At 58.2% G+C, this 82,944-nt stretch carries 70 protein-coding genes, 2 tRNA genes and 1 pseudogene (1 of these 73 only partly in view); 48 read left to right on the top strand and 25 right to left on the bottom strand.

Going from position 1 to position 82,944, the window contains the following annotated elements; genetic code table 11:
* A protein-coding gene (locus tag R2R70_RS03640) for a GGDEF domain-containing protein (protein WP_054557336.1) crosses the window boundary here: on the top strand, positions 1-307 show its 3' portion. 818 nt of this gene lie to the left of the window's left edge; only the last 307 of its 1,125 coding nucleotides appear in the window; its start codon lies beyond the left edge, outside the window; the stop codon is at positions 305-307.
* A gap of 181 nt (positions 308-488) precedes the next feature.
* On the opposite strand, the gene R2R70_RS03645 is transcribed toward R2R70_RS03640, so the two are convergent.
* The 3 genes from R2R70_RS03645 to R2R70_RS03655 form a co-directional block, all read right to left on the bottom strand.
* Positions 489-1,700 carry a DEAD/DEAH box helicase gene (locus R2R70_RS03645; RefSeq protein WP_410977277.1) on the bottom strand — a complete coding sequence of 404 codons (1,212 nt, stop codon included), beginning with the start codon at positions 1,698-1,700 and terminating at the stop codon, positions 489-491.
* Positions 1,701-1,922: 222 nt separating this feature from the next.
* Positions 1,923-2,013: transfer RNA gene (locus tag R2R70_RS03650), tRNA-Ser, on the bottom strand.
* 219 nt (positions 2,014-2,232) lie between these two features.
* Positions 2,233-2,323, bottom strand: a tRNA-Ser gene (locus R2R70_RS03655).
* 254 nt (positions 2,324-2,577) lie between these two features.
* Here R2R70_RS03655 and R2R70_RS03660 point away from each other — a divergent pair.
* From R2R70_RS03660 to R2R70_RS03685, 6 genes are all read left to right on the top strand, one after another.
* Positions 2,578-3,246: a Bax inhibitor-1/YccA family protein gene (locus R2R70_RS03660; protein ID WP_043335052.1), complete on the top strand. Its 669-nt coding sequence runs from the start codon at positions 2,578-2,580 to the stop codon at positions 3,244-3,246.
* 127 nt (positions 3,247-3,373) lie between these two features.
* A complete protein-coding gene (gene tusD, locus R2R70_RS03665) occupies positions 3,374-3,763 on the top strand; it encodes a sulfurtransferase complex subunit TusD (RefSeq protein WP_043335054.1) in 390 nt (129 codons plus the stop codon).
* 52 nt (positions 3,764-3,815) lie between these two features.
* Entirely contained in the window at positions 3,816-4,226 is a 411-nt protein-coding gene (gene tusC, locus R2R70_RS03670) for a sulfurtransferase complex subunit TusC (RefSeq protein ID WP_410977278.1), read from the top strand.
* 121 nt (positions 4,227-4,347) lie between these two features.
* Complete coding sequence (gene tusB / locus R2R70_RS03675) at positions 4,348-4,638, top strand: sulfurtransferase complex subunit TusB (RefSeq protein ID WP_043335056.1); 291 nt, start codon at positions 4,348-4,350, stop codon at positions 4,636-4,638.
* Between the two features lie 56 nt (positions 4,639-4,694).
* Positions 4,695-5,048 carry a TusE/DsrC/DsvC family sulfur relay protein gene (locus R2R70_RS03680; protein WP_043335059.1) on the top strand — a complete coding sequence of 118 codons (354 nt, stop codon included), beginning with the start codon at positions 4,695-4,697 and terminating at the stop codon, positions 5,046-5,048.
* A gap of 205 nt (positions 5,049-5,253) precedes the next feature.
* Positions 5,254-5,982, top strand: a complete 729-nt coding sequence (locus R2R70_RS03685) for a YebC/PmpR family DNA-binding transcriptional regulator (protein WP_043335060.1) — start codon at positions 5,254-5,256, stop codon at positions 5,980-5,982.
* Between the two features lie 169 nt (positions 5,983-6,151).
* Here R2R70_RS03685 and R2R70_RS03690 read toward each other — a convergent pair whose 3' ends face one another.
* Positions 6,152-6,838, bottom strand: coding sequence for a DUF4396 domain-containing protein (locus R2R70_RS03690; protein WP_192837943.1), 687 nt, complete (start codon positions 6,836-6,838; stop codon positions 6,152-6,154).
* Positions 6,839-7,119: 281 nt separating this feature from the next.
* Between R2R70_RS03690 and R2R70_RS03695 the strand changes: the two genes are divergently transcribed.
* The 9 genes from R2R70_RS03695 to R2R70_RS03735 all read left to right on the top strand — a co-directional run bounded on the left by R2R70_RS03695 (position 7,120) and on the right by R2R70_RS03735 (position 17,045).
* On the top strand, positions 7,120-7,716 hold the full coding sequence (locus R2R70_RS03695) for an ATP-dependent zinc protease (RefSeq protein WP_410977279.1): 597 nt from the start codon (positions 7,120-7,122) through the stop codon (positions 7,714-7,716).
* A gap of 102 nt (positions 7,717-7,818) precedes the next feature.
* The gene (locus R2R70_RS03700; protein WP_153635436.1) at positions 7,819-8,214 is read left to right on the top strand and encodes a thiol-disulfide oxidoreductase DCC family protein; all 396 of its coding nucleotides are present in this window, start codon (positions 7,819-7,821) and stop codon (positions 8,212-8,214) included.
* A gap of 129 nt (positions 8,215-8,343) precedes the next feature.
* A complete protein-coding gene (gene fhuF, locus R2R70_RS03705) occupies positions 8,344-9,225 on the top strand; it encodes a siderophore-iron reductase FhuF (protein WP_410977280.1) in 882 nt (293 codons plus the stop codon).
* An 86-nt stretch (positions 9,226-9,311) separates the two neighbouring features.
* Positions 9,312-10,493: a 23S rRNA (adenine(1618)-N(6))-methyltransferase RlmF gene (gene rlmF, locus R2R70_RS03710; RefSeq protein ID WP_410977281.1), complete on the top strand. Its 1,182-nt coding sequence runs from the start codon at positions 9,312-9,314 to the stop codon at positions 10,491-10,493.
* Between the two features lie 247 nt (positions 10,494-10,740).
* The gene (locus R2R70_RS03715; protein WP_410977282.1) at positions 10,741-11,709 is read left to right on the top strand and encodes a glycosyltransferase family 2 protein; all 969 of its coding nucleotides are present in this window, start codon (positions 10,741-10,743) and stop codon (positions 11,707-11,709) included.
* Positions 11,709-12,185: a lipid-A-disaccharide synthase N-terminal domain-containing protein gene (locus tag R2R70_RS03720; RefSeq protein WP_234368222.1), complete on the top strand. Its 477-nt coding sequence runs from the start codon at positions 11,709-11,711 to the stop codon at positions 12,183-12,185. Before R2R70_RS03715 ends, R2R70_RS03720 begins: the two co-directional genes overlap by 1 nt.
* A gap of 101 nt (positions 12,186-12,286) precedes the next feature.
* Positions 12,287-13,978, top strand: coding sequence for an ArnT family glycosyltransferase (locus R2R70_RS03725; protein WP_339927259.1), 1,692 nt, complete (start codon positions 12,287-12,289; stop codon positions 13,976-13,978).
* Between the two features lie 104 nt (positions 13,979-14,082).
* A complete protein-coding gene (locus R2R70_RS03730) occupies positions 14,083-15,876 on the top strand; it encodes an ArnT family glycosyltransferase (RefSeq protein ID WP_410977283.1) in 1,794 nt (597 codons plus the stop codon).
* Positions 15,877-15,878: 2 nt separating this feature from the next.
* Positions 15,879-17,045 (top strand): NAD-dependent epimerase/dehydratase family protein, encoded by a 1,167-nt coding sequence (locus tag R2R70_RS03735; RefSeq protein ID WP_410977284.1) that lies wholly within the window; start codon positions 15,879-15,881, stop codon positions 17,043-17,045.
* A gap of 115 nt (positions 17,046-17,160) precedes the next feature.
* On the opposite strand, the gene R2R70_RS03740 is transcribed toward R2R70_RS03735, so the two are convergent.
* Together R2R70_RS03740 and R2R70_RS03745 are read right to left on the bottom strand one after the other, a co-directional pair.
* Positions 17,161-18,324: an NADH:flavin oxidoreductase gene (locus R2R70_RS03740; protein ID WP_410977285.1), complete on the bottom strand. Its 1,164-nt coding sequence runs from the start codon at positions 18,322-18,324 to the stop codon at positions 17,161-17,163.
* Between the two features lie 399 nt (positions 18,325-18,723).
* Positions 18,724-19,209, bottom strand: coding sequence for a hypothetical protein (locus R2R70_RS03745; protein WP_410977286.1), 486 nt, complete (start codon positions 19,207-19,209; stop codon positions 18,724-18,726).
* A 421-nt stretch (positions 19,210-19,630) separates the two neighbouring features.
* Between R2R70_RS03745 and R2R70_RS03750 the strand changes: the two genes are divergently transcribed.
* On the top strand, positions 19,631-20,062 hold the full coding sequence (locus tag R2R70_RS03750; protein WP_043335071.1) for an OsmC family protein: 432 nt from the start codon (positions 19,631-19,633) through the stop codon (positions 20,060-20,062).
* Between the two features lie 166 nt (positions 20,063-20,228).
* Here R2R70_RS03750 and R2R70_RS03755 read toward each other — a convergent pair whose 3' ends face one another.
* Genes R2R70_RS03755 through R2R70_RS03765 form a run of 3 tightly spaced genes read right to left on the bottom strand, consistent with a single transcriptional unit; the run spans position 20,229 to position 22,653 of the window.
* Positions 20,229-21,305 carry a YihY/virulence factor BrkB family protein gene (locus R2R70_RS03755; RefSeq protein WP_410977287.1) on the bottom strand — a complete coding sequence of 359 codons (1,077 nt, stop codon included), beginning with the start codon at positions 21,303-21,305 and terminating at the stop codon, positions 20,229-20,231.
* A 47-nt stretch (positions 21,306-21,352) separates the two neighbouring features.
* The gene (gene rarD, locus R2R70_RS03760) at positions 21,353-22,303 is read right to left on the bottom strand and encodes an EamA family transporter RarD (RefSeq protein ID WP_410977288.1); all 951 of its coding nucleotides are present in this window, start codon (positions 22,301-22,303) and stop codon (positions 21,353-21,355) included.
* On the bottom strand, positions 22,300-22,653 hold the full coding sequence (locus R2R70_RS03765) for a DUF1904 family protein (protein WP_410977289.1): 354 nt from the start codon (positions 22,651-22,653) through the stop codon (positions 22,300-22,302). The genes rarD and R2R70_RS03765 overlap by 4 nt, the downstream gene beginning before the upstream one ends.
* Positions 22,654-22,983: 330 nt before the next feature.
* Between R2R70_RS03765 and R2R70_RS03770 the strand changes: the two genes are divergently transcribed.
* The 6 genes from R2R70_RS03770 to R2R70_RS03795 all read left to right on the top strand — a co-directional run bounded on the left by R2R70_RS03770 (position 22,984) and on the right by R2R70_RS03795 (position 30,169).
* The gene (locus R2R70_RS03770) at positions 22,984-23,898 is read left to right on the top strand and encodes a nitrilase family protein (RefSeq protein WP_410977290.1); all 915 of its coding nucleotides are present in this window, start codon (positions 22,984-22,986) and stop codon (positions 23,896-23,898) included.
* Positions 23,898-24,599 (top strand): pseudouridine synthase, encoded by a 702-nt coding sequence (locus R2R70_RS03775; protein WP_054555772.1) that lies wholly within the window; start codon positions 23,898-23,900, stop codon positions 24,597-24,599. The genes R2R70_RS03770 and R2R70_RS03775 overlap by 1 nt, the downstream gene beginning before the upstream one ends.
* Before the next feature lie 292 nt (positions 24,600-24,891).
* On the top strand, positions 24,892-25,881 hold the full coding sequence (locus R2R70_RS03780; protein WP_107335145.1) for an ABC transporter substrate-binding protein: 990 nt from the start codon (positions 24,892-24,894) through the stop codon (positions 25,879-25,881).
* Between the two features lie 315 nt (positions 25,882-26,196).
* Positions 26,197-27,519: a dicarboxylate/amino acid:cation symporter gene (locus R2R70_RS03785; RefSeq protein WP_410977291.1), complete on the top strand. Its 1,323-nt coding sequence runs from the start codon at positions 26,197-26,199 to the stop codon at positions 27,517-27,519.
* A 91-nt stretch (positions 27,520-27,610) separates the two neighbouring features.
* Complete coding sequence (locus R2R70_RS03790; protein WP_131431708.1) at positions 27,611-29,116, top strand: aspartate/glutamate racemase family protein; 1,506 nt, start codon at positions 27,611-27,613, stop codon at positions 29,114-29,116.
* A gap of 138 nt (positions 29,117-29,254) precedes the next feature.
* The gene (locus tag R2R70_RS03795) at positions 29,255-30,169 is read left to right on the top strand and encodes a LysR substrate-binding domain-containing protein (protein ID WP_410977327.1); all 915 of its coding nucleotides are present in this window, start codon (positions 29,255-29,257) and stop codon (positions 30,167-30,169) included.
* Between the two features lie 257 nt (positions 30,170-30,426).
* Here the strand turns inward: R2R70_RS03795 and R2R70_RS03800 are convergent, their stop codons facing one another.
* Positions 30,427-30,780 carry a hypothetical protein gene (locus tag R2R70_RS03800; protein ID WP_043335079.1) on the bottom strand — a complete coding sequence of 118 codons (354 nt, stop codon included), beginning with the start codon at positions 30,778-30,780 and terminating at the stop codon, positions 30,427-30,429.
* 907 nt (positions 30,781-31,687) lie between these two features.
* On the opposite strand from R2R70_RS03800, the gene R2R70_RS03805 reads away from it, so the two are divergent.
* From R2R70_RS03805 to R2R70_RS03815, 3 genes are read left to right on the top strand one after another with little or no spacing between them, the layout of a single operon-like run.
* Complete coding sequence (locus R2R70_RS03805; RefSeq protein ID WP_410977292.1) at positions 31,688-32,785, top strand: DUF262 domain-containing protein; 1,098 nt, start codon at positions 31,688-31,690, stop codon at positions 32,783-32,785.
* 8 nt (positions 32,786-32,793) lie between these two features.
* Positions 32,794-33,516: a HEPN domain-containing protein gene (locus R2R70_RS03810; protein ID WP_410977293.1), complete on the top strand. Its 723-nt coding sequence runs from the start codon at positions 32,794-32,796 to the stop codon at positions 33,514-33,516.
* 47 nt (positions 33,517-33,563) lie between these two features.
* Positions 33,564-34,460 (top strand): hypothetical protein, encoded by an 897-nt coding sequence (locus R2R70_RS03815; RefSeq protein WP_410977294.1) that lies wholly within the window; start codon positions 33,564-33,566, stop codon positions 34,458-34,460.
* Positions 34,461-34,488: 28 nt separating this feature from the next.
* Here the strand turns inward: R2R70_RS03815 and R2R70_RS03820 are convergent.
* Positions 34,489-35,430: pseudogene (locus R2R70_RS03820) on the bottom strand (IS30 family transposase); the annotation flags it as partial.
* A gap of 98 nt (positions 35,431-35,528) precedes the next feature.
* Between R2R70_RS03820 and R2R70_RS03825 the strand changes: the two are divergent.
* Both R2R70_RS03825 and R2R70_RS03830 read left to right on the top strand, forming a co-directional pair.
* Positions 35,529-36,560 carry a hypothetical protein gene (locus R2R70_RS03825; protein ID WP_410977295.1) on the top strand — a complete coding sequence of 344 codons (1,032 nt, stop codon included), beginning with the start codon at positions 35,529-35,531 and terminating at the stop codon, positions 36,558-36,560.
* Between the two features lie 548 nt (positions 36,561-37,108).
* Positions 37,109-38,455 (top strand): WD40/YVTN/BNR-like repeat-containing protein, encoded by a 1,347-nt coding sequence (locus R2R70_RS03830; RefSeq protein ID WP_410977296.1) that lies wholly within the window; start codon positions 37,109-37,111, stop codon positions 38,453-38,455.
* A 290-nt stretch (positions 38,456-38,745) separates the two neighbouring features.
* Here the strand turns inward: R2R70_RS03830 and R2R70_RS03835 are convergent, their stop codons facing one another.
* The 4 genes from R2R70_RS03835 to R2R70_RS03850 all read right to left on the bottom strand — a co-directional run bounded on the left by R2R70_RS03835 (position 38,746) and on the right by R2R70_RS03850 (position 44,243).
* A complete protein-coding gene (locus tag R2R70_RS03835; protein ID WP_410977297.1) occupies positions 38,746-39,267 on the bottom strand; it encodes a flavin reductase family protein in 522 nt (173 codons plus the stop codon).
* 272 nt (positions 39,268-39,539) lie between these two features.
* Positions 39,540-40,574 (bottom strand): methionine synthase, encoded by a 1,035-nt coding sequence (locus R2R70_RS03840; protein WP_410977298.1) that lies wholly within the window; start codon positions 40,572-40,574, stop codon positions 39,540-39,542.
* Between the two features lie 95 nt (positions 40,575-40,669).
* Positions 40,670-41,659, bottom strand: coding sequence for a DUF1852 domain-containing protein (locus R2R70_RS03845; protein WP_410977299.1), 990 nt, complete (start codon positions 41,657-41,659; stop codon positions 40,670-40,672).
* 532 nt (positions 41,660-42,191) lie between these two features.
* Positions 42,192-44,243: a sigma-54-dependent Fis family transcriptional regulator gene (locus R2R70_RS03850; protein ID WP_410977300.1), complete on the bottom strand. Its 2,052-nt coding sequence runs from the start codon at positions 44,241-44,243 to the stop codon at positions 42,192-42,194.
* A gap of 442 nt (positions 44,244-44,685) precedes the next feature.
* Here R2R70_RS03850 and R2R70_RS03855 point away from each other — a divergent pair, with 442 nt between their 5' ends.
* On the top strand, positions 44,686-46,482 hold the full coding sequence (locus tag R2R70_RS03855; RefSeq protein ID WP_410977301.1) for an NAD(P)-binding domain-containing protein: 1,797 nt from the start codon (positions 44,686-44,688) through the stop codon (positions 46,480-46,482).
* A gap of 84 nt (positions 46,483-46,566) precedes the next feature.
* Entirely contained in the window at positions 46,567-47,343 is a 777-nt protein-coding gene (locus R2R70_RS03860; protein ID WP_410977302.1) for an SDR family NAD(P)-dependent oxidoreductase, read from the top strand.
* A gap of 173 nt (positions 47,344-47,516) precedes the next feature.
* Here R2R70_RS03860 and R2R70_RS03865 read toward each other — a convergent pair whose 3' ends face one another.
* A complete protein-coding gene (locus R2R70_RS03865) occupies positions 47,517-47,975 on the bottom strand; it encodes an META domain-containing protein (RefSeq protein WP_410977303.1) in 459 nt (152 codons plus the stop codon).
* Between the two features lie 199 nt (positions 47,976-48,174).
* Between R2R70_RS03865 and R2R70_RS03870 the strand changes: the two genes are divergently transcribed.
* The 17 genes from R2R70_RS03870 to R2R70_RS03950 all read left to right on the top strand — a co-directional run bounded on the left by R2R70_RS03870 (position 48,175) and on the right by R2R70_RS03950 (position 69,075).
* A complete protein-coding gene (locus R2R70_RS03870; protein WP_153635470.1) occupies positions 48,175-49,170 on the top strand; it encodes an ion transporter in 996 nt (331 codons plus the stop codon).
* 214 nt (positions 49,171-49,384) lie between these two features.
* Positions 49,385-50,422, top strand: coding sequence for a TauD/TfdA dioxygenase family protein (locus R2R70_RS03875; RefSeq protein WP_410977304.1), 1,038 nt, complete (start codon positions 49,385-49,387; stop codon positions 50,420-50,422).
* 292 nt (positions 50,423-50,714) lie between these two features.
* Positions 50,715-52,034, top strand: coding sequence for an ergothioneine biosynthesis protein EgtB (egtB, locus tag R2R70_RS03880; RefSeq protein WP_410977305.1), 1,320 nt, complete (start codon positions 50,715-50,717; stop codon positions 52,032-52,034).
* Between the two features lie 78 nt (positions 52,035-52,112).
* A complete protein-coding gene (locus R2R70_RS03885; RefSeq protein ID WP_410977306.1) occupies positions 52,113-52,454 on the top strand; it encodes a DUF427 domain-containing protein in 342 nt (113 codons plus the stop codon).
* A 388-nt stretch (positions 52,455-52,842) separates the two neighbouring features.
* Positions 52,843-53,517 (top strand): NERD domain-containing protein, encoded by a 675-nt coding sequence (locus R2R70_RS03890; RefSeq protein ID WP_410977307.1) that lies wholly within the window; start codon positions 52,843-52,845, stop codon positions 53,515-53,517.
* A gap of 248 nt (positions 53,518-53,765) precedes the next feature.
* Entirely contained in the window at positions 53,766-54,644 is an 879-nt protein-coding gene (locus R2R70_RS03895) for an ABC transporter substrate-binding protein (protein WP_410977308.1), read from the top strand.
* A 313-nt stretch (positions 54,645-54,957) separates the two neighbouring features.
* A complete protein-coding gene (locus R2R70_RS03900) occupies positions 54,958-55,407 on the top strand; it encodes a DUF417 family protein (protein ID WP_410977309.1) in 450 nt (149 codons plus the stop codon).
* 449 nt (positions 55,408-55,856) lie between these two features.
* A complete protein-coding gene (locus tag R2R70_RS03905) occupies positions 55,857-56,858 on the top strand; it encodes a LacI family DNA-binding transcriptional regulator (protein ID WP_159055759.1) in 1,002 nt (333 codons plus the stop codon).
* A 680-nt stretch (positions 56,859-57,538) separates the two neighbouring features.
* A complete protein-coding gene (locus R2R70_RS03910; protein WP_410977310.1) occupies positions 57,539-59,962 on the top strand; it encodes a GcvT family protein in 2,424 nt (807 codons plus the stop codon).
* Between the two features lie 231 nt (positions 59,963-60,193).
* Entirely contained in the window at positions 60,194-60,946 is a 753-nt protein-coding gene (locus tag R2R70_RS03915; protein ID WP_410977311.1) for an electron transfer flavoprotein subunit beta/FixA family protein, read from the top strand.
* Positions 60,947-60,956: 10 nt separating this feature from the next.
* Positions 60,957-61,886, top strand: a complete 930-nt coding sequence (locus R2R70_RS03920) for an electron transfer flavoprotein subunit alpha/FixB family protein (RefSeq protein ID WP_054555820.1) — start codon at positions 60,957-60,959, stop codon at positions 61,884-61,886.
* A gap of 32 nt (positions 61,887-61,918) precedes the next feature.
* Entirely contained in the window at positions 61,919-62,779 is an 861-nt protein-coding gene (gene purU, locus R2R70_RS03925) for a formyltetrahydrofolate deformylase (RefSeq protein WP_054555821.1), read from the top strand.
* Positions 62,780-62,796: 17 nt separating this feature from the next.
* Complete coding sequence (gene folD / locus R2R70_RS03930; RefSeq protein WP_410977312.1) at positions 62,797-63,729, top strand: bifunctional methylenetetrahydrofolate dehydrogenase/methenyltetrahydrofolate cyclohydrolase FolD; 933 nt, start codon at positions 62,797-62,799, stop codon at positions 63,727-63,729.
* The gene (locus R2R70_RS03935; RefSeq protein WP_131432943.1) at positions 63,726-65,384 is read left to right on the top strand and encodes an electron transfer flavoprotein-ubiquinone oxidoreductase; all 1,659 of its coding nucleotides are present in this window, start codon (positions 63,726-63,728) and stop codon (positions 65,382-65,384) included. Before folD ends, R2R70_RS03935 begins: the two co-directional genes overlap by 4 nt.
* Before the next feature lie 40 nt (positions 65,385-65,424).
* The gene (locus R2R70_RS03940) at positions 65,425-66,378 is read left to right on the top strand and encodes a glycine betaine ABC transporter substrate-binding protein (RefSeq protein WP_165874018.1); all 954 of its coding nucleotides are present in this window, start codon (positions 65,425-65,427) and stop codon (positions 66,376-66,378) included.
* Between the two features lie 68 nt (positions 66,379-66,446).
* On the top strand, positions 66,447-67,568 hold the full coding sequence (locus tag R2R70_RS03945) for a glycine betaine/L-proline ABC transporter ATP-binding protein (protein WP_235506975.1): 1,122 nt from the start codon (positions 66,447-66,449) through the stop codon (positions 67,566-67,568).
* Positions 67,558-69,075: an ABC transporter permease gene (locus R2R70_RS03950; protein WP_410977313.1), complete on the top strand. Its 1,518-nt coding sequence runs from the start codon at positions 67,558-67,560 to the stop codon at positions 69,073-69,075. The genes R2R70_RS03945 and R2R70_RS03950 overlap by 11 nt, the downstream gene beginning before the upstream one ends.
* A gap of 175 nt (positions 69,076-69,250) precedes the next feature.
* On the opposite strand, the gene R2R70_RS03955 is transcribed toward R2R70_RS03950, so the two are convergent.
* From R2R70_RS03955 to R2R70_RS03990, 8 genes are all read right to left on the bottom strand, one after another.
* Positions 69,251-70,243, bottom strand: a complete 993-nt coding sequence (locus R2R70_RS03955) for a nucleoid-associated protein (protein ID WP_131431768.1) — start codon at positions 70,241-70,243, stop codon at positions 69,251-69,253.
* Positions 70,244-70,560: 317 nt separating this feature from the next.
* Positions 70,561-72,138: an aldehyde dehydrogenase (NADP(+)) gene (locus R2R70_RS03960; RefSeq protein WP_107335118.1), complete on the bottom strand. Its 1,578-nt coding sequence runs from the start codon at positions 72,136-72,138 to the stop codon at positions 70,561-70,563.
* A 54-nt stretch (positions 72,139-72,192) separates the two neighbouring features.
* Positions 72,193-73,365, bottom strand: a complete 1,173-nt coding sequence (locus R2R70_RS03965) for a fumarylacetoacetate hydrolase family protein (protein ID WP_107335117.1) — start codon at positions 73,363-73,365, stop codon at positions 72,193-72,195.
* A gap of 2 nt (positions 73,366-73,367) precedes the next feature.
* The gene (locus tag R2R70_RS03970) at positions 73,368-74,825 is read right to left on the bottom strand and encodes an FAD-binding oxidoreductase (protein ID WP_410977314.1); all 1,458 of its coding nucleotides are present in this window, start codon (positions 74,823-74,825) and stop codon (positions 73,368-73,370) included.
* 30 nt (positions 74,826-74,855) lie between these two features.
* A complete protein-coding gene (locus R2R70_RS03975) occupies positions 74,856-76,112 on the bottom strand; it encodes a TRAP transporter large permease (protein WP_107335115.1) in 1,257 nt (418 codons plus the stop codon).
* Positions 76,109-76,600 carry a TRAP transporter small permease gene (locus R2R70_RS03980; protein WP_317292870.1) on the bottom strand — a complete coding sequence of 164 codons (492 nt, stop codon included), beginning with the start codon at positions 76,598-76,600 and terminating at the stop codon, positions 76,109-76,111. Before R2R70_RS03980 ends, R2R70_RS03975 begins: the two co-directional genes overlap by 4 nt.
* Positions 76,601-76,675: 75 nt before the next feature.
* Positions 76,676-77,728 carry a TRAP transporter substrate-binding protein gene (locus tag R2R70_RS03985; RefSeq protein ID WP_107335113.1) on the bottom strand — a complete coding sequence of 351 codons (1,053 nt, stop codon included), beginning with the start codon at positions 77,726-77,728 and terminating at the stop codon, positions 76,676-76,678.
* Between the two features lie 198 nt (positions 77,729-77,926).
* Positions 77,927-79,231, bottom strand: coding sequence for an L-fuconate dehydratase (locus tag R2R70_RS03990; protein WP_284727642.1), 1,305 nt, complete (start codon positions 79,229-79,231; stop codon positions 77,927-77,929).
* Positions 79,232-79,523: 292 nt separating this feature from the next.
* Between R2R70_RS03990 and R2R70_RS03995 the strand changes: the two genes are divergently transcribed.
* Positions 79,524-81,053, top strand: a complete 1,530-nt coding sequence (locus R2R70_RS03995; RefSeq protein WP_410977315.1) for a UxaA family hydrolase — start codon at positions 79,524-79,526, stop codon at positions 81,051-81,053.
* 464 nt (positions 81,054-81,517) lie between these two features.
* On the opposite strand, the gene R2R70_RS04000 is transcribed toward R2R70_RS03995, so the two are convergent.
* Positions 81,518-82,537, bottom strand: coding sequence for an SMP-30/gluconolactonase/LRE family protein (locus tag R2R70_RS04000; RefSeq protein ID WP_410977316.1), 1,020 nt, complete (start codon positions 82,535-82,537; stop codon positions 81,518-81,520).
* Between the last annotated feature and the right edge of the window lie 407 nt (positions 82,538-82,944).

An 82,944-nucleotide genomic window follows, 5' to 3' on the forward strand; every position in this document is an offset into this window, starting at 1 on the left:
CTATGGCGGCGAGGAGTTCGTGCTGTTATGCCCGGGGCTGCATGGCGAGCGCGTCGATCAGGTGGCAGAGCGCCTGTGCAAGGGCGCCTCGGCATTGCCGTTTGTCATCAATGACGGCCTCAACAGTCTGGATGTCAATCTGTCGATCGGTGTCGCCCAGCGCCAGTCCGGCGACAAGGACCTGGAAGGCCTGATCGCCAAGGCTGACGTCAATCTGTTCCGCGCCAAGCAGGACGGCGGCAATGGCTTCGTCAGTGACACCCAGCTGGGCCCCGTGGGTGGGCCGGGCATCGCCGCCATCAATTGAGCGCAATTCACTGCGCGCAGAGTTTTGTGCACAGAGGTTTGCGCATAGAGATTTGCGAACAAAGCTTGGTATACAACCCAGCACGCCCCCGGAGAATGACATTCCTGTCTCCGGGGGCGTGCGTGTGTCAGGGCGTTATCAGGTCTGCGCGAGGGGGGCATCAGGCTTGCCCTGAGAGGTGTCAGCGGCGGTTGGGCTGGCGACGACGGCTCTTGCTTGCGGACTTGGGGGCGTAGTCGCTGTTCGAGGCCGGTACCGCGAGCTTGGGCGCAAAGCCTTCCACGACTTCGCGTGTCACGAAATAGCCCAGATGCTGCTCGATGGCGCACAAGTTGCGGAAGTCATCACGCGAGACCAGCGAGATGGCTTCACCGCTGGCTCCGGCGCGACCGGTACGCCCGATGCGGTGGACATAATCCTCGGCGGCGTCCGGCAGGTCGTAGTTGACCACGCGTTGCAGGTCATCGATGTCGATGCCCCGCGCGGCAACGCCAGTGGCCACGAGATACTTGATGGTGCCGGCCTTGAAGTCGGCCAGCAGCTGCTCGCGCATTGCCTGGCTGCGACCGCTGTGGAAGGACTCGGCGGCGATGTCACGCTTCTCCAGCTGACTCACCAGCTTGGCGGCGCCACGCTTGGTCTCGATGAAGATCAGCGCCTGCTGCCACTGCTTCTCGTGAATCAGATGGCTCAGAAGGGCAGACTTGAACTCCTTGTCGACCGTGATCAGATACTGGCTGATATCCGGCGCGGTGACGTTCTCCGGTGCGACCATGATCTCGACGGCGTCCGTCACTGCGGTCTTGGCGAGCACACGCACCTGGGCCGAGAGCGTGGCCGAGAACAGCAGGTTCTGGCGCTCCCTGGGCAGTTTCTCGACGATCTTGTTGATGTCGGCGATGAAGCCCATGTCGAGCATGCGGTCCGCTTCGTCGATGACGAGGGTGCGTGTCTCGTCGAGATGGATTGCGCGGCGGGTCAGCATGTCCAGCAGGCGGCCGGGCGTCGCCACCAGGATGTCCACGCCCTCGATCAGACGCTGTTGCTGGGGTTCGATCTCCACGCCGCCATACATCGCCATGGAGCTGACTTCCAGATACCTGGAGTAGTGCTGGATGTTGTCTTCGACCTGAATCGCCAGCTCCCGCGTCGGCGTCAGGATGACGGCATGTACGCGCTTGGCGCGTACCTTGGGCGCCTGCTGCAGGGTCTGCAGGATGGGCAGCACGAAGCTTGCCGTCTTGCCGGTACCCGTCTGGGCGGCGGCGATCAGGTTGTCACCGGCCAGCACGACGGGGATTGCCTTCTCCTGGATGGGAGTCGGGGTCTGGTAGCCTTGCTCGGTGACGGCCTTGACGATGGAATCGCTCAAACCAAGGGCAGAAAATGGCATGGTGTCTCGACTTGTCTAAAGGGGGAGGGGCAAGCGCACATTCTGCGGCAAGGAATGTCTGGCGCAGTGATGCTCACTGTAGCCGAAAGTCCGCTGACGGCCCGGCGCATCATTGGCCATCGCTGCTCAGGCAGGGTAGCGAAGTGGCGGCGATGGGCGCTGCGCGGCAACAATGAAAAAGCCCCGCCTACCTGAAGTAGACGGGGCTTTCGGAATTCAAGGTGGTGGAGGGACAGGGATTCGAACCCTGGGTAGGCTATTAACCTACGCCGGTTTTCAAGACCGGTGCATTCAACCGCTCTGCCATCCCTCCGACTCACGGAGCGAAATACTACCGAACCTGATGAGAATAGCAAGGGGTAGGCGAAGAAAAGTCTTCGGAAAAGCCATCGCTGACAATCACTTGCAGCAGGATGGCGCCGGGGTGAGGCCGCCGGAGCCGCCTGCTGGCACCAGACCATGAATCAGGTCATGTGTCAGGCCACGAAAAAGCCCCGTCTACCTGAGGTAGACGGGGCTTTCGGAATCAAGGTGGTGGAGGGACAGGGATTCGAACCCTGGGTAGGCTATTAACCTACGCCGGTTTTCAAGACCGGTGCATTCAACCGCTCTGCCATCCCTCCGACTCACGGGATGAAATACTACGGATTTTTCAGTCAGGGTCAAGGGCTTAGCGTAAATTTCCTTGTCGTTCAGATGCTTGAAAGGTCCTACATGCCACAATGGCTGCGGAGACTGACGATGTCGTTGCCTTGCACGCGCCGGATGGTTGCCTCAATAGGGCTTTTCATCGTTCTGTCTCTTGATTAGGCAAACCCCTGAGGGCATGCTGGGGTCAAATCGATGAATCCATCGTAGCAACCTGAGGATAGACACCATGGCTAACAGCTCCTGGCAGGTCTCGCAGGATACCGCGAGCCGCTCGCTCAGTACTCACAAGGTACTGCGCAACACTTACATGATGCTGGCAATGACGCTGCTGTTCTCCGCGCTGACCGCTGGCGTGGCGATGAGCATGGGCGTCGGTCGCATGAACATCTTCGTGCTGCTGATCGGTGCCTACGGCCTGATGTTCCTGGTCCACAAGACCGCGAACTCCACCGCCGGCATCTTCGCGACCTTCGCCTTCACCGGCTTCATGGGCTTCACGCTCGGCCCGGTACTGAACGCCTACCTGAGCCTGCCCAACGGCGGCCAGCTGGTGATGACCGCGCTCGGCATGACCGGCATCACCTTCGCCGGCCTGTCCGCGGTGGCACTGGTGACGCGCAAGGACTTCTCGTTCCTGAGCAACTTCCTGTTCGCCGGCGCCATCGTGCTGATTCTGGCGATGCTGGCAGCGATGATCTTCAACATCAGTGGCTTGGCACTGGCTGTCTCCGCCGGCTTCGTGCTGTTCGCCTCCGCGGCGATCCTGTTCGAGACCAGCCAGATCATCCACGGCGGGCAGACCAACTACCTGCTGGCGACGGTGAGCCTGTACGTCTCCATCTACAACATGTTCGTCAGCCTGCTGGCCCTGCTGGGCTTCGCTTCCGACGATTGATCGTCAAGCGAAGGAACATGAGACCTGCAAACGACCCCGCCTCGGCGGGGTCGTTTGCGTTCGGGTGTCAGGTGGCGTGACACGCGCTAGAATGGCGCCCATTCATGAGCAGTCACACGAGGTTCGCATGCGTTATGCTCTGGCCGTCTACGGCGGCCCCTACAGCCAGCAGGCCAGCCATTCGGCGCTGCGCTTTGCCGATGCCCTGCTGGCGCGCGGCCATCAGTTGACCACGGTGTTCTTCTATCACGACGGCGTCTACAACGCCGCCAACATGATGGCGCCGCCCCAGGACGAGCCGCATCTGCGCGATCGCTGGCTGTCGCTTGCCGAGAATCACGCCACCCGCCTGCAGGTGTGTGTCGCGGCGGGCCTGAGACGCGGCATGCTCGATGAGCGCGAAGCGGCGCGGCATGGCAAGCAGGGGCATACCCTCGAGGCGCCGTTCGAGCTGACGGGGCTGGGCCAGCTGGTCGAGGCGACGCTGGACAATGACCACCTGATCACCTTTGCATGACGTCATTTCTTGTCGTCACTGATGATGTCACTTATCGAGTGAGGAGCAGACCATGAGCGATGTGATGACGGCAGTCCCAGCAGGCGATGACGCCGGGATAGCCGCCGGTGATCTGCTGGTCATGCTGCGCCATGGCCCGCATGGCAGCAGCTGGCTGCGCGAGGGGCTGGAGGCGGCGATGGTCGCGGCGGCCTTCGGGCGCGAGGTCGGGCTGTTGTTCACCGGCGATGGCGTGATGGCGCTGCTGGAAGGGCAGCAGGTCGGGCCGCTGGGGCAGAAGGGCAGTGACAACCTGCTGGCGGCGCTTGAGATGTATGACGTCGAGCGCTGCTACGTCGATGCGGCGGCGCTGCGCGCACGGGGCCTGACAGCGCAGGATGTCACGCTGTTGCCGGTCACGCTGCTCGAGCACGACGAGGTGGTCGCGCTGACCACCGCGTTCTCGCGCGTGCTGAGCTTCTGACACGTCACTGCCGCGAACGCTGGCGACTGATATGCTCGCATCAGTTTCCTGATGCCATGTCATTGATATCTCTTGATTGATGGCCAGTGGCAGTCCCAGCTTCCCCTGCCTGGATAATTGCATGAATCTACATCTACTCAATCGTTCGCCATTCTCCAGCCGCATCCATGATGATGTGCTCAATGCCATGGGCCCGGAAGACCAGCTGCTGTTGATCGAGGATGGCGTCAATGGCGCCCTCGACAACGCCGAGCAGCACCTTGCCGGGCTTGAGGGGCGGCTGTTCGCGTTGCGCGAAGACCTCGAGTCCCGCGGCCTGCTGGGGCGCTGCGCGGAGAACGTCATCGTGGTCGACGTCGACGGTTTCGTCGCCTTGACCGAGGCCGCCGACAAGACCGTCAGCTGGTTCTGAGGCGCCAGGCGCTTCTCCCTTTCAATTTTCATGCAAGACAGTGAATCAGGATCTGTATGGCCAGTAGTGAAGCGGTGCGCACACTGACGCTTGATGGGCGTGATATCGGACTGGATGCGGAAGGCTATCTGGTCGATCTGGATGACTGGAGCCCGGCGCTGGCGGAAATGCTGGCCGCCGAGGAGGGGCGTGAACTGACGCCGGAGCACTGGGAGGTGATCGAGGTGTTGCGCGACTTCTATCAGCGCTTCTCGCTCTCGCCGGCCATGCGCCCGCTGAGCAAGGCGATGACCCAGCGGTTTGGCCCCGACAAGGGCCGCTCGCTGCATCTGATGCGGCTGTTCCCGGACAGCCCGCCCAAGGTGGGCGCGCGCATCGCCGGGCTGCCCAAGCCGACCAACTGTCTGTGACGGTCAGCCGCATGCATGAGATGCCTTGCCCGTCGTGGTGCGCTGCGCTCAACGCGCAAGACCCGGCAGGGATGGCGACGTACAGCGTTGTCTGCGTTACTATTCGTCACAGCGTTGCGGTGTCGGCCAGGAGGCCGATGCTGCTTCAGGTCCCGCGACATGGTCGCAAGGGCATTTGAATTCAGGCGGACAAGAGTCGACTTGCATGGGAAGAGCATTCCAGAACCGTAAAGAATCAATGGCGCGTACCTCTCTCAACAAGGCACGCGTGTATTCACGTTACGGGCGCGAGATTTACGTCTCGGCCAAGAGCGGTGGCCTCGACCCCAACGGCAACCTGAGCCTGCGTCGTCTCATCGAGAAGGCCAAGAAGGACCAGGTGCCGACTCACGTCATCGACAAGGCGATCGACAAGGCCAAGGGCGCGGGCGGCGAAGACTTCGCTCTGGCGCGCTATGAAGGCTTTGGTCCGGGCAACGTCATGGTCATCGTTGATTGTCTGACCGACAACAACAACCGCACCTTCGGCGAAGTCCGCACCTGCTTCAACAAGGGCAAGGGCAAGCTGGGCGCGCAGGGTTCGGTGTCGCACATGTTCGACCACCGCGCCATCCTGGCCTTCAAGGGCGCGGAAGAGGACGAGGAAAAGGTCCTGGAAGCGCTGATGGAAGCCGACGTCGATGTCAGTGACATCGAGCTCGACGAAGGCATCATCACGGTTCTCGCGCCGACGACCGAGTACTTCAAGGCCAAGGGTGCGCTGACCGACATCTACGGTGAAGACCTCGACTTCGAAGTCGATGAGATCAGCTTCATTCCGCAGATCCATACCGAAGTCGGCGGCGATGACGCCGAGCTGCTCAACAAGATGCTCGAGCTGTTGGATGATTGTGAAGACGTGCAGCAGGTCTATCACAACGGCGAGTTCGTCTAAGCCAGCGTCTTGAACGTGATGCGACTGACGGCTTCACGCTGACTGGGATGCGAATGTCAGTGTGAGAGGTCAGTCAGAGAAAAGCCCCGTCGGCATGCCGACGGGGCTTTTTCATGTCTCGACACTCTGCACGTATCGATAGTACCCGCGTCTCAGCAGTGCGCGCGCTTCAGCAATGTGCATGGTGCTGCGCTTGCGGGTCCGTCTCGCGTGGGTCCGCCATGCCCCCCTTGACGCCGTGTTTCACCAGCCAGACGTTGACGGGCCAGGCGGCGAGCAGCCCCAGACTCAGGGAAATGATCAGCGAGTTCCAGAACAGCGGCTGATGCATGCCGGCGCCGCCCGCAAGCCAGAGGTCCACGGAAATCGCCACCACTTCCATCACCACGATGGAGGCCGTCTCGCTCTTGAAGGCATCACGAATTACCTGCGGCTTGTCATCACTGCCGCCCTGCAGCATCGGGCCGACCGTCAGCAGGAAGCCGAACAGGTAAGCGAAGAGGAAGGTGATGATCGCGGTGGAGATATTGCCCATGGCCAACAGGCCCACCGCCAGGCTGACGCCGACGAATTCCCCCAGTCCGCAGCCCGAATAGCAGTGCGCGACGCTTCTCAGCCCCTTGCGGGCATCACCGTTGGCGGCGATCTGGCGACGCCCGGCGAAACGATAGACCAGCAGTCCCACCACACCGGAGTAGAGCGTGGTCAGCCCCCACACCCACTTCATCATCGGGGCCAGGTGAGCATTCTTCGTGGTCAGGTCACGCACGACCCAGATCAGCGCCGGTACCATCAGCAATAGCCAGCACAGCAGCAGGCTCCAGTGGGAAAGTGACTCACGTAATAGATCTTGCATGGTGACCTCCTGTCGAGTGGATGTCGCAGATGGCCGTGCGCCGATAGAAGTACGCTGATAGCAGTATGCTGATGGCGCGGCCCTCCTTGATAGCTGGTGGGGGCAGCGCGCCATATCAAGGGTGGCTTGTCATCGCCTGCTCGCAACCGGCCGTTGCTTCCGTCTGACAGGGTGGCAGGCGAAGGTGTGTTCTCACGCCTTGTTAACCTTGCCGCAAGCCTCCATGGTGAAGGATGTCGGGCATTGCCCTTGCAATGCCGCCACTTTTCCCAGGAGTCACCATGTCGAGACACGCTGCTACATCCCTTGCGCGCGCCGCCCGTCAATTCGTCGGTGTCGGCTTGATTGCCTCGCTCGCCGCGCCAGCCGTGGCCCAGGCGGCAGACGACAAGGTCTTCGGCTGGGTGGAAAAGGCGACCATCGAGCCGTGGGGCGTGATGGTGAAGGCCAAGCTGGATAGCGGCGCGCTGACCTCCTCGATGCATGCCGAGAATATCGAGACCTTCGAGCGTGATGACGAGGAGTGGGTGCGTTTCGATGTGGAAGTCGAGGACGAAGCCAGGGGTGACAAGGTCGAGAACACCTTCGAGCGCCCCCTGTATCGCGACCTGACGGTGTCCGGCGCTGGCGGACGCGATACGCGCCCGGTGGTGCTGATGACGCTGTGCATGGGCGGCGAGCGCTACGAGGAGCAGTTCAGTCTGCGCGATCGTGACGGCATGAATTACCCGGTGCTGCTGGGGCGCCGCACCATCCAGAGCCTGGGTGTACTCGATGTGCGCAAGACCTTCCAGACCAGCCCGGACTGTGTCGAGGACGCGCCGCTGCATCGCTATGAAGACAAGGAGTATTCCGACCGCATCGGCGCGGCGTCCTGATCTTATGCCGCTCTGAACGCTCATTGCGCTGCGGGCTGCGCGCTGAGAGCAGCACGTCGAATAAAGCGTACCGCGCACATTCATCACAAGAGGGAGGCCAGCATGTCGGACACCGCCAGCCAGCAACCTCAGCGTGACGGTTTGCCACTCATCAGGATCTACTACGACGCGCGCTGCCCGGTGTGTCGTCGTGAACGTGCCCGCTACGAGCGGCTGTCGCGCCAAGACGCCAACGTCGAGTGGTGGGATGCGACGGATAACGCCGAGCATCTCGCCGCTCGCGGCATCGGCCTTAAGCAGGCATTGCTGTCGTTGCATGTCGAGACAGCGCAAGGGCAGATCCGTGAGGGCATGCCAGCGTATCGCCTGCTGCTTGCGCGCATCCCCGGTCTTGCCTGGCTGGGGTGGCTGATCACGCGGCCGCTGATCGAGCCGGCGCTGACGCGAGTCTACGATGCCTGGGTGCGTCGTCGGCTGTGTCGAGATGGCAGGCTGTGAGTGCCGGCGAGCCCGACGCAGCGAGCTGGAAGCCCTGCTGGTTCATCATGCTTTTTTGATATGCAAATGCTAATAGTTTTCGTTAGTATGTGAGGCACTGTCTGTTTCTTCACGTCTGCGAGCTTCCCGATGATCGACGCGCTTTCCCCGCTCTTTGCCGGTCCGATGGTTGCCTATCGGGACCTGATCACTACCTACACTCAGGTGCAGGCAGATGATGAGGCGTCGCTCCAGCGTGTCGTGCCCGCGCGCGATGTGCTCAGCCCCGGGTGGCTGGCGGCGTGCATCGCCGCGCATGGCATGCAGTACGAGGCCAGCCCGGCAGACGCCGCCTCTCACCACAGCGCCCCCGATGAGCAGGCGCTGCTTTCCCAGTGGTCCAAGTACCTGTTGTCCTCGATGGTATCGCTGCCGCTGGCGGCCAACCTGTTGCTGGACCATCAACTGCCGCTGGAGCTGCGGCATCTTTCGCTGCGCCTTGGCGAGCATGGTGTGGTCACGCAGCTGATACTCGATGATGCGGCGGGGCAGGGCACAAGCCTCCCGGCGGAGATCGAGTCGGCCGATGAGGCGACGCGGCTCCAGGCGCGTTTTCAGGGCTACCTGGCGCATCTTGAGGCCGTCATCGAGCGCCTGGTGCCGCACACTGCGCTGGGGCCCAAGGTCTTCTGGAGCAACGCGGCGCATTACTTCGTCTATATCGTCGGCATGCTGGAAGAGCAGGGCTGGGTCGCGCAGGCGGCGCCGGCACGTCAGCTGATGGCGACCAGAATTCTGGCCGACGGGCGGCGCAATCCGCTCTATCAGCCGGTCAGCGACGTGATGGACCGTCATGGCGAACGGCATACGCCGCGCAAGGTGTGCTGCGTGCGTTATCGCATCGAGTGTCTGGGCTATTGCAGCAATTGTCCGCTGAGCATCGAGCGCGCCACGGCCCGCCGCGCCCAGACGCGTCGGGTCGATCAGCGCGCCAACTCGCGCGCGACGCTGATCGGTAGCGACCTGTCCTGATAGGTAGCTTCCTGGGCGGCAGCGGTCTGTGTTGATCGGCGCCCTCTGGTAAGATGGCGTCCCCTGTCATTGTCCGGTATGTCGTCATGTCCTCGTCTTCGCGTCGCCCACGCGGTGCTTCCCTCGCCAAGTCCGGCGCATCCTCCCGACACGACTCGGCTGACAGACGTCAGCAGGCCGCCCCGGCTGACCGTCGTGATCCGGCCGCCCGCGAGAAGCCCAGCGCGGCCAAGGCACCTTCCGTCCAAGCGCCTGCCATCAAGGCGCCTTCTATCAAGGTGACCCCGGCTCGCAAGGGGCAGCTGCACCCCCGCAACCCGCATCGTGGGCGCTATGACATGGCCGCGCTGGTCAAGGCGAGCCCGGCACTGGCGGCCTTCGTGATCAAGACACCCGCTGGCAGCGAGTCCATCGACTTCGCCGATCCCGTGGCGGTCAAGGCGCTCAATCGGGCCCTGTTGAGTCGCCATTACGGCATCGCCCACTGGGACATTCCCGCCGGCTATCTGTGTCCCCCCATCCCCGGGCGCGCCGATTATCTGCATTACCTGGCGGACCTGATCAGTGAAGCGAATGGCGGTCAGCTGCCGGCGGGTGAGCACGTGCGCGCGCTGGATATCGGCACCGGTGCCAACCTCATCTACCCCCTGCTGGGCAATCGCAGCTTTGGCTGGCAGATGGTCGGCAGTGATATCAGCGCGCAGGCGATCGACTCGGCTCGCGCGATACTGTCCGCCAATGCGCGCCTCAAGGGCCAGATCGAGGTGCGCCTGCAGGCCGATCGCACGCGCCACTTCGCTGGTATCTGGGGCGCGGATGAGCGTTTTGATCTAGTGCTTTGCAATCCGCCGTTCCATGCCAGTGAAGCCGATATGGCGCGGGAATCGCAGCGCAAATGGCGCGGGCTCGACAAGTCGCGTCAGCAGCGCGGCAATGCCTCACGCAAGGGGCGTGCACGCAACGCGCCTGCGCTGAATTTCGCGGGTCAGGCGGCCGAGCTCTGGTGTCCGGGCGGGGAAGAAGCCTTCGTCACCCGCATGATCCAGGAGAGCCGCAACGTCGCCACGCAGTGCCTGTGGTTCACCTCGCTGGTCGCGCATTCGGCGAGCCTGACCGGTATCAGGAAAGCCCTCAAGCGCAGTGGTGTCAGCGAGGTCAGGGTGGTCGAGATGTCCCAGGGGCAGAAGGTCAGCCGCTTCGTCGCCTGGTCGTATCTCACGCCCGACCAGCGTCGGCAGTGGGGGCGGGATCACTGGCAAGGGAAGTGAAGCGTCTGTCATAGCCGTATCAAGAGAGTCTTCGACTCAATGATGTCTTTGCATTGAAGCCCCCGTCGCCCAGCGCGACGGGGGCTTCTTGCATTGGCGGTTGTCATCCGCGCTTCACTTAAGCCTGCCTTAATAGTTTGCGGGCAAACTTTCTGCCAGAAACGCGCAGCCTGCCGGTTCCGATCGCTGCAGGATCTGACATCTATCCGGCTTGCTCGACGCCCAGTCATTGCTCAGGAGTTATTCCATGAAGTCCGCGATCACCATGACATCGCCTGGTCCAGACCACCCCTTGGCGCAGGGCGAGGAGCCCTTGTGCGGAGGAGTTTCGGTGTTGATACCGGCTCGTGATGAGCGTGACAACTTGCCGGGCCTTATTGCCGAGGTGCATGAGGCGCTTGCGGGGCAGCGCTACGAGATCATCGTGGTGGATGATGGTTCCAGTGATGGCAGTTGGAGTTGGCTCAAGCAGGCTGCGCAGGAAGATTCACGATTGCGTCCCTATCACCACGGCACCAGTTTCGGACAGAGTACTTCGCTGTGGCAGGCTGCCCGGCTGGCGCGCGGTCGATGGTTGGCGACCCTGGATGGCGATGGCCAGAATGATCCAGCGGACTTGCCGGACATGTTGTCACTGGCAACGCTCGAAAAGCTCGACCTGGTAGCTGGTCATCGCACGCAACGCCGCGATGATGCCGTCAAGCGTGTGTCATCACGCTTGGCCAACGCCATCCGACAAGCGCTGCTGCACGATGACACGCCAGATACCGGCTGCGGAATCAAGGTCATGCATCGTGACGTCTTCCTTCGGCTGCCGTATTTCGACCACATGCACCGTTTTCTTCCGGCGCTGGTTCGCGCCCAGGGTGGCAAGGTGCAGTCATTGGCAGTCCGTCACCGCGAACGAGTGGCAGGAGTATCCAAATACGGCTTCTTCGATCGGCTCTGGGTCGGTATTGCCGATATTGTCGGAGTGATGTGGCTTGTGCGTCGCTCGCGTCTACCGTCACCGCTCGAGAATATCTTTGGCCATGCTGCCAGTGAGGCCATCGACCATGGTTCGCTGCCGTTGGTGGGGACGCACGTGTCGACGCCCTCTGCATCCGCGCCAACAAACCTGTTTGACTCCCCCTCTAGATATCAGGCTAACGGTCACGATGCAGCAGCAGGTGACAGCAACCCGGACCAGGCCGACGTGGCGCGGGGTGCCTGCTGATGGATGTCAGTCCGTGGTGGGTCGCTGTCGGTTTTGGAGGCCAGGCGCTGTTCTCGGCGCGTTTCATCATTCAGTGGCTGGCCAGTGAGAAGGCACGTCGTTCCATCGTTCCGCGTGCCTTCTGGTGGTTCTCGCTTGCCGGTGGCATGACGCTGCTTGCGTATGCCATCCATCGCGAGGACCCGGTATTCATTGCCGGTCAGGGGGCAGGGCTTTTCATCTATCTGCGTAATCTGAGCTTGATCAAGCGGGATCGCCGGTCACTCACGTCGCCTGGCAGCGAAGCGTCGTCCCAGGCACCGCAGGAGTCCACTGTCGTCGAACACGCTTGTGGCAAGACGGAAGAATGCGAATTGGGCACTGACGACTCCCTGAAGGCCAGGCTCGCGTCGCTGGAGATAGAAAACGCCCGACTCAAGACTGAAGTGGCACACCTCCATGCCAATTCCGTTCGGCACCAAGGGACAGGCGCATGAAGGCAATGACGCCAGCTGGCGGTGTGTACCGAAGACTTTCCCGCCATCCCTGGTGGGTCCTGGGGGCGTTGTATCTATCTGTCTCTGCCATCGGGCTTGGCATGCGTATGCCGTGGCCTGCCGATGAGCCACGCTTCGCGCTCAATGGTCTCGAGATGTGGATCACGGGGGACTGGTGGTTGCCACACCGCGCGGGAGAGCTTTATCCCGACAAGCCGCCGATCTTCATGTGGCTCAGTGCCTTGTCCACTGGCTTGGTGGGGGATATCCGCATCGGCTTTGCCCTTCCATCGCTGGTGGCCGGGGCCGCGACTCTGGGGCTGAGCGTGGACCTGATTCGCCGCCTGCATGGCCGGCACACAGCCTTCATTGCCGGGCTGTGGTTGCTCGCGTCAGTGCAGTTCATCTTGCAGGCTCGTACGGCTCAGATCGACATGCTGGTCACGGCTTTCATCCTGCTGGGTAGCTGGGGATTGTTGCGGCATGCATTGCTCAATGATGGCGTGCGCTATTTCTATCTCGGCTGCTTTGCGATGGGGCTTGGCATCCTCACCAAGGGGGTCGGGTTCCTGCCGTTGCTGATGTTGCCTTTCTGGCTGATGGCTGCGCGTCACGCATCGACTTGGCGCAGCAGTGGTCGTCGCGCAGGGCAGCTGACATCACGCGAGCTGTTGATCGGACTCTGCTGGATGCTGGCGGCTCCGCTGCTCTGGGTAGGGCCGATGCTGGTGATGTCCTTCGTGTCCGGCGATTCGGAGCTTGCCGCCTATCGCGACAACATCCTGCTCAAGCAGACCGCTGAGCGATATACCGACAGCTGGCATCATCTGAAGCCTTGGCATTACTTCCTGACCAGTGTGATTCCCTGGGCATGGATGCCGCTGCTGCTGACGCTACCCTCGTGGCCGAAGGCACTCGCTCGCCGCTTCTCGCGCCGCGATCTACGAGTCTGGCTGCCCCTGGTGGGTGCGGCATTGATGGTGGTCTTCTTCTCGTTGTCTCCAGGCAAGCGGGGAGTCTATATCCTGCCGGCGCTGCCGCTGTTGGTGATCGGCCTGGCACCCATGTTGCCGGGGTTGTCACGTAAGCCCCATGTCTCCTGGCTGGGGTTTGCACTTTGCGCCGGACTGGCAGGCATCTTCCTGATCGCGGCACTGCTCGGTGTCTTCGGGTACCCGGCATTGGTGACGCTTGCTGCAAAGGAGGGGGTGGTGCCGTGGGGGTGGTGGGGGCTGCTGGGTGTCAGTGGTATCGCGCTCTGTACCTGGCTGAAACCACGGAACGGCTTGTTGGCCTTGGGGATTTGGCTCGTGGTGTTCTGGAGTCTGTGGGGCACCTGGGGGGCACGATTGATGGACCCGGTTCGCAATCCTGCCGTACTGATGGCGCAGGTTGCCGAGAAGAGCGATTACCAGGCATTGGCCATTCCCGATTTTCGTGAGCAATACATCCTGCAGGCGCGTCAGCCATTGTGGCACTTCGGTTACAAGACGCCGGAGGAAGACCAATTCTCGCGCCTCTATGCATGGCTGAAGGAGGCCCCGCAGAACCGCTGGGCTTTGTTGACACCCCGCAAGCTCAAGCGGCATGCCTGTCTGGATGGCGCACAGGCCATCACATTGAATGAGCCGGATGAGCAATGGGTACTGCTACCTGGCAGCGCGGCCGTGAAATGTCAGGGCAATCCCGATGCTGCGCCGATGTATCTGGCACCGACCTCGGTCTCGAATGAAGCGGCACAGCTGATCGGACTTCCCCAGCGACATACTCTGATGCCGGAGGTTCAGCCATGAAGTATCAGAAGCAACTTTCATGTGCGATATCCCTGGTGGGAAGGGGCTCCCATTCGTTGATCAACCTGAATGCCAGCGAGCGAATATGTTGGACGCTATGGGGAGTGTTGCTGATCTCAGCAGCGCTGGCACGACCCTATCTGCCCATCGATGAAACTCGCTATGTCTCGGTGGCATGGGAGATGTGGCATGCCGGCAGTGGGTTCGTCTCGACCATGAACGGGGCGGCCTACGCTGACAAGCCGGTACTGTTGTTCTGGTTGATTCACGCCGGATGGGTGGTCTTCGGAGTCAATGATGTCTGGCCAAGATTGGTGATGCCGCTGGTCAGTCTGCTGGGTATCTGGCAGATAGGGCGTGTCGCCCGCACCCTGTGGCCGGCCACTGGCCTGGCCGATGCCGAACGGCAGAGACATGAACTTTGGGTACGCATGGTGCGTTGGATGCTCGCCGGTTGTCTGATGTGGGTGCTCTATAGCCAGGCCTTGATGTTCGATGTGCTGTTGACGACGTGTCTACTGGGCGCGTTGCGGCCCTGGTGTACACCACAGGGAGGGAAGCCGTTCAGCCTGAGCGTCGTGCTCGAGAGTGGTGTGTGGCTGGGGTTGGCCTTGCTGGCCAAAGGGCCGGTCGCACTCTTGTGGTTTCTGTTGGTGGTCGGCTCGCGCCCCTGGTGGACGCAAGCACAAGCCCGCGAGGTGTGGGTCTGTGAGTGGCGCGGTTGGGTGTTGAGCCTGCTGCTGGGCATCGCGGTGTTGTGCATCTGGTTGCTTCCCGCCGTCATCACTGGCCCTCCCGACTATGTCGAGGATCTGCTTTGGGGCCAGACGGCAAACCGCGTCGTCTCCGCGCAGGATCATGCTCGACCGCCATGGTGGTATCTACCGTGGCTGGCGGTGTTGATCTTCCCGCTCAGCCTGCGCCCGCGATTGCTGATCGAGGGGTTTCTGGCCTCGGTTGCTCGGCGGCCAACGTCAGAGCAACCCTTGCTGAAGCTGGGACGCTTCTGGGCACTGGGCGCACTGCTGGTCTTTTCACTTATCTCCGGCAAGCAAGTGCATTATCTGATGCCGCTACTGGTACCGGTGAGTCTGCTGCTGGCCTGGGCTGCTCTGCGCCAGCCTCCGGCTCGCACATCGCTGAAACTGCTGGCGATGATCAGCGGTGGCTTGGGACTGACAAGCCTGGCGTTGGCGGTCATCGTCATGCCCGCAGGCTGGCTGACTGATGCCTCATTTCTGCCGACCAATGCAGCGCTGGTGGTTTCGGGCAACGCAAGCCTTGCGTGTCTCATGGCGGGAGCTAGCTTGCTGGCCTTGATGGTATGGCTATGGCCTTCCGTGGATGAGGCGAGACGCTCCATCACGGCTCAAACACCTGCCGCTGAGTCACTGGGCAATAGCGCGCTGAATGCTCAGCGGCGACTGGCGCTGGGCAGCGTGTTGCTGGTGACCTGCTTGCTGGCCCTGACATTGCGTCCGTTATGGCCACGTCTGGATCAGACTGCCCTGGCTCAATGGGTTCAGCACCATCAACAGGAAGGCCAGCAGGTGGCCGTCGTTGGCTGGGACTATCAGGCAACCTGGCAATTTCTGGGGCGACTGACCCAACCGCTGAAGCAGTTGAAGCGCGATTCAAGTCAGCTGGATTCCTGGCAGACAGCGCATCCCGATGGCTGGCTGATAATCGAGGCTGACAAATGTCTGCGTCTACCCGACACGCGAGGCCCTCTGGCCGGCATGCGTGATTGGTGTCAGGCGGCAGTAGACGATGGAGCCAATGCCACGCCGGTCTTTCATCAGGGACGCCACCGATTATTGACGGTACCCGCAGCGGCATTGGGCGGCCCCTCATCAGCACCAACGGCGTTGGTCATGACCGCTCAGGAGAAACGATGAGCATGAAGATACTGGTAACTGGGGCTGCAGGTTTCATTGGTGCTGCTCTGTGTGAGCGACTCTTGACGGAAGGCCTGCAGGTCGTCGGTCTCGACAATCTCAACCCCTACTATCCGTTGGCGCTGAAGCAGCACCGCCTGACACGTCTCGAAGCACTTGCCGGGCAGTGCGTTGCTGCCCCCGGGAATGCACGCCGGCTGGGCAGCTTTCGCTTCGTCAAGCTGGATCTTGTCGAACGTGAGGCGCTTCGCACATTGATGCAGGAAGAGGAGTTTGATGTCGTCGTCAATCTGGCGGCCCAGGCTGGGGTGCGCCACTCCATCACTCAGCCTTTTGATTATGTCGACAGCAACCTGGTCGGCTTCGTCAATCTTCTTGAGGCTTGTCGTGACAAGGCCCCGAGCCATTTGCTCTATGCTTCCAGCAGTTCCGTTTATGGGGATGATACCCGTCAGCCTCTGCAGGAATCCCAGGCGGGTGTACGCCCGCTCTCGCTGTACGCTGCCACGAAGCGCTCAAATGAATTGATGGCTTACAGCTACGCGCATCTCTATGGTTTACCGGTAACAGGGCTACGCTTCTTTACCGTTTATGGCGCCCGCGGGCGCCCGGACATGGCGCCACTTCGTTTCGCACGCAAGCTGCTGGCCGACGAGGTGATCGATGTCTACAACCATGGACAGATGGCACGTGATTTCACCCATGTCAGTGATATCGTGGAGGGCATCTACCGGCTTATGCACCTGCCGCCGACGCAGGAAGTGAATGCCGCTCCCTCGCGTGTCCTGAACCTCGGGCGTGGCGAGCCCATCGCATTGGGGAACTTCATCAATGGCCTCGAGGCAGCGCTGGGTGTCCCGGCTCGCAAGCGTCTGCTGCCGATGCAGCCAGGGGATGTCGAGCGTACCTGGGCAGATACCTCGACACTCGAGACGCTGACCGGCTTTCGCCCCAGTGTCAGTCTTGCCACAGGGCTTGAGGAGTTGGCTGAGTGGGCGCAGCAGTATCCGTCATTGCTGAGAGAAACCGATGATGAGCAATTGCCCCGGGTGAGATGTTTTGACGAAGCAGGCGTCGCTGCAGGTGGACATTCTGGACGCATGACAAAGGCCGGCATGTCCACCATGACGGCCTTGGCCTTCAGTAGTGGAACTCTCTTGAAGGCCTGAGTGGGATTCAGCGGCTGTATATCTGAGTTCAGGTCGAGGAGCGTCCAGCCTACCAACGCAAGGAGCCCCGCCAGTGAACTGGCGGGGCTCCTTGCGTCTTGCCTGTCAGCCGCTATCAGCAGCGACCCTCGCAGTTGGCAGGCTTGTCATTGGCGATGCGCCAGTCTTCCTCGTTGGCCAGCGTGGCCAGCGGCGACAGCATCGAGAAGTCGAACTCGGTGAGGCAGGTGCCGCGTTGTACGCGCTTGGGCCAGTCATGATTGGCCAGCGCCGAGCGACCGATGGCGACCAGGTCCGCGTGCTGCAGGGCGACCTGCGCCTTCGCGACGCTGGCGACATTGCCATTGGTGATCAGACTCACCTCGGCGGCCTTCTCGCTACGCACCTGTGCCGCCAGTGCGGTCAGGCTGAGGCTGCGCTCACGCTCGTCGTCTGCCTCGGGGAAGGCGGGAGCATCGACATCGCTGCCGGTCAGGTGCAGGAAATCCAGCCCTGTCTCCATCAGCTTGGCGAAGCGCTCGCGGGCCTCGTCAGGGCCGCCCTGCCAGGTGAGCTCCGGCTCGGTCACGGTGCCCTGGGACAGGCGCATGCCGATGGCGAAGTCGGCGCCGACCGCCTCACGCACGCTGCGGATGACCGCCAGCGGGAAGGCCAGGCGCGCGATGGCGTCGCCGCCCCAGGTATCGTCACGCTGATTGAAGCGCTCACTGATGAACTGGTGGATCAGGTAGCCGTTGGCACCATGCAGCTCGATACCATCGAAGCCGGCTTCCTTGGCGCGACGGGCGCTGGTGGCAAAGCCGGCGATCGCGTCGTGGATCTCCGCTTCGCTGATCTCGCGGGCCAGCGGGAAGGGGCCGGAGCCACCGTAGAAGCTGAGCATCTCGCCACTGGCGCGGCTCTCGGAGGGGGCAACGACCTCATCCTTGAAGCGGTTGTGCTGGGTTTGGGCGCCGGCATGCATCAGCTGGGCGATGAGGCGCCCACCTTGTTGATGCACGGCGTCGACCACCGGACGCCAGCTGTCCTGCTGCGCCTGGTTGGCCAGCCCCGGCTGGTTGGCGTAGCCCTGACTGAAGGCTTCATCGGTGTAGATGCCTTCGGTGATCAGCAGCGAGAAGTTGCCCCGCGCGAAATCGCGATAGTAATCGACCATGTCGAAGTGCACCTGGCCGTCATCCTGCGCGCTGGTACGCGTCATCGGGGCGAGCACCAGGCGATTGCTGAGCTCCAGCCCTGCGAAGGCATGGGGGGTGAACAATGCGGTGGTGTCTGTCATCTAGTACGTCTCCCGCGGAAAGCATTCCGCTGTCGTATCCGGTCGTAGGCCCTGAGCGTCTGCGTGCACAAAGAGGTGAAGATCGACGCAGTGCGGTGGCCTGAATGAATGATCGACGGATCATCTGCATGTCCTATATCGTGCCTGCCGCACCTGGGTGTCACAAGCCGGAACGCTGGAAGGAGAGTGTTGTCGTTTTGACAACCTGTGCATGTAATTGACTGAATTTGCGAGATTTTTTCTCAAATAATTCAGGGTTGCTGCATGAAGTGGCAACGCAGTGCTGCTTTCCATGCACATAAGCATATGCGCGCAACGACGCAGGCCCCGCAACCGTGGGTTGCGGGGCCTGCGTCATCAGCGCCAATCGTGCCTATGGCGAGTGCTCAGTGCTGGCGATCACTTGCCGTCGCACTGGGCGTTCTGCTTGCTGCTGCCGGAGGGCGGGCAGCCGAACCAGTTCTCGGTCGGCTTGGCCTGGCCGGTATTGGCGTGTCGGCCGCCCTGGCTGCCGATCTCGCCGCCATCGAGGCTTTTCTGTACCTGGCGCGTGGCGTTGTCCTTGGCTTGCTGACTTGCTTCGGGCTGTTCGTTCTGTTGATAGTGCGCGCCGTTGTCAGCTGCGCCGTCCGCGGTGCGCTTGGAGTGGCTGGGCGTTGGCTGGCCCTGCGAGGAATGCTGGGAAGAGGCCGCGCCGCTGGTCCCTGTCTCGGTGTTCATCTCGTCGAAGGCCTGGGTCGGGGTGAGGCCCAGCAGGCCCAGCATCACTGCGGCGGCGCCAATGCCACGGCGCAGGCGGGTGCTCGCGGCAGGGCGCTTGCCTGAGAGCAGACCATGGAGAGAGGCGTTGTCGTCAGTGATGTCTGTCGAGGTCTTGTAGAACATGATGAGGGGACTCCTTGCGGGTCTGGCTGCCGGTGTCGGCAGCCGCGCGGGTGAGGGATTCACCGGCGACGTATGAGGTGTCGGCGAATGCTGCGCCAGCTTGCGAGCGCACGATGCCAGACATGATAAGATGATGTGAGTGACTGCAACTCGGCGTTGCGCGCCAGGTAATCGATAGAGCAGTTATCGGGGCGCACGGCGGGAATTCAACTCTTGTTCAATAATTGGCCGTGGCGACGGGCGCACTCGCCGGGGTGGGTGGCGTGTCTTGCTCACACAATTGATAGGCAGCCGGCACGCGATCGATCAGACACTTGTGATGGCAAAAGGGCAGACGCCCCTTGAAGTCGCGACGCGCCATGACAATGTGAGTGGTACAGGGCAACGGCCCTGAGTGTTCACCCAGGTCAAGGAGACAGGCATGACGATCAAGAAAACCGGTTCCGCGCATTGGGAAGGTAGCGTCAAGCAGGGTAAAGGCACTGTCAGCAGTGAAAGTGGTGCGCTCAAGGATCAGCCTTACGGCTTCAACACGCGCTTTGAAGATGGCGCCGGCACCAATCCCGAAGAGCTGATCGGGGCGGCCCACGCCAGCTGCTTCTCGATGGCACTCTCGATGATGCTGGGCGAGGCGGGTCATGAGCCCAAGGCCATCGATACCACCGCCACCGTCCATCTGGACAAGGACGACAGCGGCTTCAGCGTGACCAAGGTCGCCCTGGTGACCAAGGCCGATGTGCCGGGCATCAGCGAGGCAGACTTCCAGTCCACTGCCGAGAAGGCCAAGGGTGGCTGCCCGATCTCCAAGCTGTTCACCGCCGAGATCTCGCTGGAAGCCTCGCTGGTCAACTGAGGCGTCGCTTGCAGGCGAGCCGTCGCAGATGAATAGCCATCAGGCATCGACCACGACAGAAACGACTCACGTGACCGCAGTCATCATCTCTGCGACGTGAGCATAAAAAACCGCCCCGAGGGGCGGTTTTTTTCGTTGTGTGCGGTGAGCTTTCCGAGCGCGTGTACTAGCGCTTGTCTGAGCCGTTTGCTGAACCGCTTTCTGAGCCGGTTTCTGAGCCGGTTTCTGAGCCTCTGCCTGACCCCCTGTCTGGGTTCATTGCCAACTCATCCTCCTCGCTGACCTCGCCGGCATGCTGCATGGCATTGCGGCGCGATTGCAGCCGCGTCAGTGGCTTGCGATCCGGCGTGCGGTACCAGCGAATGTTCTCGCGTGAGCATTGCTCCAGCTCGGCGATCACCTGGGCGCCGAGCAGCAGGATCACGGCACCGATCTCCAGCCCCAGCAGCAGCACGATCAGCGTCGCCAGTGAGCCGTAGACGGCGCCGACGAAGGAAAGGTGGGTGAAGTACCAGCTCAAGGCGAGGCGTGTCAGCTCCCACAGGGTGGCCGCGACCAGGCCACCGACCAGCGCGCGGCGGGTAGAGACGCGGGTCTGGGGCAGTATCTTGTAGATGGCGCTGAACAGCCCGAACATGCCGACGATGCTGATCAGATAGATTACCTCGCTGCCGGCATCACCCAGCGTCAGCTCGATACCGGTCAGCAGCGTCAGGGCGTCATTCATCGCCGAAGCCAGCGCCACTAGCAGGGTCAGCGCCAGCAGGCCCGCGCCCAGCACCATCACGAAGGCGTAGGGCAGCAGGGCGGAAATCCACGCGCTGCGCTTACGAATCACCGGATGCTGATGGAAGATCAGCGCGATGGCGTCTTCCAGCATGCGAAAGGCCAGTCCGGCGAAGAACAGCAAGCCGCCCATGCCGATCCAGCTGATCACCTCGCGATTGGCCAGCAGCTTGCGCACCGCGTCCAGCAGGATATCTTCCTGGCCCGGCCCCAGATGCTGGACCTGAATGGCGATGATGCTCATCAGGCGCGTTTCATCCACCAGGTGCGTCAGCAGCACACAGAGCAAGGCGAACAGCGGTACGCTGGACAGCAGGATGTTGTAGCCGACGCCACCGGCCAGCAGTACGCCACGGTTGGCGATGAACTGTCCGATGACGCGCAGGGCGAAGGCCAGCAGGCGCGGCAGAAAGCGCAACAGGCGGCTGCTCACGGAGTCTGCAGCAGGGTCTGGCATGGCTGGGCATCCTCGCTTTGGTTCGTGGTGTCAGTTCAAGGGTGATGTCAGCCGCGCTGTCGGGCGCGATGCTGGAAGAACGTCGAGGCGGTATAGAGCGCCAGACCACTCCAGATCAGCACGAAGGTGATCAGCATCGTCGGATGCAGGGCTTCCTTGAAGATCAGCAGCGCGATCAGAAACTGCATGGTCGGGTTGATGTACATCAGAAAGCCGACCGTGGCGAGGCGCAGGCGACGCGCCGCACCGGCAAAGGCGAGCAGCGGCAGCGCGGTGAGCACGCCGCTGGACATCATCAGCACGCTGGCGGGAAGCCCCAGCGGGCCGACATCGCTGGCCGCGAAGTGCGATTCGCCGGAGAACCACTGGCCGCCGATCAGCAGCAGCGCGAGTGGCGCGAGCATCATCGTCTCGACCAGCAGGCCCGACAGGCCATCCAGCGCGATGCGCTTTCTGAGCAGCCCGTAGGTGCCGAAGGTGACAGCCAGCGAGAGCGTGATCCACGGCAGTTTCGTCAGGCCGATCAGCTGCAGGCTCAGACCGAGAACGGCCAGCCCCAGCGCGAACAGCTGCACGCGCGTCAGACGCTCCTTCAGGAACAGCATGCCCAGCCCGACATTGACCAGCGGCGTCATGAAGTAACCCAAGCTTGCCTGCAGTACCTCATGCACCTCCACCGCGTGGATGTAGATGCCCCAGTTGAGCGCGATCAGGATCGAGCAGGCCAGCACCGGCACAAGCTTGCGGGGTTCGGCGAAGGCGGCGCGCACCGGCGACCAGCGCCGGATGACGCTGATCAGCAGCACCATGAACACGCAGCTCCACAGGATGCGGTGCAGCAGCACTTCCCAGGCGGGAATGCCCTCGAACAGCGCGAAGTAGAGCGGAAAACAGCCCCACATCACATAGGCGCTCAGCCCGAAACCGACACCCTTGGCGCTCTCGCGGCGCGCCTGCGCCAGACTCTCGGCGCAGGGGCCTGCCTGCTCCCGCCTCATGCGGAGTCGCTCGAACCATCCTGCGCCAGTGGCTTGCCTGCGATGTAGTAGCCAGAAAGCTCAAGGGCGATGAAGAAGCTTTCGGCCTCCGGATAGCCGGCCTCATTCATGGCATGCGCGATGGATTGGGCGCACAGATCGCGCACCTTCTGGCCACGTTCGAACCACAGCACCTCGACGAAGGGGAAGGCATCGACGAGCTGACCATCGAACACATACTGGGTGGTGATGCATTCCAGCGTGAATTCGTCGCGCGCGGTGGCGGTCGCTTCGCTCAGCTGATCGATCAGTGCGCGCGAGACAGGGGCAAGACGGGCAGGCGTGACACCGTGGAAGCGAAGCTGAGGCATGAAGCTCTCCTGTGAGTCGGGATGGGGAGTGGGCGAGCAAGATCGCGGTGAACTGGCGTCGCCGCAACCTGGCGTGGCGACTTTGCGTTCATCGCCAATATATCACTGGCTTCTGATGCTCACACCCGCCGCCAAGGATTCGTGCGCGTGCTGAGCGGTGCGGCGATGACAGATCATGCTTTGCCTCTCACATCTGATCGCCACAGACGGTAGAATGAGCGCTTTCAAGACGTGGCACGACCAGCGGCAGGGTGGGCAAGGCTCGCGCCGACGCGAATCCGCCAGTCGCCACTCAAGCGTCCATTCAGTCAGCAGGGAGGCACGACGACCATGACGACACAGCCACAGGCGACTTCCTCGCAAGCGAATGCTGGCGATGCCTCGCGAGGGGCGACACTGCGTGTCAGCTTGGTGCAGGCGGACCTGCGCTGGGAAGACCCGGCGGAGAACTGCCGTCTGCTCGGCGAGCAGCTGGATGCCGCTGGCCTGGTCATGGGCGCGGATGGCCGCACTGCCGAAACGGACCTGATCGTGCTGCCCGAGATGTTTGCCACCGGCTTCACCATGAATTCGCGTGAGATGGCGCAGCCGATGGAGTCCAGCGAGAGCGTCGACTGGCTCAAGGCACAGGCCATCACCCGTGGTTGCGTGATGACCGGCAGCATCGCGGTGCTGGATGACGGCGAGTGTTACAACCGCATGCTGTGGGCCACGCCTGACGGCGAGGTGACGCACTATGACAAGCGCCATCTGTTCCGCATGGCCGGTGAGCATGAGCGTTATGGCATGGGCTATGAGCGGGTGCTGGTCGAGCTCAACGGCTTTCGGATTCAGCTCTCGGTCTGCTATGACCTGCGCTTCCCGACCTGGCTGCGTCAGCGTCCTGTCATCGGTGGCGTGAGTGCCGCCGAGACCGCCGCTGACAGCGCCTTTGAATATGATCTGCTGCTGTGCGTGGCCAACTGGCCGGGCGTACGGCGTCATCCGTGGCGTACGCTGCTGCAGGCGCGCGCCATCGAGAATCTGGCCTACGTGGTGGGCGTCAACCGTGTGGGTGACGACGCCAACGGGCTGCACTATACCGGCGACTCCATGGTCTGCGACTTCAAGGGCGAGCCCATCCTCGACCCTGCGCCAGACCAGCCCTTTATCGAGACCGTGACGCTTGAACGCGGCGCGCTCGACGAGTTTCGAACCAAGTTTCCGGCGTGGATGGACGCCGATCATTTCACTCTGGAGGCCTGATGCGCCTGGACAAATTCCTTACCGAAACCACGGATCTCAGCCGTAGCGATGCCAAGAAGGTCGTGCACCGCGGCGATGTCACCGTGGATGGTGAGGTAGTCAAGAACACCGCGAGCGCCGTCAAGGATGGCATGCGCGTCGAATGGAATGGTGAGCACCTGGAGCTGATGGGGCTGCGCTATCTGATGCTGTACAAGCCGGCCAATGTGGAATGCACCAGCAAGCCGGGCCTCTATGAGCGCGCGCATGACCTGATCGATCTGCCCAATGTCGAGCGCCTGAGCATCGTCGGGCGTCTTGATGTCGACACCACCGGTCTGGTGCTGATGACAGACGACGGCCAGTGGAACCACCGTGTCACCTCGCCCAAGAAGGCCTGTGCCAAGCGCTATCGCGTCACTCTGGCGCGCCCGCTGGAAGGCGATGAGCTGGCGCGCGCCGTGGAGGACTTCGATCACGGCCTGATGCTGGATGGCGAGGAGAAGCCGACGCGTCCGGCGCGCCTCGAGATGGAAACCGCCACCGTGGGTCTGCTGTGGATCACCGAAGGCCGTTACCACCAGGTGAAGCGCATGTTCGCGGCCATCGGCAATCACGTCGAAGCCCTGCATCGCGAAGCCATCGGGGCTGTCGAGCTGGACCCGGAGCTGGAGCCGGGCGAATGCCGCTTCCTGCGTCCGGAAGAGATCGCCAGTTTCTGATCATTCGCTTCTGGTCGCTAGCTTCTGATTCATCAGCGCATGCGTCATGAAAAGCCCCCGTCATTTTTCACGAATGGCGGGGGCTTTTTCATGCGCGTCGTTGGCCGCCGAGCCTTGTATCGTTCCAACGATCGCGCTTAAGGTAGTGATTCGTCTGCTCGTATTGTGAATTCTTTGCGGGAAGCGCGTTTTGCAGAAGAGGCATTTATCAAGATGTCATCTTCGCTCAGCGTCTGATTCGCGCATTTTCATGACAATGGCGTATTCATAACAACAACGAGGAAAGTCCACTATGTCGTCCCCCTTCACCAAGTCCCACCTACTGAAACCTCTGCCACTGCGCATGGCGTTGGCGGGCAGTGGTCTGCTGCTGGCAACCCTGTCAGCGCCGGCGACTGCCGCGGAAGATGCCAGTGTCGTGTTCGCGGCGCCGCCATGGCCGGGCGTGACCATGAAGACCGAGATTGCCTCCGAAATCTTCGAGGCACTGGGCTATTCTCCCACCACCCGCCAACTGGGCGCGCAGATCACTTACGAAGGCATCTCGCTCGGGGAAGTCGATGTCTACCTGGCCGCCTGGTTGCCGGGGCAGAGCACCATGTACAAGGCGGCTATGGCAAAGGATGCCATGGTCGACTTCGGCAACAACGTGGATGGCGCACGTGCCAATTTCGCCGTGCCACGTTACGTGGCCGAAGCCGGTGTCACCTCACTGCATGATGTCGACAAGCCGGAATTTGCCGACAAGTTCGAAAAGACCATCTATTCCATCGAGATCGGCTCGGGCTCCAGTGAAATCGCCAACCGTGCCGTCGATGAGGATATCTATGGTCTCGGCGATTGGGACCTCAAGGAGTCTTCCACTGCCGGCATGCTTGGGACAGTCGCCAATGCCATCAAGCGTGATGAGTGGGTCATGTTCGTCGGCTGGACTCCGCACTGGATGGGCGTCGAATACGACATGGTCTTCCTCGATGACCCGGAAGACCTCTGGGGCCCGGGTGGTGGCGCCAGTGATGTGAAGACCTTGGCCAACAAGGCGTGGTCGGAAGCACATCCCAATGCATCCATCTTCCTGGATCAGATCTCCTTCACCTCCGAGGAGCAGAGTGAACTCATCTATGGCTATGGCAAGGAAGAGCGCCCGCAGGAAGAGGTGGCGGGTACCTGGATGAAGTCCAACCCAGCCAAGGTCAAGGCCTGGCTGGAAGGTGTGACCACCCGTGATGGCGAACCTGCCTGGCCGGCCGTCAAGGAGGCTCTCGGCCTGCCGGAGGCATGATCGACAGCTTGAAAAGGTGCCACTGATCTTTGTGGATGCAGCACCTTGAATATTGTGGTCAGTACACGAAGCCCGCTCATTGAGCGGGCTTCGTGCGTTCTACAGCAGCTAACGTGCCAATAACGTGCGCAGCGTCAGGACAGAAAATGACCTCTGGCGTGCCGCCCATCAGGGGGAGAATTCGTCGTCATGCAAATCTTGCATGGAAAATCCAAATAAAGAATTGGTCGCGGGATAGGGGCCTGTATCACCATCAGTCTGCACTCTGCGCTGCTTCCACGCGTAGCCAACAATAATGACAAGAAGGAAACACTCATGGCTGATTCAGGCTCTTCCTCCGCCCCGATGCCTCGCTCTCCCGGGCCCATTGCGCGCTTTCTGTCTCCCTGGACACGTCTGGCGCTGTGGAAGCAGATCTTCATCGCCCTGGTTCTGGGCCTAGGGCTGGGTATCGTGCTCAACCAGACCGGGCGCGCCGATATCGCCGCCGATATCAAACCGCTGGGTGACCTGTTCATCCGCGGCATCAAGATGCTGATCGTGCCGCTGGTCTTCATCTCGCTGGTCACTGGCGTGGCCTCGCTCAACAACCTCTCCAAGATCGGCCGCCTGAGCGTCAAGACGCTGGTGCTCTATCTGGGCATGACGGCAGTCGCCATCACCATCGGCCTGGGGCTGGCCACCGTCTTCCAGCCGGGCGTGGGGATCGACCTGGGCAGTGCGGCCAATGTCGAGGTGCGTGAAGCGCCGACCGCCGTCGATACCCTGCTCGGGCTGGTACCGACCAATGCCGTCGAGGCCTTCGCCGAAGGCAATGTGTTGCAGATCATCGTCTTCGCGATCCTGTTTGGCCTCTCCATCACGCTGGTGGGTGAGAAGGCCCGTCCGGTGCGCGTGTTCTTCGAGTCCGCGGCGGAAATCATCTATCGCATGACCAGCATCATCATCGCCTTCACGCCCTACGGTGTCTTCGCCCTGATGACCTGGGTGGCCGGCACCTATGGCCTGGCAATGCTCGCGCCGCTGGCCAAGGTGATCGGCATCGTCTATATCGGCTGCTTCGTGCATGCCATCGTGGTCTATGGCGGCATGCTGCGCTTTCTGGCGCGCTTGAACCCGCTGCGCTATTTCCAGGGCAGTGTCGAGCCGATCATGCTCGCCTTCACCAGCACTTCCAGTTCCGGCACCTTGCCGGTGACCATGATGGCCGCCGAGCAGAACCTGGGCGTCAAGCGGGGTGTCTCGAGCTTCGTGCTGCCGCTGGGCGCGACCATCAACATGGATGGCACCGCGCTGTATCAGGGCGTCTGCGCGCTGTTCATCGCCCAGGCCTATGGCGTTGATCTGGGCATGACTGAATACGTCACCATCATCATGACCGCGACGCTGGGCTCCATCGGTACCGCCGGTGTGCCGGGTGCCGGCCTGATCATGCTCTCGCTGGTGCTGACCTCCGTCGGCTTGCCGCTGGAAGGCGTTGCCATCATCGCGGGCATCGATCGTGTGCTCGACATGGCGCGTACCGGCCTGAACGTGGCGGGTGACTGCGCCGTCAGCTGCCTGGTCGCCAAGAGCGAAGGCGAGCTGGACGAGGAAGTCTTCAATACGCCCCATGTCATGCGCTCAGAGCTCAGTTGAGCGTTCTTGTCTGAACACCAGCAGCGTCATCATCATCGGCTTGTCGGCATCCGCGTGATAAGCGTGTCAAAGACATCAGGAGAACATCGTCATGGAACGCCCCAACGCACCTTCACATAAAGCCAGCCCCTCTGTCGTTCGCTACGGCGTCGTGGGTGGCCTGGGGGCGATCGGCAGCGCGGATGTCCTGCTCAAGACGGTGCGCGCGGCGCAGTACTGCAAGCCGCCGGGCGGGGTGGATATCGCCTTCGAGCAACGCCACTTCGATGATGGGCCGGGAATCGCCGCGGAGGCCTACGACCCGCTGCGGCGCAAGTTCTACGTCTACAACGTGCTCAAGGATATGCAGGGCAAGGTCGAGAACGCGATGGTGCCATGCTTTCTCTCCCACACCTTCCTGGCCGAGATCACCCCGGAAATCAGCTTCAACGTCGTCGATATCTTCGATGCGCTGCTGGCGCGCATTCGCCGCGACTATCCCGAGGTGCGCAAGATCGGCGTGCTGACCTCAAGCTACGTGCGCGCCTCCGGCATCTTCGAGCAGCGCTTCGGAGCGCCGGATGCCACGCAAGACGGAAGCCTCGCGACAGCTGGCGGTCTCGAGGTCATCTACCCCGATGCCACGCTGCAGCGTGATGCCCTGATGCAGGCCATCTATGGGCCGAGCGGCATCAAGAGCGGCCATCATGGAGGCGAGTGTCTGCAACTGTTGCTCGAGGCCTGTGATGACCTGGTCAGTCAGGGCGCGGAGATCATCGTGCCGGGCCTGAGCGAGATTCCGGTGCTGATGGAGTCGCTGCAGCCGCTGGTGCCGGTGCCCTTGCTCGACTCCAATCTCATCTACGCCGAGTACGCACTGGGCGTGGACCGCGAGCGCGAGAATCGCAACTTCAAGCTCGGCGTGCTTGGTGGAGTAGGGCCGGCAGCCACGGTGGACTTCATGCGCAAGGTGGTCAGCCTGACGCGTGCCGAGCGCGATCAGGACCACCTCAAGATGGTGGTGGAGCAGAATCCGCAGATTCCCGATCGCACTGCCAATCTGATCGGCAAGGGCGAAGATCCGAGCATCCCGATGCTCGCGACCTGTCAGCGGCTGGAGGCCGATGGCGCCAATGCCATCGCGATTCCCTGCAATACCGCGCATGCCTTCGTGGCGCGTATCCAGCCCTATATCGGCATCCCGATCATCAACATGCTGACGGCGGTGGTTGACCATATCGCGGCGATGCAGACGCCGGTGACGCGGGTCGGGTTGCTCGCGACCAGCGGCACCGTGACCAGTCGGGTCTACCACGACATCATCGAGGCCTCGGGGCGTGAAACGCTGGTGCCTGATGCGCGCTGTCAAACCCAGGTGATGGAGGCGATCTACGGGCATCACGGCGTGAAGGCGGGGCATACGACAGGGGAGTGCAGCGAGCATCTGCAGGCTGCCATTTCCCACCTGCTGGCGCGGGGCGCAGAAGTGATCATTCTGGGCTGTACCGAGCTTCCGTTGATCGAGCTTGATGCGGCACTGCGTGAGCGGGTAGCGCTGCTCGACCCCGCGGAAATTCTCGCGCAGCGCTGTGTGGCACTGGCGCAAGCCGAGGCTTGATCAGCGCTGCATCCATCCGGTAAGCCAGTGAAGAGAGCTTGAAGAAAAGACACCCAGCGACGCGATATACTGCGCTCACGCAGGCCCGCTGTGTGCCTTTGCCTCATTCATGCCTCTCTTCAGGTGCTCGCCGTGGAAATGAACTGGCTGGAAGACTTCCTCACCCTGGCGGTGACGCGTAACTTCTCGCGCGCCGCCACCCTGCGCAACGTGACGCAACCGGCCTTCAGCCGTCGTATTCGCAATCTGGAATACTGGGTCGGCGCCACCCTGATCGACCGCAGCCTGTTCCCCGTCGGCCTGACCCCTGCGGGCGAATCCTTCCAGCGCACCGCCCAGGATGCGCTCTCGGTATTGCGCGTCGGCCGCGATGAAGCGCTCGGTTTCGTGCCCAAGATAGAGGAAGTCGTCTCGATTTCCGCCTCGCACACGCTGGCGGTCAGCTTCTTCGTCGACTGGCATGAACAGCTGCAAAACCGACTGGGCAATCTCAAGGCACGCATCGTGCCCGACCACGTCGCCGGCTGTGTCGATGCCCTGATCAGCGGCAACTGTGATCTGATGCTGGCCTACAACAGTCCGCTACTCCCGACGCTCACCGACATCGTGCGCTATCCCTCCATCGTGCTCGGCTCCGAGCGACTGGTGCCCGTCAGCGCCGTCGATGACACAGGCCAGGCCCTTTACTCCCTCGATAGCGACACGCCGCAGCCCTATCTCTGCTACTCCAGCGACAGCTATCTCGGGCGCCTGACCGCACTGATCATTGGCCGCCAGAACCTCGCCGCGCGTCTCAACTTCCGCTACGAATGCTCGATGTCTGACGTGCTCAAGCGTGGCGCACTCGCCGGTAGCGGCATCGCCTGGGTACCGGAGCGCGCTGTACGTGACGAGCTGGCCGCCGGACGTCTCGTCATCATCAGCGACGATAGCCACACCGCGCCGCTGGACATCTGCCTCTTCCGCCACGCCGAGCATGATCAGCGTGTGGCCGAACGCATCTGGCAAGCCTGCCTGACCGCCGAAGACGAAACCCTCGAGCCAGGCCAGTAGTCTGCTCGCGGCGTGCCAGAGAAGGGATAGGTAAAGAAAGGGCCCAGAGAAGAAAGAGTCCAGAAAGGGCACGCAACGGAAAGGGCACGCAAAGCAAAGAGCAGGGCAATGAACTGAAATCATCGCCAGTGCATAACGCAAGACGGGAGCCACCTGGGCTCCCGTCTTGCGTTATGGCATCTAAGCGCATCAGACCATATCTGAGCGCATCTCAGCTCACAGCCTATCGACCGCAGCTGCAAGTCATGCAACGCCTCTCACGACAGTCGACGCGAGTTGGCCGTCGTGCGCTTGTGCAACGGCTTGATGAAGAGGGTGCCCGTCGTCCACCACGGCGCCACCTTGCCGCCCGTCATCGCGTTCATCCACGCCTTCTGCATCACGAACCACATCTCCCAGCTGGCCGCGATCTTCTCCGACACCATCTTCTGGTTCTCGGTGATCATCTTCGGGTCCAGCGGTGACTGGGTTCCCCACAACTGAGTGCGCGACATGATGGTCGACATGGCCGTCGACCACATCTCCACCGACGTCGTGCCCAGTTTCCAGACATCGAACATCGCAGCCGGCGTCGTCGGGACCAACTCTGACCAGGCAGGTTGTTTAGCCATTGTGCTCTCCAAGTAAGGAACCTGAGTACATTGATACGCCTGTTTTTGCTGCAGTGCAATATGAGTTTTGGCTGTGGGGTGAGATAGGGCGATTCGGAGCCTCCCTTATCACCAGTTTCTATATAAATCAGTAAGTTATCGATAGGGTGGGCCAGAAAAACCGGAATTTTCCGGGCTTAAGCGGAAATTTCCCATTGGGCTGGGGGAAGTGATTTTTGGGATTTGTTAGCAATGTCTTACTTAGGCGTATGAATTTTATGAAGCTCGGTATCAGTTCAATTAGACAGGGCGCGTAGGAGTTGGCGAATGGCGCGGAAATTTCCGGCATGGTGTTGGGAGGCGATAGAGCGGAGGGATTGGTGAGGCGCGCTGGGGTACCGAGACAGCGTACCGTTCAGGCGACGCAGGGTGTCGCATTGAGCTGACGATCTATACCCGCAGATGCACCAAGTCGGCTACCATTAGGTTTCATGAAATTTCACATATTCGGGTTTACGGTTGTTGACTGACTCAGCAGGATGCTGGGTCGTATGATCCCTGGACGGAGCTTGCCCTGCTGCAGCGCCGTGCGGTAGCCGTGTCAGAACTACATTATATATCTCATTCTAAATCGCCAGTGCTGGATGGTTGAGCTAGGACCTCTTGTTACTGTTAAAGCCTTCTATTAGTAATAATATTAGGGTTTGATTTGGCTTCAACAAGAATTATGGTGCCGGTGTTGTTTAAACCATCCAGTGTGCCTAACTAGAAAAGTTTTTGGAGCTAAGCCAAAATGTGAAGTATATATATTGAACTGATGTTGTTTAGATATGTGATCAGCCAAACAGAAAAGTTGTTCAGTTTTAATTTAATTGTTTTGCTATGCGAAATAATGTTTCATATATATTTTTTATAAGAGGTTGTGTTTATGAGTAAATCTAAAAATTTAGCTGATGAGCTATTTCCTGAACCAGAAAAGTACAGCAGTGACGAGGTAATGGAAATACCACCTAATCAGAGGAAATTACACACTGAATCTTACGATTATTCCATTTCAACTATCAAAGAGCATTTGGATAGTGGTCATATTTATATACCTAGTTATCAACGTTCTTATGTATGGAATCGTGCTCAGGCTTCGAGGTTGATTGAATCATTAGTTATTCAGTGTCCTGTGCCGATTTTATACTTGAATCAATCATATGATTCAAAGTTTTCTGTGATCGATGGTAATCAAAGACTAACAAGTATTAAGTTGTATTTAGAAGATGAGTTTTCTCTCAAAGGGCTGACAGCCTATCCAGAGCTCGAGGGATTATATTGGTCTGATTTAGACCCTAGAATTCAACGCCATATCAAAAATAGAACCCTTCGTTGCATAGCAATTCTCCCTGATACCCACCCTCAAATAAAATTTGATGTTTTTGAAAGATTGAATACGGGGTCTGTACAATTAAACGCGCAAGAATTAAGGCATGGAATTTATCAAGGCCCCCTAATTGATCTTGTTGAAAAAATAGCCAAATCTTCGTATTGGAAAGATATAACTAAAATTAAAGCCGATAAAAGGATGAAGCGTTCGGAATTAGTGCTAAGATATTTAGCTATGTCAAATGATCTTGAGAATTACTCAAAACCACTAAGTGGTTTTTTAAATAAGTTTGCTGAAAAATATCAACATGCTGATGATGAGTTACTAGAAAAATTTGAGTCAGACTTTAATCGTTCTGTTCAAGTAATGCACTTATTATATGGTGATTTATCATTTAGAATATTTGACAGTAGTCTAAAACCACAATCAACTATAAATACAGCATTATTAGATGCACAGATGGTTGCTGTACATAATTATGGGAATGACCTCCAAAGCTTTTCTGAAAAAGAAAGAAATAAGTTATTAATAGCTACCGCAAAGTTATTTAATGAAATAGAGTTTTCAAAAACGATAGGCTCAGGCACTAGTTCTAAAACGTCTGTAGTAGCTAGAATTCAAAAGTTCTCTAACTTTCTTAATTCTCAGATATAGGTTGTAAGATGGCTTATTCTAAAAGTACATCTAGGAAGTCATTTGAAGAAAAAGTTGATCATTTATTGCGTACAGCACGTCTTGCAAGCCTGAAAAGAGCTAATAATTCTGCGTCAGTTATAGAGCTAGTAATGCATGCTGCAATTTTCGAGACATCGGCTGCACTAGAAGAGTATATAAAAGATTTTTTTGAACACTATGAATTTGTATTGCATCGCAATGAATGCTTAATTAGTAACCTACCGCAAAATACAATAGCCTTTTTGTACCTGAAAGCGAATAAAGTTTCATCGTCATTATATATAGAAAAGAGAGATGAGAGGAAAGCAATAGAAAAAGTATGTATTGATGAAAATAGCCTTAAGCTCTTAAATGCAAATCAAATTTTTACTAGGGGGCTAGGCCTTAAGAATATAATTTCTGATAAAAAGTATCCTACACCGAAAAATTGGAAATTGCTTTTTAATCGTTTTGGTATAAATGATTTTCATGTGAAAGTAGATCCTATTTTGAAAGGATCATCTAGAAATATAATGGACTCATTTAATGATATTAGGACAGCGATAGCTCATGAAAACCCTCCAGCTTTGACATTTTTAGATATAAGTAAGCATTTGGATAATATAGTTAAGCTTGTAAGTGCGCTAGACAGAATGCTACATACACATGTGTGCTCCCATTCAGGAAAACCTTCTTGGCCAAATAGACAGATGTTATCTTTTAGTGCATAAAAATCTTCTTTAGTTCTATATCCTAAGTAAAATTATAAGGAGGGATTATGACAATTGCGACAGCTTGGGTACGAACCCTAGTTAATGGAGCTGAAGAATTAGTATTTTGCTCGGATAGTCGACTGAGCAACGGGAAAAGGTTTGACCACTGTCAAAAGACTTTTTGTTTTTCTAGAGATGATGCGGCTGTTTGCTTTGCTGGAAGGACTGATTGGGCATACCCCATGATTATCGCGGCCATTAAAGCTGCTAATTTACATTTGCCATCCCAGAGTCGAGCATTAAACCTTACAAAATTCAAGAATCACCTTGTAACTTTGCTTAATCAAATGCAGAAAGAGGTTCATAGTTTTGCACCGGGTGAAGATGTTCCAGACGTTACCTTCCTTCTTGGAGGTTATGATTGGATGCAGCGATGTTTTCGTATTTGGCGAATAATTTTCGATATTAATAACCGTGAATTTGTTGCTCACGAGCGAAATGATAGTAATAATTATGGTGGGTTAGGGAAGATAGAGATCGCGGGTGATTCAGAGTGGGTTTTGGCTATGCGTGTACGTCTTAAAAAACTCGCACAACAACGTCACGGATTGGATATGCGTCAAACGGAAAAATCGCGGTTCGATATGGAACCGTTCGAAGTTATTAGAGACCTCCTTCGGTCCTCAACTCCAGAAGATAGCATTGGTGGAGCTCCTCAGGCGGTAAAAGTGTATCAGTTTATGAAGTCGGTAGATGTGGCATTTTTCTGGCCGACGGTTGTAGATGGAAGGCTATACTTATCTGGTCGCCCTTTACTAAGTTACGAGAGAGCAAGCGTTAACTCAATAGTTGATCCCGACACTACGGTATCTACTTGGAGTAGCGGCAATACTAAGGTTGCAGTGAGCCAAATCCAGGCAGCTATAGAAAAGAATATTCAGACAAACTATTGGCAAAAATAGGGCGGATACAGGCTCTGAGTACAACGCCCTATTGAAGTGAGGGTGGTGCTTCATTGTGCTTTGCCATCAGTTCACTCATCACCTCGATAGGGCATTTGAAGTCGAAGCGTTTTCGAGGCCGAATATTTAGCTCAAATGCTATGGCATCCAGCTCTTCCTGACCGGTCACTGATAGGCCCGTTCCCTTGGGGAGGTACTGGCGAATCAGGCCATTGATATTCTCGTTGCTGCCTCTTTGCCAAGGGCTATGAGGATCACAGAAGTAGATGGCGACGCCAGTATTTTGCGTGATAGCGGTATGTCAGGCCATTTCTCGTCCCTGGTCATATATCAGAGTTATTCGTGCTGCCGACGGCATTCTGTTTAGGACGGCATTGAAACCCCCTACAGCAGAAGTCGCAGTCGCATTATGCATTTTCGCCAGTATCAAGTATCCGCTACTGAGCTCTACAAGAGTGCCAACGGCTGAGGCATTTCCTTTGCCCTTGATCAGGTCGCCTTCCCAATGCTCAGGCATCTCGCGCTTGTCCGCCTCGGGCGGGCGGAGGTGAATGCTGACCATGTCGGGGATCTGTCCTCGCCGGTCCGTCTTACCACGACGAGGTTTACAAGTACTTTTGCCTTGCCCCAGACAGTGGATGAGCTCTTTGCGCAGTTGCCCAACCGGCAGCGCATAGATGGCGGTTTAAATCGTCTCGCGACAGACGTAGGCGTCTTCAAGCTTGGGTAAGTTCATGTGTTGCAGCTTGCCGGCGGTCTGCTTTGGAGACAAGTAGCGACGAAGAAGGTACTCGACAAGCCCGAACCGCTCGCTATCGATGGATAGCTTTCGTTTGGACCGGCAAAAACGCCGGCGCTTGAGTCGTGACGCTTGCGCGGGTTCAGCCCGGTAGTCATTGCTCGAACCAGTATTTCGGCGAATTTCGCGGCTGATAGTGTATGGTTGAACTTGAGGTAGACTACTCAGCTTATGATGGTGATATCATCTCTTAATGGCTACTTGAAGCAAAGCTACATCGATATTGAAGTATTAAATCCTAAATACCCACAGATCATAAAGAGTTGAATATGCGTATGAGCAAGGAGATGTTGAAAGAGCAGCAAAGGTTTCTCGAGTTTATTAAGAGCTATGAATATGTCAATGAAGACGGACGTCTCGACTTAGAAGCTTTCTGTCTAAACCTCTCAATGTGTTTCTATTTCGACGGGGTTCACGATCGAACACCTCAGCCCCAAGAGATATTTGATTTGCTAATTGACATCTTAGAAACTAAGGCTAACGAGGAGGAGATGTCCTTATGGGTGCAGAAACAAAATCTGATCGACTGGTCCTCCGAGGTTGCACATGTATACCCGAATGGCTATAGAACTTATATTCATGCAGCTGGCTTAATTTATGCACAAAGTATTTGGATATATAATATTGGTCATTCTTTATTGGAAATTCCTGAGCCCGATTCGCCACAAAAATATTTCTCTTGGGTTCCCCATACATGGGTTTTTGTTTATGCATTTATAAACGGTTTTCATATCAAGTTTTACGAGTTTTTAAAAGGTATCGATAAGAGTGACGTCAGTAAAAGAGGGTATTCATTATTCGAGGCATTACACAAGTCGAAATCTATAAATTGCTCCTTTGAAGATGCGTCTCAAGAGTTAAAGGACAGAGGTGTGGCGCACCGAGAAACAATAAAGAGAATTGAGAGAACTATTGAAGCTGGGTTTAATCTAGAGGCCATTACCTTGCAAGAGTGCTTGATTAGCAATTGTCTTTTCAATTACTTAGAAAGTCTTGGCGTTAAGGCTAAAGGTTTTTCCTTCCAAAAGCTTTTGAGTAACAGCATAGAACGCTGCAGCAATCATGTAGGCCTTTTGGGTGAGATTGATTCTTGGAGAATTAAAAGAAATAATGCAATTCATGGGTTCGTTGGGTCAACCTTGGGTTCATTTTCCGAATCCCAAGCAAAATTTGACCTCTTTGCCAGAGAGACTGCCTTGGAAGGTGGAGTTCTCTCCAAAAGAACTTGTGACTGGTATCTTGAAATGTCTATTGATTTTATTCCTACTGAATTTCCTGAGAGTGATAAAAAACTCAATTAGAGTGATATATAGAAGCTAGCTGTTCTTATACATTTTCATGACCAGTATAGGCCCCCAGAATTGTCGTCATCCTATTCGGTATTTACTAGAGAAGTGGCTGAAAAGTGATTTAATTGAATGATAGTCATGAACATGAAATTGATGTCTTACAGTGTGTTTTAGTGCCTAAGCAGCTGAATGCAGTGTTATGTTATAAAATTCTAAATGTTTCTCTTGTCCATAACCGGTCAGCATGCATTCAAGAGAAGCAATCTTACGTCTCATCAGGGGCATGCTGTCCGAGAGAGGAGGCCTTGAGCGGTACACTACCGGTACACACACTAGTATCCATAATCATGATCCTCTAGAATCTTACTCCTAGAAAAATAGGAAGCTGATATTCTCAATGGAATATCAGCTTCCTATTTTTCAGTTCATTCTGATGACCCAGCCGATTGAAGAGCATCTTCATCGCGTGAAGTAAGGCCGATGGTTACAGCGAAGGCTGTTTCCTGGCGTCTTTATGCACGAGGTGTAGGAAAGAATACTAAATGTCAAGGAAAGGACACATGAAAAAGACCCGCGCCTCATCGAGCCGAGCCAATGTACCCCACGCGTTGGGGCGATATCGAGGAATCCTTATCGGTGTCTTGGCTGCCAATATTCTTGCCGGATGTTCCGAGCCAACCCCAGAAGAGCGCTTGGCTCAGGCACAGGAGCGCCTGAACCGGGCGACTGCTCAAGGTGATGCCGATTCAGGGTTTTACCCTTATTGCATTCGCGGTGAGGATATCGAGCCAGGCGATTGCTATAACGTTAGAGATGCTGGCGGACACGACTCACATCAGGCACAAGTTCCGATCAGGTTTCAGGAGCAGGTCGAGGGGCGTCGTCTAACCATTAGAAGCCTTGAAGGTTCGTCAACTTACTTGAACAGCATTGCCTATGCTCCCGGTGGGGCGCTTGTTGCTGTGGGAGGACCTGGGCTGCAGATCGTCAAGGCAGATAGCGAGCAGGACAAGGAATGGGATGTCTCCAGGTACTCGCGTTTTGCGGATAGCTTCAGAGATGTCGCATTTAGAGATGCTGACAATGGCCTTGTCACAGGAAAGGGAAGCATCATCTATCGAACACAAGATGGTGGCGACCACTGGCATGTGTATAACGAAACCTATAACTCTGCGGATCGTTCGGTGAACATGGAGCTAAGGCTTGAGGGGGAGGCCTACGCCGTCGATTATGCTGATACCTCGACGGCGGTGGTGGGTGGCAATAGCCGAATGCTGCGGACTACAGACGATGGACAGCACTTTCGTGTGACTGGCCCAGTCCTGGAAAGAAACGCTATCCAGGAAATTGACTTCGTCGATGATGCTCTGGGATGGGCCGTCGGTGGACCCGGTCTGGTGCTGAAGACACAGGATGGAGGCGCTTCATGGTCTTCTCAGCGCATCGTCAGTGACGACACATTTCTACTCGGGCTGGACTTCGTTGGTCAGCATGGTTGTATGGGGGGGAGTTGGCAGGTCTGGTGCAGCAATGATGGAGGCGAGACTTGGCAGGCTGCCGATATCCAACTTCCTGATTCTTCCAGGCGACACCCTGACTACGACATCACAAGGCTACGCTTGGAGGACGAGAAATTTGGCTGGTTCATTACGCAGTATGGGTGGATCTACCAGACGCGAGACGGTGGAAAAAGCTGGAAGCCTTGGGTCAAGGTATCTCAAGCGACAGACAGTACCGTCCATGGGCTGGAACTATGGGGCATGACCGTCGGTAAGGATAACGTCTGGGCAGTAGGGCGGGCCAACTTTACCTCTCCCGTATCACAGGGCGAAGATGGCACCACGAGATATACGATGGGCAGCACCGCCACGATTATCTCTTGGCCGAGAGCCAATCCTGAGAATTGAATCATTCTAAAGCATTATCGTACTGCACGACCGGTTACTGGGTGTACTCCCTGCCACCGACGAGGCTTATCTCGTAATACTCGGTCGTAGGGAGGTAGTTATCTGAGCATTGCTCCATGGAAATCTCGGAGGTCTCGAACTCTTAAATACTGAGTAATCATGGATTCATGACCGAAGCAAAAAGCCACAGATGAACAACACCATGAATCCAGTACTGATTTTCCCAATGAGTCTATGCGTGAACTTGTGCATAGAGATGCTTCAAAGCACAAGATGGCCTTCAGTGAATGTCACTCAGACGCCGCCAAGCCCCCATACTTCCCTTTGAAATACAACAATGGCTGCGCCGTCCCCGCAACATCCAAGTTCAGCCCCTTCACTTCCCCGATCACGATCAGGTGATCACCTGCGGGGTGCTCAGCGTGAATCTTGCAGTCGAGCCAGTGCAGGCTGTCATTGATGACCGGGTTGCCGAGGGGAGAGAGCTGCCAGTCGATGCCTTGCCATTTGTCCGCGCCACGCATGGCGAACTGGTTGGAGACATGGCTTTGCTCACTGGAGAGAATGTTGACGGCGAAGCGCTCTGCCTGGCGGATCTTCGGGTAGCTGAACGAGCTTGCCTTGACGCTGAAGGAGACCAGCGGCGGATTCATTGAGACGCTGTAGAACGACTGGCAGGTGAAGCCGATGGGTTCGTCATCGACCTGGGTGGTGATGATGGTGATGCCGGAGGCGAAGTGGCCGAGGGCTTCACGGAAACTGGCGGGGTCGATGGTGGTGTCAGCTTTGGTGTCAGTATCGGAGAGTGACATGGCAAATCCTGGGAGAGTGGGGAGGTGGTAATGATCAGCCGTGGGGGAGGGGCTGCAGCGATAGCGCGAGACTGGGGGCTTGAGTGACAAGGATGTGAGTGATGAAAAATGGCCGTCGTGAATCCTTCACGATGGCCATTTTTGTTTGCGGCGGTGTCAGTCGCGTCTGCTTTCACTCTCGAGCACTATCGACGGGCCAACTCGGTTCGGAACTAGCCTGGCGCTATCTGTCAGTGCTGTGTCCTAACCCGTGCTCTGTCTCGGTCAAGCGATCAGCGCTGTGCTTCGAGTTCCTTGCGCACGATGGCGGCGCCGGCGCTGAGTGCCTGCAGCTTGCCGCGGGCGACTTCACGGGAGAGAGGGGCCATGCCGCAGTTGGTGCAGGGGTAGAGCTTGTCGGCATCCACGAACTGCAGTGCCTTGCGCAGGGTCTCGGCAACTTCTTCCGGCGTTTCGATGGTGTTGCTGGCGACGTCGATGGCGCCAACCATGACCTTCTTGCCACGGATCAGCTCGATCAGCTCCATCGGCACGTGGGAGTTGTGACACTCCAGCGAGACGATATCGATGTTGGATTGCTGAAGCTTGGGGAAGGCTTCTTCGTACTGACGCCACTCGGAGCCCAGGGTGTTCTTCCAGTCGGTGTTGGCCTTGATGCCGTAGCCGTAACAGATGTGGATGGCGGTCTCGCACTTGAGGCCTTCGATCGCACGCTCCAGCGTGGCGATGCCCCATTCATTCACTTCATCGAAGAACACGTTGAAGGCCGGTTCATCGAACTGGATGATGTCGACGCCTGCCGCTTCGAGTTCCTTGGCTTCCTCGTTGAGGATCTTGGCGAATTCCCAGGCCAGCTTCTCGCGGCTCTTGTAATGGCCATCGAAGAGGGTGTCGACCATGGTCATCGGTCCCGGCAGTGCCCACTTGATCGGTTGATCGGTCTGCGAGCGCAGGAACTTGGCATCTTCGACGAACACCGGCTTCTGGCGAGAGACCGGGCCGACCACGGACGGCACGCTGGCCTCGTAGCGATCACGGATCTTGACGGTTTCGCGCTTCTCGAAATCCACGCCATTCAGGTGCTCGATGAAGGTGGTGACGAAGTGCTGACGCGATTGCTCGCCATCGCTGACGATATCGATCCCGGCGTGCTGCTGCTCCTGCAGGGAGACGCGCAGCGCATCCTGCTTGCCCGCGACCAGTGCCTCACCTTCGAGTTTCCAGGGGGACCAGAGGACCTCCGGTTCGGCGAGCCAGGAAGGTTTCGGCAGGCTGCCAGCGGTGGAGGTCGGGAGTAATCTCGTCATGATGAATAACCTTGTCCTTGGAATGGTTCAGATAGCGAATGTCGTTCGTCGATCAGCGCGCTGTTTGCGGATCAGTGAGCTGACCAATGAGGGAGTTATCGGTTGGCGGACCAGTTGGCGGACCACTGCTCGAGCAGGTTCTGGTAGGGCTTGATGAAGCTCTCTTCCACGAACTTGCCCTGCTCGATGGCGAGCTGGCTGCGCTCTTCGCGGTCGTACACGATGCGCGTCAGTGAGTGGTCCTGTTGCTTCAGGCTCGCCTGATAGGATTTGCCGGCCACGGAATTGGCGTTGTAGACCTCGGGACGATAGATCTTCTGGAAGGTGTCCATGGTGCTGATGGTGCTGATCAGTTCCAGATTGCTGTAATCGTTGAGCAGGTCGCCGGTGTGGTAGAAGGCCAGCGGCGCAACGCTGCCTGGCGGCATGAAGTAACGCACCTTCAGGCCCATCTTGCTGAAGTAGGCATCGGTCAGGGAGTCATCGTCCTGGCGATATTCCACCCCGAGGATCGGGTGCACACTCTCGGTCTGCTGGTAGGTCTTGGTGGTCGAGACGCTGATGCAGATGATCGGCGGCTTCTTGAAACATTCCTTGTAGGCAGCAGAACCCACGAAGGCCTGGAACAGATTGCCGTGCAGCTCGCCGAATTGCTCCGGCACGCTGAAGGAGTCCTTGCCCTTGTTGTGCTCCAGCAGGCGCACGCTGAAGTCATAATCGCGCACGTAGGACGAGAAATTGTTGCCGGTCACGCCGTCGATGCGCTGATTCGTCTGGTGGTCGACGATGGTGGTCTGCAGGATCTCGATGATCGGCAGCGCGTTGTCGGAGCGCGCGGCATCGAGATTCAGCTCGACGGAGATGATGTCCAGCTCGACGGAGTAACGGTCGCCCTTGGGGTTGTCCCAGTTGGCCAGCGCATTGAATCGGTTGTTGATCATGTTCAGCGTGCTGCGCAGGTTCTGCTGACGGCTCTCACCACGCGCCAGGTTGGCGAAGTTGGTGGTCAGGCGGGTGTTTTCCGCCGGAACGTAGTTCTCGTCGAAGCGCAGACTGTTGATGCTGAAACCGAATTCGTTGCTCATGGCGTTCACCCTGATCCTGAGAGAGAAAATTCACTGTGTCGTCGACATCTTCCCGTGATCTTTCAGGCGTCTCGTGAGCGGGTTGCTCTCTGTGAGAACGCATCCATGCCGGGAGAGGCACGCTGCTCGCCATCACGTTCCGTGTGCTGGCTGTGAAGTGCAGCGTCATGGGAAGTCTTCATCAACGATCTGATGCAGATGAGTATCTAGTTCATTGCTCCATGAGACAAACTGGATTTTTTAATGTTCAAGTTGAGCAGGATTCATGATGGTGGCGAGCGTCATGTCTGGCGCGATGAAAGCCGGCGAATCGAGCGGGGATAGGCGGGCTCAGCAAGTGCGCAATGTGAGCCGTAGAGACGTTGACGTGAGGAGTGGGAAAGGGGTAAGAGGGGCAAGAATGGAGAAACACACACGCTGGCCCGAACTTCCGCTCGGGCCAGCGTGTGTGGCAAGCAACTGACGCTTCAGAGCGCGACACCCTTATGCACTCTTCACGTTCTCCATACTCGGCCATGAAGATGCGGCTGGCTCATGAGGCGAGCGGCTGATGATTGGGGGCCACCAGGCCGTGGCGGCGCATGCGGCGGTAGATGGTGGGCCGCGAGACGCCGAGTTGGCGGGCGACCTGGCTGACGTTCCAATCCGTGTGGCGTAACAGCTCGAGCAGTTCGCTGGCGTCCGCATCAGTCCCCGCATCAGCCCCAGCAGACGCGAACGCAGGAGAGGCCGGGTTCGAGGAAGCGCCGGATGCGAAGGGGGAGGCAGCGGCAAGCGGACTGGCAGCCCCGCGGGTGCTGCCGGTGTGGGTCTGGCAGACCTCCGGCAGATCATGCAGGGTGATTTCATCGCCTTCCGCGGTGGCCATCGCGAAGGCAATCGCATTGCGCAGTTGGCGGATATTGCCCGGCCAGTGATGACTCAACAGCGCACTGATGGCATCGGCGCGCAGGTGGAGTGTCTGGTCGCGTTCGGCCTGCAGCTCCGCATGCAGCTGGCGAATGAGGTAGTGGCGGTCGGCGCGCTCACGCAGTGCGGGCAGCAGGAGTTCGGCGCCGTTGAGTCGGTAGTAGAGGTCTTCGCGGAATTGCCCGCTGGCGATCAGCTCCGTGACATCACGATGCGTGGCAGTGATGACGCGAATATCCACCTTGATGGGCGTCTCGGCCCCCAGTGGCGACACCTCCCGTTCGGCGAGCACGCGCAGCAGGCGCGACTGGAGCGGCAGCGGCATGTCACCGATCTCATCCAGAAACAGCGTGCCGCCGTTGGCCTGTTGGATCAGGCCGCGCATGCCCTTGGGCCTTCCTCCCGTGAAGGCGCCCGGCAGATAGCCGAAGAGTTCACTTTCAATCAGCGATTCCGGAATGGCGGCGCAGTTCACCGCCACGAAGGGTGCCTTGGCGCGTGGTCCGCTGTCATGCAGCGCCCGCGCCAACACTTCCTTGCCGGTTCCCGTCTCGCCACGAATCAGGATGCTCACGTTTTCATGGCGCATGCGGCGCGCCAGCTTGAGCAGCCGGTGCATGGAAGGGTCATCTCCCGCGAGCTGGTCCAGCTCGGGCACCGGGTCATCCTGCTGACTGACAGTGGGGAGGGCCCGCACCGGATAGCCGCGTGGTTCGATCAGCGTCACGAAGACGATGGCGTCATCCGCCCGCAGGCGGAAGGCGCGGATCTGATCCCGGTTGGCGTGCGGAATGCTCAGCAGCTCATTGAGCTCTCCATCAAACAGCTGCGTGACCGCGGGCAGGGTGGAGACCGTCCACGGTGGCCAGCGTTCAAGATGCGCATCGATCAGGCGTCGGCCTTCGTGATTGGCGGCGATCACCTTGCCATCTTCCTGAATGGCAAACAGGCCACGACCATTCAGGTGCACGAATTCCCGCGCGGTGTCGAAGCGCAGGATCAGGCAATCCCGATAGCGATGCAGGAAGTAGGCATCCTCGATCATGCGGGCATGTAGGGTGACCAGGGAGAGCGCAAAGGTCTGGCTCTCCTGTGGGCGGGGCGATTTCAGCGCCGAGATGTCGAGGGCAGCGATTACACGGCCCTGGGGATCGGTGATGGGGGCCGCCGTACAGGTCAGGTCGATGTGGGTAGCATCGAAGTGCTCACGCTGATGGCAGGTGACGGCTGCGCCATCGTGCAGACAGGTGCCCGCCGCCGAGGTGCCGGCATAGCGCTCGTTCCAGTCCGAGCCGAGATAGAGACCCGCGCGCCGCAGCTCACTCAACTGATCACGCTGACCCCGGAAATCCACCGCGATACCGCGTTGATCGGTGAGGATCAGCGCATAGCCATGTTGTGCGATCTGACTATAGAGCCGCTCCACCCCGGCACGCGCCACGTGCAGCAGCTCATCCGCCGATTCCTGATGATCGCGCAGCGCCTGCTGGGTGAGAACGCGGACGGGGCGAGGGCGGCTAGGGTCGAGCTGATATTCCTCCAGACAGCGCTGCCAGGAACGACGGATGACATCGCGCTGCGCCTCAGGGAAGGCGTCGCGGCCTTCGCCCAGCTGCATCAGGGTCTGGATATGCTGCCGCTTGTCGGGCTGCATCGTTTCGAGTTGGCGGATCATGGCTGCCTCGGCGCTGGCCGTCTCGGGACGGCTCTTTTGGTAGTGGCTATGGCTCTCGTGCAAGTGGCGATGGCTCTCGTGCAAGTGGCGATGGCTCTTGTGAAAGTGGCAATCGCGGTTGTCACAACAGCGTCCATAGCAAAAGCGGCGTGTGCTCCTTCAAGCGTATGCGGTGTGGCGGGAGCGTCAATCACCCTGTCCTGCATCCTTGGTCGGGGCGTTACAGGTGTAACGCCCCGTGTCAGGCGTACGGCGTACAGTTGTCACAAGGAAGGTGGAGAGCCCGGCGAGGCGAGGAGGTTGGTGGCGCGGTAGTGGCGAATTTTTGTCATTCACGACAAGTGCTTACGAGCTTTGTCAGTCGTGCATGACAAAGCTGGCATGCTTGATGCCTTGGATGGAAGGCGTGACTACAACATCCAACAACACGCGGAGAGACGCCATGACCGCACGCACGCCAACTCAGATCGCTCAGCAATGGCTCGATGATTTCGAGTCCTCCCTGACTCAGCGCGATATCGCCCGGGTTCTCTCGTTGTTTGGCGAGGAATGCTACTGGCGCGATTTGATCGCCTTCACCTGGAATCTCAAGACGTCGGAGGGCAAGGACGAGATCCAGTCGATGCTCGCGGCGACCCTTGAGCATGTCGCTCCCTCTCGCTGGCAACTGGATGGCGAGGCCAGTGAGGCCGGCGGCATCGTCGAAGCCTGGTTCACCTTCGAGACCGCCGATGCACGCGGCAAGGGCTTGTTGCGCCTGAAGGAAGGGCGCTGCTGGACGTTGTTGACCGCCATGCGCGAACTCAAGGAATTCCCGGAGCCGCTGGGCATGCAACGCCCCAAGGGCGCCGAGCATGGTGCCAACAAGCAGCGTGAGACCTGGCTTGAGTCGCGTCAGCGCGAAGAGGCCGAGCTGGGCTACGAGCGCCAGCCGTATTGCGTGATCATCGGTGGCGGTCAGGGCGGTATCGGGCTGGCCGCGCGGCTCAGACAGATGGATGTGCCGACCATCGTGATCGACAAGAATCCGCGTGCGGGCGATGCCTGGCGCAATCGCTACAAGTCCCTGTGTCTGCATGATCCGGTGTGGTACGACCACATGCCTTACATCCCCTTCCCGGCAAACTGGCCGGTGTTCGCGCCCAAGGACAAGGTCGCGGACTGGCTGGAGATGTACACCAGGATCATGGAGCTCAATTACTGGAACTCCACGGCCTGCGAGAGTGCTCAGTTCGATGAGGCGAGCGGCGAGTGGGTGGTCGAGGTGGTACGCGACGGCAAGCCCGTGACCTTGCGTCCCAAGCAACTGGTGCTGGCCACGGGCATGTCAGGCATGCCCAACGTGCCGCACTTCCCGGGGGCCGAGACCTTCGAAGGTGAGCAGCAGCACTCCAGTCAGCACCCGGGGCCGGATGCCTATCGTGGCAAGAAGGTGGTCGTGGTGGGCGCCAACAATTCCGCTCACGACATCTGCGCCGCGCTGTGGGAGCACGATGCAGACGTGACCATGCTGCAGCGCTCCTCCACGCATGTGGTGAAGTCCAACTCGTTGATGGAAGAGGCGCTGGGGCCGCTCTACTCCGAGCAGGCGGTGCAAAACGGCATCGATCACCACAAGGCGGACCTGATCTTTGCCTCGATTCCCTACCGGATACTGCCAGACTTCCAGCGCCCGATCTTCGAGGCGATCCGCAAGCGCGACGCCGACTACTACCGTCGACTGGAGGCGGCAGGCTTCCTGCTCGATTTCGGCGATGACGACTCGGGCCTGTTCCTGAAATATCTGCGCCGCGGCTCCGGCTACTACATCGATGTGGGCGCCTGTGATCTGGTCGCCAATGGTGACATCAAGCTGCGCAGTGGCGTCGGCATCGAGCGCATCAATCCGCGCTCGGTCACCTTGACCGATGGCTCGGAATTGCCCGCCGATCTGATCGTCTATGCCACCGGCTACGGCTCGATGAATGGCTGGGCGGCACGAATCATCTCGCAGGACGTCGCCGACAAGGTCGGCAAATGCTGGGGCATGGGCTCCGATACGCTCAAGGACCCCGGGCCCTGGGAGGGGGAGCTGCGCAACATGTGGAAGCCGACCCAGCAGCAGGCGTTATGGTTCCACGGCGGCAACCTGCACCAGTCCCGCCACTATTCCCAGTATCTGGCGCTGCAGCTCAAGGCGCGGCTCGAGGGTATCCCGACGCCGGTCTACGGCCTTCAGGAAGTTCACCACCTGAGCTGAGGCCAGTGGCGCTGGACCGTGTGCCAGCGCCATGGCAGCAGCGCAGCATTTGTAGATTTCAGTGAGAGATTCAGGAGACGACTCATGCAGCTGAACGACAGGATTGCACTGGTGACAGGGGGTGGGCGCGGTATTGGGCAGGGGATCGCGCTGGCATTGGCCAAGGCGGGCGTGGATGTCGTGGTGGCGGATCTGGATCTCGCCATCGCCCGCGAGACGGCGGCAAAAGTGGAGGCACTGGGTAGACGGTGTCTGGCGCTACAGGTCGATGTCGCGGATGCGGCGTCCGTGCGGCGCTTGATCGAGGAGGCCGAAGTCGGACTCGGCCCGCTCGATATCGCCGTCAACAATGCCGGCATCATCGGCATCCATTCCATCGACGCGCTGACGGTGGAGGAGTGGGATCGCGTCATGAACGTCAACGCCCGCGGTACCTTCCTGTGCACTCAGGCCGAGGTCGCCGTGATGCGCACACGCCGCGTCGGGCGGATCATCAACGTGGCCTCGATGGCCGGCAAGGTCGGCTTTCCTGATCTGTCGCACTACTGTGCATCGAAGTTCGCGGTCATCGGCTTTACCAATGCCGTCGCCAAGGAGGTGGCAGCGGAAGGCATCACCGTCAATGCGATCTGCCCGGGCGTGGTGGGTACCGGCATGTGGCGGGGCGAGAGCGGGCTCTCGGCACGCTGGAGTCAGGAAGGCGAAAGCGAGCCCGCTGCATGGGAGCGCCTGCAGAAGAGCCTGCTGCCCCAGGGAGTCGCCCAGACACCTGAGGACATGGGGCAGCTGGTGGTCTACCTCGCCCAGGCCGGACACGTGACAGGGCAGGCCATCGCCGTCGATGGTGGCTTCACGCTGTGAGTCAGCAATGAGCCAGCACAGAGAGCAAAGTTGAGCTCAGTGGCTGACGGCAAGGGGGGATCGCATGACACAACGCCGCCTTCCGGCAACGGGAGGCGGCGTTGTGGTGTCTGGTCTGTTGCGCAGAGTATTCAGTCCAGCTTCATCCTGCACTGAGCGGCCAGCGATAGGGATCAGTAGAGGTGAACGGCCTCCAGGCGGGCACGCGACACACCTTGCTCATCGGTCAGCGTCAGTGTCTTGCCTTCTATCTGCCAGCCCGACACGTCGTTGAGTGTCGTGAGGAAATCGCGTTCGAGCGTTGCTACTTCACCGGGGCACGCCATTCGCGTGGTGGCCAGACGGCCGAAGCCGAGCTCTTGTTCATCATGGTGATACTCCCCCATCAAGCGATTGCAGCCGGTGGAGCCGGCCACTCGGGAGTCTTGTGTATGTAAGACGATATGGGCTTCACGCTTGCCTTCCATTACGGGGGTCGGCTGCTCATCGAGTGCCACCAGTTTCCAATAGGTGTTCTCCAGCGGCTCGTCGACGCCTTGATAATCCTTAGAGGATTGAGCGCCTGCGCAGCCGCCCAGGGTGAGTGCTGCGCTCATCACGGCGGCCCATGTCATCACTTGCGCTTGTTTCATGCGGATGTCTCCCTCACTAATAGGTTGTCTACGGCGATTTCGGGGCTGTGCTTTTAAGGGCTGTGCTCCGGGAGCGCTGGAGGCTCTCGCAGACAGCAACATCGCCAGCGTGGTCATCTCAAGCATGGTCATCTGAAGCGTTGTAGGCTGAATCAGGAAGACGCGTTACGCATTCTGAAACAATCGCCAAGGAGTTGTCATGCCAGCCACCCGCACGCCCTCGTCCGCCAGGGAGCGGATACATCTGTGGTGGGATCTGTTCATCATCGTGCTCGTGATCGCCAATCTGGCATTGCTGCTGTTCGATAGCCTCTTCCTGATTCCCCCGCTGAACACGGCCTTCGAGGCTGTGACACCCGGGTTGCATGCGGCCTATGAGCAGAACATCCACGCCAATTTCCTCTCCATCGACCTGGCATTCGTCGCCGTCTTCCTGCTCGATGTGCTGGCGGGATGGGCAGTGGCCATCGCGGAGCGGCGCTACCACCGCTGGTTCTTCTATCCCTTCGTGCACTGGTATGACGTGCTGGGGTGTATCCCGTTGAGCGGATTCCGCCTGTTGCGTGTGTTGCGTGTGATCTCGCTGCTGTTCCGCCTGCAACGTCTCGGCTTGATCGATGTGCGCCGCTGGTACGTCTACGGTGTGGCGGCCAAGTATCTCGATATTCTGCTGGAAGAGCTGACGGACCGTATTTCCCTGCGCATGCTCGATAACGTCCAGCAGCAGTTGCGCGACAGCGATGACCTCTCATCTTCGGTGATCGAGCGTGTCGTGGAGCCTCGCAAGCAGGCCTTGATCCGTGAAATTACCCAGCGCCTCGAGACCATGGCGGGGGACGTCTACACCCAGAATCGCGACGATACCCTGCGCTATGTGCGGGGCCTGGTCAGCCGCACTCTCGCCGAGAGTCCGGAGCTCCAGCGTGTCTCGCGCCTGCCGATGGGCACCCAACTGACGAAAGGGCTTGAAAGCTCGTTGTCCGATCTGGCCTGTCACCTTGTCGATGAAGCGCTGGTCGGCCTGCGCTCCAAGGAGTTCTCGGCGTTGGTGGGGCATCTGGCAGAGAGTGGTTTCGATGCCTGGTCGCGCACTGACCCGAGGACGGAGCAGATCACCGAGCAGGTGCTGATCGACATGCTGGATCTGCTCAAGGAGCGGATCGCCGTGAAGAGTTGGCAGAAGAAATACGAGTGACGTGATTGACTAGCGTCATCCTGATGAGCCACTCGCGGCGTTCGGGATGAGATGGGCCGAGGTTTGGCGCACGGGAATGTGTTTGCGAGAATGCTGATACATTCATCCCACGCTGAGAGTCTGCGAGTTGTGGGTGTCGTCGCGCAGCGATAGCGCTGCCTGATGACACATCAGCGTCTCGCCAGCGTGGGAGCCGCGACAGGAGGTCAGTGTCATGGCGAATCCAACACGCACTGAGGTAGCCGAGTCAGCGCCGGGCGTTCCGTTCGACCCGGCTCAGGTGGCTGTCATCGAGCAATTCGGTGGCCGCATCACCCCGTTGGAGCCGGTAGGCGCTGAGGTGAGGGGGATCGACCTATCTGCTCTGGACGCGCCGCCCGCGCCAGTGCTTGAGGCGCTGGAGCAGATCATGGCCGAGCGCGGTTTCCTGGTCTTCAAGCGCGATACGCCTCTGGAGGCCGCTGACTTTCTGCGCGCCAGTTGCTGGTGGGGCGGCAAGGAGTTGCACAGTACCCATGGGATGCATCCGGCTACCCCCAACGGCAATCGGCATATCTTTCGGCTGTCGAACGATCGCCGCCACGGCATCCCCGGTGTCGGGCCGCAATGGCATAACGACGGCAGCTTCAATACCGATACGTTTTCGCACTCGGGCTATCACATCATTCGCCCGGCCGAGAAGGGAGGTGGTACCTGCTTTGCCCATCAGGGTGCGGCCCATGACGCCTTGTCTGCCGAGCGTCAGGCCTTCTGGCGCCGTCTTGCTTCGGTGAATTCCTCCTCCGGGGCCGTACATCCTGTGGTACACGAGCACCCCATCACCGGCCGCAAGTGCATCTGGCTTCATCTGGGCATGACCGGCGCAGTGATCGAGAAGCTACCCGATCAGGACGCCTTCCGGCTGCTGACCGCCGAAGAGCTGACGCAGCTCTGCCGTGAGTACAACGCCATCCTGAATGCCGGCTTCACCGAGGGTTACGCCCTCGACTTCGAGTATCAGGAAAACGACTGCGTGTTCATCGATAACCTGACGGTGGCTCATCGGGCCGCGCCCGGCGCGCACTTGCCGGCACAGGAGCAAGGCCTGCGGATCATGCATCGCAGTACCGTGCGTGGCACTCAGGATCTGGCACCTGGCTTCGGCCTGCCGCTGCAGGTGGATATCCATGGCCCCAGCCCGCTGGACAATGGTGTATGGCAGGGCGGCGGTATCGGCTTTCGTTGGGAAGAGAACATCCCGATGCAGAACTGAGGCTGGCGCGCTCAGGCAAGACACTTGCAGCGACACATTCATCACAGCGAAGTGAAGGTCAGGGCAGATCAGGGCAGATCAGGGCAGATCAGGGGGGAGATCAAGGTGCAGATCTAGTTTTAGAGAAAAGACCAGAGCCCGTGAAGAGTTGGCATCAGCCGCACGAGTGATAGGGTGGGGACATCATCCCGGCCAAGCGCTGTTGGGACAGGAGAGGAGCGTCAGCCGTGCTGGCCAAGAGCCTGTCCGATCACGTTTCAGGGAGAGCACCAGACTCGCAAAGGAAGCCATCATGTCATCTGCCCATGACACCGTCATCGAAAGACCCGATAGCCTGCATGCCAAGGAGTGGCTACGCGCGTACCAGCGGGTACGCGCCGCCACCGAGACGATCTGTGCGCCGCTGCACAAGGAAGACTACATGGTGCAGAGCATGGCAGATGTCAGCCCGCCCAAGTGGCACATCGCCCATGTCACCTGGTTCTTCGAAGCCTTCATCCTGAAGCCGTTTCAGTCGGACTATCAGACGCTCGACCCAGCCTACGACCACCTCTTCAACTCCTACTACGAGACACATGGCGTACCGTTCCCGCGCGCCGAGCGTGGCACGATCTCGCGCCCGACCGTCGACGATGTCTATCGCTATCGCGCGCACGTCGATCAGGCCATACAAGCGCTGCTTGAGAATCCGCCACGGGAACATCTGCCCGAGATACTTCGCCGCCTGGAGCTGGGGCTGCCGCATGAGCAGCAGCATCAGGAGCTGCTGTTGATGGACATCAAGCACATCCTGGCGCAGAACCCGCTGTGTCCGGCCTATCGGGATGATCTGACTCCGGGATTGGCACCGACATCTGCGCAGGAAGTGCCGCCGCTCGGCTGGCTGGCCTATCCTGCCGGGGTTCGCGACATCGGCCATGACGCATCCAGAGGCGGCTTCGCCTACGACAACGAGATGGGCCGTCACCGTCAGTTCGTCGAAGCGTTCCAGATGGCCGATCGTCCGGTGACCAACGGCGAGTTTCTCGCGTTCATGCAAAACGGCGGGTACGCCACCCCCGAGTACTGGCTGGCGGATGGCTGGGCCACGGTCAAGGCGGAAGGCTGGCAGGCGCCGCTTTACTGGGTCGAGCGCGACGGCGTCTGGCATCACTACACCTTGGGTGGCCTGGTGCCGGTGGATCTGAGCGCGCCGGTCTGCCATGTCAGCTTCTTCGAGGCCGATGCCTACGCACAGTGGGCGGGCGCGCGTCTGCCGACTGAAGCCGAGTGGGAAACGGTGGCCCAGGATGTCCCCCTCACGGGCAACTTCGTCGAAAAGGATCATCTGCAGCCAGTCGCGTCTGATAAAGCCGAAGGCATGCCGAGTAAGATGTTCGGCGATGTCTGGGAGTGGACGGGCAGCGCCTATCGTCCGTACCCGGGCTTTCGCAAACTGCCGGGCAGCCTGGGAGAGTACAACGGCAAGTTCATGTCCGGTCAGATGGTGCTCCGCGGAGGCTGCTGTGCCACGCCTGCCGACCATATCCGCGCGACCTATCGCAACTTCTTCCCGCCCGAGGCCCGCTGGGCATTCTCCGGCTTTCGTCTCGCCAAGGATGATGGTGAGTGATGGGGCTTGGCCCTTCATGACTCGCCGGCAAGCGCCTTCATCTGCCGCTTTCATCAGCTACCCCGTAAAGGAGTGTTCATGGCCGACCATCCCGAACCGCGTATCACGCTGCACCCGCTATCCTCGCGGGTGCGAATCCTGGTCGGTGAGACAGTGATCGCCGACACCTGCAACGCGCTGGAATTGCGCGAGAAGAGCTATCCGCCGAGGCTCTACCTGCCGCGCGCCGATGTGGCGATGGCGAAGCTTTCGGTCTCTCACACCGTCACCCGTTGCCCCTTCAAGGGCGACAGCACCTATTACTCGCTACCGGATCTTGCCGATATCGCCTGGAGTTACGATCAGCCCATCGAGAAGGTGCAGTCAATCGCTGGGCGATTGGCGTTCGATACCGACAAGGTCACGTTGGAGGTGGAGTAATTCTTTCGAACGCTTCGCTGCCAATCTGACTCTCTCGTAGGTGTAAAAACTGTCCGTCGTGCCTTGCTTCAGGGATAAATCGATAGAGAACAGTAGCTTGGCGTTTGCCAGATGGTTAGAATCCTGCGCTTGCTGCACCGCGCCCAGCCATCGGGTGCGGTCAGCGTTCATCCGTATTGGCTTGGGGCAAGCGCGCCGCAGCCTTATCGCTCTTTTATCACGACTCAGTACTCTCGGTTGGACGAATCACCCCGCTTGATTCCTTTCCGTAAAGGCTGCACCAGGAGTCAAGACAGTGGTTGTCCCTTCGAACATCGCGCCAGTGATGAGTGTACTACTATGCCTCGTCCTGGCGTCTTTCGTCAGTCGTTACCTCAAGTCCCCCCGCATGAAAGGTCGCATCGGCGAGTGGCGCGTGCGTTGGATGGCGCGTCGCCTCGGCAAACAAGGCTACCGAACGCTGCACAATGTCACCCTCAAGACGCCGAGCGGGACGACCCAGATCGATCACGTCCTGCTGTCGCGTTACGGCTGCTTCGTGCTGGAAACCAAGAACATGACGGGCTGGATCTTCGGCAGTGAGCATGAGGCGAACTGGACCCAGCAGTTTCCTCGCCAGTCGTTCAGCTTTCAGAACCCGTTACGTCAGAACTACAAGCATCTCAAGGCGCTGGAGACGACGCTTGGCGTGCCATTCGAACACCTGCATTCGGTGATCATTTTCGTTGGTAGCGCCAGGCTCAAAGGCGAGATGCCAGCCAACGTGACGCGCGGTACTGACTTTGTTTCCTTCGTACAGTCGTTCAAGGCCCCCATCTTCAGCGAGGCGAAGGTCGAGGCCATGCATGAGGCGCTGCTGACGGGGCGTCTGGCCCCGACTCGGGCGACGCAGCGTGCTCATGTACAGCACCTCAAGCAGCGCAATGATCCACAGGCGAGACGTGAATGCCCGAAATGCAGCAGCCGGATGGTGCTGCGGACAGCCAAGGCCGGAGCGCGAGAGGGCCAACAGTTCTGGGGGTGCTCGGCCTATCCGGAGTGTCGTGCGACACAGGCGGTGTGATGTACGCGCCGTTGTGGAAGCAGCGCGATACCTGTCAGAGCGGATACTGATAGTCACTTGCCCGTTAATCACCCCTTCACCTTCTTCTCGACGATGCTGCAAAAGCCCGCCGTGATGCGGGCGTTATCGACGCTGGAGCGCATCAATTGCATTGGGTGCAACGCACAGTTGCAGGATTACTGAAGAAAGGTGTGCTAGTTTCCAGAACACAAATCGAACCAATTATTATTTGCACTAAGGGAATGTCGATGAAAGTGTCTGGACTCACGCTATCTGTCACCACGTTGTTGTTGGCCTCTCTGCCATTGAGCGCGCAGGCTCACGAGGTTGAAGGAGGCGCGCATGGTCCCTCCGTCGTCAGTCTGGACTGGGGGGCTGCCGATACGCTGGATGAGCTCGGCCTGTCTGAGCATCTGATCGGTGTGTCGCACAAGCCCGCGCCTGCCTACGTGGCGCATCTGGTGGAGGGGCGAGCAGATATCGGCGGGCTCAAGGAGCCTGATGTCGAGGCGATCGCGGGACTGGAGCCGGACCTGATTCTCGTCACCGGCCGTCAGTCTGGATCGCTAGAGGTGCTGAAGGCGGTGGCGGAAACACGCGATGTGACTCTCGCAGAAGGCGACTATTTCGAGGCACTGAGCGGCAAGGTACTGAGCCTGGCATCTTCGTACCATGCGGAGGAAAAGGCGCGTGAGCACTTGGCAGCGCTTGAGTCGGATATCGCGACGGCTCTTGAAAGGCTGGCGGAGGGTCTCGAGGCACTGGTTGTGATCCATAACGACGGTCGCTACATCTTGCGCCAAGAGCCGGTCGTGACGGAGCTTCTGCAGATCGCTCAGCCTGAGCTGCCGGATTCCGTGGAGCCGGTCAGCCGTGGCAAGCGCACCTTCTACCCACTGTCACCGGCAAACATCGCCGAGATGGCGCCGGATGAGCTCTATGTGATCGATCGCAGTGCCGCCATCGGTCAGACCCCGATGGATGCTGAGGCGCTGAGAGCCGCGTTGGCCGACGCTGGCGGTGAGACCATTGGCGTTACCGTGCTCTCACCTGGCCTCTGGTATCTCTCCGGCAGCGGCCTGCAGAGCGTGCGGGCCCAGATGAATGAGATTCTCGAAGGGCTGTAAGATCACGCTTAGACCACTACCAACACCGCTCTGGCAGTCTGCAGAGCGGTGTTTTTCGTTCTATGCATCGCGTTGCATGCTTTGCGTTGCAGGGTGCGGCCGCTACCGGGACAGATGCGCCCGATACGGGGTCTGACGTTCCCGAGAAGAGAACTAAAACACCCTTCTTTGCATCCGCGCTCTGGGAACTGCCGTATCTCATTGCATCAGTCATGCAGGAAGAATAGCCCTGAAGACATCACTACCGGGGAGCATGATGAACGCTGAGGCCGACAGGTTTCGTGAATCGAGATGAGTGGAGTGAGGATGAGGCATGCAAGGTAATCATCAAGAAATCAAGCAGGGCAGTATCGGCTATTACGTTGGCGTATTCGGTGTTGCGTTGCTCTTGCTATGGCTGGGAGTCTACAAATTCACTCCCACGGAAGCGGGCCTCATTCAGCCGCTGGTCGAGAACCATTTCGCCATGGGTTGGCTCTATGACGTGATGTCGGTACAAGCGGTATCGAACCTGGTCGGCCTGTCCGAGATCCTTGTCGCTATCGGTATTCTGATTGGGCTCAAGTACAGGAAGGTAGCGTTCTATTCTGGTCTCGCGGCCAGTGCCATATTCTTGACGACACTGAGCTTTCTGTTCACGACCCCCGACGTGTGGAAAGTGACCGATGGCGTATTGATCGCCAACTTCTTCCTGGTAAAGGATATACTTTTACTGGCGATATCCATCAGCATGATAGAGAGAAATGCCCCAGAAAAGCGTTGATACGCTGAGCGACCTGTTTCGTCGCGGTAGTGAGGTATTCGCACATCCTTCATCCTCGCCAGGTAGCGCTCCAGCGGCTGGAAAATGCAGACTGACGAGGTGGCTCAGGGGCCCGCTGACGATTCAGCGGGCCCTTGGCGTTGCAAGGAGAGAGTCTGTCGTCTATCAGTGCATCATCTATGGATGCCGATCGACGCTGTACAGATTCCAACACGATTTACGATGCTGCGTTGGACCAGGTTATGGAATGGTGTGATTTTTCTCACGCAAAGTATGATCTGATAGGGTTATTACTCTAGGAGTGGTTGCTATGCTGGGGCACGCGCGGGGCTGCCGTGCGTGTTAACAGAAATCACGAAAAGTCGCATGGCAAAGTATTGCTAGGCCAGTAATGTAATGCCGATCTTCCAGGGCAGGATATCAAGAAGGCGAAATCCAGGATGAATAGTGTGACACTTGACGATGTAGCAAGACACGCGGGTGTATCGCCGGCGACGGTTTCTCGTTATCTCAATAATCCTGATATCGTCAGCGAGCGCACCAAGCTCAAGATAGAGAAATCAATCTCGATGACTGGCTACGTCCCGCATGCGGCGGCGCGTGCCTTGGCATCCAATAAGTCACGCATGATCGGTGCCATCGTCCCATCATTGGATAACACGCTTTTTGGCCACTCACTTGAAGAGTTTCATCAATATATTTCCAATTCCGGCTACACCATGGTGGCGGCATCGTCGCGCTATGATGTCGAGGAAGAGCGTGAGCAGATCATCCAGATGGTGGCGCATGGCGTAGATGCATTGCTGTTAGTAGGATTGTCACGAGATGACGGCATCTACGACCTTCTCAACGCTAAGGGGATCCCATATGTCATCAACTGGTCAATTGATACGACGTTGAGGCATCCTTGTATCGGCTTCGACAATCATGATGCAGCCAGTAAGGTAACTCAGTATTTGTTGGACTTGGGGCATCGCGACTTTGCGATGATTTCCGGACGACTGGAAGGCAATGATCGCGCCCAGCATCGATTGCAGGGAATACGGGATACCTTGTCATCACATGGAATTGTAATGCCCGATAGCTCTGTCATACAGAGTCCCTTCGGCGTGCAGCATGGCCAGCAGGGGTTTCGAACCCTGATGTCTCGAGACAAGAAGCCAACCGCCATCATTTGTGGCTCGGATCCCTTTGCTTATGGGGCTATCTTCGAAAGTAAGTCCATGGGGATCGACGTGCCGCGCGATGTTTCCATTACCGGCTTTGATGACACTTGGTTGGCAGAGCATTTGGTACCGGCCCTGACGACGTTGCGAACCCCGCAACGGCGAATGGGGGTACTGGCTGCGGAATATCTGATCGCACGACTGAAGGAGCAGGCGCATCCGGTTCCCGCCTTGCTGGACGTCGAGCTGGTAGTACGCGACTCCTGTGCGCCCCCGCGTTCTTGATCGAGAGGGCAGTTCACTGCAGTAGGTCATTTGTCTCTTGCGCTCCCCATTGCCGCGCTTGCCCGTCACGCGAATGGCTTTCTGACGTCTGACCCTTATTTCACCCCTCAGCCCATGGGGGGAGATATCATTCTCCGGCCATGGCGCGTGGCTGGCTGCTTGAACACGCCTCCTGTTTCGCTACCTGTCGCCTGGTGCGCTTTTCCTCTGATTTCTCATCTGCCAACACCGTCTGTCGCATTGCGACCCTTCGTCTGGTGCTTCCCCATGGCCCCTTGGGCGATCACGAAGAGGGGACGGCTGTGATTTTTTTCATGCTCCCGTGTTACCAGCCTGCCAATAACTTCGCGATTGCAACCTCTTTTCAGGACTGCCTTTCTTTCATAGGGCGATAGCAATTGCTATGTGCCGAATCCTTGCCAGTTTTTTCCACTGGATAACGAGCTTAGTTGATTCCGCGTTGGACTGGGGTTGGAAGTAGGTCATTTGCTTAGAGGTAAAAAAGTGAGCAGGCGTACCTTGTCAGCCCCGGATTCTACTGCTAGAAATGAAAGCGCTTTCATTCATTGTGACGCACGGCCGAAAGACACCGCCCAAGGAACAAGTACAACGCTGAGATGAGCTCGTTCGTGCCGGTAATGTTTGATGTTTTATCAATAAGAACAAGCTGAGGAATATCAATGAAGACACATGCAAAAGTCGTAGTCATCGGCGGTGGGATTGGCGGTTGCAGCACGCTGTATCACCTGACCAAGGAAGGGTGGACCGATGTGGTGCTGGTGGAGCGCAACGAACTGACTTCAGGGACAACCTGGCATTCTGCTGCACAGGTGACCAACTTCGGCGCGGTTCAGACGATGGTGGGGCTGAAGAGCCACAGCATAAAACTTTACAAGGAGTTGTCTCAGGATCCGGATCATCCCATCAATTACCACCATGCCACCGGGGGGATCCGCCTGGCGTCGACCCAGGAACATATGGATGGCTATAAGCACTTTATCTCCCTGGCCAAGGGCATGGGGGTCGACTTTGAACTGATCGATGCTCAGGAGTGTGCCAAGCGTCATCCGCTGCTGGAGGCCGATGAAGAGCTGTTGGGTGGCCTTTGGGATCCACTCGATGGCGATATTGATCCGGCCCAGCTGACCCAGGCGCTGGCACGTGGGGCGCGTAAAGCCGGGGCGGAGATCTATCGCCACAACCCGGTGGAGAATGTCTATCAGAAACCCAATGGCGAGTGGGTCGTACAGACCAAGAATGGCGATATCACCTGCGAGATCATCGTCAACGCCTGCGGGTACCGGGTAAACGAAGTCGGCAAGATGCTGGGTGTCGAGTACCCCGTCATCTCGATGGAGCACATGTATTTCCTGACCGAGTCGCTACCCGAGCTGGAAGCCCGCGAGGAACGTGTCCCGCTGCTACGTGACCCGCGTGATGACTTCTACAGCCGTCAAGAGAAGAAAGGTCTGCTGGTCGGTATCTACGAACAACGCTGCAAGACCTGGGGCATGGACGGTATCGACCCCAACTTCGTCAATGCCCTGTGCCCGGATGATCTGGACCGCTGCTTGGACAACATGGAGCGTGTCTTCAAGCGCATGCCATGCCTGGAGCGCACCGGGATTCACAGCATCATCAATGGCCCCATCACCTATTCTGCCGATGGCAACCCGCTGGTCGGCAAGACCCCGGGGCTGACCAATGCCTATTCCATCATCGGCCTGCGTGCCGGGCTGGGCGAAGGTGGCGGCCACGGCAAGATTCTGGCCGAACTCATTGTGCATGGTGAATCCGAGTGGGACACCTGGTGTCTGGACCCGGCGCGCTTCACCGGTCATGCCAATACCGAGTTCACCGCGCTGAAGGCGATCGAGGACTATCAGAATGAATTCCGCTTCCACATGCCGCATGAGCATCGTGACGCGGGACGTCTGGCCAAGACCACGCCGTTGTATTCCGTGTTGAAGGAGAAGGGCGCCGAGTTCGGCACCGTCAATGGCTGGGAACGTGCACTGTTCTACAAGCCGACGCCGGACTTCGAGTTCAAGCACAGCTTCCGCTTTACCGAGGTGGACAAGATCGTCGCCGAAGAGGTCAAGGCGGTGCATGAAAATGTCGGCCTGATGGAAGTCAGCGGTTTCAACCGCTACGAGATCAAGGGGCCCAAGGCGGCAGAATGGCTGGATAGCCTGATGTGCGGCAATGTGCCGAAGAAGGTCGGCCGTGTGGGGCTGTGCTACTTCCTGACCGACAAGGGCAATGTCGCCGGTGAGGCGACGCTGGCCAAGTTGGCCGATGATCGCTTCTGGTACGGCTCTGCCGCCGCCGCCGAATATCACGACATGGAATGGTTGAAAGCGCGCCTGCCGGATTGTGGTGTCGAGCTGGTCCCCATGACCAATTCACACACCATCCTGGTCGTGAGCGGGCCGAAGTCACGTGATCTGTTGGCCTCTCTCTCGCCTCGCACCGACTGGAGCAACCAGGCATTCCCGTGGCTGACGGCCAAGAAGGTCTATATCGGTCATGCCGAGGCCATGGCGCTGCGGGTGAGCTTCAGCGGGGAACTGGGTTGGGAGCTGCACGTCCCCAACGAGCAACTCTATCTGGCCTACAAGCTGCTGGATGAAGCAGGACAAGCCTTTGATCTGAAGCCCTTCGGCTCACTGGCTACGGAATCCATGCGTCTCGAGAAGAGCTATCGCCACTGGAAAGCCGATCTGATCACCGAATTTGATCCCTTCGAGAGTGACCTGGGCCGCTTCGTGAAGATGGACAAGCCGACCTTCCCGGGCAAGGAAGCGCTGCTGGCCAAGGAAGGCAAGCCGATGCGCCGCAAGTTCGTCACCCTGGTGGTCGATTGCCAGCATGCTGCCGCGCACCCCGGTGATTCCATCTACGCCGATGGCAAGGTGGTCGGCACCGTGACATCGGCTGGCTACGGCTACCGGGTCAACAAGAACATCGCCATGGGCTTCGTGAACCCGGAGCACGCTGAAGAGGGCGCGGATCTGCATGTCGACATCATCGGTGAGCAGCATGCGGCACGTGTAGTGGCGGTGCCATTGCTCGATCCCGACAATGCGTTACTCAAGTCATGACGTTCGCGTGAGGTCTTGAGCCATCACATTGCAGTGCCGTGATGCGTGTTGTTGAGCAATGTTGAGAGCACCTCTCTGTCGTCGTTGTTTGGCGGGCCGTCATGGCCCTGCCGAGAGGTGCTGTCTCTCAATCACTGTTTCTCAAACACTCACTGCCTCTCAAACAATCATCGTCTCGCGCACACCGTTGCTTACAACAATACAAATCGACGCTAGTCGTGGAGGGATCACATGAAGATTCTGGTAGGTGTCAAACGTGTCATCGATCACAACGTACAAGTCAGGGTCAAGGCCGATGGCTCCGGGGTGGATCTCGACAACATCAAGATGGCCATCAACCCCTTTGATGAGGTGGCCGTCGAACAGGCCATCACACTGAAGGAAGCCGGCGTCGCCGAGGAAGTCATCGTCGTCTCCATCGGGCCGGACAAATCCCAGGAAACGCTTCGCCAGGCACTGGCAGTCGGAGCTGATAGAGCCATTCATGTGCCTTTCGACGGGAGTACCGAGTCGCTGTCAGTGGCCAAGGTCTTCAAGGCGCTGGTCGAGCGGGAAGGGGTGGACCTGGTCATGCTGGGCAAGCAGGCCATCGATGATGACTGCAACCAGACCGCCCAGATGTTGGGCGCCATGATGGACTGGCCGCAAGGCACCTTCGCTTCGACGTTGACCACGACGGACGGTGCACTGGAAGTCGTACGCGAGGTCGACAACGGCCTGGAAACGTTGGCGTTGTCCTTACCGGCGGTGGTCAGTGTGGACCTGCGTCTGAATGAGCCGCGTTATGCCTCACTCCCGGCGATCATGAAAGCCAAGAAAAAGCCGCTGGAAACCGTGGAGGCCAGTGAGCTGAGCGTGGACCTCACGCCACGACTCGAGCTGGTGTCGATGAGCGAGATGCCGGCACGCGAATCCGGGGGAGTGTTGGTCAATTCGGCCGGCGAACTCGTGGAAAAACTCAAAAACGAAGCCACCGTCATTTAAGGAGTGCGTCATGTCGATTCTTGTCATCGTGGATCACGATAATCGTGAAATTGCCTCGGCCACTCTCAATACACTGACGGCGGCACATCAGCTAGGCAGTGACATCGACCTGCTGGTCATGGGGCATGACTGTGAGGCAGTCACCCAGGCAGCCGCTCGGTTCAGTGGAGTTCGTCAGGTAATGACGGTAGACGCAGCACAATTCGCGCTGCCGGCAGCAGAAGATATGGCACCGATCGTCAAGGGGTGTGCAGAGGGCTATACGCACCTGCTGGCCCCAGCCAACAGCTTCGGCAAGAACCTGATGCCGCGAGTGGCGGCGCTGCTCGATGTCGCGCAACTCTCCGACATCAGTGCGGTAGTGGACGCCAATACCTTCGAGCGTCCCATCTATGCCGGAAACGTGCTGGCGACCTATCGCAGCCAGGAGGCGACCAAGGTCATTACCGTACGCAGCACCAAGTTCGAGGCCTTCAGTGAAATGGAGGGCAGCGCAGAGTGTGTGGCATTGCCGGCGCCGTCACCGCAAGAGAAAGCCCGAGTCATGGGGCGCTCCGCGCCACAATCCGAGGGCCCGGAGCTCGCCACCGCCCGTGTGGTCATTTCAGGCGGGCGCGGCATGGGGAACGGTGAGAACTTCGCAATGCTCGACAGCGTGGCGAACAAGATGGGGGCTGCCGTGGGGGCCTCGCGTGCTGCAGTGGACGCCGGCTTCGTTCCCAACGACTACCAGGTTGGCCAGACCGGCAAGGTGGTCGCACCTGAGCTTTACATTGCTGTAGGCATCTCCGGCGCCATTCAGCACCTGGCAGGCATGAAGGACGCCAAGGTCATCGTGGCCGTCAACAAGGATCCGGATGCCCCGATCTTCCAGGTCGCTGACTACGGTATCGTCGGTGATCTCTTCGAGGTCATGCCGCAATTCGATTCCGCTCTCTAAGAGCCCGACCCAGGAGCGTAAAAACAACAATCATGAAAAACAAGAATTCCTACATCCTCAAAGTCTCCTGCCCAGGACGTGTCGGCATCGTAGCGGCACTGGGCAACTTTATGTCCGACCGTGGTTGCTTCATCAAGGAACTGCACCAATTCGATGACCAGGAAACCGGTCGCTTCTTTTCGACCATCGAGTTTGTCTTTGAAGGGGATCGCACCTTCACGGTCGACCAGATGAAGGCGGCCTTTGAAGTCACTGCCATGAGTTTCGACATGGAGTGGGAAATCCATGATGCCTCGGAACGCGCCAAGGTGCTGATCATGGTGTCCAAATATGATCACTGTCTGCGTGACTTGCTGTATCGCCGTGCGACCGGCGAACTCATGATCGACATCACGGCCATCGTGTCCAATCACGAAGACCTGCGGGAGATGGCTGAGCGCGAAGGCATCGAATTCATTCATCTGCCAGTGACCAAGGAGACCAAGCCGCAACAAGAATCGCGCCTGCTGGAAATCGTCCGTAGCACTGATACGGAATTGGTCGTCCTCGCACGTTACATGCAGATTCTCTCCGACACGCTAAGTAAGGAGCTGGAAGGGCGCTGCATCAATATTCACCACTCCTTCCTGCCCGGCTTCAAAGGGGCTAAGCCGTATTACCAGGCCTACGATCGTGGTGTGAAGCTGATCGGAGCTACCGCACATTATGTGACGGGAGACCTGGACGAAGGTCCCATCATCGAGCAGATGGTCGAGCGGGTCGACCATGCCCATGATCCGAAGCATCTCACCCAGGTCGGGCGTGACATGGAAGCGCAGGCGCTGGCGCGAGCTGTCAAATATCACGTCTCGCATCGTGTCTTCCAGAATGGGTTGAGAACTGTCGTGTTCTGATGCAGAGGAGTTAAGCAATGAATCAGCTGAGTGCCTCCCAGGCAATCGAAGAGACGTGCAGCATCGTGATCGATGGCAAGGCCTTCGCCAAGCGGCTGCGAGGCGAAGTGGCCGAAGAGGTCGCCTCCTTCGTGGCCGACACCGGGCATCAGCCGGGGCTTGCGGTGGTGTTGGTGGGTAGTGATCCCGCCAGTCAGGTGTACGTTCGTACCAAGATGCGTCAGGCCGAAGAGGTCGGCATCGCCTCATTCCAGCATCTACTGGGGAGTGAGACGACCGAGGCGCAACTACTGTCACTGATCACACTGCTCAATGAAGACGACAGTGTGGATGGCATTCTCGTACAACTGCCGTTGCCTGAGCACATCAATGAAAGCGCTGTCATCGAGGCAATCGATCCTGCCAAGGACGTCGATGGGTTCCATCCCATCAATGTAGGCCGCCTGAGTGCTGGCGAGCCGGGCATGGTGCCCTGCACGCCACTGGGGTGTCTATTGCTGTTGCAAGATCGCCTTGGCGATCTATCTGGCATGAAGGCAGTGGTGGTCGGTCGCTCCAATATTGTGGGCAAACCCATCGGTCAGTTGCTGCTCAATGCCAACTGCACGGTCACCACACTGCACTCGCGTAGTCGGGATATGGTGGCGGAGTGTCGGCGGGCAGATATTCTCGTCGTCGCGGTGGGGTTACCGGAAATGATCGGCGCCGAGCACATCAAACCGGAGGCCACTGTCCTTGACGTGGGTATCAATCGCATCGAGAACGCTAAAGGCGAGAAGCGCCTGGTGGGGGATGTTGATTTTGACGCAGCGGCCAGCAAGGCCGGCGGCTTGACGCCGGTCCCCGGGGGGATCGGCCCGATGACCGTTGCATGCCTGATGCGCAATACCCTGGCGGCGGCGCGTCAGCGTTCACATACCTCGGTGACCGGGGGAGGAAAGACTTCATGAGTCAAGATGATCGCGAAGCCATGGAATTCGATGTCGTCATCGTCGGAGCAGGCCCATCGGGCCTATCGGCTGCCTGTCGGCTGATGCAACAGGCGCAAGCGAACGAGACAGAGTTAACAGTGTGTGTCGTCGAGAAGGGCTCGGAGGTCGGGGCCCATATCCTGTCCGGTGCCATTCTGGAAACGCGTGCTCTTGATGAGCTGTTCCCGGATTGGGAGGCGCGCGGGGCCCCTCTTGGTGTGCCTGTGGCTGAGGACCAGGTGCTTTACCTGCCCAATCAGGAGCGCACGTTGCAGTTTCCCGATTGGCTGGTGCCTAAGACACTTCATAACCAGGGCAACTACATCGTCAGCCTCGGCAACCTGTGTCGCTGGCTGGCAGAGCAGGCGGAGGCATTGGGGGTCGAGATATTCCCCGGATTCGCCGCCAGTGAGGTGCTGTATCACGACAATGGTGCCGTGAAGGGTATCGCCACCGGGGACATGGGGGTCAGTCGAGATGGCCAGCCCAACGACAGCTATATGCAGGGGATAGAGTTACACGCCCGCTATACGCTGTTTGCCGAAGGCTGCCGGGGCCACCTGGGCAAGTCGCTCTATCAGAATTTCTCGCTGGACGCCGAAGCCGACAGTCAGCATTACGGTCTGGGTATCAAGGAGCTGTGGGATATCGCACCGGAGCTCCATCAGCCGGGGTTGGTTGTGCATGGCACTGGCTGGCCGTTGAGCGATGGCACCTCAGGTGGCTTCTTCCTCTATCACGGCGACAAGCAGCAAGTGGTTGTCGGCTTGATCGTCGATCTGAATTACTCCAATCCGCATGTCAGTCCCTTCGATGAGTTCCAACGACTCAAACATCACCCGGCGCTGGCGCAATACCTGACGGGAGGCAAGCGCGTTTCCTACGGGGCGCGTGCCATCTGCAAGGGGGGCTACAACGCCTTGCCAAAGATGACCTTCCCGGGCGGGCTACTGATTGGTTGTAACGCGGGCACACTGAACTTCGCCAAGATCAAGGGCACACATACCGCGATGAAGTCGGGATTGTTGGCGGCAGAGACTGTCTTTGAAGCGCTGCAACAAGGCGATAGCGGCGGCAATGAGCTGCATGAGTATCGCGAGCGCTTCAAGGCGTCCTGGGTACACGAAGAGTTGTATGCCAGTCGCAATTTTGGGCCGGCATTGCACAAACTGGGGCCAGTGCTCGGCGGGGCCTTCAATTTCCTCGATCAGAATCTATTCCGAGGCAAACTGCCATTTCGTCTGCGCGATGATACCCCAGACCACGCTCAGATGAAGCCCGCCGAAAAATGCCGTGCTATCGAGTACCCCAAACCCGATGGCGTCCTCAGTTTCGACAAGCTCTCCTCGGTGTACCTCTCCAATACCCAGCATGCAGAAGACCAGCCCTGTCATTTGACACTGCAGGATGCGTCGATTCCGATCAGCGTCAACCTGCCCAGATATGAGGAACCGGCGCAGCGTTATTGCCCTGCTGGTGTATACGAAGTCGTGCAGGAAACGGCAGGCAAGCGCTTCCAGATCAACGCGCAGAACTGCCTTCACTGCAAGACATGTGACATCAAGGACCCGGCGCAGAACATTCGCTGGGTCGTGCCGGAAGGTGGCGGCGGGCCCAACTATCCCAACATGTAAGTCACTCATACCAAGACAACAACAATACAAGGAAGCAGTGATGATACCGATGAAACATATCACGTCGACATTGATACTCTCCCTGTCCAGTGGCCTGGCAAACGCTGCAGATGTCACCGTGGGCGTCCCCAACTGGCCAACCGCTGCGGCGACCAGCCACATTCTGAAAGTCGTGATGGAGGATTATCTCGGTCTGGATGTCGGGCTGCAGAATGGCACCAACGCCGTCATCTTCGAGGCGATGGACAAGGGCACTATCGACGTTCATCCCGAGGTGTGGCTCCCCAATCAGCAGAGTCTGCATGACAAGTACGTCAAGGAGCGCGGCACCGTGCTTCAGGACATGAATGGAGTGGAGGCAACACAGGGTATCTGTGTGACCCGAGAGGTATCAGAGCAATACGGCATCTCGTCCATCTATGATCTGACCAATCCCGAGACGGCGAAGCTATTTGATCGTGACGGGGATGGTTACGGCGAGCTCTGGGCGGGGCCGCCTGCTGCAGCCTCCAGCATGGTCGAAAGAATCAAGGCCAAGAGCTATGGCTATGATCAAACTATGAAGCTCTACGAGCTGGACGAAACCTTGTTTGTCGCCGAGCTATCTGCCTCAGACAAGGCTGACAAGCCGATCGTCTTCTTCTGTTATAGCCCGCACCAGATGTTCCAGATGTATGACCTGGTCCATCTTGAGGAACCCCCGCATAACCCGGATACCTGGCATATCATCCAGCCGACTGATGACCCTGATTGGCTGGAGAAGTCCAATGCCGACAGCGCCTGGCCGGAGGCCGCACTTTATATCCATTACGCCAAGAAACTCGAGTCCGAGCAACCTGCTGCCGCGAACCTTCTGAGTCATGTAAATCTGGATCTCGAACAGATCAATGACATGAGTTACGCCCTGACCGTCGACAAGAAAGACCCTGAGGCCTACGCCCATGAATGGGTGGCTGACCACGCGGATCTTGTGGAGTCATGGCTTGCGCAGTGACGCCATGCATGACAATCGACTGACAAGTGAGACGACTCCTGCCTTTCCATGAGGGGAGGGCATCAGTCATGGATTCGCCCACTGGCTTGGCTAGAGTCACGGCGCTGCCGACAGGACAAGGGGTACGCATCATGCAGGAAACGGTCATTCGCCTGGAGGGTGTCTGGAAAATCTTTGGTCAAAACCCTTCGGATGTCTTGAAGGCCATTGAAGAAGAGGATCTGGACAAAGCGAGTGTCAGAGACAGATACGACTGTGTCGTCGGGATCTCTGATGTCTCCTTCAGCGTCGAGCGCGGTGAGATATTTTGCATCATGGGGTTGTCGGGCAGTGGCAAGTCGACCTTGATTCGCCACTTCAATCGGCTCATTGAACCTACCTCAGGCACCATCGAGGTGCTTGGCAAAGACATGGCGACACTGTCGCGCGATGAATTACGTGATATACGCGCCAAGAATATTGGCATGGTCTTTCAGCACATGGCATTGCTTCCCCATCGCAGTGTGCTGGATAACGTCGCCTTTCCACTCGAGGTCCAGGGGATTCCCAAGTCCAAGCGTTGGGATATCTCCCAACATGCCCTGTCCCTCGTCAATCTCGATGGCTATGAGGATTATTACCCCTCTCAACTTTCTGGGGGGATGCAGCAGCGTGTCGGTCTGGCGAGGGCGTTGGCCAGTGACCCAGAAGTGTTGTTGATGGATGAGCCATTCAGTGCACTGGATCCCTTGATTCGCCGTGAGCTTCAGGACCAATTCGTATCACTGACCAAGACGCTCAAGAAGACCACCATCTTCATCACTCACGACCTGGATGAGGCGATCCGTATCGGCGATCGGATCGCCATCATGAAGGATGGTCAGCTGGTGCAGGTGGGAACGCCTGAGCAGATCGTCATGCATCCTGAAGACGATTACGTACGTGAATTCGTCAAGGATATCTCGAACCTCAAACTCATCTCGGCCAGCGCGATCATGCAGGAGATTGATGTCGAGATGCTCAGTGATGCAGATGCGATGCGCCAAGCGCCACGTGTCACACAAGAGACGTCTCTGGAAGCATTGATCGAGGTATCCACCTCCAGCGACTTGCCCGTACTCGTCACTCAGAGCGATGGCGAGGAGGTCGGCATGATTACCAAGGACAGGCTGCTGTTGGGTATCCGGGGAGGGCAACAGGATGAAAGATAACGTGAAGCCATCGACGGTATCAGGAACCGATCATTCGGTTCAGAATTTTGCCGACAGAAACGGCAAGTACTACGAGACAAAATTCCACAAGGTGCAGTCACATACCGGCATGGCGTGGACCTTCAATGTCACCGCTGCCGTCTTTGGCCCACTGTGGGCTGCATCACGACATCTCTGGGGCATGTTCTGGTTGAGTGCGATCGCCTGCCTGTTGGCGATGGTGCAGATCGGCAAGGGCCTCTGGGGGGAGCTTGGGGCAGAACAGATCTCCCGCGCCACTGGCTTGATGGCCAAGTCAGAGGAAATGGCCGAGAAGGCCAGGCTGGCCCTTGAGGCGGGGGCGGCCAACGCGGACTCCCTGCAACGTGCCTCGGATAACCTGCAGCAAGCCGCGGAAAGGATGATGACCGCGGCCAATGCCTCAGCCTCCGGTGGCAATGAGTTGATGCTGTGGGGTGGGGTAGCCCTGGTGGTGATCATGGTCTTACAGGGTCTGGTCGCGATTCCTGTCTATGAGAAGAAGTACTGCCGCTGGCGGGTCAACAAGCGGGAACGTAGTGGTTTCAGCTGGCTGAGTCTCTTCTATGGGGTGCTTGCCCTGGTGCTGATATACCCGGTCACGCTCTATCGCTACACGGTTGAGAAGCCGGTCAGCTGGTTGCTGGCATTCCCCAGCAATCAGGCTATCTACTCCTCTACGGCTAGCTGGACCGACGGTGCCTTTGATTACATCGCCCTTCACGGCGGGAGTGTCTTTGACGGCATCGCCAACGGCATCAGCCTGCTGCTCGACACGCTTGAAGTCATTCTGGTCGATACGCCCTGGCCGGTGATCATGATCCTGACGCTGGTCATGGCCTGGCGTCTGGCGGGGCCCAGAGTCGCCATCTTCACCGCAGCGGCCCTGGGCTACCTGGCATTCCTGGGCTTCTGGGAAAAGAGCATGTCGACGATAGCGCTGCTCGGAGCCGCCGCCACGATCTGCGTGCTCATCGGTGTCCCGCTTGGCATCTGGTGTGCCAAGAACCGGTACGCGCATGCCGTTACGGAGCCCGTGCTGGACTTCATGCAGACCATGCCTGCCTTCGTCTATCTGATACCCATCATCGCGTTCTTCGGGACCGGCAAGCCACCGGGGATCATGGCGACCATCATCTTCGGGCTGCCGCCGGTCGTCAGACTGACGGCATTGGGCATTCGCCAGGTGCCACCCACCATCGTGGAGGCAGCATTGGCCTTCGGCTGCACGCGACGCAAGCTGCTGCTCGATGTCGAGATTCCCTTGGCGATGCCCAATATCATGACCGGGGTCAATCAGACGATTCTGATGTGCCTGTCGATGGTGGTCATCGCCTCCCTGATCGGTGCCGAGGGCTTGGGGTCTGATGTGCTGATGGCGCTGCAGTACGCCGCCAAGGGGCAAGGATTGTTGGCCGGTATCGCCATACTGCTGTGCGCCATGGTGATTGACCGTATCGTGCAGGGGCGCTTCAAGAGCGTGGCGTGACCCGTCATTGCCACTTGGAAAGCGAGAAGGACAAAGAGCGCAGAAGGACGAAGAGCGCAGAAGGACAGAGGTAGACGACAAAGGCCCGCTGCATCAGCAGCGGGCCCTTGTCGTTGTGATGCACTGCTGGCGGGTCAGCGCACCTCTGTTCGCGTCAGCTGCCAGTTGGCATGGCTCAGCGCTGCTTGAGCTGATCACGCAGGCCCGTCGGGACCTGTTTGATGATCAGGCGGTCACTCGCTTCATCGTATTCCACCGAGTCGCCCAGCAGGTGCGAGTCAAAGCTGATCGAGACGCCCGCGGCGCGCCCGGTGAAACGCTTGAACTGGTTGAGCGTCTTCTTGTCCGGCGGGATTTCCGGTGACAGCCCATAGTCACTGTTGCGAATGTGGTCGTAGAAGGCTTGCGGGTGCTCTTCATCGATCAGCTCTGACAGCTGGTCCAGCGTGATCGGCTCGCCGAGCTTGGCCTGATCGGTGGCGTAATCGACCAGGGTGTCGGTCTTCTGCCGGCTGGCTTCCTCGGCCATGTCTTCCTTCTCGACATAGTCGCTGAACGCCTTGAGCAGGGTGCGGGTTTCCTGGCCGGCATCCCGCTGCTCCTGTGCGCCCAGCGTCTCGGCGAAAGCTTCGGCGAGCTTGGTGCGTCCGCGATCGCGCGCCCAGGACAGATAGGGGTGAGACGTCGAACTGCCTTGCCACTGACTGATATCCAGTCGTGCGGCCAGTGACATCTGGGTCATGTTGAGCTGTCGGGCGGGCGTTACCGCGAGGGACTCGTCGATCGCGAAGCCATCACGATGGTGCAGCAACGCCATGAACAGATGACGCGTCTCACCCTGTTGGTGATCCACCACCAGCAGATGGCCGCCTGTCGGGAGGTTGTCATCGATCAACGGCATGAGTCGACTGGCAAGCGTCTGGGTCAGGCTCGAGAAATCGGTATCACCTGCGAGGAAAGACGCCAGCTCGGCGGGGAAGGCAGCAGGCGCGTCTTCATTGAAACGGCCCCAGTTCTTGGCCTTGCCGTGGTAGGCATCATTGAGCCCGGACACCAGATCCTCCAGTGCATCGGATGCCGGCAGGGCGGTGGCGGCAGGCACCAGCTGGGCCGGCGTCTCGCTATTGCCCTTGTCGATACGGTGAATGATGCTGTGCAGGATCGGCATGGAAACCTCCCTCGGCTGCGATGAACGGGCTGGGGATGATACCTGCCACGATTCGGCAGCGGTAGGGCTGTAGTGGTCAACTAGGCTTGGGCAGTATGATCAGGCTCCTCACGGGGGAGCGGTCGAAATACCCGTAGTGAATACTTAAACCCACTGCCAGTTGCAGTAACCTTCCAATCAACTCGCGATGTCTTTTTATCTTTAGTTGTATTGTCTGACGATTCGAATTCCACCCAATAAGAACGGGACGGCGAATGCCGTCCCGTTCTGTTTCACCTGCTCACTTTGATGATAACTTTACAAAGCCTTCTAGGTCCTTAGGTCTCACGATGGCCGTCGACCAAACGATTTACCCCGGCAGGGTTGCCGTCACGCAGTGCTTCAGGTAGCAGGCCCTGTGGCAGGTCTTGATAACATACCGGCCGCAGGAAGCGATAGATCGCTGCGCTGCCCACAGAAGTGGTACGCGAGTCTGAGGTGGCAGGATAGGGTCCACCGTGGACCATGGTGTGGCATACCTCGACGCCGGTTGGCCAGCCGTTAGCCATCACACGACCAGCGCGACGCTCGAGCACAGGCAGCAGCAAACGGGCTGCGCCCAGGTCGTCTTCGTCCATCTGCAGGGTGGCGGTGAGCTGGCCTTCTAGCGATTCCGCCACGTGCTTAACCTCGTCGAGGTCGGTGCACTCAACCACCAGTGAAGTGGCACCGAACACTTCGGCCTGTAGCGTCTCATCGCTCATGAAGTCCTTGGCAGAGGTCAAGAACAGCCCGGTCTGGCAAGCATTTTGGCTCTCGCCAGTTGCGCCGCGGGCGACTTCGCGGGCAGTGCTACTTTGCAGAAGACCATCGACGCCCTGCACGTAGGCATCATGAATGCCTGGGGTCAGCATGGTCTGGGCCGCGGAGTCTTTTACCGCCTCGCTGGCGGCGGCCACGAAAGCATCGAGTGCCTCGCCCTTTACTGCGATGACCAAGCCCGGGTTAGTGCAGAACTGGCCGGCTCCCATGTTCAAAGAGCCGACAAAGGCATTACCCAGTTCCTTGCCACGTGTCTTGAGTGCTTCAGGCAATAGGAACACTGGATTGATTGAGCTCATCTCGGCATAGACGGGGATCGGTTCGGGGCGTTCTTGGGCTGTTTGCATCAGAGCGGTGCCGCCCGAGCGGGAGCCGGTGAAGCCCACCGCCTTGATGCGCGGATCGCGAACCAATGCCTGGCCGAGCTCACGTCCGGAGCCATAGAGTAGTGAGAACACGCCTTCGGGCAGTTCGCTTTTGGCTACGGCGCGTTGTATGGCGCGACCGACCAGCTCGGAGGTGCCGGGATGTGCAGCGTGAGCTTTGACAATGACTGGGCAGCCTGCGGCCAGCGCCGAGGCAGTGTCACCGCCGGCAACGGAGAACGCCAACGGGAAGTTGGAGGCACCAAACACGGCGACGGGGCCCAACGCGATGTGACGCTGGCGCAGGTCGACCCGCGGCATTGGCTGACGCTCAGGTAACGCAGGGTCAAGGCGTACATCGAGCCACTCGCCATTGCGTACGACCTGTGCGAAGAGGCGTAGCTGACCGCATGTACGGCCCCGTTCACCCTCGAGTCGGCCACGGGGCAGTCCGGACTCTGCCATGGCGCGCACGATAAGATCATCCCCGATTGACTCGATCTCCTCAGCGATGGTTTCGAGAAAGCACGCACGGACTTCGAGGCCAGTCTCGCGGTAGGCATCAAAGGCTGTCCAGGCCAGTTCACAGGCATGCTCGACCTCCGCTCTCGAGCCTGCCTTATAGCCGGGTTCGAGGGTTTCGCCGGTAGCGGGGTCCACTGCGTGGATGGCATTGCCATTGCTGAGTACGGCCTGTTGGCCAATGAGTTGTTTGCCTTCCAGGGTCATATTGTCTCCTGACTCATGGTTGAGATAAATGCTAATGGTCGTTCTTGAAGCGCTTTAGTAATGGCCACGTGTGGCGAGATGGGAGAAGAGTGAGCGTAGCCCGTAAGTCCAGGCTGGCAGGCGATCGCTGTGATCGACGTGATTGATCAGGGCGCCGAGACTGGGCGTCGCGATGGTCACGCGATCGTTTAGGTGGTGAGTAAAGCCTTGGTCGGGGCCATCACGATCTTGAACAGGCGAGAACATAGTACCGAGAAACAGCATGAAGCCGTCGGGATACTGGTGATGAGTGCCGTGGGTCTGCGATACCAGCTCCAGCGGATCGCGGCTGATCTCGCGCATGTCACTAGAATCTTCCAGCACGAAGTCATCATCGGCCCCCTCGATGCGCAATGAGACTTGCGCGTGGCGAATGGTATCCATCGTGAAGTGATCATCGAATAAGCGGATGAAGGGACCGATGGCACTGGAAGCATTGTTATCCTTTGCCTTGCCCAAAAGCAGGGCGCTACGTCCCTCTATGTCGCGCAGATTAACGTCATTGCCGAGGCTGGCACCCCGTGGAGTACCTGAGGCATCTACGGCGAGAACTATTTCGGGCTCGGGGTTGTTCCAACGCGAAGCGGGGTGCAGGCCGACGGACTCTCCGAATCCCATTGATGAGAGCGGCTGAGCCTTGGAGAACACCTCGGCATCTTCACCGATGCCGACTTCCATATACTGCGACCAGGCGCCGCGGGCTTGGAGATCGGCTTTAAGAGCCAGGGCCTCGGGAGAGCCTGGCCGTATACGTGACAGGTCACCGCCGATCAGGGACTGAATCTCGCGACGTAGTTCTCCGGCGCGCTGCGGGTCGCCAGCAGCCTGCTCTTCGATCACGCGCTCGAGTAGGCTGACAGCGAAGGTTACACCACAGGCTTTGACTGCCTGCAGATCGCATGGCGCGAGCAAGCGGGGAGCATTGCTTGAGTTGTTCAGCGAGTTCTCGAGTAAAAACTCGACACGCCCCAGCGATTCGCCGTCGACATTTCGAACAAAGGCGACAGGATCTGCTAGGTCGAGCAGGTCGGCGATGGTCGCGATTTGTGTAGAGATGTCTAGCACCTCGCCATCGCGGACGATCACGATTGCAGGGCCTGGGTGCTGCGTCTCACGCCAGACTCGGCCGATCAGCACAGCTCGATCGAGATCATGAGGGAGACATTTATGGATATCGACGTGATGCATACTCATTCCTGGGGCTGGTAGTGTATGGCTGGGTCTGTCACGCGGGGCAAAATTCGTCCGGCGGCCATCAGGTTATCGGGATCGAAAAGTTGCTTGAGATCGGAGATCAACTCGCGTTCAAGCTCGCTGAGACCATCGAGGAAAGCGGTCTGCTTGGTGCGTCCGATACCGTGCTCGGCGCTGATGCTGCCCTGATAATCCTCGACGATGGCGAATAGTTCTGTTTCGAGTGCGTGAAGCAGAACGCGCTTGGCAGTGAGATCCAGCTCGGCAGGCGGCAGCAGGTTGAAGTGAAGGTTGCCGTCGCCGAGATGCCCGTAGGCGATGACTGTGGTTTGAGGAGAGATTGCAGCCATGGCTCGGTTGGCTTCATTAAAGAAGTTACCCAGCGTGGAGATCGGTAGCGCTATATCGGTGCGCAGATGCTCACCATGGAGCTGCTGTCCCTCAACCATGGCTTCGCGAATCCGCCAGAGGCGAGCAGCTTGGGCGTCGCTGCTGGCTAGCACACCATCGAGTACTTGTCCGGCTTGCATGCCACTATCGAAGAGGTGCTCAATCATGGCTTCGAGATCGACTGGGCCGCTGGCGGTTATTTCCAGCAGTACATAGAACGGTGCTGGAGTCTCCAGTGGATCGGGCAAATCGGGTGCTGCCTCGAAGGCGAGTTCTAGGCAGGCACGTGGGATCAGCTCGAATGCGCTCAGGAGTTCGCAGCAACTGCGCCTTGCCAGAGCATAGAGTCCTAGCGCAGCGAAAACGTCTGGCACAGCGACCAGCGCGGTGCGCGTTTCTTGGGGCTGAGGGAATAGCTTGAGAACCACTCCAGTGATGATGCCCAGCGTGCCTTCGGCTCCGATGAACAGCTGCTTTAGGTCATAGCCACGGTTGTCCTTGTGCAGCGCACGCATTCCATTCCAAATACGCCCGTCGGGCAATACTACCTCCAGCCCCAATACTAGCTGGCGCATCATGCCGTATCGTAGAACGTTGAGTCCGCCGGCATTGGTTGCGACGTTTCCGCCGATCTGGCAGCTGCCTTGGGCACCGAGGCTTAGGGGGAAGTCGCATTCGTGTTCTGCGGCCACGTCCTTGACAGTCTGTAGTACGCAGCCACTGTCCACGCTCAGGGTGAAATTTAGAGGGTCGATCTCACGAATCTGGTTGAGGCGCTCTAGACTGATTACCAGTTCTGGTTGCTCGGCATCGGGTAGGGCGCCACCAACTAGGCCGGTATGACCGCCTTGCGCGACCATGGGCACCCGATGACGGTGGCAGAACTCGACAATCCCGGCCACTTCTTCGGTAGTTCGTGGGCGTGCCACAGCTAGGGGGCTGCCGAGCCTATCGCCTGCCCAATCTACTGCGTAGCGCGACATGTCTTGCGACGACTCCAAGATGCCGCCCTCACCAAGTAGCGCGTTCAAGGCGTATATGACTTCTGAAGAACTAATGTTCATACCGAGCTCCTCTTCCTTGATCTGGAGGGGTTAGCGGAACCATAGAACTAATCCGGGGAAGGCCAGGAATAGGGCTAGTAGGAGGAGTAGTGTGGAATAGAAGGGCAGTAGGCTCTTGACCAGGTGCTCCATACTGACCTTGCCGACGCCGCAACCGACGTAAAGCACGGTACCCACTGGAGGTGTGATCAAACCGATGCCAAGGATGAACGACATCAATACACCGAAATAGACCGGGTCGATGCCGAGCTTAACTACTATTGGAGTCATCAGCGGGGCAAGGATGACCATGGCGGGCGTCAAGTCCATAAAGAAGCCGACGATGAGCAGGAATAAGCTCAAAATGCCCAGGATTACGAACATGTTATCCGACAACGCCGAGAGACTAGCGACCAATTGTTGGGGGATCATATTGGCAGTTAATAGCCAGGCCAGAACATTGGCGAAAGCCAACAACAGCATGACGACCCCGGTAAGCTTGCCGGTAGCGATACAAAGTTGGAAGAAACGCTTCAGCGGCAAGCTGCGGTAGACGAACATTGACACTGCTAGAGCATAGAGAAGTGCGATTGCGGCACTTTCAGTAGGCGTGAAGACCCCGCTCAGAATCCCTCCCACGATGATCACAGGAAGCAGCAAAGCCAAAAAGGCGCTCTTTAATGCAGCCAAGAGTTCGCTGGCATCGAAAGGCTGGGCCTTGCCATTCTTTTTCGACTGTAGATAGGTAGTGACGGCAAGCCCCAAAGTGATCAATATCCCTGGAACTATTCCGGCCAAGAACAATGCCGAGATCGATGTGCCGGTAACAACGCCAAACAGAATCATGGGGATTGATGGGGGGATGATGATGCCTACCACCGAGGCAGCAACGATTATCGCAGTTGCCATCGGGGCCGAGTAACCATGGCGCTTCATGGGATCTATCATCATGCTTCCGACAGCCGAGGCATCAGCGACTGCCGAGCCGCTGATGCCCCCGAAGAACATTGAGGTCAGTACTGCAACTTGCCCGAGCCCTCCGGAAATGAAGCCGACCATGGCGCTAGCGAGCCGCACCAAACGCTTGGCGATACCGCCTTCACTCATTACCTCCCCTACTAGGATGAACAAGGGGATCGCTAGCAGTGGGAAGGAATCAAGACCGTTAACAGCCTCCGAAACGATGGGGCTCAGTGCGTAGTCAGCAGAGACGAATATGAACAGGCTGATAGCAGCGAGCCCGAAGGAGATCGGCATGCCGATCACGATGCATAATGCTAGGCCTAGCAAAAGGCTCCAGAGAATCATTTCGGGCTCCGCTTTAGCAGCTGAAATAGGAAGATCGTATTGGCAATCAATGTCAGAACCGCCATGACGGGCATGGCACTGTATAGCAGGGTTTTAGGAAGCTTTAGCAGTGGGGTTGTGCTGATGTAGCCGGCGACCAAGTGCTGGAAGCCGAGGAGGATACAAACGCATACGACATAGATGATTAGTACTGAGAGAATGCCGAAGAATCTACGGATCTTCGGTGGCGCCATGTTCTTGAAGAAGGTAACCGAGACATGCTCGTTGTTGAGGCTGCCTAATCCGGCGCCGAGCAGCACTAGCCAGATGAATAGCACTCGCGATAGTTCTTCGGCCCACACGAAGGAGTAGTTGAGTACGAAGCGACCGAAGACGTTAGATACCACACAGAAGACGACCCCCAGGACCAACAGGCCAATGACGATCTCGAGGCTGCGCTTGAGCAACCCCAGTACTGAAGAACGTGAGGAGATTGAGCTAGCGTTCATGGCGGACTCTTATGACTGGCGCGTTTGAGGTATAGGCGGGACGACGCTGGCCGCCCCGCTACGGCATATCCGCGTTTATTGTGATGCCTTTCGGATCGCATCGATCAGCTCACCGCCGATCTCGTCGCGCCAATCGTCATAAACCGGGGCCAGTTTCTCTTGGAATACTTCGACTTGCTCCGGAGTTAGTTCAGTTATCTGCATCCCGGCCTGCTTCAGCTGCTGCTTGATTTGGTCGTTCAGGGTACGGCTAACTTCGCGCTCGTAGTCACCCATCTGCTTGGCAGCGTCTCGCACCAACTGCTGATAGCCTGCAGGTAGGCGGTTCCAGAAACGTTCGGACACCAGCGTAATAAAGGGCGTGTAGACATGGTTAGTCTCACTGGCGTAGTCCTGCACCTCAATGAACTTAGAGGCTTCGATAGTAATCCAGGGGTTCTCTTGGCCGTCCACCACACCCTGTTCCAGCGCTGTGAATAGTTCGGCGAAAGACATTGGGGTCGGGTTGGCACCGAGCGTTCGCCAGATATCTAAGTGAATATCGTTCTGCATTGTACGAATCTTCAGGCCGTCCAGGTCGTCGGGGGACGTAACCGGTGTAGCGCTATTGGTCAGCTGACGATAGCCATTTTCGGCCCATCCAATAGCGACAAGTCCTTGTCGTGAAGCGTCATCGAGCATCTTCTGACCGATCTCACCGTCCAAGACCTTATCGGCAACTTCTGGGGTGGGGAATAGGAATGGCAAGTCAAAGACGGCAAATTCCGGGAACATTCCCACTAGAGGTGAAGTGGAGGGAGCGGTCATCTCGAGTGTGCCGGACTGAAGGTTGCTGACGGCTTGAAGGTCATCTCCAAGCTGGGCGCTATGGAAAAGTTCGACCTGGATGTGGCCATCGCTGCGCTGTTCGACGATCTTTTCGAAGTACTCTAGACCTCGATATTGGGCACCGGACTGAGTGGTGCCGATACTGAACTTGATCTTGAAATCACCTTCAGCTTGGACAACGTCGCCTTGGACGGCAGGAATTGGTGGAATTTCAGGTGCGGCGCTGGCCTGTAAGGTGGTCAAACCTAGCAGTGTGGCGCCGATCAGAGAAGTCACACGCGTCATTGTGGTTGTGTGCATGCTTGGTTCCTTGATATGGCTAGCGTGTCTACGTTTTGCGGCGTGCCATCCGAGCGCAGTGCGCTACGTGTGGCTGAGAATGGTTGCATTAATTTTGGTTATGTTTGTCAATGCCTCCTGTATGTTCAACTTACACGAGGAGGCATCTGATGAGACTTGGCCATTGGTCGAAGTGCTGCGGATATGTTGAAGGTCAAATCATTGCTGCCAAGCTTCACCACCTGGGAACTGAAAGCGTGCCAGTGATTCGGGGTGCATAGTGATGCTGTACCCAGGGGCCTCTGGCACTAGATAGCGGCCCTTATTGATACGAACCGGGTCGAGGAAGTGCTCGTGCAAATGATCCACGTACTCAAGAAGTCGACCCTCGAGCGAACCGGAAACGGCAATGTAGTCAAACAAGGATATATGTTGGGTATATTCGCACAGCCCAACGCCTCCACCATGTGGGCAAACTGGAACGTCGTACTTGGCTGCGAGCAGCAACACCACGATCACCTCGTTAAGCCCACCCAGCCGTGCAGCGTCTAGCTGACAGAAGTCAATTGCCTCGGCTTGGAGTAGCTGCTTAAACATCACCCTGTTGTGACAGTGCTCACCAGTGGCAACACCGATTGATGGAGCAAGGCGGGCGCGGATCTCTGCATGGCCAAGGATATCGTCCGGGCTGGTGGGCTCTTCGATCCATAGCGGGGCGTACTCTGCGAGGCTGCGCATGTTCGCGATAGCCTCGTCGACATCCCACATCTGGTTAGCATCCATCATCAGGGTGCGCTGCCAACCAATTTCTTCGCGTAGAATTTGTGCGCGCTGCCGATCTTCAGTCAGGTCACCACCGACCTTCTGCTTGAAATGCTCCCAGCCCTCTGCAAGTGCCTCTCGCGCCAAGTGACGCACTTTGTCCTCGGTGTATCCGAGCCACCCCGCTGATGTCGTATAGCCCGGATAGCCGGCCTCTCGCATATACGCCTCGCGCTTGGACTTTCCAGACTCGTTACGCTTGAGGATTGCCAGTGCTTCGCCTGGGGTCAGGGCATCGCTGACGAAACGGAAGTCCAGACAGCGCACTAGTTCTTCAGGGGACATGTCGGCTAACAGCTTCCAGATGGGCTTGCCTTCGCGCTTAGCCCAAAGGTCCCAGATGGCGTTGACGATAGCGGCACATGCAAGGTGGATAACTCCTTTCTCTGGGCCCAACCAGCGCAGCTGGCTATCTCCACTGGTTAGGTCTCGCCAGAAGCTACCCATGTTGGCTGTTATCGCTTCCAGTTCACGCCCCACGATGCGTGAGGATAAGGAATTCACGGCAGCTACACACACCTCATTTCCGCGACCGATGGTGAAGGTCAGGCCGTGACCCTCGCGCCCGTCGTCTGCATCTGTGGAAAGTACTACGTAAGTGGCCGAATAGTCGGGGGCAGCATTCATGGCATCTGAGCCGTCTAGGTCCCGTGAGGTTGGGAAGCGGATATCGCGCACTTCGAGGTGAGTTATGGTGGTCATCTTTGCTCCTAGGAGGTCGTTTTTTAAATCGTGGTAGGGTCAAGCGTCCTAGCAGCGTATGTGTACTCTTTGATATCTATCCAATCAAAAATAAGTTTTAGCGATTCGTTTTGGTTATCGGTGGTCTGGTGCCGTGATGTTCTGCGGGTGGGGGGGCACAGCATGGGGAGAAATTCACCTTAAAGAAATTTTTGAATACGAATGTATGTTTCTTGGTTGTTGTCCTTAAGTGTCATCTCGTGGAAGCATTGGTGGTTCCCCCCCCTAGCAATATCTATTTCGAGGTGCTGGCATGGAACTGATCAATAATTTACATGTGCTGGTCAGGCTGGATGATGCTGATAATGTAGGTGTTGCTACCCGAGCTATCCCTCAAGGCTATCCTGTTGACGGTAGCCAACATCTTGCCAAGCAGAATATCGATGCAGGACACAAGGTGGCGGTGATATCGATCGCTAACGGCGAAGAGATCATCAAATACGGTCAAGTCATCGGTGTTGCCAGTCGAGATATTGATATCGGCGAGCACGTGCACACGCATAACTTGGCAATGCGTGAGCGCGACTCTTCATTGATGAATTTCGTTTCAGCCGAGAAGACGGCGGTGATGGCAAATGATCGGACCTTCGACGGCTACCATCGAGACAATGGTCAGGTTGGGACACGCAACTACATTGGCATCCTATCGACGGTGAATTGTTCGGCGACGGTGGCCAAGATGGCGGCGGAATCACTCAATTCCAGCGGAGATCTCGAGGCGCTGGGGTTTGATGGTGTTGTTCCGGTTACTCATGGATCAGGGTGTGCCATTAACACCGAGTCCGACGGCTTCACTTTCCTCGAAAGAGTGATAGCGGGGTACGCCCGACATCCTAACTTTGCTTTCGTGCTAATCATCGGTCTGGGCTGCGAGACGAATCAGGTCAAGAAACTGGTCGAGAAGTCAGGCCTGACAGATATCTCACACATTTATTATTTCAATATTCAGGAGGCAGGGGGCACTCGCGCGAGCATTCGACTGGCCAGCGAGAAGGTGCTGGAAATGGCTCGCGCGAAGGGGCCCGTGGTGCGGCGTCCGGCGGCGCTAAATCATTTGACCGTGGCGCTGCAGTGCGGTGGTTCTGACGGTTATTCGGGTATCTCAGCTAACCCAGCCCTTGGCCATGCTGCAGATCTTATTGTGAAACACGGCGGGAACGTGATCTTAAGCGAGACGCCTGAGATCTATGGGGCGGAGCATCTATTGCTTGATCGTGCCATCGACAAAGAAGTGGCGGTCAAGTTGCTAGAGCGCCTTGCCTGGTGGAAGCATTATACTCGCATTAATGGGGCAGAGCTCAACAATAATCCGTCGCCGGGCAACAAGGCGGGAGGCTTGTCGACGATTCTCGAGAAGTCGTTGGGAGCGGTGGCTAAGGGTGGAACATCGAGCCTCAATGATGTACTCGAATATGCCCAGCCGCTCGTGAGAAGCGGACTCAATTTCATGGATAGCCCCGGTTATGACCCAGCATCGGTGACCGGGCAGATTGCTTCGGGGGCCAATATGGTCTGCTTCACCACCGGGCGGGGGTCGGTATCGGGCTTCAAGCCTGCGCCTTGTCTTAAGCTTGCGACCAACACTCGTATGTTCGAGGCCATGCGTGAAGACATGGATATCAACTGCGGTATCATCGTCGAAGGGGGGGGGAGCATTGATAGCGTTGGTCGTGAGATATTCGAACACATCATATCGGTAGCCTCCGGTCAGCTCAGCGCTAGCGAGACTCTTGGTTACGGTAATAACGAATTCGTACCTTGGATGGTTGGAGCAATTACCTGATCAAAACGGGGGAGCTCTCGTAAATATATTGCTAAAGGTGATTATGTAATTTTTTGTCAATTGATTATATGCAAAATGTACTGAATTAGCGGTAATATTACGGTGATATACCTTACGAAATAGCCCTTGTCGGATATGATGGGTGGCGTCATGGTTATCGACCGCATGCCACCCTTAATTACCAGCTTTCGCATAGCCGGCTGGGGCTTTTCGTAAACAATCGGATGGAGTCGCACAGCTAGACTTCGACGTCCGGTAGTGTCACAGCGCTGGTTAGTAGTACGGCGTAGGCGCCGGTATCCACCTTGACGGTAGGTAAGACCGGCTGTTCCGCCACACGGGCCATGGCTTCAAGGTCGCGATTCGCGTGGCGGAACAGTTGGTTAAAATTGGTTTTGAAGAATCGAGCGCCGGCGCTGATGGCCTACAGATTCCCAAGAATCACCAGCGGCGGTAAGGCGGCTTTAAATGCCGCGAGCACCGGTGTAAATGGTGTAGATGGAGCGGCTCGCGGTCATCAGTAGTCGGTTGCGGTCCTCGCCGGCGAAGCAGACATTGGCACAGACCTCGGGCAGTAGGATGCGCCCGATGCGCTCACCCTCGGCGGTGAAGATGCTGACGCCGTCCTTGCCTTCGCCGCCGGAGGTTCCGACCCAGAGATTGCCGTCCTTGTCCACGGCCATACCATCGTAACCTTCGCCCTGACCTTCGACCAAGCGCTCGCCGTCTGAAACGGCCTTGCCGTCCTCCGAGAGCATGAATCGGAAGATGGCGGGTGGCTGGTCGGGATAGTGCGATGGCGCGGTATCGGTTACGTAGAGTGTGCGCCGGTCCGGGCTGAGAGCGATGCCGTTGGGCTTGTAGGGCGCTGTGGTCAGGCGCAGCGGCTCGTCCAGGGTATCGTCAACGTAATAAACAGCCGGCTCGATCTCCAGATCGCGCTTGTGGCCCTCGTAGTCCACGTGAGCGCCGTAACCGGGATCGGTGAAGATGATGCCGCCGTTGGGCAGCGTGACCAAGTCATTAGGCGCGTTGAGACGCTTGCCCTGCCAGTCGTTGGCCAATACGGTCACGCTGCCATCCCACTCGTAGCGAACCACCCTGGCGGGCGAGTGCTCGCAGGCGATGAGCCGGCCGTGGTCGTCGAAGGCATTGCCGTTGGAGTGACCGACCTTGTGGCGCAGCACACTAACCGTGTTACTGGCCTCATCCCAGCGCATCTGGCGCGCGCGGGGGATGTCGCTGAACACGGCAAAGCGACCGACGGCGTTCCAAACCGGACCTTCGAGCCACAGCCCGCCGCTCCAGATCCGCTGCAGCGGTGAGTTGAATAGCATGTAGCGTTCGAACCGCTCGTCGAGCACCTCCCAGCAGTCGTTAGGATAGCGCTCGGGCGCTTCGGCGCGGGCGAATAGGGAGGGCGAGCTCGCCGCAGCGGTCAGTGCGGCGGTCCCAGCTAGGAATTGACGGCGTCCAATCGTCATATATCACCTCATGTGAAAGCGTATTTGTTGTTCGGGGGTTCTTTAATGAGAATGACCTGATGGAACGTATGTGTAACTGCGACATACGTATGGTTAACATTTGCAGGGGGTGGGGTTGCCGACGAAGGAAAATGGCCGCCACGTCGTTGCGAATTTCGGGCTTGCAGGTGACACCCGATGAGGCGTATTTCTCTTGACCACTGTACAAAGCGGCCTGATGATGTTGATGATCCGATCCGAGCTTGGATAAGCTGTCAGATGATTCAAAGAATGAGGGCAGTTTCAGCTGTGTAACCCAAAGATCTGACATAACTTCTGTCTCGTATGGCTCGGCGGTCTCAATGACCAAGTGCAACACGTGACCCATCAGGTACGGTGTTGCCATGAACCACTGCTATCGCCATCTT

Source organism: Cobetia sp. SIMBA_158 (assembly GCF_046566945.1).
In the GTDB taxonomy this organism is placed as follows: Bacteria; Pseudomonadota; Gammaproteobacteria; order Pseudomonadales; family Halomonadaceae; genus Cobetia; species Cobetia amphilecti.

Excerpts from the sequence above, each read along its gene's own strand:
- R2R70_RS03645 (WP_410977277.1), bottom strand. The coding sequence starts at position 1,700 with ATGCCATTTTCTGCCCTTGGTTTGAGCGATTCCATCGTCAAGGCCGTC.
- R2R70_RS03660 (WP_043335052.1), top strand. The coding sequence starts at position 2,578 with ATGGCTAACAGCTCCTGGCAGGTCTCGCAGGATACCGCGAGCCGCTCG.
- tusD (WP_043335054.1), top strand. The coding sequence starts at position 3,374 with ATGCGTTATGCTCTGGCCGTCTACGGCGGCCCCTACAGCCAGCAGGCC.
- tusC (WP_410977278.1), top strand. The coding sequence starts at position 3,816 with ATGAGCGATGTGATGACGGCAGTCCCAGCAGGCGATGACGCCGGGATA.
- tusB (WP_043335056.1), top strand. The coding sequence starts at position 4,348 with ATGAATCTACATCTACTCAATCGTTCGCCATTCTCCAGCCGCATCCAT.
- R2R70_RS03680 (WP_043335059.1), top strand. The coding sequence starts at position 4,695 with ATGGCCAGTAGTGAAGCGGTGCGCACACTGACGCTTGATGGGCGTGAT.
- R2R70_RS03685 (WP_043335060.1), top strand. The coding sequence starts at position 5,254 with ATGGGAAGAGCATTCCAGAACCGTAAAGAATCAATGGCGCGTACCTCT.
- R2R70_RS03690 (WP_192837943.1), bottom strand. The coding sequence starts at position 6,838 with ATGCAAGATCTATTACGTGAGTCACTTTCCCACTGGAGCCTGCTGCTG.
- R2R70_RS03695 (WP_410977279.1), top strand. The coding sequence starts at position 7,120 with ATGTCGAGACACGCTGCTACATCCCTTGCGCGCGCCGCCCGTCAATTC.
- R2R70_RS03700 (WP_153635436.1), top strand. The coding sequence starts at position 7,819 with ATGTCGGACACCGCCAGCCAGCAACCTCAGCGTGACGGTTTGCCACTC.
- fhuF (WP_410977280.1), top strand. The coding sequence starts at position 8,344 with ATGATCGACGCGCTTTCCCCGCTCTTTGCCGGTCCGATGGTTGCCTAT.
- rlmF (WP_410977281.1), top strand. The coding sequence starts at position 9,312 with ATGTCCTCGTCTTCGCGTCGCCCACGCGGTGCTTCCCTCGCCAAGTCC.
- R2R70_RS03715 (WP_410977282.1), top strand. The coding sequence starts at position 10,741 with ATGAAGTCCGCGATCACCATGACATCGCCTGGTCCAGACCACCCCTTG.
- R2R70_RS03720 (WP_234368222.1), top strand. The coding sequence starts at position 11,709 with ATGGATGTCAGTCCGTGGTGGGTCGCTGTCGGTTTTGGAGGCCAGGCG.
- R2R70_RS03725 (WP_339927259.1), top strand. The coding sequence starts at position 12,287 with ATGCGTATGCCGTGGCCTGCCGATGAGCCACGCTTCGCGCTCAATGGT.
- R2R70_RS03735 (WP_410977284.1), top strand. The coding sequence starts at position 15,879 with ATGAAGATACTGGTAACTGGGGCTGCAGGTTTCATTGGTGCTGCTCTG.
- R2R70_RS03740 (WP_410977285.1), bottom strand. The coding sequence starts at position 18,324 with ATGACAGACACCACCGCATTGTTCACCCCCCATGCCTTCGCAGGGCTG.
- R2R70_RS03745 (WP_410977286.1), bottom strand. The coding sequence starts at position 19,209 with ATGTTCTACAAGACCTCGACAGACATCACTGACGACAACGCCTCTCTC.
- R2R70_RS03750 (WP_043335071.1), top strand. The coding sequence starts at position 19,631 with ATGACGATCAAGAAAACCGGTTCCGCGCATTGGGAAGGTAGCGTCAAG.
- R2R70_RS03755 (WP_410977287.1), bottom strand. The coding sequence starts at position 21,305 with ATGCCAGACCCTGCTGCAGACTCCGTGAGCAGCCGCCTGTTGCGCTTT.
- rarD (WP_410977288.1), bottom strand. The coding sequence starts at position 22,303 with ATGAGGCGGGAGCAGGCAGGCCCCTGCGCCGAGAGTCTGGCGCAGGCG.
- R2R70_RS03765 (WP_410977289.1), bottom strand. The coding sequence starts at position 22,653 with ATGCCTCAGCTTCGCTTCCACGGTGTCACGCCTGCCCGTCTTGCCCCT.
- R2R70_RS03770 (WP_410977290.1), top strand. The coding sequence starts at position 22,984 with ATGACGACACAGCCACAGGCGACTTCCTCGCAAGCGAATGCTGGCGAT.
- R2R70_RS03775 (WP_054555772.1), top strand. The coding sequence starts at position 23,898 with ATGCGCCTGGACAAATTCCTTACCGAAACCACGGATCTCAGCCGTAGC.
- R2R70_RS03780 (WP_107335145.1), top strand. The coding sequence starts at position 24,892 with ATGTCGTCCCCCTTCACCAAGTCCCACCTACTGAAACCTCTGCCACTG.
- R2R70_RS03785 (WP_410977291.1), top strand. The coding sequence starts at position 26,197 with ATGGCTGATTCAGGCTCTTCCTCCGCCCCGATGCCTCGCTCTCCCGGG.
- R2R70_RS03790 (WP_131431708.1), top strand. The coding sequence starts at position 27,611 with ATGGAACGCCCCAACGCACCTTCACATAAAGCCAGCCCCTCTGTCGTT.
- R2R70_RS03795 (WP_410977327.1), top strand. The coding sequence starts at position 29,255 with ATGAACTGGCTGGAAGACTTCCTCACCCTGGCGGTGACGCGTAACTTC.
- R2R70_RS03800 (WP_043335079.1), bottom strand. The coding sequence starts at position 30,780 with ATGGCTAAACAACCTGCCTGGTCAGAGTTGGTCCCGACGACGCCGGCT.
- R2R70_RS03805 (WP_410977292.1), top strand. The coding sequence starts at position 31,688 with ATGAGTAAATCTAAAAATTTAGCTGATGAGCTATTTCCTGAACCAGAA.
- R2R70_RS03810 (WP_410977293.1), top strand. The coding sequence starts at position 32,794 with ATGGCTTATTCTAAAAGTACATCTAGGAAGTCATTTGAAGAAAAAGTT.
- R2R70_RS03815 (WP_410977294.1), top strand. The coding sequence starts at position 33,564 with ATGACAATTGCGACAGCTTGGGTACGAACCCTAGTTAATGGAGCTGAA.
- R2R70_RS03825 (WP_410977295.1), top strand. The coding sequence starts at position 35,529 with ATGCGTATGAGCAAGGAGATGTTGAAAGAGCAGCAAAGGTTTCTCGAG.
- R2R70_RS03830 (WP_410977296.1), top strand. The coding sequence starts at position 37,109 with ATGAAAAAGACCCGCGCCTCATCGAGCCGAGCCAATGTACCCCACGCG.
- R2R70_RS03835 (WP_410977297.1), bottom strand. The coding sequence starts at position 39,267 with ATGTCACTCTCCGATACTGACACCAAAGCTGACACCACCATCGACCCC.
- R2R70_RS03840 (WP_410977298.1), bottom strand. The coding sequence starts at position 40,574 with ATGACGAGATTACTCCCGACCTCCACCGCTGGCAGCCTGCCGAAACCT.
- R2R70_RS03845 (WP_410977299.1), bottom strand. The coding sequence starts at position 41,659 with ATGAGCAACGAATTCGGTTTCAGCATCAACAGTCTGCGCTTCGACGAG.
- R2R70_RS03850 (WP_410977300.1), bottom strand. The coding sequence starts at position 44,243 with ATGATCCGCCAACTCGAAACGATGCAGCCCGACAAGCGGCAGCATATC.
- R2R70_RS03855 (WP_410977301.1), top strand. The coding sequence starts at position 44,686 with ATGACCGCACGCACGCCAACTCAGATCGCTCAGCAATGGCTCGATGAT.
- R2R70_RS03860 (WP_410977302.1), top strand. The coding sequence starts at position 46,567 with ATGCAGCTGAACGACAGGATTGCACTGGTGACAGGGGGTGGGCGCGGT.
- R2R70_RS03865 (WP_410977303.1), bottom strand. The coding sequence starts at position 47,975 with ATGAAACAAGCGCAAGTGATGACATGGGCCGCCGTGATGAGCGCAGCA.
- R2R70_RS03870 (WP_153635470.1), top strand. The coding sequence starts at position 48,175 with ATGCCAGCCACCCGCACGCCCTCGTCCGCCAGGGAGCGGATACATCTG.
- R2R70_RS03875 (WP_410977304.1), top strand. The coding sequence starts at position 49,385 with ATGGCGAATCCAACACGCACTGAGGTAGCCGAGTCAGCGCCGGGCGTT.
- egtB (WP_410977305.1), top strand. The coding sequence starts at position 50,715 with ATGTCATCTGCCCATGACACCGTCATCGAAAGACCCGATAGCCTGCAT.
- R2R70_RS03885 (WP_410977306.1), top strand. The coding sequence starts at position 52,113 with ATGGCCGACCATCCCGAACCGCGTATCACGCTGCACCCGCTATCCTCG.
- R2R70_RS03890 (WP_410977307.1), top strand. The coding sequence starts at position 52,843 with ATGAAAGGTCGCATCGGCGAGTGGCGCGTGCGTTGGATGGCGCGTCGC.
- R2R70_RS03895 (WP_410977308.1), top strand. The coding sequence starts at position 53,766 with ATGAAAGTGTCTGGACTCACGCTATCTGTCACCACGTTGTTGTTGGCC.
- R2R70_RS03900 (WP_410977309.1), top strand. The coding sequence starts at position 54,958 with ATGCAAGGTAATCATCAAGAAATCAAGCAGGGCAGTATCGGCTATTAC.
- R2R70_RS03910 (WP_410977310.1), top strand. The coding sequence starts at position 57,539 with ATGAAGACACATGCAAAAGTCGTAGTCATCGGCGGTGGGATTGGCGGT.
- R2R70_RS03915 (WP_410977311.1), top strand. The coding sequence starts at position 60,194 with ATGAAGATTCTGGTAGGTGTCAAACGTGTCATCGATCACAACGTACAA.
- R2R70_RS03920 (WP_054555820.1), top strand. The coding sequence starts at position 60,957 with ATGTCGATTCTTGTCATCGTGGATCACGATAATCGTGAAATTGCCTCG.
- purU (WP_054555821.1), top strand. The coding sequence starts at position 61,919 with ATGAAAAACAAGAATTCCTACATCCTCAAAGTCTCCTGCCCAGGACGT.
- folD (WP_410977312.1), top strand. The coding sequence starts at position 62,797 with ATGAATCAGCTGAGTGCCTCCCAGGCAATCGAAGAGACGTGCAGCATC.
- R2R70_RS03935 (WP_131432943.1), top strand. The coding sequence starts at position 63,726 with ATGAGTCAAGATGATCGCGAAGCCATGGAATTCGATGTCGTCATCGTC.
- R2R70_RS03940 (WP_165874018.1), top strand. The coding sequence starts at position 65,425 with ATGATACCGATGAAACATATCACGTCGACATTGATACTCTCCCTGTCC.
- R2R70_RS03945 (WP_235506975.1), top strand. The coding sequence starts at position 66,447 with ATGGATTCGCCCACTGGCTTGGCTAGAGTCACGGCGCTGCCGACAGGA.
- R2R70_RS03950 (WP_410977313.1), top strand. The coding sequence starts at position 67,558 with ATGAAAGATAACGTGAAGCCATCGACGGTATCAGGAACCGATCATTCG.
- R2R70_RS03955 (WP_131431768.1), bottom strand. The coding sequence starts at position 70,243 with ATGCCGATCCTGCACAGCATCATTCACCGTATCGACAAGGGCAATAGC.
- R2R70_RS03960 (WP_107335118.1), bottom strand. The coding sequence starts at position 72,138 with ATGACCCTGGAAGGCAAACAACTCATTGGCCAACAGGCCGTACTCAGC.
- R2R70_RS03965 (WP_107335117.1), bottom strand. The coding sequence starts at position 73,365 with ATGCATCACGTCGATATCCATAAATGTCTCCCTCATGATCTCGATCGA.
- R2R70_RS03970 (WP_410977314.1), bottom strand. The coding sequence starts at position 74,825 with ATGAACATTAGTTCTTCAGAAGTCATATACGCCTTGAACGCGCTACTT.
- R2R70_RS03975 (WP_107335115.1), bottom strand. The coding sequence starts at position 76,112 with ATGATTCTCTGGAGCCTTTTGCTAGGCCTAGCATTATGCATCGTGATC.
- R2R70_RS03980 (WP_317292870.1), bottom strand. The coding sequence starts at position 76,600 with ATGAACGCTAGCTCAATCTCCTCACGTTCTTCAGTACTGGGGTTGCTC.
- R2R70_RS03985 (WP_107335113.1), bottom strand. The coding sequence starts at position 77,728 with ATGCACACAACCACAATGACGCGTGTGACTTCTCTGATCGGCGCCACA.
- R2R70_RS03990 (WP_284727642.1), bottom strand. The coding sequence starts at position 79,231 with ATGACCACCATAACTCACCTCGAAGTGCGCGATATCCGCTTCCCAACC.
- R2R70_RS03995 (WP_410977315.1), top strand. The coding sequence starts at position 79,524 with ATGGAACTGATCAATAATTTACATGTGCTGGTCAGGCTGGATGATGCT.
- R2R70_RS04000 (WP_410977316.1), bottom strand. The coding sequence starts at position 82,537 with ATGACGATTGGACGCCGTCAATTCCTAGCTGGGACCGCCGCACTGACC.